Below are 113,869 nucleotides of genomic sequence, written 5' to 3' on the forward strand. Positions count from 1 at the left end.
CGCGGCTTTGCGGCCAACGGGTCATACAGTGTTTGAATCTCTCCCCCCGCTCAATCAGCTTTTCCGTTGTGCCGGAACGACTTGGCGCACTGGCCCGGATCTATTCCGGACAGCAGTGCGCCTCCGCGGGGATGACGGTTGCGCCGGGTAACGGCTGCGCCGGATGACGGCTGCGCCGAGACGGCTGCGACTCTACGCCGCTTCCTTCGCCCGCATCCGCTCCGCTTCGCCCATCGTCCCTCCGGGCATCGGCGGCATCATGCGCGGGCGCTGCAGCTTGATGTGCGCTGCCAGGCCGCCGGAGCTGGTGTTCGACAGCGCGAAGATGCCGCCCATGCGCTGCACGGTCTTGTCGACGATCGCGAGGCCCAGGCCGGCCCCGGTGGCCGCGGTGCGGGCCGCGTCGCCGCGGAAGAAGGGCTTGACCAGGTTCGGCAGCGCCTCCGGCGAGACACCCATGCCGTGGTCGCGCACCTTCAGCAGCACCCACTCGTTGCGCGCCTTGGCCGCGATGTCCACCACCGCGATCCCGGTCTCGGGCGTCTTGCCGTAGCGGCGCGCGTTCTCCAGCAGGTTGGAGACGACGCGGGCCAGTTCCACCTCGTCGGCCAGCACCTGCAGGTTCTTGGGCATGTCGAGGTTCACGCGGATGTCTCCGTGGTCCTCGATCGCGTACATGCAGGCTTCGATCACGTCGTTCAGCACCACCGGCTTGAGCTCCGCGTGGTCGGGGCGCGCATAGTCCAGGAACTTGTCGATGATCGCGTCGAGCTGGTCGATGTCGGCCGCCATGTGCTCGCGCGCATCGGGGTCGACCACGCTCATCTCGGTTTCCAGCCGCAGCCGCGCCAGCGGCGTGCGCAGGTCGTGCGAGATGCCGGCCAGCATCACCGCGCGGTCCTGTTCGATCTTGGCGAGCTGCTGCGCCATGCGGTTGAAGCCGATGTTCACCTCGCGGATCTCGCTGGTGACGGCCTTTTCGTCCAGCCGGCTGGCGTCGAAGTCGCCATCGCGCACGCGGCTGGCGGCAAAGGACAACTGCTTGAGCGGCCGGTTGATCAGGCGCGCGATCACGGCCGCGCCGGCCAGCGACAGCGCCGCCGCGGTGATCAGCCAGACCAGCCAGGTCTTGCCGCCCACCTGCGAGAAGCGCGTGCGGTCCAGCAGCATCCAGTAGTCGTCGCGGTCGATCTTGAAGCCGATCCACAGGCCTTCCTCGCGGTTGACGCTGCTCGCCATCACCGCCCCGCGGCCCAGGCGCCCCGCCAGTTCGTCCAGGATGCGGCGGTCCATGGCGCTGGCCGAAAGCGGCTCGAACTTGTCCTTGGGCTCGCGCGGCAGGATGCGCACGCCTTCCTGGTCGGCCAGGGTCTTGATCAGGGAGACGCGGGCGATCGGGTCCGCGTGCACCAGCGCAGCGCGGCTGAGGTTGACGAGCGAGGCGATCTGCTGCGCCGTCTGCACGGCGCGCGGCTCGAACTCCAGCGCCCGGAAGGTCTGCAGCCAGGCCACGATTGAGCCGATGAGCAGCAGCGACAGCAGGAAGAAGGTGCGCCAGAACAGGGACAGCCCGAGGCGCGGGCGCATTTCCAGCGGCGCGGGCGCCGTCTCCAGCGGTGCGGGGCTGGTTTGCTCGGTGTGGGTCATGACGGCGCGGATCATTGGCGATGGCGGAATGACGAAATGGCGGGGGACAAAATGACTTTGCCGTACTCAGCAGGTCATTGTGGGCCCGCCATCCCGCTTTGTCATTCCGTCATTCGGCGCAGCCGTGTCATTTTCGCCATGCGGGCGCATCGCGCACCGCGCCGCCGGCGATCAGCCCGCGCCGTCCGGCACGAACACGTAGCCCACGCCCCAGACCGTCTGGATGTAGCGCGGCGAAGCGGGGTCGGCTTCGATCAGCTTGCGCAGGCGCGAGACCTGCACGTCGAGGCTGCGGTCGAACGGTTCGAATTCGCGGCCGCGGGCGAGTTGGGCCAGCTTCTCGCGTGACAGGGGCTGGCGCGGGTGGCGCACCAGCGCCTTGAGCATCGCGAACTCGCCGGTGGTCAGCGGCAGTTCCTCGCCGTTCTTGCGCAGCGTGCGTGCGCCGAGGTCGAAGGCGAACGGCCCGAAGGTCACCACCTCGTTGTCGGAGGAGGGCGCGCCAGGCGCTTCCTGCGCGGGGCGGCGGCGCAGCACCGCATGCACGCGCGCCAGCAGCTCGCGCGGGTTGAACGGCTTGCCCAGGTAATCGTCGGCGCCGACCTCCAGGCCGACGATGCGGTCGACGTCCTCGCCCTTGGCGGTCAGCATGATGATCGGGGTGCGGTCGTTGGCGGCGCGCAGCCGGCGGCAGATCGACAGGCCGTCCTCGCCGGGCATCATCAGGTCCAGCACGATCAGGTCCGCGGTTTCGCGCAGCATCAGCCGGTTCAGCGCCTTGCCATCCTCGGCGAGGATCACCTCGAAGCCTTCCTGCGTGAGGTAACGGCGAAGCAGGTCGCGGATGCGCGCGTCATCGTCGACGACGAGGATCTTGTCGGTCCGTGCTGCAGCTTGCGTCATGGTTCTCCAGGGCCAATTTGTAACAACGCCGATTTTGAGGTCAGCCGGACCGCATTTCGCGTTTTTCTTCCATGCATTTCACAGTGTTACAGATGTTGCCCGCATCTATCGCACTTGACAAGTGGTAGGTGAACCGCGCCTGCGAGGCTCCGTTCTACCAGCCATGAAGCTCGTCCAAGCCGCGCATTTGCGGTGGCAGGCGTGGCAGCGGTCGCCGGCGCGCCGGACCAGCCGCCGCCAGGATCCGATTGAATATGCACGTCCCCGTGGGCGCACCCCACCAACCCGGAGCACCGATGAAACGATTCCCCCGCCTGCTGGCAGCTGGCGCCCTGGCGCTCGCCGCCGCCGGCGCCTGTGCGCAGACCCTCCCGCCGCCGCAGAACGTGTTGCAGTTGCAGGCTGCCGGCACTGTCGAAGTCCAGCAGGACCTGCTGATGATGACGCTGACCACGGCGCGCGACGGCGCCGATCCGGCCGCGGTGCAGGCGCAGCTCAAGACCGCCCTCGACGCGGCGCTCACGGAAGCGAAGCGCAACGCACAGCCCGGCCAGCTCGACGTTCGCACCGGCAACTTCGCCCTGTACCCACGCCACAGCCGCGACGGCAAGATCTCCGGCTGGACGGGCACCGCAGAACTGATCCTGGAAGGGCGCGACTTCGCGCGCATCACGCAGACGGCCGGCCGCATCAACACGATGACGCTCGGCGGCGTCAGCTTCGGGCTCAGCCGTGAGCAGCGGTCCAAGGTCGAGGGCGAGGCGCAGGCCCAGGCCATCGAGCGCTTCAAGGCGCGCGCCATCGAGCTCGCCCGCGGCTTCGGCTTTACCGGCTACACGCTGCGCGAGGTGGCGGTCAATGCCAACGAGCCGGGCTTCGCGCCGCGCATGCGGATGATGGCGCAGGAGGCGCGCGTCGCCGCAGCCGAGGCGCCGGTGCCGGTGGAGCCGGGTCGCAGCGCCGTCACGGTCACGGTGTCCGGCTCCGTCCAGCTGCGCTGATGCGCTGCGGGCTCGCGCCGGATGACGGCGCTGGGCTCAGTCCGACAGGCCGGGCGGTTCGGCGCGGCTAAGCTGCCGTGCATGGCCGCCGTCCTGTCCGACCCAGACCAGCCCGATGGGCAGCGGGCCGGCCTGCGCCCGGACGCCGAGCTCTTCATCGTGATGAACCGCGGCTCGGGCAAGAACGAGAAGGACGAGGTGCGCGCCGCGATCGCCGCCCAGCTCGAGGCCGCCGGCCGGCCGCATCGCTTCGTTCCCGTGGCGCCGGGCGAAATCCTGCAGGCCTGCCAGGAAGCGGCCCGCCTGGCGCGCGAGCACGGCGGCATCCTGGTGGCCGCCGGCGGCGACGGCACCATGAACTGCGCGGCGCAGGCGGCGCTGGCACAGGACTGTCCGATGGGCGTCGTCGCGCAAGGCACTTTCAATCTGTTCGCGCGCCAGCTGGGCTTGCCGCTGGATGCGGGCGAGGCGGCGCGGGCGCTGCTGAACGCACGGCCGGAGCCGGTGCAGGTCGGCTGGGTCAACCAGCGAACCTTCCTGGTCAACGCCTCGGTCGGGCTGTATCCGAAGCTGCTGGCCGACCGGGAGATCGCCAAGCAGAAGCTGGGCCGGCGACGATGGATCGCGATGCTGGCCGCCCTTAAGAGCCTGCTGGAATGGCGGGCGCAGCTCGTGCTCGACACCGAGCTCGACGGCCACCTCAGGCAGATGCGGACGGCCAGCGTGTTCGTCTGCAACAACCGCCTGCAGCTGCAGCGCGTCGGCATCGAGGAGGAGGTGGTGGCGCAGGTGGGCGAGGGCCGGCTGGCCGGCCTGCTGGTGCGCGGCACCAGCGCCTGGGCCAAGCTGCGCATGCTGGTGGCTGCCGCCTTCGGCAAGCTCGCGGCCGAACCCGAGATCGACAGCTTCACCCTGCGCACGCTGACGGTGGGGGCGCGCCACGTGCGGCGCCTCAAGGTGGCGACCGACGGCGAGATCACCTGGATGCAGGTGCCGCTGCGCTTCACGGTCGCGCCGCGGCCGCTCCAGGTGATGCTGCCGCCGCCCGATCAACGACTGCCCGTGAAATGACCGTCATCCTGCACCTGTCCGACACCCATTTCGGCACCGAGGAAGCGCCTGTCGTGGCGGCCGTGCAGAAGCTGGTGCGGCAGGAGCGCCCGAGCGCCGTGATCCTGAGCGGCGACATCACGCAGCGGGCCCGGCGCGCGCAGTTCGCCGCCGCGCGCGCGTTCTGCGACTCGCTCAAGGTGGACCATCTGCTGACGCTGCCGGGCAACCATGACATCCCGCTGTACAACGTCGCGGAGCGCCTGTTCATGCCGTACCGCGGCTACACCCGGGCGTTCGGGCGCAACCTGGAGCCGGAGCTCGAGTTCGCGGACGTGCTGGTGATCGGCGTCAACACGACCCGGCCCGAGCGCCACAAGGACGGCGTGGTGTCACCCCGCCAGATCCGGCGCGTGTCGGACCGGCTGCGCTCGGCCCGGCGCGAGCAGCTGCGCATCGTGGTCACGCACCAGCCGGCGTGCGTGATGCGGGCGCAGGACGAGAAGGACCGGCTGCACGGCGGCGAGGAGGCGGTGCAGGCCTGGTCGCGCGCCGGGGCCGACCTGGTGCTGGGCGGCCACATCCACCTGCCGTACGTGAGCGACGTCTGCGCGCGGGTGAAGGGCGCCTCGCGGGCCTTGTACTGCATCCAGGCGGGCACGGCCTTCTCGCACCGGGTGCGGCACAACACGCCGAACTCGGTCAACCTGATCCGCTGGACGACTCCGGCGCCGGGCGAGCCGCGGTCGTGCAAGGTGGAGCGCTGGGACTACGACCTGGCAGACGACCGTTTCGAGATGACGCACCCGTACGAGCTGAAGCTGGCGGAGTGAAGATCGGACAACCGAAAGCGGACCGCCGAACGCAAAAGCCGCAAAGGTTTCGCAAAGGCCGCAAAAAAGACAAACCCTGAAGGCTGTTCTTTTGCGGCTTTTGCGAGACTTTTGCGGCTTCTGCGTTCAAAGAAGACGCGCGATGAAGCGCAGTCCCTATTGCGCCGCCCAACCCCCATCCATGTTCCATGCCACGCCGCGCACGTTCTTCGCGGCCTCGGAGCAGAAGAACACGGCCAGTTCGCCCAGTTCTTCCGGGGTGGTGAACTGCAGGGAGGGTTCCTTTTCGGCCAGCAGCTGCTTCTTCGCTTCCTCGTTGCCCACGCCCATCGCTGCCGCGCGCGCATCGACCTGCTTTTGCACCAGCGGCGTCAGCACCCAGCCGGGGCAGATCGCGTTGCAGGTGATGCCGGTGGTGGCGTTCTCCAGCGCCGTCACCTTGGTCAGCCCGACGATGCCGTGCTTGGCCGCCACGTAGGCCGCCTTCTGCACCGATGCGACCAGCCCGTGCACGGAAGCCACGTTGATGATGCGGCCCCAGTTGGCCGCCTTCATCGCCGGCAGCGCCAGGCGTGTCGTGTGGAAGGCGCTCGACAGGTTGATCGCGATCACCGCATCCCAGCGTTCGGGCGGGAAGTCCTCGATGGGCGCGACATGCTGGATGCCGGCGTTGTTGACCAGGATGTCGGTGCGGCCGAAGGTCTCCGCCACGTAGTGCATCATGGCCTCGATGTCCGCCGGCTTGCTCATGTCCGCGCCGTGGTAGCCGACCTTGACGCCGAGCGCGGCGATCTCGGCCTTCGGGCCTTCGACGTCGCCGAAACCATTGAGCACGATGTTGGCTCCCTGGCGCGCCAGGGCCTTGGCTATGCCCAGGCCGATGCCGCTGGTGGAGCCTGTGACGAGGGCGGTCTTGCCTTTCAGCATGGGGTTCTCTCCTCTCCGGGATAATCTGGGGCCTGAACCGGCCGAGCAGCAGAGGGTAATGCCTTCCGCCCGGCGCACGCATCCATGACCGTTCCTACGCTGAACTACGTATCCTGCCCCGACGCTTCCGGCTCGCACCGGATGGCGTACTGGCTGTGGGGCGCGCCCGCAGCGCCGCACGTCGTGGTCTGCGCCCACGGCCTGTCGCGCCAGGGCCGCGACTTCGACGTGCTGGCCCGCAGCCTGCTCGAACGCAGTGCGCAGCCGCTGCGCGTGGTCTGTCCCGATGTGGTCGGCCGCGGGCGCAGCGACTGGCTGGCCGATCCCAAGGGGTACGGCATCCCGCAGTACGCGGGCGACATGCTGCAGCTCCTGGGCCAGCTGCATGCCGCCGCGCCCATCACGACGCTCGACTGGGTCGGCACCAGCATGGGCGGCCTGATCGGCCTCACGCTGTGCGGCGCGCCCGGGCTGCCGCTGCCCGTCCCCGTGCGCCGCCTGGTGCTCAACGACGTCGGCCCGGTGATCGAATGGACGGCGCTGCAGCGCATCGGAACGTACCTGGGGAACACCGGCCGCTTCGGGTCCGTCGAGGAAGCCGCCGACGCGATGTGGCAGATCTCGCGCAGCTTCGGCCCGCACACGCCGGAGCAATGGCTGGCGCTGTCGCAGGCCATGGTGCGGGCGCTGCCTGGCGGCGGCTTCACGCTGCACTACGACCCCGCCATCGCCGTGCCCTTCCGCGCCATGACTGAGGCGGACGCGCAGGCGGGGCAGGCGGCGCTGTGGCAGCTGTATGACGCCGTGCATGCGCGCACCTTGCTGCTGCGCGGCGCCGATTCCGACCTGCTCTCGCGCGCCACCGCGCAGGAGATGACGCGCCGCGGCCCGCAGCCGCAGCTCGTCGAATTCCAGGGCGTCGGCCATGCGCCGACGCTGGTCTCCGACATGCAGGTGGAGGCCGTCGCGGCCTTCCTCCTGGACACCGCATTCGCTCCCGATGAAAAGCCACACAGCGGAACAGGTTGAGAGCCGCGCGGTGCCTGACCTGGTGGCGGCCGCCGAACAGGCGCTGCCCCAGCAGGTCCACGCCCTGCAGCGGGCGCGGGCGTTCGCGGAGCCGCTGATCGCCGCCGAGACGCTGGAGACCGGCGAGAACACCCTCGCGCACGCCGACGCCGTCGCGGCCATCCTGAAGTCCATGGGCGGCTCCGAGGCCATGCAGGCCGCGAGCTACCTTGTGTACGCCGTGCCGCACCTGAACAAGCCGCAGGAGGTGATCGCCAAGGCCTTCGGCGAAAGCTATGCGGCGCTGGCGGTCGAGACCACCAAGCTGGTTCGCGTGCAGCAGCAGGCGCGCGGCGCCGAGCACTTCCTCGAAGACCCGCTGGTGCAGACCGAGAACGTGCGCAAGATGCTGCTCGCGTTCTCGCGCGACCTGCGGGTCGTGATGCTGCGGCTCGCCTCGCGGCTGCAGACCCTGCGCTACTACGCCGCGACCAAGCAGGCGACGCCGCCCGCCGTGGCGCGCGAGGCGCTGCAGGTGTTCGCGCCGCTGGCCAACCGCCTGGGGATCTGGCAGGTCAAGTGGGAGATGGAGGACCTGGCCTTCCGCTTCCTGGAGCCGGAGACGTACAAGCAGGTCGCCCGCTGGCTGGACGAAAAGCGGGTCGAGCGCGAGCACTACGTCGACCAGCTGCGGCGCCAGCTGGAAGTGGAACTGCGCGCCCAGGGCATCCATGCGCAGGTCCACGGCCGGCCCAAGCACATCTACAGCATCGTCAAGAAGATGCGCGGCAAGTCGCTCGACTTCGGGCAGGTGCTCGACGTGCGCGCGCTGCGCGTGATCGTGCCGGACGTGAAGGACTGCTACGGGGCGCTGGACTGGGTGCATTCGCGCTTCACGCCGATCCTCGAGGAATTCGACGACTACATCGCCAAGCCCAAGCCGAACGGCTACCAGTCCCTGCACACGATCGTGCGCGACGACGCCGGCCGGCCGATCGAGATCCAGATCCGCACCCAGGCGATGCACGAGCACGCCGAGCACGGCGTGGCGGCCCACTGGGCCTACAAGGAAGCGGGCCACAAGGGCTATGCGGGCGTCAGCGCCTCCGGCGAGTACGACACCAAGATCGCCGTGCTGCGGCAACTGCTGGCGTGGGAGCGCGACCTCTCGGGCGAGGACCGCGGCCTGTTCGAGGACCGCATCTACGTGCTGACGCCCCAGGCTTCGATCGTGGAACTGCCCAAGGGCTCGACCCCGGTCGACTTCGCGTACACGGTGCACACCAGCCTGGGCCACCGCTGCCGCGGCGCGCGCGTCGATGGCGCGATGGTGCCGCTGAACAAGCCGCTGGCCAACGGGCAGACGGTGGAGATCGTCACCGCCAAGGAAGGCGGACCGTCGCGCGACTGGCTCAATCCCGAACTGGGCTTCCTGGCGAGCAACCGCGCCCGCAGCAAGGTGCGTGCGTGGTTCAACGAGCAGATCCGGCACGAGACGGTGGCGCGCGGACGCGAGCTGGTCGAACGGCTGCTGCAGCGCGAAGGCCGCACCGCCTTCAAGCTCGAGGACCTGGCGGCGAAGCTCGGATTCAAGTCGGCCGACGACCTGTTCGCCGTGGTCGGCAAGGACGAATTCTCGCTGCGCACCATCGAGACGCTGCTGCATCCGCCGGAGCCCGCGCCCAGCGAAGACGAGGTCCTGCTGGCGAAGAAGTCCAGGCCGGTGGAGGCGAAGTCGCCCAAGGGTGGCGTGCTCGTGGTCGGCGTCGATTCGCTGATGACGCAACTGGCCAAGTGCTGCAAGCCGGCGCCGCCGGACGCGATCAGCGGCTTCGTCACGCGGGGCAAGGGCGTGAGCATCCACCGCCGCGACTGCGCGAATTTCCGCGAGATCGCGGGCCGCAGCCCGGAGCGCGTGATCGACGTGCAGTGGGGCAGCGCCAAGGGTGCCGAGGCGCAGGTCTATCCGGTGGACATCGCCATCGAGGCGAGCGACCGCCAGGGGCTGCTGCGCGACATCTCGGAAGTCTTCGCCAAGGAGAAGATGAATGTCATCGGCGTGCAGACGCAGTCGGTGCGCGGCACCGCGTGGATGACCTTCACCGTCGAAATCGCGGACTCGCAGCGGCTCGGCAAGGTGCTCGGCGTCGTCCGCGACGTCACCGGCGTGCAGTCGGCGCGGCGGCGCTGAAAGGCGCTCGCGATTCCTCTGCTACAATAGCGGGCTCAACGACAGGCGCGTAGCTCAGCTGGTTAGAGCACCACCTTGACATGGTGGGGGTCGTTGGTTCGAGTCCAATCGCGCCTACCAATATGAAGGCCTGAAAAGTCCAGTCTATGCTGGAGTTTTCAGGCCTTATGCATTGGGTTGCCGCGGCCCCTGTCAAGGTGCTTGATGCAGCACCAGCGGCAGCACCGCAGCGGCACCGCCCTCGCGCAGCAGCGCCGCCGCCACGGTCAGGGTCCACCCGCTGCGGTAACGCGCATCGATCAGCAGCAGCGGTCCATGCGGCAGCGCCACGCCGGGTTGCAGCACCAGTGCCTGATCCAGCGCCGCAACCTTGGCGGCAGATGCCAGGTCGGCATCAGGCAGGGGGCCTTCCAGACGCAATGCATCCAGCAGCGGCAGCCTGCCCACCCGCGCCACGTGCGCGGCCACCGACCCCACCAATAGCGGGTGCGCGGCCGAGGGCATGGGCACCACGGCTACCGGCCGCGTGCCCCAGCTCGTGCGCCAACGGGCGAGGACGGCAACCACCCCGTCGAGCACGGCCTGCGATGCCGGCGCATCGACCGCATTGAACAGCGGCAGCAAGGCATCGGACCAGCCGGGATCGTCGGCGAACGCCAGTGCGCGGCCCTCCTTGCAGCCGGCGATGCGGCCCTTGCGCCGCACGCCCGCCGGCCAGAGCTTGCGCGGCTCGATCACCACGTCCTGTCCGCGCGCGTACACCCGCGCTGCCTCCACGCGCTCCGCGCCGGGCTGCGCACCCGGGCCGGGCAGGCGCCCCGTGCAGACGCTGCAGCGCCCGCAGTCGCTGGGCGCGGGATCGTCCAGCGCTTCCTGCAGGAAGCGCATCAGGCAGCCCCGCCCCGCGGCGAATTCGCGCATCAGGCCGGCCTCTCTCGCGCGCGCCTCACCGAGTGCCCGCCAGCGCTCGGCGTCGAACGTCCACGGAGTGCCGGTCAATGCCCACGCCGTGCCTTCGTGCCGCACGACGTCTTCCACGGCCAGGATCTTCAGCAGTCCCTCGAGCCGTCCTCGCCGGATCGTGGTGGCGCTTTCCAGCGCCATCAGCGTTTGCGGGCCCGGCGCCAGGGCCCCGAGGATCTGGCGCACTCGCGCCTCGTCCGGCACCCCGGCCGTCGCAAAATAGGCCCAGATGCGTTCATCCGTCTCCGCGGGCAGCAGCACGGCCACGGCATCGTCCAACGCCCGGCCCGCCCGGCCCACCTGCTGGTAGTAGGCCACCGGCGATGCCGGCGACCCGACGTGGATGCAGAACGCCAAGTCGGGCTTGTCGTAGCCCATCCCGAGCGCCGAGGTCGCCACGACGGCCTTGAGCGCATTGCGGCGCAGGTCGTCCTCGATCCGCTGGCGCGCGGCCGCCTCCAGGCCGCCGTGGTAGGCCGCCACCTCGAACCCGCAGCTGCGCAGGAAGCCGGCAATCCGCTCGGTGTCGGCGATCGTGAGGGCATAGACGATGCCGGAGCCGGCGATGGTCTGCAGCGCATCGGCCACCCAGGCCAGGCGCTCCAGCGCGTCGAGGCCGGGCACCACAGCCAGGCGCAGGGACGAGCGGGCGAGCGAGCCGCGGAAGGTCAAGGTCTGCGCGCCCAGTTGTCGGGCGACGTCCTGCGTCACGCGCTGATTGGCCGTCGCAGTGGTCGCGAGCACCGGCGTGTCGGCCGCGATGCCCAGCAGCGTCTTCGCCAGTCGCTGGTAGTCGGGCCGGAAGTCGAAGCCCCAGTCGGAAATGCAATGCGCCTCGTCGATCACCACCAGCCCGGTGCTGCCCAGCAGGCTGGGCAGGCGCCGCGCGAAACCCGGGTTGCCCAGCCGCTCGGGCGAGACCAGCAGCACGTCCAGCCGGTCGGCAGCGATGCCGTCGAACACCGCGTCCCATGCGTCGAGATTCGTGGAGTTGATGGTTGCGGCACGCAGCCCGGCCCGGGCGGCGGCATCGATCTGGTCGCGCATCAGCGCCAGCAGCGGCGACACGACCAGCGTGGGGCCCTTGCCCTCGGCACGCAAGGCCGAAGTCGCGGCCCAGTAGACCGCAGACTTGCCCCATCCGGTGGCCTGGACCACGAGCACGCGGGACCGCTGCTCCACCAGCGCCGCCACGGCCGCGGCCTGGTCCTCGCGCGGACGAGCGCCCGGCCCCGCCATCGCGGCGAGAACCTGGCGCAGATGCGTCTCGGCAAGGGACATGCCGTCTATCGCTCCTCCAGCAGTGACCATCGCGGTGAGCATACTGCCCGCCGACTCCGGCGGAACGAGTTGGAAGCGTCGCACGAGGTCGCATTTCAATGCTGTGAGAACACCCCCTCGATCTGGTGCACGCCGACCACTTCTGCGTTCGCCCCCAGTGGATACCCACGCTCCACGGGCGCCACGACGCAGGCTGCGTCCAGTTCCAGGTCCTCCAACGCCAGCCAGAAACCCTTGCCTACTTTCGGCGCCGCTGCGAACCTGATCTCGAAGCCGACGCGCCGGCGGCCCGTGGCGACCACCACGTCCATCTCCGTCCCGGCCGCGGTGCGGTAGAAGCCCAGGCTCGAGCCGGCCGGCATGTGCGCCGCGATCTGCTCCAGCACGAAGCCTTCCCAGGAAGCGCCGACGATCGGGTGGCCCTGCAAGTCATCCAGCCGCCTGATTCCCAGCAGCGCATGCAGCAGGCCGCTGTCCCGCAGGTAGACTTTGGGCGACTTCACGAGCCGCTTGCCGACGTTGCGCAGCTCGGGTTCGAGCCGTCGCACCATCATCGTCTCGACCAGGATGTCGAGGTAGCGCGCGACCGTCGTGTGCGCCACTCCGCCCAGCGAGGCGCCGAGCGCGGAGGCGTTGAACACCTGGCCCTGGAGGTGGGCCAGCATTCGCCAGAAGCGGTGCAGGGTGTCGGGCGCCACACCCACGCCCAGCGCGGGCAGGTCTCGCTGCAGGAAAGCCTGGATGAAGTCTTGCCGCCAGGCGAACGACAGCTCTTCACCCGTCGCGAGCAGGCTCATTCACTCACCGGTGTCGACCTTGGTGACCAGCCCCGGCGCGCCTGCCGTCATCGCGGGAGTGGGTCGGTGCTGCTGTGTGGGCGCGGTAATGTCATTGCCAAGCAAGTGCTGCGGCCACGTTTGCTTCGGTTCGTGGCAGCCGTCGCTGGGAGCACCGGCGACTGGTGCCGGCTAAGAATGGTGACCCACCGGTTCACGTCGAACTACCACTCTAGACTGGAGGCGGTCGGGCAGGTTGCGCTGCCCACTGTCTGCGTTTGCAGATACCTGCCCTTGGGCGGACTGGCCGACGAGCGATCGAGACTGGCCGCAAGCGGAGCACGCGTAGCCTCCTTCCGGAGGAGCGCCCGTCTGCTTCACGGTGAGCCGCCCAGCTGCGGGTGACGAGGAAACCCTCGCCCGACCCAGACAGGAAGCGACAATGCGCTCGCCGTGAAAATCGAAGGTTCGCGCTGCCCCATCGCACGCCTCGCGTGATAGCACAACCAATGCCAGTAGAGATCAGTGCATGATGCGCCCCCGCCCCGATCGTCTACATCCCTGCAATGCCAGATGAACCCCAATACCTTCATCCACAATTTCGAGAGGACCGAGCACTCCGATGAGTTGTATTCAATTCTTGGGAGGGCATTGGCCATCGCGACGCGGTTCGATGCGATGTGCAAGGCAGCTGCACTTCAAGTCCAGTTCAAGCAGTGCGAGCTAGACGAACCGCAGGAGAGAGCTGAACTTTTCGCAATGCTTGCTGCGAAGTACCAGTCTCTCAGCCGCAGTATCAAGAACGAACCTGAAGCTTCCGAAGGGGGCGGCCCTGCTGCTGGAAGATGCAACGCAGGCCCGCAATGCTGTTGCGCACGACTTGGCCAAGGGCATGACTGGGTGCCTGGACACGACCGTCGACCGGAACGCCTTGGTTCGAGAGGTGTCAGATCGGATCTTCGAGCTCGCGCACGGCGACGTGGTCATCTCGCTGATCATTGCGCATCTCAACGGTGAAGAAGCGTCGAACAGTGAGTTCCTGTCTACCTATGTGCAGCGGGTGGTGCGCTGGGTCATTGAAGAGTGAGCGCAATCAGCTCGTCCGACGCGCACGCGCTGGTTGTGGCCGAATGCGGACGTCGAATCTCACGCGTCACCCGACGTGTGGATGTGCGTGGGCATACTGCGCTCAGCCCACGCTCGGCGGTTTGCTACTGAATAGCTGAGACAGGGATGGGGGCCCCCAGGATCACAAAGATGTCGCCCGCGGCCGCTGTGCGTTCCACCGCCAAGATGGGGTAAACACGCGAGAGATCTGCGTACTTAGCCCACACACCGGCGCCCCTCTTTCCTTCCGGCGGTGAGGAAAGGGCAGCGTACCCTTTCGCCCCATCTTCGAGAGCTGAGATCGCCTTAGCACGCCCGGCGTAGCCGACAGGCCTGTCCGCACCGGTCTCGGCATAGCCTTGTGCGTGAAAGCATCGAACCCTCAGGTACGCGCCAGGAATTGCATGGTCTCGGACACGCTGGTTGGGCTCTTGCCAGAGCTGCATCATCACAGATCCCGCCTCATTGAATGAGTCCCAGGAGTTGACAACCGAGCCGTACGGCCTGAAGCCAATAGATTGCAGGAATTCGGTGACTGTCATCCGTAAACTCCAGCGGAGTAGCACCTAGCATAGCGTGATCGGAGTCGCGGTGTGAGCCGAATCGACTACTCACGCCGGCGGCCGCGGTGCATTCCGTTGACCTGTGCTTCGCTGGCGATGCTAACGCTTGGTCGGTGAGCCTGCTGCTGGCCGGAGGCGGCCATCAAATGCCGAAGAAGGCACAGACGCTAAAACCGTCCTGACCCAGGAGTGTTGGACCAGTCGGTGGGCTCTGGAAGATCAAGCTTGCCTTGTGGGGACGGCTCGCCCTTCGGCTCCTGCCTAACCTTGTGAACCTTCACCACGATGCGCTTTGTGACTTCCGGCTCCCCAACCTCGTTCTCCCGCTGATGAACCTCAAGGTCGCAAATGAGCTTCGTTCCGTTCTGAAACACCACCTCCTGATCCAGAACCTGCCGGTGAAATTCTCCGTCGCCGAGCTCGAAACTGATGCTTTTCTTCTCAAAGATTCCCCGCCAGTTGTGATTCCCCGCGCGGAGCACGGGCGACACGACCTCGATTTCGACATTCCGATAGACCAGCGGCTCAAGTTCTTCAGGCCCGACGATGAACCTCTCAAAGTGCTGCCGCTCGACTATGCGCTCCGACGCGCCCTTCTGGTGAGAGTTGCTAAACCCGACTGCTTCGACCTTGGTATATGAAGCAAGATTCCGATAGAGGTTTGACCGTTTGAGCTGAACCTTCTTCCTTCCAAGCAACGCGGCAGCGATTTCTTCAGTTGCGGGAGGCGATTCGATGGGTAATTCACCATTTGGTTTTCCCTCAGCGGAATCCTCTTCCCTTGCCAGCTTCTTGACCTCCAGCCTCGCCTTTTCGATCGCTAGGTCGTTGAGAGTTGTTTGCTGCTTCGCGTGCTTTAGCTTGTGCCTCACGAAAAGGGCGCCACCCAGGGCGGTCGCCCCCATGGTGAAGATGCTTCCGACGAGGTCTCTAAGGAAGGTTATCTGCTCCTGATACTGCCCAACGAGAAGGATGTGCTCCTCCCAGCCCCCAGGCACGGGGGGCACCACGTCCACCTCGATTTCGACATCAAGGATGTGGCTGACCTCCCGCAGTAGTCCGAGGATCTCCGCCTCGCATCGATTTCGGACAAGCGCGTCCATCTCGTGCGAACCGTTGCGCAGGTGGTAGTGAACCTTGAACTGCTGCTTCCTTCCCTCAGAAATTCTCTCGAAGCTCTCGCCATTCACGGGCAGGCCCTCCTTGATGAGCTATAGCTTATCCGCACTTCTACATCTGCAATCTAGGGTGGCGCGGCGCCAAAACCGCTGTCGCATTCCCCATCCGACGCGGCGGGCGCGGTGAGGGTTGGCGGTCGTTGGGCTAGGCAAGCGTGCGCTGCCTCCAAGGAGAAGCTCCACTCGTTCGGCGATGTCCTCTTCCGACCCCTCGCCGTCGTTCGCGCTTTGCACGTCGGTGGGGTGGCTCAATGACTGCGTTGGAGCCGAGACTGTGAATTGGATGTCCACCAGCGACCGACCGCACCGCTGCGAAGCGGTCACCAAGGTGGCGGCGCGAAGGACAGGAACGTTCGCTTCGGGCAATCGCAGTTTTGTGGGGGCTTTGGGTCGCTGGCGATGAGCTCTTGGGGAACTATTCTGGGGAAATTGAAGTGGCACGAAGGGGCATCAAGGGGTGCAAGCCTTTGTTCGTGCCCCCATAGCGCCCCGTCTTTGCTAAGACCGTGTTTTAGTTCGAGTCAAATCGCGCCTACCAATTTCTCCCTCGCCGATCAACGACTTGGCGTCGCTCTGATCCGGCGCGGGACAATCCAGGGACAAACGCCCATCACGGATGCTGCGAGCAGGCGCTTCGCCGCGCCACCGTCGTTCGCCGGCAGCCAACGGGCGTCCTTCTCCAGCAGCATCTACACGCCGTGCCCCGCCTGCGCGGCAATCCAGGCGCGTGCCGCTGGCTTCCCTGCGGCGGGGCCGCGGCGGCGCTGCTCAGAAGGTGTGGCGCAGGCCCAGCTCGTAGCCGTTGGAGGAGCCGCCAAGGCTCGTACCGGACGCCGCCAGGCCTTGCACCCCGATCGCGCGCTGCGCCCCGGCCTGGTTGCTCAGGTGGGCGACGGTGGCATAGAGCTGCGTGCGCTTCGACAGGTTGTAGCCGTAGCCGATGGCGAACTTCTTCCAGTCGGCGTCGCTGCCGGCGGTGTCGTAGCGGCTCGCCTGCGCGCGCAGCTCGCCCAGCCCCAGCGGCGCCGTCACGCCCAGTTCCACCGCCGTGATCTGCGCCGTGCCGCGCTTCTCGCGTGCCCACAGCAGCGAAGGCCGCAACACGCCGAAGTCGTACGACGCGCCGAAGTTGTGGATGCGGATGTCGGCGCCGTCGGTGGCGCCCTGCAGCTTGCCCGTCGCGAGCGCGACGTGCACGGGCCCCGCGCGATACCCGGCCCGCAGGCCCACGTAGTTGCCTTCCTGGCTGTTGGTCGCATTGGAGGGCTGCTCGCCGAACGCGTATTGCAGTTGGGCGTAGAAGCCGCCGAGGCCGGGCGGCAGGAAGTAGCTCACCGCGTTGGAGATCTGGATCGGCGCGCCCAGCATGATGAACGCGTTGTTCCCCCCGACGCCGTTGGTGAGGAAGGGATCGAAGATCAGCGTGTTGAGGAAGGTCGCGGCGTCGTCGCGACCCAGGCGCACTTCGCCGAAGCGGCCGGCCAGGCTGACCGTGGAGCGGCGGTTGAAGGACAGCGCGCCGCCGGTCTTGCCCTGCCCGGTGTCCACGTCCAGCCCGGCTTCGAGCCAGAAGCTGGCCGCCAGCCCGCCACCGAGGTCTTCGACCCCGCGGAAACCCAGCCGGCTGATGTTGGCCCCGCCGGTGGACAGGCCGGTGCGCGAGGTGCCGTTGCCGGTGACGCGGGCGACGCCGACGTCGACCACGCCGAACAGCGTGACGGAGGACTGGGCGGCAGCGCCCACGGCGAGGGTGGCCGCCGTGACGGCGGTCAGGAGTTTCTTCATGGTTCTCTTGGGTTCGGCTCCCTCCCTCGGAGGGGGAGGCAGTTCAGTGAGCCCTCCCGCAGGGGGAGGAGGTTGAAGGCACCGTCACCCCCGCCCTCTCGCGCAAGCGGGAGAGGGAGAGGAGCGGGAGGCGAAAGATCGGGCGCTACAGGTCCAGCGTCACCGAGGCGCTCCTGCACCCCGACACGCAGACCATCATCACCTTGTTGGCGGCGCGCTCCTTCGCGCTCAGCACGGAGTCGCGATGGTCCGGCTCGCCGCACAGCACGCGCGTCTCGCACGAGCCGCAGATGCCTTCCTTGCAGCTGTGGTCCACGTCCACGCCGGCCTCGAGCAGCGTGTCCAGGATCGACTTCTCCGGCGTGATGGTGAAGGTCTTGCGGCTGCGCGCCAGTTCCACGGTGAACGTGGCGCGGGCGTCGTCGGCCGCCTTGTGTTCGACCGCCGCGAAGCGCTCGATGTGCGCGTTCTCGTGGCCCAGTTCCGCGCTGAATTTCTCGAACGCATCCAGCATGGGCGTGGGACCGCAGGCGTACAGGTGCCGGTCCGGCCCTGCAGGCCGCGCGGCGAGCAGCGCCTTCAGGTCGGGCGGACCGCCCTGTTCGTCGTCGAAGTGCAGGTGCAGGGGCACCTCCAGTCGCTTCAGCTCGTCGAGGAAGGCGGCGCTGCGGCGCGAGCGCGCGAAGTACAGCAGCTCGAACGGGCGACGCAGGTCGTGCAGGCGGCGCGCCATGCACAGCAGCGGCGTGATGCCGATGCCGCCGGCGACCAGCACCGTGTGTTCGGCAGACTCCTGCAGCGGGAAGTTGTTGCGCGGCGCGGAGATCACCAGCTGCGTGCCGATGCGCAGCTGCTCGTGCACGCAGCGCGAGCCGCCGCGGCTGGCGCGGTCCTTCAGCACGCCCACCACGTAGCGATGGCGCTCGGCGGCGTTGTTGCACAGCGAGTAGCTGCGCTCCAGGCCGTTGGGCAGGTGCAGCTCGATGTGCGAGCCCGGCGTGAAGGCCGGGAGCTCCCCGCCGCCCACGGGCCGCAGGTCGACGGTGATGGTGTCCTCGGCTTCGAAGCGCAGCGTGTGGACGAAGGCGTTGAGGGTCTGCATGGTCTGGCTCCGGCCGCGCGCGGCCTCAGTTCGCTTCCACCTGTTCGCTGGCGACCTGCTTGAGCAGGCGGCGCAGCCGCACCAGGCCGATGTCGTGCTGGTACAGGTGCTCGCGCTGGTTGGCCTCGGGCTCCATCTGTTCCAGCATCACGCGGTCCTGCTCCAGCACTGCCCAGTGCCGCGCCTCGAGCCGGTTGCGGTACAGGAAGCGCCAGGTGTCGCGCTGCCACCCGTCCACCTGGCGGCAGCGCCAGAAGAACACGGCGCAGCGCTGCGGGCCGATCGGCGTGACGCAGGCCACGATGGCGAAGTTGCCGCCCGGGCCGCCGGTCTTCGGGTACGGGATCTCCAGCCGCATCCAGGCGAGGCCGGTGATGCCCCACTCGGTCCAGTCGAAGTTCACGCCGCGCTGGCCGGTCTTCTCGAACACGAAGCCCTGCTCGGTGTCGCGCACGCGGAAGGCGGCCGTGTTCTCGCCTTCGGCCATCGAGTGCGACTGCTTGTGCAGGAAGGTCCCGTGCATCGGGTCCATCACGTTGTCGAGGGCGTAGCGCCACTCGCACTCCCACTCGGCGTAGCAGAGGAAGTTCGAGTACTCGGGCGACGCCAGTTCGGCGGGGAGCGTGAAGGGCGGCGGCTCGTCCACGTGCGTGTCGCTGTTGTAGACGAACACGGTCCCATGGGCCTCGCGCACGTGGAAGTCCAGCGCGGCGCGCGAGCCTTCGAGCTTGCAGCCGGGGCTGCCCGGCACCTTGGTGACGGTGCCGTCGCAGCGCACCTGCACGCCGTGGTACGGACACGCGAGGCGGTCGCCCAGCACCACGCCCTGCGACAGCGGCGCGCCCCGGTGCGGGCAGTGGTCCTCCAGCGCGTGCAACTGCCCGGCGTCGTCGCGCCAGATCGCGAGCTTGCGGCCGAACCGGCGCAGCGAGACGGGCTGGTCGGCGAGGAAGTGCGAGGGGCACACCGCGTACCAGAGGTTCTTCGGCCCCACCTGCAGGCGCGCCTCGACGGGATCGGCGGCGACGGGAGTGATGGCGATCGGCTTCATGCGGCGTCTCCTTCGTTGCCCAGGCGCGCCATCAGGGCGCGGAAGCTCTCTTCGGTCCACTGCTCGCCGTTGCTAGCGCCGGGACCGCCGCGGTTGAGGCTGGCCACGAGTTCGGGCAGGGTCCACGCACCTTCGGCGAACGCGCGCTCGATGGCGTCGCCCAGCAGGTCCTCGAACACGGTCGGCGCGCGGCGCCGCGCCTGGTGCGGTTGCAGGTAGCGGTCGGTGTCCATCAGGTGTCTCCTCGGATACGTTCAGTTGGCCTGGATGCCGAAGTCCTTGATCAGCTTGGCGAAGCGGATGTAGTCGCCGCCATTGACCTGCGCTACGCGGGCGCCGTCGCCGCCGGCCGGAATGGCGCCGTACACCTTCATGCGTGCGGCCACGTCGGGCATCTTCAGGATCTCGTTCATGTGCCTGTTGAGCGTGGCCACGATGTCCGGCGGCAGGTTCTTCGGGCCCATCAGCGCCTGCCAGGCGCCGACCTCCGCGTCGCGCACGCCCAGTTCCGCGAGCGTGGGCACATCGGGCGCGAGCGGCGAGCGCTCGTGGTCGGCGACGGCGAGGGCGCGCATCTTGCCCGAGGCCACGTAAGGCGCCACGGGGCCCCAGGTCACGTAGGTCAGGGGGACGTGGCCGCCCAGCACGTCGTTGACGGCCGGTGCGACGCCCTTGTAGGACCGACGAAAGGCAGTGGACGCCTTGGGAGGGGGAATGGGGCGGTCAGCGTTCGGGCGCCGCGCGCCCGCGCTCACCCCTTGCTTGAAGGCTGGTCAGCGGTGTTCGTGTACGGGACCAGTTGCTCGCCATCCATGGCCTGGATGACGGGCTCCATGCTGCGAAGAGGTCACAGCTCGGGGCGCAAGACACCGGCTGAGGGTTCCGGAGGCCTGGCCGGACTGATCCGCCAGCCTTAGGGAAGGCGAAGTCGTCCAGCCCTTGAACGCCCGCTGGAAGGCGTGCGAATCCGCGAATGCGGATTCGTCCGCGATGTCACTGGGCCCAGCGCCGCTCGAACGCCCACACGTCTTCGAAGCCGACGAGCAAATGCAGTTGCTGCATGTCATACCGGGGCACCGGCGACCCCGCCGTCGTCCCCTCCGCGGCCAGTGAGGCGAGTGCGGCGGCCATGGCGGCGCAGGCGGACTGCATCAGCACGGCCGGCCAGATCGCGAGCGCGAAGCCCAGTTCCTCGAGCCGGCGCGCCGACAGCTCCGGCGAGCGGCCCGTGGGCACCATGTTCGCGATCAGCCAGGCACCTTCGCCGGCGAGCTCGCCGCCGATGCGCCTGAATTCCTCTTCGCTTTCCGGCGATTCGACGAACACGATGTCGGCGCCCGCCTTGGCGAAGGCCTTGCCGCGCGCGATGGCCTCGTCGAGCCCGAGTGCCGTCCGCGCGTCGGTGCGGGCGATGATCAGGAAGTCCCTGCTGCGGCGGGCCTCGACGGCCACCTCGATGCGGCGCACGGCGTCCGCCAGCGGCACGACCCGCCGGTTCGGCGTGTGGCCGCATTTCTTCGGCGATTCCTGGTCCTCCAGCTGGATCGCCTGCACGCCCGCTTCCTCGTAACCGCGCACGGTGTGGCGGATGTTGATCAGCCCGCCGAAGCCGGTGTCGGCGTCGGCGATCAGCGGCTTGCCCACGCCATGCGCGATCGTGCGCGCGCGCTGCTGCATGTCCGTGTAGCCGGCGAGCCCCGCGTCCGGCAGGCCCAGGTGCGACGCGGAAACGCCATAGCCCGTCATGTAGAGGGCCGCAAAGTCCATGCGGTCCGCGATCCTCGCGCCCAGCATTTCGTAGACGCCGGGGGCGACGACGAATTCCCGACGCTGCAGGCGCGCGCGAAGGGCGCCCGCGGGAGCGGGGCAGGGCAGGGCGTTCATGTCGCTTCCTTCGGGTGATCGATCAGTGCCTGTCGTTCGGCGATGTTGGCGGCCAGCTTCCCGTGCGCCATGTCGACCAGCACGCCACCGGCGCCGACGGCCCCCTGACCGTCGCGGGTGGTCTGCGCCAGCAGCTCGCGCGTGCGGGCAGCCCAATCGAGCTCCTCGCGCGAGGGCGAGAACACCTCGTTGGCCAGTTCGATCTGCGTGGGGTGGATGGCCCACTTGCCCTCGAAGCCGAGTGCCCTCGCACGTTCGGCGCAGGCGCGGTAGCCCTCGGCGTCGGCGTAGTCGGTGTAGGGCCCGTCGACCGGGCGCAGCCCCCAGGCGCGGCAGGCGTTGGCGATGCGCGCCATGGCGAAGTGCCACTGGTCGTTCCAGTGCCGACCGCGCTGTCCGCCGGCGCCGGCATCGGTGAGCACGGCGTACTGCGCATTCGGCCGGCCGAACACGCGGTCGTGCGTGCGCATGTCGATGCTGTAGTCGCCCACGCCGAAGATCATCGCCTCCAGCCGGTCCGAAGCCTGCGCGATCTCCTCGACGTTGGCGACGCCGCGCGCGGTCTCGATCAGCACCTCGATGCCGATGCGCCTGGCGCGGCCGGTCTCGCGCTCCACCAGCGTCAGCAGCTGGTCGACGAATCGCACGTCGGCGGCGCAGGAGGTCTTGGGCAGCAGGATCAGGTCCAGCCGCGGCGCCTGCCGCGCGAGGTCCACGATGTCGCGCAGGGCCCAGGGGGTGTCCAGCCCGTTCACGCGCACGGCGACGGTCTTGCTGCCCCACTCGATCTCGCGCAGCGCCTGCAGCGCCTGCGCGCGCGCTTCCTCCTTCTGGGCCGAAGCCACCGCGTCCTCCAGGTCCAGGAAGAGCGCATCGGCGGCGCTTTCGGCGGCCTTCGCGAGGAAGCGCGGACGCGTGGCGGGAACGGCCAGCTCGCTGCGTTGCAGGCGGTCTTGACGATGGTTCATGTTGATGCGGTGGAAGATGATTGGGCGGATTTCTGCTCGCGCTGGCGCACCAGTGCGGCCCGGCGCAGCAGGCGTTCGGCGGGGCCGACGAGGTCGATGGCGACGAACACGCCGTCAGCGACGGCCGTGCCGTGTCCCTGCGCGAGGGCGGCGCGGTAACCGGCCACCAGCCGTTCGGCGCGCTGCACTTCCGCGGGCGTGGGCGAGAACGTTGCGTTGGCCACGGCGACCTGCGCAGGGTGGAACACGACCTTGCCGGCGAAGCCCAGCTCGCGCGCCAGCAGCGCGTCGGCGCGGGTGGCCTCGGCGTTGCGCACGTCCAGGAACCAGGCTGCATCGATGGCCTGGATCCCGACGGCACCGGCGGCGGCGGAGATGGCGGAACGCGCGAACAGCAGCGCATTGGCGGTGATGGCCGCACCGGTGGCGGCCGTGTAGTCGCCGGAGCCGAAGAACAGGGCGGTGGTGCGCGTGCAGGCCTCGGCGATCGGCAGCGCCTGCAGGATTCCGCGCGGCGTCTCCAGCATGGCCACCAGCTCGCGCGGGCGCTGCACGCCCTGCTCGCGTTCCAGCGTCTGCAGCAGCGCGTCGAGCGCGTGCAGTTCCGCCGCCGTTTCGACCTTGGGCACCATGATCGAGTCCAGCAGCGCGAGCGGCAGCGCGGCGAGGTCGGCGGCGCCGAAGCCGGAGCCCAGGGTGTTGATGCGCACGCACAGCTCGCGACCGCATCCCTGCAGTTCGCGCAGTGCGCGGCCCACCAGCTCGCGCGCCTGCGCCTTCGCGGCGGGCGGCACGCTGTCCTCCAGGTCGAGGACGAGCGCATCGGCGCCGTACGCCGCCGCCTTGCGCATGCGGTCCGGCCGGTTGCCCGGCGTCATGAGCATCGAGCGCCGCAGGCGCGGCGCGGCTTCGGGAGAAGGAGGCGTGTTCATGGAACCTTCGTATGTGCGCGGGCAGGTGGGGGCCGGGGCCACGCGCAGCTGCTCGCGGGTAATCCCGCAGTCGCCCGGGCGACTCTGGGCCTTATTGTACGTACATACGCACATTTGAGCGAACACAGGCAAACCCGCGAAAGGAAGCCCCCGCATGCACGTCCCGTCCCCCGCCGTGTCCGCCACCGAGCGGCTGCAGCGCAGCCTCGATGCCATCCACCAGTGGGATCCGCTGGTGAAGGCCATGATCACGGTGGATGCGGAAGGCGCCCGCCGCACGGCCGAGGCCGCGGACCGCGCCGCCGCCGAGGGGCGCTCGCTAGGCCTCCTGCACGGCGTGCCGCTGGTGGTCAAGGACAACATCGACACCGCCGGCCTGCGCACCACCTGCGGCTCGCTCTTCTTCGAGGACAACTTGCCCGCCGCGGATGCGACGGTGGTGAGGCGCCTGCGCGCCGCCGGCGCGGTGATCGTCGGCAAGTGCACGCTGCACGAATTCGCGTTCGGCGTGCGTTCGCTCAACCCGGTGGTGGGCCAGTGCCGCAATCCCTGGGATCCCGCTCGCATCCCGGGCGGCTCCAGCGGCGGCTCCGGCGTCGCGGTCGCCACCGGCATGGCGGAGATGGCGCTCGGCACGGACACCGGCGGCTCGGTGCGCATCCCCGCGGCCCTCAACGGCATCACCGGCCTGCGTCCCACCGTCGGACGCGTGTCCAACCATGGCTGCCTGCCGGTGAGCCCGACGCACGACACCATCGGGCCGATGGCGCGCAGCGTCGAAGAGGTCGCGCTGCTGTTCGCCGTGATGTCTGGCCACGATGCCAGCGACCCGGTGAGCGAGCCGCGCGAGTTGCCCAACTTCCTGCCCCGCCTGCGCGACGGCATCGCCGGTCGCCGCATCGGCCGCCCCCGCAACCACTACTTCGACAACGTGTCCGCGCCCGTGGGTGCGGCCATCGAGGAGGCCGTGCGCACCTTCAGCCGCCTGGGCGCCGAGATCGTCGACGTCGAGGTGCCGGGCGCCGAGGAGGCGCACGCGTGGGCGACGGCCATGATCTATTCCGACGCCTGCGCGCTGCATGCGGCGCGGCTGCAAGAGGGCGGCGAACGCTGGGGCCCGCAGACACTGGAGCGCATGCGCATGGGCCTGCGCTACACCGGCACCGACTACGCGCGCTCCATGCGGCAGCGCGAGGCGTGGTGCCGCACGCTGGAGGATGTCTTCGGCCGCGTCGACCTGCTCCTGTCGCCCTCGAGCCCCACCGTAGCGCCCCTGATCGACGACCAGCGCAGCCTGTTCGAGGCCACTCGCGCGGTCACGCAGAACACCTATGCCGGCGCCTTCGGGCGCATCCCGGGCCTGTCGGTACCTTGCGGCGCCTCGCCCGAGGGCCTGCCGATCGGCGTGCAGCTGGAGTCCGCGTGCTGGAACGAGCCGCTGCTGCTGCAGGCCGGCTGGGCCTTCCAGTCCGTGACCGACTGGCACCAGCGACGCCCGTCTCTGCCGCGCGCCTGACGGCCGCGCATGTTCCCGTGCTCCGGCCGCCACGGCCGGAGCCGTCTTTGACCGCACCGATCCAGCAAAGGACCTCCCCATGAAAAAGCTTCTGACCGCCGTCGCGGCAAGTGCCGTCCTTCTCACCGCCGGCATCGCGCACGCCGCCGATCCCACCGTGCGCTGGAAGATGGCCGGCATGTTCGGCTCCAGCTTCAAGCCCATCGGTGGCCACATCGTGGCCATGACCAAGAAGGCGGAGCAGGCTTCGGGCGGCTCGCTCAAGATCCGCTTCTACGAGCCCGGCGCGCTGGTGCCGGTGCCGGGCATCTTCGATGCCGTCTCGCAGGGTTCCATCGAGGCCGGCTACGCGGGCATCGGCTTCTTCACCAACAAGGAGCCGGGAATCGCGCTGTACAACGCCGCGCCCTTCACGCCGGATCTCGCCGAATTCATGGCCTGGATCTACTACGGCGGCGGGCAGGAAGTGCTGGACGAGGTGCTCAAGCCGCACAAGATCAAGGCGATCTTCTGCGGCGTGCTGGCACCGGAGGCCGGCGGCTGGTTCCGCAAGGAGGTCAACGCGCTGTCGGACCTCAAGGGCCTGAAGATGCGCATCGGCGGATTGGGCGCCAACGTGCTGGAAAAGGTCGGCGTCTCCACGCAGGCCCTCGGCGGCGCCGACGTGTTCCCGGCGCTGGAACGCGGCGTGATCGACGCGGCCGAATACTCCAACCCGGGCGTCGACGAGTCGCTGGGCTTCGACCAGGCGGCCAAGTACTACTACTTCCCCGGCTGGCACAACCCCACCAGCCCCGAGTGGCTGATGGTCAACACCGACGCCTACGCCAAGCTCACGGCGGGCCAGAAGGCCGCGCTCGACATGGCCTGCGGCGACACCGTCGCGCGCAGCATCGCCGAGGGCGAGGTGGTGAGCATGCAGGCCCTGCAGCGGCTGCGCGCCAAGGGCGTGCAGGTGCGTCGCTGGAAGCCCGAGGTGGTCAACGAGCTGCGCCGCATGTGGTACGCCGAGGCCGAGCGCTTGAGCGGCGAGAACGCCAACTTCAAGAAGATCTGGACCTCCATGTCCAACTTCCGCAAGGCGTACGCGGCCCAGCACGAACTGCAGCGGCTGGAGTGAGCGTGGCGGCCAACCTCGATCTCGCCGAGGCGGGCACGCCGCCGCTCGCGCCGCCGGCGCCGCGCGACGGGGCGGGCGCATTGCGGCTGGCGGAGCGGCTCGACCGCTTCGTCACCGGCGCCGGCATGGCCGGCGGCTGGATGATCGTGCTGCTGGTGATCGTCGTGTGCATCGACGTCGTCACCCGCAAGTTCATCACCTTCCACTCCACCTTCCTGCAGGAACTGGAGTGGCACATCCACACGGTGGTGTTCGCGCTGTCCTTCGGCTTCGCCTACGTGCGCGGCGCCCACGTGCGCATCGACGTGATCCGCGACCGGCTGTCGCGCCCCTCGCGGGCGCGGCTCGAACTGGCCGGCATCATCCTGCTGCTGGTGCCCTTTGCCGTGCTGATCCTGTGGGTGGGCATCACCTTCGCGCACCAGGCACTGGTGCAGAACGAGGGCTCCACCTCGGCGCAGGGCATCCCGCACCGCTGGATCATCAAGTCGCTGATTCCGATCGGAATGGTGCTGCTGCTCACCGCGGCGGTGGCCACCGCGCTGCGCGCCTGGTGCTACCTGCGCGGGCAGGCCGATGCGCCCGAAGCCTTCGAGCAGGAACCGGTCTCGCTCGAAACTCCGGGAGCCGCCTGATGGACTATCTCGTCGACCACTTGGCCATCCTGATGTTCGTCGCGCTCGCCGGGATGCTGTTCTCCGGCTTCCCGGTGGCGATGGTGATCGGAGGGATCTCGCTCCTCTTCGGGCTGATCGGTGCCGCCTTCGGCGTATTCGCGCCCACCGAGTTCTTCAACTTCCTGCCGCGGATGTGGGGCGGGGCGGCCGAGAACCTCGTGCTGATCGCCGCGCCCCTGTTCATCTTCATGGGCGTGCTGCTGGAAAAGAGCGGCGTCGCCGCGGACCTGCTGCGCTGTCTGCAACTGCTGCTGCGCCGCGTGCCCGGGGGCCTGGCGCTGGGCGTCGCGCTCATGGGCACGATCATGGCCGCCACCACCGGCATCATCGGCGCATCGATCGTCATGCTGTGCATGCTGTCGCTGCCGGTGATGCTGCAGCAGGGCTACGACAAGGGCCTGGCCACCGGCGTCATCGCGGCCTCTGGCACGCTCGGCATCCTGATCCCGCCCAGCATCATGCTGGTGATCATGGGAGACCTGATGCAGATCTCCACCGGCAAGCTGTTCCTGGGCGCCATGCTGCCCGGACTCATGCTCGCCGGCCTGTACCTGGTCTACATCGTGACGGTGTGCTGGTTCAAGCCGAAGCTCGCGCCGCCGATGCCCGCGGACGACATGTCGATCAGCACCGGGCGGCTGGTGATGATGCTGGTGAAGGGCTTCGTGCCGCCCACCGTGCTGATCGGCCTGGTGCTCGGTTCGATCTTCTTCGGCTGGGCGACGCCGACGGAAGCGGCGGCGGTGGGTGCGCTGGGCGCCACGGTGCTGGCGCTGGCGTACGGCCGCCTGTCGTGGCGGCTGGTGAACGAGTCGGTGCGGTCCTCCACGCTCACGATCGGCATGGTGTTCCTGGTGATCCTGGCTGCCACCTGCTTCTCCTACGTGTTTCGCTCGCTGGGCGGCGACGACGTGATCCACGACTTCCTGAACGCCAGCGGCCTCGGGCCCTGGGGGCTGCTGTCGCTGCTGATGTTCGCCGTCTTCCTGCTCGGGTTCTTCTTCGACTGGCTGGAGATCATCCTGATCGTGCTGCCGATCTTCGCGCCGGTGGTCACCACGCTGGACTTCTCCGCGCACGTGGCGGACAAGCAGGAAGTCCTCTACTGGTTCGCGGTGCTGGTGGCCGTCAACCTGCAAAGCTCCTTCCTCACCCCGCCGTTCGGCTTCGCCCTGTTCTTCATCAAGGGCACGGCGCCGCCCGCGGTCCGCATGGGCCACATCTACAAGGGCATCGTGCCTTTCGTGGGACTGCAGGTCGTGGGCATCCTGCTCGTGATGGCGTTTCCGGAGATCGTGCTCTGGCTGCCGCGTCTCCTCCTCGACAAATGAAAGGAAAGCAACGATGAACTCCTGGGAGAGCTACCTCTCGGAAGCGGACCGCGCGACGCTCGCGCGCGGAAAGTGGGGCCAGCGCATCCAGCCTGGCGTGCGGCCGGCCATCGTGTCGATCGACGTGCAGAACTACATGGTGGGCCGGCGCGGCGAACCGGACGGGGAGTATCCGTACAGCTGCGGCGGCATCGGCTGGGAGGCGGTCGATGCCTCCAAGGAGATCCTCGCCGCCGCGCGCGCCGCCGGCGCGCCGGTGCTGTACACGCGCTTCGCGCTCGATGCGAATGGCCACGAGGGCGGCATGTTCGCCCGCAAGGTGGGCAAGGGCGCGGGCGAGAACGCATTCCTCGAAGGCACGCATGGCGCCGAGCTGCTGGCCGAGGTCGGCCCGCAGCCTGGCGACTTCGTCTTCACCAAGAAGAAGGTCAGCGCGTTCTTCGGCACCCCGCTGCTGTCCTACCTGACGGACCTGCAGGTCGACACGGTGATCGTGATCGGCGGCTCCACCAGCAACTGCGTGCGCGCCACCGTTGTGGACGCGTCCCAGTACAACTTCCGCGTGCTGGTGCCGCAGGAGGCGGTGTTCGACCGCATCCCGCTGTCGCACGCCGTGTCGCTGTTCGACATGAACCGCACCTATGCCGACGTGCTGCCCACGAACGAGGTGGTTGCCTACTTGCGCGGCATCGCGCAGCGCGCCGCCGGCGCGCGGCTCTCCGCGGTCCGCGCCCAGGCGGCTTGAGCCCGCATCCTTCATCACCGAATCGCTGCAAGAGGAATCCATGGACAAGAGACATTTCATCGCCGCCGGCCTGCTGGCCGGCGCCTGCGCGCTGGCGCCTGCGGCCTTCGCGCAGGAGTCGATCAAGCTCAAGGTGGCGTCGAACTATCCGGCCACCTCGCTGTTCAGCCGCGTGCAGAAGCACATGCTGGACGAGGTCACGGCGAGCACCAACGGGCGCGTCACTTTCGAGTGGTACTACGGCGGCGTGCTGCTGAAGGCCGCCGACGTGTTCCCCGGCGTCGGCCGGGGCGCCGCCGACATCGCCTTCACGGTGCCCGCCGCGTTCAACCCGCGCGAGTACCCGATCACCGGTGTCACCTTGCCCTTCCTGACGGAGAACGTGCAGGCCGCGAGCCTCGCCTTCCGCGACTGGTACAACACCACGCCCGCGGTGCAGAAGGAATACCAGCGCAACAACGTGCGCTTCCTGCTGGCGGTGCCCGCGTCGGAGAACGTGCTGTGGAGCCAGAAGAAGGTGAACACCGCCGCGGACCTGAAAGGCATGCGCATCCGCATGCTCGCAGGCCCCGGCGATGCGCTGTCGCTGCTGGGCGCCACGGCCGTGACGGTGCCTTACACGGACGCGATCGACCTGCTGTCGCGCGGCGGCGTGGAGGCGATCTCGGCGACGCCCTTCGAGCAGGGCGTGAAGGACGGCCTGCCGGAGATGGTGAACTATCTCTCGTCCGCCGGCCGCATGGGCATCTACGCCGCGGTGATCACGGCGATGAACCTGGATCGCTGGAATTCGCTGCCGAAGGACGTCCAGGCCGCCTTCCTCAAGGCCGCGGACAACGCCATCCAGTACTACGCCGAGGCGCAGGGCAAGGACGCCGACGAATCGGTCGACATCCTGCTGAAGGCCAAGCGGGTGCAGGTACTCAAGATGGATCCGCAGGAGGAGAAGGCCTGGCGTGACAAGACGCGCGACGCGATCCTGAAGAAGTACCACGACCAGGTGGCACGCACGGGCGCGGACGGCAACCAGCTGGTGGCCAGCTACACCGCGCTGGTGCGCAAGTACGAGCAGAGCCACCCGTACCAGACCGGCATCGACCGCTACTTTGCCCGGAAGAAGTGATGCGCCAGGCGCTGCTCGCATGCGCAAGGCGCACCAATGCCCTGTCGCAGGGCATGGCCCGCCTCACCGGCCTGCTGATCATCGTGCTCATGCTCGCGGTGGTGGCAGACTCGCTGCTGCGCGGCGCCGCCAACATCGCGATCTGGGGCGTGCTCGAACTGAGCACGATGATGCTGCTGGCGCTCGTCTACCTGGGGCTGCCGGCCACGCAGGCGGAGCGGGTGAACTTCCGGGTTTCCGTGTTCACCGACCGTCTGCCCCGGCGCGCCAACCTGGCGCTGGGCGGCCTGTTGCTGCTGCTGCAGCTGGCGCTGCTCGCCATCCTGGCCTGGTTCAGCTGGCGCAGCGCGCTGTTCTCCTTCCACCGGCAGGAAGTCTCCATCGGGCTGGTGGAGATCCCGCTGTGGCCGCACCGTACGCTGGTGGCGGTGGGCCTCACGCTCCTGTGGTGGCAGGCCTTCGTCAGCGGCATCGAGCTGGTGCTGCACGGCAAGCACCCTTATGAACTGGACCTGAAGGCCGAAGTCGAGGGCGCGATCGGGAGGCAGGCGGCATGACGGCCGGTGCACAAGGCCTGCTGATGATCGCCGGCCTGTTCGTCCTGCTGGCCATGGGCCTGCCGATCGCCATGGCGCTGGTCGCCAGCGGCGTCGTCGCCATCCTGAGCGTGCAGGGCTGGTCGGCCGCCGACTACCTGCTCGGCGCGCTGCCGTATTCCGGCGCGGCGGAATTCGCGTTCATCGTGATCCCGCTGTTCCTGTTCATGGGCCACATGGCGTTTTCCGCGGGTGTGTCCGAGCGCGGCTTCCGCGCGGCGCTGGCGTGGTTCGGGCACATCCCGGGCGGGCTGGGCATCGCGGCGGTCTCGGCGTGCGCCGCGTTCGCCACGGTGTCGGGGTCCTCCATCGCGACCGCCGCCACGGTGGCCAAGGTCGCCGTGCCGGAAATGCTCAAGGCCGGCTACAGCAAGCGGCTCGCGGGCGCGGCCGTCGCCACCGGCGGCACGCTGGGCGTGCTGATCCCGCCCTCCAGCGTGATGGTGCTGTATTCGATCGCGACCGAGACGCCGATCCCGCACCTGTTCATGGCCGGCATCGTGCCGGGCATCCTTACCGCCGTGCTCTACGCCGTCCTGATCCACATGACGGTGCGCCGGGACCCTTCGATGAAGGAACTGACCGTTCTGCCGCGCGCGCCCATGAAGCAGCGCCTGCGGCTGACGCTGTCGTCCTGGGAGATCATCCTGCTGTTCGCGGTGGTGATGGGGACGCTGTACGCGGGCCTCGCGACCGCGACCGAGGCGGCCGGCTACGGCGCCCTGGCGGCCCTGGCGGTGGCGCTCGCGCGCGGCACCCGCTGGGAGGAAGTGAAGAAGGGCCTGCAGGTCTCCGGCGCCAGCACGGCATCGATCTTCTTCCTGATCATCGGCGCCGGCATCTTCAGCGTGGCGCTGGCCACGACGCAGATGCCGCAGCAGATCGCGACCGCCGTCACCTCGCTGCAGCTGCCGCCGGTGCTGCTCATGATCCTGCTGCTGCTGCCCTTCCTGGTGCTGGGCTGCTTCATCGACGCGGCCTCGATGGTGCTGCTGACGATGCCCATCATCTTCCCGATCGTGAAGCAGGCCGGCATCGACCCGGTGCTGTTCGGGATCCTGGTGGTGAAGATGACGGAGATCGGCAACATCACGCCGCCCGTGGGCCTGAACGTGTTCGTGGTGAGCACGACTTGCCCGGAGATTCCGGTGCGGGAAGCCTTCCGCGGCGTTCTGCCCTTCTTCGTGGTCGAACTGGTCGTGGTGGCGCTGCTGATCGCCTTCCCGTCGCTTACCCTGGGCCTCGTGCGCTGAGGCCGCAAGAAATCCCCATGACAACGCAACTCGATACCGCGGCCGACGTCCGCGCGGACTACCTGCGCAAAGGCTTCCTCGGCCAGGTGGGCTTCGGCCGCAGCCCCTGCCTGCTCGTGGTGGACCTCACCAACGGCTTCACCGACCCGTCCTCGCCGCTGGGCTCGGAGCTGTCGGACGTGATCGCCGCCAACAACGAACTGCTTGCCGTGGCCCGCGAGCGCGGGATTCCCGTGATCTTCAGCATCGTGCGCTACGACCACCCTCGCGAGGCCGGCGTGTGGCTGCGCAAGGTGCCGGCGCTGGGCATCCTGAAGACGGGCAGCGGGACCGAAGACGTCGACGCGCGGCTCGCACCCCGGCCGGACGAACAGATCCTGGTGAAGAAGTTCGGCTCCTGCTTCTTCGGCACGACGCTGGCCAGCCAGCTCACCTCCCAGGGCATCGACACGGTGATCGTCACCGGCGTGTCCACCAGCGGCTGCGTGCGCGCGACGGTGGTCGACGCCGTGCAGCACGGATTCCGCGCCATCGTGCCCCGCGAGGCGGTGGGCGACCGCGCCCGCGCGCCGCACGAGGCGAACCTGTTCGACATGCAGGCCAAGTACGCGGACGTGCTGGAACTCGCGCGGGTGAAGGACTACCTGCAGACGGTGCCCCGCTGACGCCAACAACGAAGGAAAACGACATGAATGCTCCCGCCATTCCCGGCGCCGCGGTCGCTGCCACGCGCGAGGCCTTGGCCAACATCGAACGGTGGAACCCCGTCATCAACGCGATGATCACGGTCACCGCGGATCGTGCCCTGCAGAGGGCCGCCGAGCTCGATGCGGCTGCTGCCGCCGGCGAATGGTGCGGCCTCCTGCACGGCCTGGTCGTGAACCTCAAGGACAACATCGACCTGGAGGGCGTGCCGACCACCGGCGCCACGGTGCTGCGCCGCGGCCACCGCGCCGAGCGCAATGCCTTCATCACCGACCGCCTCGAGCGCAACGGCGCCGTGATCGTCGGCAAATCGAATCTGCACGAATGGGTGTTCGGCCCCACCAGCCAGAGCCGCCACTTCGGGCCCGTGCGCAACCCCTGGAACCCGGGGCACATCCCCGGAGGCTCCAGCGGTGGCTCGGGCGCGTCGGTGGCCGCGGACATGGCCGCCGTGTCGATCGGCAGCGACACGGCCGGTTCCATCCGCATCCCAGCCTCCTTCAACGGCGTGGCCGGCCTGCGGCCGACCGTGGGCCGCATCTCCGGCCGTGGAAGCCTCGGCGTGAGCGCGGCGTTCGACACGCTTGGCCCGCTGGCGCGGCGCGTGTCCGACGTGGCGCGCGTGTTCGCGGTGATCGCCGGCCACGATCCGCACGACCCGATTTCGGTCGATACGCCGGTGCCGAACTTCCTGCCCACGCTCTCCGATCCGGTGCGCGGCATGCGCATCGGCGTCATGCGGAGCTTCTTCTTCGACGGCCTGCACCCCGACCTCGCGCCGGCGACGGAGCGCGCCATCGGCGTGTTCCGCGACCTTGGCGTGAAGATCGTGGATGTGGACCTCGGCGACGTCGAGAAGGCACAGGAGATGCTCGCTTTCCGGATGGTGGTCGCCGACGCCATGGAAGTGCACCGCGACCGAGTGGCGGCGCACGCAGCTGATTACGGCGAGGACATCCGGATGCGGCTGCGCATTGGCGAGCAGGTCACCGGCGTGCAGTACGCCGAGGCCCTGCGCTGGATGGAGCGCTTCCGCCACCGCCTGCGCGCGGCCTTCGGCGAGGTTGACGCGATGCTGTCGCCCACCACCGCGATCCCCGCGCCGGCGATCGAGGGCCTCGACTTCGGGGAGGCGATCCGGGCTGTGCCGCGGCTGACCTGCGTCTACGCGGCGGCGGGCGTTCCTGGCCTGGCGCTGCCGTGCGGATTCACCGCCGATGGACTGCCGCTGTCGATGGAACTCGCGGGCCCGGCCTTCGGCGAGCCGCAGATCCTGCGCCTGGGCCACGCCTTCCAGGGCGTGACCGACTTCCACCTGCGGCGCCCGAAGCTGCCTCGGTGATTCAGGCGCGGCGCGCGCGCGCTGCGGCCGCCGCCGGCGCGGCCTGCTCGTCGTCGCGCTCGGAGCGATGGGCGCGGAAGCGCGACCGCTGCGTGTACAGCCCGCTCGGGTAGTGCCCGATCGAGATCTCCACGGTGTTGCCGCTGCGGTCGTAGAAGTAGCGCGTGATGCGCATCGCCGCCTGGCCGTCGGCCGCCTTGAGGGAGCGCGCGATCTCCGGGTCGAGGTTCACAGCGGTGATCTCCTGCTGCACCTCGATGACCCGCAGGCCGTAGTGCTCTTCGATGTGCGCGTAGAGCGGGCGGGTGAAGATCTTGTCGCGGTTCACGGCATCGGCGAATTCCGGCCGCACATAGGCGCGCACGTGGGCCAGCGGCCGCTTCTGGTCGGCCACCTTCCGCAGCAGCGTGACTTCCAGCCATACCTGGCCCGGCTTGCACTCGTGCTCCGCCGCGAAGGCCGCGTCGGCCACGATTTCCTTGCGGGCCAGCACGCGCATCTCGGTCGACTCGGCGAACTGCAACAGGTCGCCGATGGTGTTGATGCCGCCGAATACGCGCGGCGACTGCGAGGGCGCGCGCACCCGGGTGCCGATGCCCGCGTGCGAGGAGATCACGCCTTCCTCCTTCAACTCGCGCAGCGCCTGCCGCACGGTATGGCGGCTCACGCCGTAGCGGCTGGCGATCGCGTCCTCGGTCGGCAGCAGGCTGCCGACGGGGTAGCGCTTCTGCGCAATGTCGCGCATCAGCGCCTGGGCCACCGAGGCGTAGAGGGGTTGGCGGCGCGCGTCCAGCCCGGGCTGCGAGGCCGGCAGGTCCGGCGGGAGGGCCTCGGCAGCCTTGGGGGGAGGGATGCTGGCGCGTTCTCTCATGAGGTCATGAATGGGAAAGTGGTCTCATTGTGCAGGAGGGGAAGCGGAATCGCGGGTAATCCCTCTCGTGCGCCGCGCCTGCTTCCGCGACATTGTACGTACATTCGTACATTTCCAGTCACCCTCCCGCGTCGGCGTCGGCAAGACGCCACGGGCTGGGTCTCACCAGGAGCAAACGCGGCGTGAGCAGCAACCAGGATCCCGGAACGAGCCAAGGCCCGTCCTCCCAGCCCCTCGCGGGCACCCGGGTCGTCGACATCTCCAACTTCCTCGCGGCGCCCCTCGCCTCGATGTTCCTCGCGGACTTCGGCGCCGATGTCATCAAGGTGGAGCGTCCCGGCCTCGGCGACGAAGTGCGGCGCTGGGGCGAGGTGAAGAACGGCGTCGGCCTCTACTACAAGGCCGTCAACCGCGGCAAGAAGTCGGTGACGGCGGACCTGCGCACGCCCTTCGGCGTCGAGGTGGTCAAGCGGCTCGTGAAGGACGCCGACATCCTGGTGGAGAACTACCGCCCCGGCACCATCGAGAAGTGGGGCCTGGGTCCCGACGTGCTGCGCGAGATCAACCCCGGCCTGATCGTGCTGCGCGTCACCGGCTTCGGCCAGACCGGGCCGAACGGCAAGCGCCCCGGCTTCGGCACCATCGCCGAGGCGTACGCCGGCTACGTGTACATCTCCGGCGTGCCCGGAGGCCCGCCGCTGCTGCCCGGCTTCGGCCTGGCCGATGCCACCACCGGCCTCATGGCGGCCTACCTCGCTTCGGTCGCGCTGCACGAGAAGCGCCGCAGCGGGCAGGGGCAGGTGATCGACCTCGCGCTCTACGAGACGCTGCTCACCTTGCTGGGCCCGCAGGTCGTCAACTACGACCAGCTCGGGATCATCCAGGAGCGTGCCGGCTCGCGCCTGCCGTTCACGGCGCCGCGCAACATCTACCGCACCCGGGACGAGAAGTTCATCTCGGTGGGCGGCAGCGCGCAGTCGATCTTCGAGCGCATCTGCACCGCGCTGGAGATCCCGGAACTGCCGCGCGATCCGCGCTTCGCCGACAACCGCGCGCGGCTGAAGAACGTCGACGCGCTCGACGAGGCGCTGCAGGCGGCGATCAGCCGCTTCGACCGCGACGAGCTGATGCGCCGGTTCGTCGCCCTGGAGGCGGCGATTTCCCCCGTGAACAACGTGGAGGACGTGCTGCAGGACGAGCACGTGGCCGCGCGCGAGAACATCGTCTCGCTGCCCGATGACGAACTGGGCGCGCCGCTGCGCATGCAGAACGTCGTCGGCAAGCTCTCCCGCACGCCGGGCGCCATCCGCCACACCGGCCCGCGCCTGGGCCAGCACAACCGCGAAGTGCTCATCGACCAGCTCGGGTTCACCGAGGAGGAACTGGTGCGGCACGACATCGACCCCGGCGCGCCGCAGGGCGCATCGGCCACCCGATCCTAGGAGTCCCATGCCGGTCTTTCGCAGCTTCCTGTTCGCCCCGGGCAACCATCCGCGCCGGGTGGAGAAATGCCTCACGCTCGGCGCCGACGCCGTGATCCTCGACCTCGAGGACGCGGTGGCCAATTCCGAGAAGGTCGCCACGCGCGCCATCGTCGTCGAGGCGCTGGGGCGCCCCCGGCCCTGCCGCGGCTACGTGCGCGTCAACGCACTCGGCACGCAGTGGAGCCACGGCGACTTCGTGGCGGTGGTCGCCAAGGGCGTCGACGGCATCGTGCTGCCCAAGGTGGAGTCCGCCGCCGACCTGCAGACGGGCGAGTGGCTGCTGGGCGCGCTGGAACGCGAGCACGGCCTGCCCGAAGGCAGCATCGACCTGGTGCCGATCATCGAGACGGCCGCGGGCTACTGCAACATCGCGGAGATCGCCCGCGCGGCGAAACGCACGCGCCGCCTCTCCTTCGGTGCCGGCGACTTCACGCTGGACCTGGGCATCACCTGGTCGGCCGACGAAACCGAGCTGCTGCCCTACCGCAGTACGCTGGTCGCGCAGTCGCGCGCCGCCGGCCTGGAGCCGCCGATCGACACCGTGTGGGTGTCGCTCAACGACCGCGAGGGTTTCGCCCGCTCGGTGCAGCGCGCCAAGGCCCTGGGCTTCCAGGGCAAGCTGTGCATCCACCCGGACCAGGTGCCGGTGGTCAACGAGTGCTTCCGCCCCACCGACTCGGAGCTGTCGCACGCCCGTCGCGTGCTCGACGCCTTCGCGCAGGCCGAACGCGACGGCCTCGCCGCCATCCAGGTCGACGGCCAGTTCGTCGACTACCCGATCGTGTATCGCGCGCAGCGCCTGATCGAGCGCGCCGACGCGATCACCCAGGCGGCGCGCCCGCACTGAACCGCCCGCCACGCAATTCCACGGAGTCCCCATGCTGAATGATCCCGCCCTCCAGCCCCTCGACGACATCCGCATCCTGGACGTCTCGAGCTACCTGGCCGGTCCGTTCTGCTCCACCCAGCTGGCCGAGTTCGGCGCCGAGGTGTGGAAGATCGAACTGCCCAAGACGGGCGACGCGCTGCGCCGCTTCGGCACCATCACCGAGAACGGCGATTCGCTGCCCTGGCTGTCCGAGTGCCGCAACAAGAAGTCCATCACCCTCGACATGCGCACGCCGGAAGGTGGGCGCCTGATGAAGCGCCTGGTCAAGGAAGTCGACGTGCTGGTCGAGAACTTCCAGCCGGGAACGCTGGAAAAATGGGGCCTGGGCTGGGACACGCTCCAGGAAATCAATCCGCGCCTCGTCATGGTGCGGATCTCCGGCTACGGCCAGACCGGCCCTTACCGCGACCGCCCCGGGTTCGGCCGCATTGCCAACGCCTTCGGCGGCCTGGCCTTCCTGGCCGGCTATCCCGACCGGCCGCCGGTGACCCCCGGCTCGGCCACCATCCCCGACTACATGGCCGGCATGTACGGTGCGATGGGCGCCATGCTGGCGCTGAAGGCGCGCGAGCGGACCGGCCGCGGCCAGATGGTGGACATCGGCCTGTACGAGCCGATCTTCCGCATCCTCGACGAGCTCGCGCCGGCCTACGCGTACAAGGGCTACGTGCGCCAGCGCATGGGGCCGGCCACCGTCAACGTGGTGCCGCACAGCCACTATCCGACGAAGGACGGTCGCTGGATCGCGATCGCCTGCACCAACGACAAGATCTACGAACGCCTGGCGGCTGCGATGGCGAAGTCGGGCATGCCCGCGCCCGAGGACTGGCTGCTGCTGAAGAACCGCGAGCGCGATCGCCCGCAGGTCGACGAGCACGTGACCGCATGGACCTCGCGCCACGACCGCGCGGAAGTGCTGCGCATCTGCGAGGAAGCCCAGGTGCCCTGCGGCCCGATCTACTCGATCGACGAGATCTTCGAGGACCCGCAGTACGCCGCGCGCGGCAACATCCTGAAGATGCAGGACGAGCGCGTCGGCGAACTTCCGATCCCGAACCTGGTGCCGCGGCTGTCGGACACCCCCGGCAGCGTCAAGTGGCTGGGCCCGCGCCTGGGCGAACACAACGACGAGGTCTTCAAGGGCCGGCTGGGCCTCAGCGACGACGACCTGCGCCGGCTCTCCACCGAAGGCGTGATCTGAGGCCGCGGAAAGGAAAGCCACGATGCCTGTGTCCGAGCTCCTGGTCGGGGGCCTGCTCCTCGGCGGCCTGTATGCCCTCATGGCATGCGGCCTCAACCTCATCTTCGGGGTGATGCGCGTCATCAACTTCGCGCACGGCGAGCTGCTGGCGATCGGCGCCCTGAGCACCGTGTCGTTGGTCGCCGGCTATGCGTTCCCGTTCTGGGCCGCGGTGCTGCTGGTGCCGCTGTTCACCGCCGCCCTCGGGCTGGTGATGTACCGGCTGGTGCTGCAGCGGCTGACGAACGCGCCGATGATCATGACGCTGCTGGCCACCTACGCCATCTCCACCATCCTGGTGAACGGCGCCATCCTCACCTGGGGCGGCGGCTACAAGGGCCTGCCCGGCGTGCTGGAGGGCTCGGTGCAGCTGCTCGGGGTGAACGTCTCGGTCTCGCGCCTCGTCGCCTTCCTGGTCGCGCTCGGCACCAGCCTGGCGGTGTGGTGGGCGCTGGAGAAGACGCGCTTCGGCCGGGCCGTGCGCTCGGTCTCGCAGGCGCCGGAGCTGGCGGAGATCTCCGGCATCTCGCTCGATTTCGTGCGCAACGCCACCTTTGCGATCGGCGCCGGCATGGCGGGCCTGGCCGGCGTGCTGATGGCCCCGACCTTCGCCTCCGACCCGCAGCTCGGTGCGCGTTTCCTGATCAAGGCCTTCGCCGTCATCATCGTCGGCGGCATGGGCAGCTACCCCGGCGCCATCGCCGCGGCACTGCTGCTCGGCGTCATCGAGGTGGTCGGCGGCTATTTCACCGGCGCGGTGATCGGTTCGGCGCTGCTGTTCCTGCTGATGCTGGCGGTGCTGCTCGTGCGGCCGCGCGGGCTGCTGGGCGTGGGAGCGCGCACATGAAGCCGCTGGCCATCTTCCTTGCCGTCGGCGCGCTGGCGCTCACCGTGCCTTTCTGGGGCACCGAGTACGCGCTGTCGTTCACCATCCAGATGCTGGTGTTCGTCATCCTCGCGTACTCGTGGAACCTGATCGGCGGCTACACCGGCTACACGCACTTCGGCCAGGTCTGCTTCTTCGGCCTGGGCGGCTACACCGGCGCGCTGCTGGTGACCAAGCTGGGCATGGCCTGGTACTTCGCGGCGCCGATCGCCGCGCTCGTGGGTGTGCTGCTGGCGGTGCCGCTGGGCATGGCGATGCTGCGCCTGCGCGGCCCGTACTTCGCCATCGGCATGTTCGGCCTGGCGCGGGTGCTGGAATCCTTCGTGCTCGGGTTCGACTCGCTCACGCAGGGCGGCACCGGCCTGTACCTGACGCCGCTGTCGAACCTCAGGCCCGTGTACTTCGCGCTGGTGGCGCTGGCGCTGGTCATGATGATCGCGACCTGGCGTCTCGACAACTCGCGGCTCGGGCTGAAGCTGCTGGCGATCCGCGAGGACGAGGAGGCGGCCGACGCGCTGGGCGTGCGCACCACGCGGCTGAAGGTCGGCACCTTCGTCGTCTCGGCCATCGCGCCGGCGGCGGTCGGGGCGCTGTACGCGACCTACCTCGGCTTCATCGACCCGCCCACCGCGTTCTCGCCCGTCATGGAGCTCACCACCATCGCCATCGTGCTGCTGGGCGGCATGGGCACGGTGTTCGGCCCGCTGGTGGGTGCCGTGGTGCTGTCGGTGGTCAACGAGTTGCTGTGGGCGCGCTTTCCCGAGGGCTACCTCGCGATCGTCGGCACGCTGATCCTGCTGGCGGTGCTGTTCATGCCGCGCGGCATCGTCAACCTGGCGATGAAGAAGGGCTGGCTGCCTCCCGGCCGCGGCCTGCTGCGGCAGCTCGCCCGCGAGGACAGCCGCGCCATCAAGGAAGCGCCGGCGCTGGTGCTGGCAGAGGACGTGAAGAGGGCCGAAGCATGAGCGTCAAACCCGTCATTCCCGCGCAGGCGGGAATCCAGAAGGCCCCGGGTCCCCGCCTCCGCGGCGACGACAGGAGGGTAGGCCAGTGAGCGCAAGCGACGACATCCTGGTGGCGGAGAAGGTCTCCAAGCGCTTCGCGGGCCGCGTGGCGCTGAACGAGGCGAGCTTGACGGTCAAGCGCGGCTCGATCACGGGCGTGATCGGGCCCAATGGCTCCGGCAAGTCCACCCTGTTCAACATCATCGCCGGCACGCTGGCGCCCAACGGCGGGCGGGTGTGGATCCGGGGGCAGGACGTGACCGGCGCCTCGGCGGCGGAGATCTGCCGCCGCGGCGTGGGCCGCACCTTCCAGATCAGCCGGCTGTTCGCCGAGATGACGGTGATGGAGAACCTGGTGGCGGTCGCGCACGGCGTGGACGACCGCGCGGCGGTCAAGCGCGCGCGCGAACTGCTGGAGTTCCTGGAGATCACTGCCATCGCGGACAAGTGGGGCTCGGAGCTCTCCTACGGCCAGCGCAAGCTGGTGGAGATCGCCCGGGCGCTCATGCTGCAGCCGGTGATCATGCTGCTGGACGAGCCCTTCGCGGGCATCAACCCGCGGCTGCAGAACCGCATCGTGGAGCACCTGAGGGCGCTGTGCGCCCGGGGCCTCACGGTGTTCTTCATCGACCACGAGATGCGCATCGTCCTGTCGGAATGCGACCTCGTCTACGTGCTGGCCGAAGGCAGCGTGATCGCCAGCGGCCCGCCCGAGCGGGTGCGCGACGACCCCCGGGTGCTGGACGCGTATTTCTGAACGACGGAGGAAACCTGCCTTGCTGAACCTGCCTGAACGCATCACCCTGAGTGAAGTCGGCCCCCGCGACGGCTTGCAAAGCCTGGACCGGTGGATAGAGACCGACGTCAAGATCGCCATGATCGACCGGCTCTCGCGGGCCGGCTTTCCGGTCATCGAGGTGACGGGTTTCGTGCGCAACAGCGTGATCCCCAACCTCAAGGACGCGGAGGAGGTCTGCGCGCGCATCGAGCGCCGCCCCGGCACCGTGTACCGGGCGCTGGTGCCCAACGCACGCGGCGCCGAACGCGCGCTCGACTCCAGGCTCGACGAACTGCTGGGGCTGATCACCGTCAGCGAGACCTACCTGCGCAAGAACCAGAACATGTCGCTGCCCGAGGCCATCGACCAGGGCATCCGCTGTTTCCGGCTCGCCGACCAGGCGGGCGTGGGCTTCGTGATGGCCGTCGGCGTGGCCATGTGGTGCGCCTACGAGGGCGCGATCCCCGAGGACAAGACGCTGGGCGTGCTGCGCCAGCTGCGCGAGGGCGGCATCCGCCGTTTCTACGTGGCGGGCTCGATGGGGATGGAGGACCCCGCGCAGGTGGGATCGCTGTTCCGCCGCATCGCCCGCGAACTGCCCGACTGCGAAGTCGGCTACCACGTGCACAACCTGTCCGGTTGCGCCACGGCCAACGTGCTGGCCGCCGTGGACGCCGGTGCCAGCTTCATCGAAGGCTCGATCTGCGGCATCGGCGGCGGCATCGCGATGCCCACCAGCGTGGCTTCGGTGGGCAACCTGCCGACCGAGGACCTGGTGTGCATGTTCGAGGCCATGGGCGTGCGCACCGGCGTCGCGCCCGAGGAAGCGGTGGCGGCCGCGCGTGACATCGCCGCCATGCTCGGCATCGAGGCGCGCAGCCATGCGGCCCAGGTCGGCACCCGCGCGGAACTGCTGGAGCAGGGCCGCCACCATCCGCGCAATCCGCAGACCGCCTGAACCTGTCCCTTCCCCGTCCAACCCTTCCTGGAGACCCCATGAACAAGCTCTGGTTCGCTTCCCTCGCCGCCGCGACGGCGATCGCCGCTCCCTCCTTCGCCCAGGCACAGGACACCGTGCGCATCGGCATTGCGCTGTCGCAGACCGGCAACCTCGCCGACTCCGCCACGCACTACTGGCGCGGCGTGGAGCTGTGGCGCGACGAGGTGAACGCGCGCGGCGGCCTGCTGGGCAAGAAAGTGGAGTTCGTCGTCTACGACGACCGCTCCGACCCCGCCACGTCGGCGCGCCTGTACGAGCGCCTGATCACCAATGACAAGGTGGATCTCCTGATCTCCACCATCGGCTCGGCGCAGACCGCCACCGCGACGGCCGTCGCCGAGAAGCACAAGCGCGTGATGATCAACGGCGGCGGCGCGTCCGAGTCCATCCAGCAGCGCGGCTTCAAGTACATCTTCCAGACGGCGGCGCGCATCTCGGCCTACGTGGACGGCATCGACCCGTTGATGAAGAAGTACAACGTCAAGAGCATGGCCTTCGTCGCGCGCGACTACTCCGCGGCGCGCGACATGGAAAAGGTCGTGAAGGGCATGGCCCAGAAGAACGGCGTCGAGATGGTGATGGACGAGTACTTCCCGTCCGGCAACGTGGACTTTTCCTCGCAGATCGCGCGCGCCCGCCAGAGCAAGCCGGACCTGTGGGTTTCGGTGGGCTATCCGAACGAGGCGATCGAGATGACGCGCCAGTTCCGCGCCTCGAACTACATGCCGAAGATCTTCGTGCACAACGGCGTGGCGCAGGAGGACTACATCAAGGCCGCCGGCAAGGACGCCGAAGGCGCGATCGGCATGTCGCTGTACGAGCCCTCGCTCAAGACCGCCGGCAACGCCGAGTTCGTGAAGAACTTCAGCGGGCGCTACCACTACGAGCCGGGCTACTACTCCTCCTTCGGCTACACCGCGGTGAGCGTGCTGGAAGCCGCCGTGAAGAAGGCCGGTTCCTTCGACCAGGAGAAGCTGCGCAACGTGCTGACCACACTGAAGATGGACACCATCATGGGCAAGCACGAGGTGGACCCGAAGACCGGCATGCAGCTGGGCATCCGCGGCCTGCTGGTGCAGGTGCAGGACGGCAAGCGCGAGATCGTGTGGCCCGAGGAACTGAAGACGGCCGACGCCAAGCTGCCGCTGGCGGCCGCCGCGCGCTGAGCGGACGACCCATGGACAGCGGCAAGTCCCCACCGCTCGAGGTGCAGGAGCTGACGACCGGCTACGGCGACGTGGCCGTCGTCAGGAACGCCACCATGCGCTTCCCGGCGCGCCTGATTACCACCATCATCGGCTCCAACGGTGCCGGCAAGTCCACGGTGATCAAGGCCGCCGCCGGCCTGCTGCCGGCCTGGAAGGGCAAGGTGCTGGCCGACGGCGTGGACATCACCCGCGAGCCTGCGTGGCGGCGGGTGCACCGCGGCATCGGTTATGTGCCCCAGGGTCGCGTGGTCGTGCCCGAGATGACGGTGCACGACAACCTCGAGATCGGCGCGCACATCCTCAAGGGCGACCGCGGGCGCATCGAAGCGGCGATACAGCGCGTCACGCAGCTGTTCCCGGTGCTCGCGCAGCGCTTCGGCCAGCTCGCGGGAACCATGAGCGGCGGCGAGCAGCAGATGCTGGCCATCGCCCGCGCGCTGATGGCCAGCCCGCGCACGATCATCCTGGACGAACCCTCGCTGGGCCTGTCGCCGAAGTTCGTGGAGATCGTGTTCGAGAAGCTGCACGCCCTGCGCGACGAAGGGCTGACCGTGGTGATGGTGGAGCAGAAGGCTTCGCGCGCGCTCGCGGTGTCCGACTTCGGCTACGTGATGCACCTGGGCCAGGTGGTCTATTCCGGCGCCGCGGCCGAACTGGTGGAGAACGAGAACGTCAAGCGGCTGTTCCTCGGCCAGGTGCCGGAGGACATCCACCTGCTGCCCGAGGAAGCGGATGCCTGAACCCACGCAAGCCGTCGCGCTGCTCGACGAACTGCCCGAAGCGCTCGCCACCGGCGAGCAGCGGCACATCTACGCGGAGATCCGGCGGCTGTCGGCGGTGCCGATGGTTGCTTTGATCTACCGCCACCTGGCCACCATTCCCGGGGCGCTGGAGTGGGCCTGGAGCGTGCTGGAGCCGGCGCTGCGCGCGGGGGCCGTGCAGCAGGCGGCCTGGCAGCTCGCCAGCCGTGCGCGCGTGCCCCGACAGCCCGTCCTTCCCGTCGCGGCGCTGCGCGCCGTCGGCATCGTGGAAGCAGACCAGCGCGCGATCGCGCAGGTGCTCGATGCCTACAACCGCGCCAACCCGGTGAACATCGTGGCCGTGCGTTGCCTGTCGCTGCGGCTCGCCGGCGGAGCACCCCCCGCCAGCAGCGGCGTGCCGCCGCAGGACTGGCAGCCGCCGGCGGCCATCTCTTCGCTGCCGCCGATGGTGGATCCGCAGGCGATGCCGCCGGCCGTCCGCGCCGCGGCGCTGCTGCTCACCGATCGTGGCCGCACCGACGCGCCGTCCCCGCTGTGGCCCAGCCTGTACCGGCACCTGGCGCACTGGCCGTCCTTCCTGGGGCTGGCGACCGTCGTGGTGCCGCCCGAATTTGAGGCGATCGATGCGACGGCCGCCAGGTTGCGGCAGCAGGTGGACGATGCCGCGGCGACGCTCGCGGCGCAACTGCCGGCTTCCACGTCGCACCCCGCGCCTGCCGGTGCCGAGGCGCGCTGCCTGCAAGCCGCCATCACCCAGTTCAGCCCCCGCATCCCGGAAATGGTGGTGATCGGCAACCTGCTGCGCGGCGCGCTGCCGCCGGCATCCCCATGAGCCAAGGAGAGTCCCGCGTGGACAGCACCCTTTCTTCCAAGCGGCCCTGCAGCGATGCGGTGCGCCTGAGCGCCGACCAGGCCCTGCGCACCCGCCGCTCGGTGCGAGCCTTCCTGCCGACGCCGGTGCCGCGCACCGAGGTGGAGGAACTGCTGGCCCTGGCCAGCCGCAGCCCGAGCGGCAGCAACATCCAGCCGTGGAAGGTGCACGTGTTCTCCGGCGCGCTGCGCCAGCGGATCACGCGCGAGATCTGGGCCGCCCTCGACGCCGGCCGGGCCGGCGAGCACAAGCGCGAGTGGAACTACTACCCGCAGCAATGGCGCGAGCCCTACCTGGGGCGGCGGCGCAAGATCGGCTGGGACATGTACGGCCTGCTGGGGATCCCCAAGGGTGACTTCGCGCGCACCGAGGCGCAGCGGCGCCAGAACTACGACTTCTTCGGCGCCCCGGTGGGCATGATGTTCACGCTCGACGAGGACATGGAGATCGGCAGCTGGCTCGATCTCGGCATCTTCCTCGGCAGCCTGGCGGTGGCGGCGCGCGGCCACGGGCTCGATACCTGCCCGCAGGCCGCGTTCGCGGACTTCCACCGCATCCTGCGGCCGCTGCTGGGCATCCCCGACAACGAGATCATCATCTGCGGCATGGCGCTGGGCCACGCCGACTCCGACGCTCCCGTCAACCGGCTGCGCACCGAGCGCGCGGCGCCCGGGCAGTTCGCCCGCTTCGAAGGGTTCGAGGAATGAGCGGCATGGTGCAATTCGAGGGCACGGCCACCGTGCTCGGCGACGACGTCGACACCGACATCATCTTCCCCGCGCGCTACCTCGCCGTGCTGCGGCCGCAGGACCAGGCGCGGCACCTGTTCGAGCCGCTGGGCGAGGCCGTGCGCGAGCAGGTGATGGCCGGTGGCGTGATCGCTGCCGGCTGGAACTTCGGCTGCGGCTCCTCGCGCGAGCACGCGGTGACGGCCATGCTCGGTGCCGGCGTGCGGCTGGTCGTTGCCAAGTCGTTTTCGCGCATCTTCTTCCGCAACGCAGTCAACAACGGGCTGGCCGTCGTGATGAACGAGGAACTCGCCGGCGCGGTGCGCGACGGCGATGCCGTGCAGGTCGACCTGCGCGCCGGCCAGGCGCGCGTGGCCGGCGCCGGCCACGCCTTCCCGCCGCTGCCCGGGCCCGTGCTGGAGATCCTCGCCGCCGGCGGCCTGTGGGCCGCGAAGACCGGCATGACCGGAGCGAACGCATGAACGCGACCCTGGCAGAGAAGGTGATGGGGCGCCTGGCCGGCCGCGCGGTGCGCGCCGGCGAGATGGTGGAGATCGCGCCGGACTGGACCTTTGCCCTCGACGACGGCATCGGCCTGATCGACCAGAATTTCCGGCGCTACGGCGTGGAGAAGCTGGCGCGCCCGGACCGCATCGCGCTGTTCTACGACCACTACGCGCCCGCCGACACGCCGCTGCACGCGCAGATGCACCGCATCGGCCGCCAGCTGTTCGAGCGCTTCGGGCTGCCGCGCGAGCGCCTGTTCGACGTCGGCGCGGGCATCTCGCACCAGGTGGCCGTGGAAAGCGGCATGGTCCTGCCCGGGCAGATGCTCACCAACATGGATTCGCACACGATCACCATCGGTGCGGTGGGCGCGCTGGGCTGCGGCATCGGCGGCGCCGAGATGGCGTCGCTGTGGGCGCACGGCAAGCTGTGGTTCCGGGTGCCGGAGAGCATCCGCATCGACCTCGAAGGCACGTTGCCGGCCGGCACCTGCGCCAAGGATCTCGTGCTGTCCATCCTGGCGCGGCTCACCGCGCGCGGGGCGATCTACAACGCGATCGAGTACCACGGCCCGGCGCTGGCCGGCCTGTCCATCCCCGAGCGCATGACCCTGTGCAACATGGGCATCGAGATGGGCGCGAAGTTCGCCGTGGTGCCGGGCGACGCGGTCACGCGCGCGCACTTCGAGGCGCTCGGGATCGACGCTGGCGAGATGCCGGGGCCCGACCCCGGCGCCAGCTACCGCGTGCAGCACCGCTTCGACCTGTCGACGGTGGAACCGCTGGTCTCCGCCCCCAGCAAGGTCGACAACGTGCATCCGGCGGCGCAGTTCGCCGGCACGCGCATCCACCAGGCCTTCCTGGGCACCTGCACCAACGGCCGGCTCGAAGACCTGGAGCAGGCGGCGGCGATCCTGAAGGGAAAGCGGGTCGCGTCGGGCGTGCGCATGGTGGTCACGCCGGCCTCGCGCCAGGTGTATTCGCGGGCGATGCAGTCGGGCGTGCTGCAGGTGCTGCTGGACGCCGGCGCCACGATCACCACGCCGGGCTGCGGCGCCTGCGCCGGCATGCACCAGGGCGTGCTGGCGGCCGAGGAAGTCTGCATCTCCTCCTCGAGCCGCAACTTCCTGGGCCGCATGGGCCACCGCGACGCGCTGGTCTACCTGGGCTCGCCGGCCACCGTCGCAGCCAGCGCGCTCAGGGGCACGATCACCGATCCCCGCGCGGTCCTTTAGAGGGCAACTCGGGCAGCGGCACCATCACCGGCTGCCCCGGCACGGTGCAGCCGGTATCGCAGCAGCGCCCCGGCTGGCGGTTGCGCGTGATGGCGCGCTCCGGCTGGTGCAGCGCACCGCGTTCGAGCAGCCGCTCCACCAGTTCGACCTTGTTGCCCACCGGGTAGTTGCGCCAGATCTCCTGCTTCATCGCCGCCGGGGAGCCGCCGCCATGCAGGCTGATCAGGGAGTACCAGCCGCCCTGGTAGGACGCGGTGAGGTCCTCCATGAAGCGGGCCACCTCGATGCGCTTGTCGTACGGCACGTCGGGGTTGGCGCGCAGCACTTCGGACAGCTTCGCCGCGGTGGCCGGATTGTGGTCCTCGTCGGGGCCGGGCAGGGCGACGATCAGCCCGCCCGAGACCTCGTGCGCGAGGCGGTGCATGTCGTAGATCTGCGTGGCCAGCAGCAGCTTGCCGATGTTGCTGAACACCGGGTCGGGCATGAAGCTGCCGGTGTGCGGGTCCTGCGTCGCGTACACGCTGGCGGCCACGCCGCAGGCATAGAAGCCCTCCACGATCTTGATCAGTTCCACCATGGGCTCGCGCAGGTTGCTCTTGCTGCCGGGGTCCAGGCCGTTGGCTTCGCACATGAGGGCGGCAGCGCCGATCAGCAGGTCGCCGAAGCCGGCGCGCGCCGCGATGCAGCTGTGGCGGTGATGCGTGGCGTAGCTGTAGGTCAGCACGTGGCTGTGTTCCCACTCGGCGTCGAAGAACACGCGCTCCCAGGGCACCAGCACGCGGTCGAACAGGACGACGGCGGTGGCCTGGCCGTACTTGCGCGAGAACAGGGCGTCGCCGTGTTCCAGCTTCTCGCCGGGCCGGCCCGCGGGGCGCGAGACGATGGTCACGCCGGGCGCGTCGATGGGGAGGGCGCAGCAGACGGCGAAATCCGCGTCCTCGCGTCCCATGTTGCGCCCCGGCATGACCAGCAGTTCGTGCATGTAGGGTGCGCCGGTCACGATCGCCTTGGTGCCGCTCAGGACGATGCCCTTGGCCGTGCGGTCGACCACGTGCACGTAGGTGTCGGGGTTGCCCTGCTCGTGGGGCCGCTTGCTGCGGTCCCCCTTGGCGTCCGTCATGGCGATGCCGAGCGAGAGGTCGCGTTCCTGCACGTCGGCCAGGTAGGCCTCGAAGCGCGCGCGCAGCTCGGTGCTGCCGCGCGCGTCGTCGATGTGCGCCACCGCCTGCGCGATGCCGTTGAGGGCGTCGTGGGCCAGGTAGCGCTGCGCGCAGCCCGTTTCCTGGCACAGCACGCGCACCGCTTCCAGCTTGTTCAGGAGGTCGCCGGCCGCATCGTTGACGTGCAGCATGCGGTTGACCACGCGGTGCCGGCGCGACTGGGTGGCCAGCGCGATCGGCGCCATGGCGGGGTCGCGCGCGAAATCGTAGGTGTAGGCGAGGGCGTTGACGCCCGGCTGCAGCGCCGGTTCGTCGGCGACGCTTTCCACCCGGCGTCCGTCCACGTAGACGACGGGGCGGTACCGGCGCAGCGATTCGCGGTACTCGGCGCCCGTCATGAGGTTCGCGCGCGTCGGCGCGGCATCGGCGATGTTCATGGGCCTCCTGTGCTTGGCAAGCCTTGATTTGAACACTGTTCAATGTTTCGATCAACGATTAAGATGACGCATGACATCGCCCCGCCGAAGCTCCGGTCCGCCGGCGGCCGCGCGCGCCCGCGCAGCCCGCCAGAAGGCCATGACGGACCAGCGCCGCGCCCACATCCTCGATGCCGCGCGGGCCGCGTTCTTCGAGCTCGGGCTCGACGGCACGAGCATCCGGGAGATCGCCCAGCGCGCGGGCTACACGCCGGGCGCCATCTACAGCTACTTCGCCAGCAAGGAAGAGGTCTATGCCGCGCTGCTGGGCGAGTCGCTGCAGCGCCTGAACGCGCACGTCGCCGCAGCGCGCGACGGCACGGCGGCATCGGGGGCGGCGCTCGTGCGCGCGACGGCGAAGGCCTTCTTCGACTTCTACCGCGAGAACCCGCGCGACCTGGACCTGGGCTTCTATGTCTTCCAGGGCCTGCAACCGCGCGGCCTGACGCCGCAGCTGAACGAGGCGCTGAACCGCCAGTTGCGCAGCGCGCTGCAGCCGACCGAGGACGCATTGGCCGGCCTGGGCATGCGCCCGGAACTCGCCTTGCAGGAGGTGACGGCGCTGTTCGCCCACTGCGTGGGGCTGCTGGTCCTGAGCCACACGGGCCGCATCCGCATGTTCAACCAGGGATCGCAGGAGTTGTTCGACGCCTATCTCGAGCAGATGGTCGCCAGGGCGGCCCCGCGCCGGGCGCGGGCGCCCTCATAGCGGCCGCCGGCCTTCGGGGAAATGCTGCTGCCGGTGCGAGGCGGCGCGTGGCATATTGCCGCGATGGACCGGGTGCTCACGTCCACGGAATACCGGCTGCTCATCGAGCATTCTCCGGTGATGGTCTGGCGTGCGGGCGTCGACGCCAAGTGCGACTATTTCAACGAGACCTGGCTGCAGTACACCGGACGCACGATGGCCCAGGAAATGGGCGACGGCTGGGCCGAAGGGGTGCATCCGGAGGACTTCCAGCGCTGCGTGGCGCACTACCTCGCCCACTTCCACCGGCGTGAGCCGTTCGAGATGGAATACCGCCTTCGCCGCAAGGACGGCGTCTTCCGCTGGATCTTCGATCGCGGCGTGCCGTACAGCGACGACAGCGGCGTCTTCGCCGGCTACATCGGCAGCTGCGTCGATGTGGACGAGCGCCGCAGGGCCCAGGATACCCAGCAGCAGCACACCCGCGAGCAGCTGGCGCTCGCGCGCGATTTCGAACGCTGGATCCTCGCCATCGTGAGCCACGACATCCGCGATCCGCTGAACACCATCCAGCTGGCAGCGCACGTCCTCTCCCGGACCGCGGAGCCGGGCGGGCCGGCGAAACGGCAGGCCGAGTCCGTCGGCCGGGCCGTCGGTCGCATCCAGCACATCGTCGGGGACCTGCTGGATCTGTCGCGCGAGCGCGAAGGCACCGGCATCTCCGTCGACCGCAAGCCGACGGACATGCGTTCCATGTGCCAGCACATCATCGACGAGGTCCGCGCCATTGCCACCGACCGGCAGATCACCTTCGACTGCGAAGCCGATGGCCTCGGGGCGTGGGACGAGCATCGCATCCTGCAGGCGATCTCCAACCTCACGTCGAACGCCGTCCAGCATGGCAAGCCCGGCTCGCCGGTGCGCCTGCGCCTGACCGGGGACGCGCAGCGCGTCGCCGTCGAAGTGCACAACGAAGGGGCCATTCCCAGCGAGGTGCTGCCTCGCATCTTCGAACCCTTCCGATCCGGTCGCCACCACGGCGGGCGCGGACAGGGGCTCGGACTCGGGCTTTTCATCGCCAAGGCGATCGCCGTGGCGCACGGAGGCGGCCTGGAGGTGGACTGCTCGGGTGGCGCAACGACGTTCCGCCTGGTCCTGCCGCGCAACGGGGCGGCGGAGCGGGTCGCCGCCTGACCGGGCCCCCTGTCGCGTGGGCGATCAGCCGGCGGGCCGTTCCGACGCCTTGCCGGCCGCCTGTTCCTCGCGGCCCGTCGGCGTGGATTCGCGGGTGCGCGTGAGGTACGGCAGCACGCTGCTCGCGCCCTGGCCCGAGCGGCTGCCGGTGGGCGGCAGGGTGGCCTCGAACTCGAGCTTTTCTCGCTCGGCCTGTTCAGTGAGCTGCTGTGTGAGGGGCATGGCGGGATGGCCAGACAGGCAGGAGGCAGGGACGCCTGCAGCTTGGAATGCACCCCGGAACAGGTCTGTAGGACGAGGGCGCAACGCTGGTCCCGCACGGGTTTTCACCGGCGAAATTTCACGGAGCGCGCGACGGGGCGGCAGCGGTGTGCGAACCCTTGTCGTACAGGCCGGCCTGCAGCATGGAGCTGGATAAGGGTTGATCCGCCCATGTGCGGAAGGGCTGCTCCTTACAATGCTGCGACGCAATAGTCAACAGCGCGGGCGCCAGACCCGCCCAGAGGAGTCCTGTTCGTGACGAGCAAGAAAGCCAGCGGCGCCAAGCCGGCGCAGCGCATCATCAAGAAGTACCCGAACCGGCGACTCTACGATACCGACACGTCCACCTACATCACGCTCACCGAGGTCAAGCAGCTGGTGATGGACGCGCAGCCCTTCGTGGTGCGCGACGCGAAGACGAACGAGGACCTCACGCGCAGCATCCTGCTGCAGATCATCCTGGAAGAGGAAGCGGGCGGCGCCCCGATGTTCAGCGAGGCCGCGCTGGCCAACATCATCCGTTTCTACGGCCATGCGGCCCAGGGGTTCATGGGCAGCTACCTCGAGAAGAACGTCCAAGCCTTCACCGACCTGCAGGCGCAGCTGGCCGAACAGACGAAGAATTTCACGCCCGAGATGTGGACCCAGTTCATGAACATGCCCAATCCGCTGGGCCTCATGGGCAATTACGCCAGCCAGTCGAAGACGATGTTCGAGTCGATGCAGGAGCAGATGCAGAAGAACACCGAGCAGATGCTGGGCGCATTCGGCATCAAGAAATAGGTCTTTGCGCTTCAGGGACAATACGGGGATGAGCGACATTGCCGCCCCGGACACTCCCCTTTCTGCCTCGACGGCTCCTGCCGCTCCCAAGGTGGGCTTCGTCAGCCTCGGCTGCCCGAAGGCCCTGACCGACTCCGAACTGATCCTCACCCAGCTGAGCGCCGAGGGCTACACCACGTCCAAGACCTTCGAAGGTGCGGACCTGGTGATCGTCAACACCTGCGGCTTCATCGACGATGCCGTCCGCGAAAGCCTCGACACGATCGGCGAGGCGCTGTCCACCAACGGCAAGGTGATCGTCACCGGCTGCCTCGGCGCGCGCAAGGGCGAGGCGGGCGGCAACATGGTGGCGCAGGTCCATCCCTCGGTGCTGGCCGTCACGGGCCCGCATGCCACGCAGGAAGTGATGGATGCGGTGCATGCCCACCTGCCCAAGCCGCACGATCCCTTCATCGACCTGGTGCCGCCGGCGGGCATCAAGCTCACGCCGAAGCACTACGCCTACCTGAAGATCAGCGAGGGCTGCAACCACCGCTGCACCTTCTGCATCATCCCTTCGCTGCGCGGCGACCTGGTGAGCCGCCCGATCGGCGACGTGCTCAAGGAAGCGAAGGCGCTGTTCGAGGGCGGCGTGAAGGAACTGCTGGTGGTGAGCCAGGACACCTCCGCCTACGGCGTGGACGTCAAGTACCGCACCGGCTTCTTCGATGGCCGTCCGGTGCGCACGCGCATGCTGGAACTCGTGCAGGCCCTGGGCGAACTCGCCGAGCCGCACGGCGCCTGGGTGCGGCTGCATTACGTGTATCCGTATCCCCATGTCGACGAGGTCATCCCGCTGATGGCCCAAGGCAGGGTGCTGCCCTACCTCGATGTGCCGTTCCAGCACAGCCACCCCGACGTGCTGCGCCGGATGAAGCGCCCCGCCAGCGGGGAGAAGAACCTGGAGCGCATCGCCCGCTGGCGCGAGATGTGCCCCGAGCTCGTGATCCGCAGCACCTTCATCGCCGGTTTCCCCGGCGAGACGGAGGCGGAGTTCCAGCACCTGCTGGACTTCCTGCGCGAAGCGCAGATCGACCGCGCGGGCTGCTTCGCCTACAGCCCGGTGGAAGGCGCCGCGGCTAACGAACTGGGCGGCATGCTGCCGCAGGAGCTGCGCGAGGAACGCCGCGCGCGCTTCATGGCGGTGGCCGAGGAAGTGTCGGCGGCGCGGCTGCAGCGGCGCGTCGGCGCCGACATGCAGGTGCTGGTGGATTCCGCGCCGCCCCTGGGGCGCAAGGGCGGTGTGGGCCGTTCTTATGCGGATGCGCCGGAGATCGACGGCACGGTGAAGCTGCTGCCGCCGCAAAAGCTGAGCAAGCGCCTGGCGGTGGGCGAATTCACGAGGGCGAGGATCGTGGCCACCGACGGTCATGACCTGGTGGCAGAGCCGGTCTGAGGGGGCAGCGCCTCTCCCGTAGGCTGGCGGTGACGCGCGAAGCGCAGGGAACCCCAGCGCTTCTTCGCGCATCGCCGGGCTTGCGCTTCGTTCCAGCACCCGCCTACAAAGACAACATGGCTGCCAGCGGCGGCCTTATCATGCTCGATGGTTCGCGAGTTGGCGTGCAAGACGACCCGAACCTGGAGCCCAGAACGAAAAAGCCGGCTTCAGCCGGCTTTTTTGAGATGTTTGGTGCCCAGGAGAGGACTCGAACCTCCACGGAGTTACCCGCTAGTACCTGAAACTAGTGCGTCTACCAATTCCGCCACCTGGGCATTTCAGGAAAAAAAAGATTGTATATCAAAAACGCAGAGCGAAACAACGGCGCCGGGCTCCTCGATGAGATCGAGGGCGTGATCCAGGGACACCGCGACGGCCACGGCTACGTGGTCCGCGACGACGGCGAGGTCGACATCTATCTCCCCCCCAACGAGATGCGCGCGGTGCTGCACCGCGACCGCGTGCGCGCGCGCATCGTGCGCCAGGACCGCCGGGGCCGGCCGGAAGGCCGCGTCGTCGAGATCATCGAGCGGCCGCCGCATCCGATCATCGGCCGCCTGCTGCACGAAAGCGGCGTCTGGCTGGTCGCCCCCGAGGACAAGCGCTACGGCCAGGACGTGCTGATCCCCAAGGGCGCGACGGGCACGGCCAAGCCGGGCCAGGTGGTGGTCGTGGAACTCACGGAGCCGCCCAGCCTTTACGGGCAGCCAGTGGGCCGCGTCAAGGAAGTGCTGGGCGAGATCGACGATCCCGGCATGGAGATCGAGATCGCCGTGCGCAAGTACGGCGTGCCGCACGAGTTCTCCGAAGGGTGTATCGCGCAGGCGCGCTCGCTGCCGGACAAGGTGCGCACGGCCGATCGCAGGAAGCGCGTGGACCTCACGGACGTGCCGCTGGTCACCATCGACGGCGAAGATGCGCGCGACTTCGACGACGCCGTGTATTGCGAGCCCGCCAAGGTGGGCCGCGGCAAGGGCTGGCGCCTGCTGGTTGCGATCGCCGACGTGAGCCACTACGTGGAGACCGGCAGCGCGATCGACATCGATGCGTACGACCGCGCCACCAGCGTCTATTTCCCGCGCCGGGTGATCCCGATGCTGCCGGAGAAGCTGTCGAACGGGCTGTGTTCGCTCAACCCGCAAGTGGACCGCCTGTGCATGGTGTGCGACATGCTGGTCACCGGCGCCGGCGACATCCACGCCTACCAGTTCTATCCGGCGGTGATGTACAGCCACGCCCGCATGACCTACACCGAGGTCGCGGCGATCCTAGCCAACACGCGCGGCCCCGAAGCGACGCGGCGCAAGGAGCTCGTTCCGCATTTCCTCAACCTGCACGACGTCTATCGGGCCTTGCTCAAGGCGCGCAGCGTGCGCGGCGCGGTGGACTTCGAGACCACCGAGACGCAGATCATCTGCGACGAGAACGGCCGCATCGAGCAGATCGTCCCGCGCACGCGCAACGACGCCCACCGCCTGATCGAGGAGTCCATGCTGGCAGCCAACGTGTGCGCGGCGGATTTCATCCAGCAGGGCGAGCATCCCGGCCTGTACCGGGTGCACGAGGGGCCGACGCCGGAAAAGCAGGAACTGCTGCGCAACTACCTGAAGGCGGTCGGCGTCGGCATGACGATCGGCGACGACCCGAAGCCCGGCGACTTCCAGAAGATCGCCGAAGCCACAAAGGACCGGCCGGACGCGCAGCAGATCCACACCATGCTGCTGCGCTCCATGCAGCAGGCGATCTACACGCCGATCAACAGCGGCCACTTCGGCCTCGCGTACGAGGCCTACACGCACTTCACGAGCCCGATCCGCCGCTACCCGGACCTGCTGGTGCACCGCGTGATCAAGGCGATCCTGGCGCGCGAGCGCTACCAACTGCCCGTCCTGCCGACGCCGGGCGAGGCCCACGAGAAGCTGGCGCGGCGGCTGGCGCACGGCAAGGCGATGCACAAGCCGAAGAAGCCGCCGGCGTCGTCGCGCGAGGTGCAGGCCTGGGAAGCCGCCGGCCTGCATTGCAGCGCCAACGAGCGCCGCGCCGACGAGGCGAGCCGCGACGTCGAGGCCTGGCTGAAGTGCAAGTTCATGCGCGACCACCTCGGCGAGGAGTACTCCGGCACCGTCACGGCGGCGACGAGCTTCGGCATCTTCGTCACGCTCGATGCGCTGTACGTCGAAGGGCTGGTGCACATCACCGAGCTGGGGGGCGAGTACTTCAAGTTCGACGAGGCCCGGCAGGAACTGCGCGGCGAGCGCACCGGCATCCGCTATGCCATCGGCACGCGGCTGCGGGTGCAGGTGAGCCGCGTCGACCTGGACGGCCGCAAGATCGACTTCCGCCTGGTGCGCGAGGACGAGGAGTTCATGGCCCGCGCCATGAAGGACAAGGGCGTGTCCGGCCGCAGCGAGGGCGTGCCGGTCAAGGCCTCGGCCAAGCGCGCCGCCAAGAAGGCCGCGGCCGGCAAGCAGGCCAAGTCGCCGCTCGACGCGGTAAAGTCCGTCGCCAAGAAGGCGGCGGCAAAGGCGCGCACCGCGCGCAAGAGCCGCCGCTAGCGCGCAACTCACGCAGGGGACATCCATGGCAAGCAATCAAGCGGCGCCGGCACGCGTCGCCATCGTCACGGGCGGAGGCACCGGCATCGGCCGGGCCGCCGCGCAAGCGTTGCTGGGCGGCGGCTGGAAGGTCGCCGTCGCCGGCCGCCGGCCCGAGCCGCTGGCCGAGGTGGCCGGCCAGGCGCCGGAGCAGGCGATCGCGGTGCCGACCGACGTCAGCGACCCCGCTTCCGTCGAGGCGTTGTTCCAGGAGACGGTGAAGGCCTTCGGCCGCGTCGACCTGCTGTTCAACAACGCCGGCATGGGCCTGGGCGCCGCGCCGCTGGAAGACATCGCGGTGGCTGACTGGAAGCGCGTGGTCGACACCAACCTGAACGGGATGTTCTACGGCATCCAGCAGGCCTTCCGCGTGATGAAGTCGCAGGACCCCATGGGCGGGCGCATCATCAACAACGGCTCGATCTCGGCGCATGCGCCGCGGCCGCACTCGATCGCCTACACGGCGACCAAGCATGCGGTGACCGGGCTGACGAAGGCGGCGTCGCTCGATGGCCGCCGCTACAACATCGCGGTCGGCCAGATCGACATCGGCAATGCCATGACGGACCTGGCTGCGCGCATGGCCAAGGGCGTGCCGCAGGCCAACGGCGAGATCGCCGTGGAGCCGCTGATGGACGTGAAGATCGTCGGCGAATCGATCCTGTACATGGCCAACCTGCCGCTGGAAGCGAACGTGCTGTTCCATACGGTGATGGCGACGAAGATGCCGTTCGTGGGGCGGGGGTAGTTCCAGGCTGCGGTTTTCGCCGCTTCGGTAGGCTGGCGGTGAGCCGCGCCAGCGCGAACCCCAGCGCTGCGCGGAAGCCGTGAAGCGCTGGGGTTCGCCCTTCGGGGCTCACCGCCAGCCTACGAAGCCGCGTACGAAACCGCCAGCGCGCCCGCCGTCAGCGGACGATCCGCCGGCCACCGGTCCGCCGCCAGCCCGTGCAGGACCACCGCCGCACTGGCCGCCTCGAAGGCCGGCTCGCTTCCCATCCGCGCCGCGATCCAGCCGGCCAGCACGTCGCCGGTGCCCGCAATCGCCAACCGTGCATTGCCGGTCGGGTTGATCCGCACCTCGCCTTCGGGCGAAGCGATGACGGTGCCGGATCCCTTCAGCACCACCACGCTGGCGAAGCGCCGCGCCAGTTCGCGTGCGCTCGCGATCCGGTCCGCCTGCACCGCCTTCGTGTCCCGACCGAGCAGCCGCGCGGCCTCCAGCGGATGCGGCGTGAGCACGGTGGGCGCGCTGCGCCCCGCCAGCAGGGCCTGCAGCGGCGCATCCGCGGCGAGCGCGTTCAGCGCGTCGGCATCCAGCACCAGCGCGCGCGCGGCCAGCACGCGCGGCAAGGCGGCGCGCACCGCTGCGCCGCCGCCGCAGCCGCAGGCGACGCTCATCCCCTCCAGCGCGAGGCTGTCCCAGGGCCGCACCATCAGGTCCGGCTGCTGCGCATCGAGCGCGCCCGCTGCGGGATCGAGGAAGCCGACGAACACGCGGCCGGCGCCGTGGTGCAGGGCGGCGCGGCCGGCGAGCAGCGCCGCGCCGGCCATGCCCGCGGCGCCGCCGATCACCGCGACGTCGCCGTAGCTGCCCTTGTGGCTCGCGTGCCGGCGGGCCTGCGTCGGTGCTGGTCCCGACAGCGTCGCCGTGGGGCGCTCTGCGCCCGCGTCCACCTGCAGGTCGTCGAACCAGACGGTGCCCGCGGCGTCGCGGCCGTGCAGGGTGAAGAGGCCCGTCTTCAGCGCCAGCAGGCTCAGGGTGTGGGCCGCGCGGACGCAGGCGCCGGCGGCTCCGGTGTCCGCGTCCAGCCCCGAAGGCACGTCGACCGCCAGCACGGGCGCCGCTGCGCCATTCATGCATTCGATGTCCGCCAGCAGGGCGCCTTCCGGTGCGCGCGTGCTGCCGATCCCGAGCAGGCCGTCGAGCGCGAGGTCCCAGCTCGGGGGTGGCTGCGAAGCGAAGCGCACGCCGGCATCGCGCGCACGCTGCAAGGCTGCCCGCGCGTCGCCGGGCATGCGGGTCTCGTCCCCGCGCCAGGTCACTACCGGCTCCTTGCCCCAGCGCTGCAGGTGCAGCGCGGCCTCGAAGCCGTCGCCGCCGTTGTTGCCGGGCCCGCAGGCGACCCAGACCGTGCGCGCGTGCGGGGCGAGGGCGAGAGCGAGCCGCGCGACGGCGAGCCCCGCCCGCTGCATCAACGCCTGGGCGGGCAGGGCGGCCGCGGCGGCCGCTTCGATCCGCCGCGTCGCCGCCACGCCATGGAGCGCCCAGGGGCGGTCGGGAGCGACGCGCTGCATGCGTCAGCCCACCAGCCGCTCGATCCCCAGCCCTTCGAGGTCGAGTTGCGGCGCGCGCGCGGAGATCAGGTCGGCCACCACGCGCGCGCTGCCGCAGGACAGCGCCCAGCCGCTCGAGCCGTGGCCGATGTTGATCCACACGCCGGGGATGTGCGTGGCGCCCAGGACCGGCGGGCCGTCGGGCAGCATGGGCCGCGCGCCCTTCCACTCCTGCACCGCGGCGCCGGTGTTGGCCAGTTGCGCGGCGCCCGGGAACCAGTCCTGCAGCACCTTGTACAGCGTGCGGATCGCCGAGGGCCGCTTGCGATCCGGCGCGCCGCCGATCTCCGCGCTGCCGGCCACCCGCACCCGGTTGCCCAGGCGCGAGATCGCCACCTTGTAGCGGTCGTCCATCACGCCGCTGCGGGGCGCATTCAGGGGCTCGCGGATCGGCGCGCTGATGGAGTAGCCGTGCACCGCGGCCAGCGGGATCCGCAGGCCGACCGTCCGCAGCAGGTTGGCGGAGGCGAGTCCGCTGCAGATCACGACCGCATCGAAACGTGCGCTGGTGGTGGGCGCCGCGTCGTCGTCGCGCGTGATGCGCAGCGTCGTGGGCTGCGCGGAGTCGAGCGGCGCGATCGTGCAATGGAACTCGAAGCGGGCGCCGAGCGCCTGCGCCTGGTTCTTCAGCAGCAGCGCGAACTGCCGGCAGTTGCCGACCTCGTCGTCGGGCAGGTGGATCGCGCCGACGAACTCGGTGTCGGGATTGAGCGCCGGCTCGAGCTCGCGTGCCCGCGCCGCATCGATCTCCTGGAACTTGATGCCGCTGTCGCGCAGCAGCTGCAGCCCCGGCTGCACCATCTTGCGATCGCGCTCGCCGCGCAGCAGCACCATGTAGCCGCTGCTGTGGTCGTATTCGAGCTGCAGGTCCTCGGTCACCTGGTGCAGGCGCTCGCGGCTGTAGAAGGCCAGCCGCTGCAGGCGGCCGCGGTTGGCCATGTAGGTCTCGAGGTTGCAGGCACTGCGCCAGCGCATCATCCAGCGCACCTCGTGCGCGGCCAGCGGCCAGCACAGGCGCACCGGTGCATGGCGGCTCAGGAGGTAGCGTGCAACCTTGGTGGGCATGCCGGGCGCCGCCCACGGGGTGACGTAGCCGGGGGCGACGACGCCCGCGTTGGCGAAGCTGGTTTCGAGCGCGGCGGCACCGTGGCGCTCGAACACGGTGACGTCATGGCCGTCGGCGGCCAGTTCGTACGCTGTGGTCACGCCGATGATGCCGGCGCCCACGATGGCGACTTTCATTCAGGTCGTTGTTGTCGTTGTGGTGAGCAGATTCTCGATCTGAATCGCAAGGTTCAGGATCTTGTCATCGTGCAGGGCCCCATGCCAGGCCATGAGGCCCACCGGGAGTTCGTCCGCCGCATGGCAGGGCAGGGAGATCGCGCAGCCGTCCAGCATGTTGACCACGCTGGTGTTGCGCAGGAGCAGGGCGTTGACGCGGAAGAAGGCTTCGTCGCGCTCGCCGCCCGGCGCCAGGTCCGCGATCGGCGGGGCGACGATGGGCACGGTGGGCGACAGCACGGCGTCGAAGCCGGCCAGCGCCTGGCCGACTTCGCGCACCCAGGCGCTGCGCGCACGCTGCAGTTCGATGTATTCGTAGGCCTTCATCGCGGCGCCGCGCTCGATGCGCAGCCGCACGCGGGGGTCGTAGCGGCTGCCTTCCCGCGCCAGCAACTGGCGGTGCCAGGCATAGCTTTCGGCCGCCGCGAAGCCGCCGGTGGACTGGATCGAACCGAGGTCCTGGATCTGCCACAGCGGAATCTCGTCGATGCGGGCGCCGGCATCGCGCAGCCGCCGCAGCGTGCGCTCGAACGCGCGCGCCACGGTGCCATCCACGCCATCGAGCATCTGCGTGGTGGCGACGGCGAGGCGGTAGCCGGCCAGCGGCGTGTCCACGCGCACCACCTTGCGGGCGGCGATGATCTCGTGCGCCAGCACGGCGTCGCGCACGCTGCGCGTCATGGCGCAGACGGTGTCGAGCGTGCCGGAAAGCGGATAGGCGCCCTCCAGCGGCGTCAGGCGCGCCGTGTTCTTGAAGCCGACGATGCCGCACAGGGCGGCCGGGATGCGGATCGATCCGCCCGTGTCCGAGCCGAGCCCGATGAAGGAGGCGCCGGTGGCCACCGAGACGGCGCCGCCGGAGCTCGACCCGCCGGGGATGCGCGGCGTGCGGGCATCGCAGGGATTCGGCGGCGTGCCGTAATGGGGATTCACGCCCACGCCGGAGAAGGCGAACTCGCTCATGTTGGTGCGGCCCACCACCACGCCGCCCGCGGCACGCAGGCGGGCCACGGAGGGTGCGTCGATCCGCGCCGGCTCCGCCTGGACCAGGGCCAGCGAGCCGGCGGTGGTCACGTCGCCGGCGAAGTCGAACAGGTCCTTGATCGACACCGGGAGGCCCGCGAGCGGGGCGGCCGCCGCGACCTGCGCCGCCTCGGCGGCCGAAGCCTCGAAGCGCGTCTTGAGGAAGACGTGGGTGTTGCTGCCCGAATGCGCCGCCGCCACGGCGGCGCCAAGCTCGTCGGCGGCGCTGGTCTCACCGTGGCGCAGGCGCTCGCGGGTGCTGTGGAGGTCGGGCAGGGGCATGGTCGGTGGGTGGGGCGGTCGGGAGCGGGGGAGCAGGGCCTGTGCTAGAATCTCGCGGTTTTGCTGGGCGCCACGCGCAAGGTGTGCGAGCCGTCGTCAGCGAAGCAAATCGCGAATCCCGCCCCCTCGAGGTGTCGCAGCCACAGCGCTTGCGATTTCTGGCCGGATTCTAGACCCAACCTTCGGAGCTCCCATGACCGTATCCATGCGTGAAATGCTGGAAGCCGGTGTCCATTTCGGACACCAGACTCGCTTCTGGAACCCCAAGATGGCCCCGTACATCTTCGGCCATCGCAACAAGATCCACATCATCAACCTGGAAAAGACGCTGCCGCTGTTCCAGGAGGCGACCAAGTTCGCCCGCCAGCTCGCGTCCAACCGCGGCACCATCCTGATGGTCGGCACCAAGCGCCAGGCGCGCGAGTTGATGGGCGCCGAAGCCGAACGCGCCGGCATGCCCTTCGTGAACCAGCGCTGGCTGGGCGGCATGCTGACCAACTTCAAGACCGTCAAGACGTCCATCAAGCGCCTGAAGGACATGAAGGCCCAGCAGGAAGCCGGCCTCGAGTCCATGTCCAAGAAGGAACAGCTGATGTTCGAGCGCGAGATCACCAAGCTCGAACGCGACATCGGCGGCATCCAGGACATGAACACCCTGCCGGACGCGCTGTTCATCGTCGACGTCGGCTACCACAAGATCGCCGTCGCCGAAGCGCAGAAGCTGGGCATCCCGATCATCGCGGTGGTGGACTCCAACCACTCGCCCGAGGGCATCGACTACGTGATCCCGGGCAACGACGACTCCGCCAAGGCCGTCACGCTGTACGTGCGCGGCATGGCCGACGCCATCCTGGAAGGCAAGAACAGCGCCGTGACCGACGTGCAGCGCGCCGTGTCCGAAGGTGGCGACGAGTTCGTGGAAGTGCAGGAAGGCACTTCCGCCTGAGCCACCCGGCCAGCAGCGACAAAGGGGGCTCTCGGGCCCCCTTTGCTCTAGGCAACAACTGATCAGAGAGACGAGGACAAAATGGCAGCTATCACCGCAAGCATGGTCGGCGAACTCCGGGCGAAGACCGACGCCCCCATGATGGAGTGCAAGAAGGCCCTGACCGAGGCCAACGGCGACATGGACAAGGCCGAGGAAATCCTGCGCGTCAAGCTGGGCAACAAGGCCGGCAAGGCCGCTTCCCGCATCACCGCCGAAGGCGTGGTCGCCGCCTCCATCGAGGGCACCACCGGCGCCATGATCGAAGTCAACTGCGAAACCGACTTCGTCACGAAGAACGACAGCTTCATCGCGCTGGCCAGGGCCGCCGCCGAATTGATCGCGAAGCACAACCCCGCCGACATTGCCGCCCTGGGCGCGCTGCCGTACAGCCAGGACAGCTTCGGCCCCACCCTGGAAGACGTGCGCAAGGGCCTGATCGGCAAGATCGGCGAGAACATGAGCTTCCGCCGCTTCAAGCGCTTCGCCGGCGACAACAAGCTGGTGAGCTACCTGCACGGCACCCGCATCGGCGTGGTCGTGGAGTACCAGGGTGACGACGTCGCCGCCAAGGACGTCGCGATGCACGTCGCCGCCATGAAGCCGGTGGCCCTCTCCAGCGCCGACGTGCCGGCCGAACTGATCGAGAAAGAGCGTGCCGTCGCCACGGGCAAGGCGGAAGAAGACCGCAAGACGGCCGAAGCCGCCGGCAAGCCGGTGCAGTCGGCCGAAATCGTTGCCAAGCGTATAGAAGGCGGCGTGCAGAAGTACCTGAAGGAAGTGTCGCTGCTGAACCAGGCCTTCGTGAAGAACGACAAGCAGACCGTGGAGCAGATGCTCAAGGCCGCCAACACCACGATCAAGGCGTTCACGCTGTACGTGGTGGGCGAGGGCATCGAGAAGAAGGCGGACGACTTCGCCGCCGAAGTGGCCGCCCAGGTGGCCGCCGCGAAGCAGGCCGCGTAAAGCTGCGGCAATGACGCGGCTGCGCCGCATGACCTCGCGGCCGCGTCGATGACAAAATGACAGCTGGAGCGTTTACAGTCATTTCGTCATCGAGCGGCGCAGCCGCGAGGACATTTTGTCATTTGGATTGAACACGGAGAACGACTGCATGCCCAGCCCCGCCCACAAGCGCATCCTGCTCAAGCTGTCGGGCGAGGCCCTGATGGGGGATGACGCCTTCGGCATCAACCGCGCGACCATCGTCCGGATGGTGGAGGAGGTCGCCGAGGTGGTGCACCTGGGCGTGCAGGTGGCCGTGGTGATAGGCGGCGGCAACATCTTCCGCGGCGTGGCCGGCGGCTCGGTCGGCATGGACCGCGCCACCGCCGACTACATGGGCATGCTGGCCACCGTGATGAACGCGCTGGCCCTGTCGGACGCGATGCAGAAGCAGGGCCTGGTGCCCCGCGTGATGTCCGCCATCGCCATCGAGCAGGTGGTCGAGCCGTATGTGCGGCCCAAGGCGCTGCAGTACCTGGAAGAAGGCAAGGTGGTCATCTTCGCCGCCGGCACCGGCAACCCCTTCTTCACCACCGACACGGCCGCGGCGCTGCGCGGGGCCGAGATCGGCGCCGAGATGGTGCTCAAGGCGACCAAGGTCGACGGCGTCTACACCGCCGACCCGAACAAGGATCCTTCCGCCGAGCGTTATTCGCGCCTCAGCTTCGACGAGGCCATGTCGCGCAACCTCGGCATCATGGACGCCACCGCCTTCGCGCTGTGCCGCGACCAGAAGCTGCCGATCAAGGTGTTCTCCATCTTCAAGCATGGCGCCCTCAAGCGCGTGGTGCTCGGCGAGGACGAAGGCACCCTGGTATACGCCTGAGACATAGGAACTGCCATGACAACGATCGCTGAAATCAAGCAGACGATGCAGCACAAGATGGACCAGACCATCGCCAACTTCAAGACCACGCTCACGCACATCCGCACCGGCCGCGCCAACCCCGGCCTGCTCGATACCGTGCACGTGGACTACTACGGCTCCTCGGTGCCGATCAGCCAGGTGGCCAACGTGTCGCTGCTCGACGCCCGCACCATCAGCGTGCAGCCGTGGGAAAAGGGCATGGGCGCCAAGATCGAGAAGGCCATCCGCGAGAGCGACCTGGGCCTGAACCCGGCCTCCATGGGCGACCTGCTGCGCGTGCCGATGCCGCCCATGTCGGAGGAACGCCGCAAGGAGATGACCAAGCTGGTGCGCCACGAGGGCGAGAACGCCAAGATCGCAATCCGCAACCTGCGCCGCGACGCCAACGAGCACGTGAAGAAGCTGGTCAAGGACAAGATCGCGACCGAGGACGAACTCAAGCGCACCGAGGGCGAGGTCCAGAAGGTCACCGACAAGCACATCGCCGAGATCGACCAGCTGGTCGCGAACAAGGAAAAGGAAATCATGGAGGTCTGACGCGCTGGCGTCGACTTTCCATTGCCCTGCATGACCGCTGCGCGCGAGATCCCCCACCATATCGCCATCGTGATGGATGGCAACGGCCGCTGGGCCACGAAGCGCTTCCTGCCGCGCGTGGCCGGCCACAAGAGGGGCGTCGACGCGCTGCGTGCCTGCGTGCGCCGCTGCGGCGACATCGGCGTCGGCGTGCTGACGGTCTTCGCGTTCTCCTCCGAGAACTGGAAGCGGCCGGCCGACGAAGTCTCGGGCCTGATGGAGTTGCTGGCGATGGCGCTGGCGCGCGAGGTGCCGCAGCTGCAGTCCGAAGGCGTGCGCATCCATTTCGTCGGCGACCGCACGCGCCTGTCGGACAAGGTGCGCAACGGCCTGGCGCAGGCCGAGGCCATGACGGCCTCCAACACCCGCCTGATCTTCAACATCTGCTTCAACTACGGCGGCCGCTGGGACATCGCCCAGGCCGCCGCCACGCTGGCCGCGCGCGGCGAAGCGATCACGGAGGAAGGGCTGTCGCGCGCCATGGCGCTGGCGCACGTGCCGGACCCGGACCTCGTGATCCGCACCGGCGGCGAGACGCGCATCAGCAACTTCCTGCTCTGGCAGGCGGCCTACAGCGAGCTGTACTTCACCGACAAGCTGTGGCCCGAGTTCGACGACGCCGCGCTCGACACGGCGATCGCCGATTACGCCCGGCGGGAACGCCGCTTCGGCCGCACCTCCGAGCAGGTCGCGCCACCACGCGCCAGCCGCAAGGCGGCCTGAAAGGCAGGCCCGCGATGCTCAAGCAGCGCGTGATCACGGCGATCGTCCTGCTGGCCATCCTGCTGCCGGCGCTGTTCTGGAAGACGCCGGAGCCCTTCCTCGCCATCACCCTGATCCTGATCGCCGCGGGCGGCTGGGAATGGGGGCGCCTGAACGGCCTCTCGCCGGGCATGAACATCGTGCTGGGCCTGGTCACGCTGCTGCTGTGCGGCGCGGCCTGGACGCTCGGCTGGCCGCAGCGCCCCTCGGCGACGCTCTGGTGCGTGGTGGGGGCCGCCTGGGTGCTGGCCGGTGCCGCACTGGTGCGCGCCGGCGTCGACGGCTGGCCGCGGATCCCGCGCGCGCTGCGCGTGCCGGGCGGCATCCTGGCCCTGGTGCTGGCCTGGGTCGCGATGGCGCAGGCCCGGGTGATCGGCGTGAACTTCCTGCTCTCGATCCTGGTGCTGGTGTGGGTCGCGGACATCTTCGCCTACTTCGCCGGCCGCGCCATCGGCGGCAAGTTCACCCAGCGCAAGCTGGCGCCCGTGATCAGCCCCAAGAAAAGCTGGGAGGGCGTCTGGGGCGGCATGGCCGGCGTCGTGGTGCTGGCCATCGCCTGGGTGCTGGCGGACCACGCCGCCGGCGCGCAGGTCCCCAGCCTCTACTCCGTGCTGGCCAACCTCGGCTGGCCCGTCGTGGTGCTGGCGGCAATCTTCCTGGCGGCGATGAGCGTCATCGGCGACCTGACCGAATCGCTCGTCAAGCGCAGCGCCGGCATCAAGGACTCCAGCCAGCTGCTGCCCGGCCACGGCGGCGTGCTCGATCGCGTCGACGCGCTGCTGCCCACGCTGCCCCTGGCCATGATGCTGGCGACCCTGGCCCAACGATGAAACAACGCCTGGCCGTCCTCGGCTCCACCGGCTCGGTCGGGGCCAACACGCTGGACGTGGTCGCCCGCCACCCGGACCGCTTCGAAGTCTTCGCGCTCAGCGCTGCCTCACGGGTCGACCTGATGCTGCAGCAGTGCCTGCAGTTCCGCCCTGCCTTCGCCGTGATGGCGCACGAGGATGCGGGCCGCGCGCTCGCCGCGAAGATGGAATCCAGCGGCCTGCCGACGCGGGTGCTGTGGGGCGCGGCGGCGCTGGACACCATGGCGGCGCATGAGTCGGTCGACACCGTCATGGCCTCGATCGTCGGTGCCGCCGGCCTGTCCTCCTGCATCGCCGCGGCACGCGCCGGCAAGAAGCTGCTGCTGGCCAACAAGGAGGCGCTGGTGGTCGGCGGCGAGCTGTTCCTGCAGGCCGTGCGCCAGGGCGGCGCGCGGCTGCTGCCGATCGACAGCGAGCATTCGGCGATCTTCCAGTCGCTGCCCGAAGACCCGGCGAGCTGGCCATCGCGGGTGGAGAAGATCATCCTCACCGCATCGGGCGGGCCGTTCCGCACCCGCGCGCCGGCCAGCCTGCGCGACGTGACGCCGGAGGAAGCCTGCGCCCATCCCAACTGGGTGATGGGGCGCAAGATCTCGGTCGATTCGGCGACCATGATGAACAAGGCGCTGGAGGTGATCGAGGCGCGCTGGCTGTTCGGCCTCGCGCCCGAGCGGCTGCAGGTCGTGATCCATCCGCAGAGCGTGATCCACTCGATGGTTCAGTACCGCGACACCTCGGTGGTCGCGCAGCTCGGCACGCCCGACATGCGGGTGCCGATCGCCTACGGCCTCGCCTGGCCGGAGCGCGTGGAGTCGGGCGCCCAGGCGCTGGACTTCGGCGCGCTGGCGGACTTGAGCTTCGAATCGCTGGAAACCCGCGGGCACCGCGAGCGCTTTCCCGGCCTGCAGCTGGCCTGGGACAGCCTGGCTGCCGCGCCCGGCACCACGGCCGTGCTCAATGCCGCCAACGAGGTGGCGGTGGCCGCGTTCCTGGCGCGCCGCATCCGCTTCGACCAGATTCATTCGGTGAACCTTGCAACCTTGACGGCCGTGCTGCCGTCCAAGCCACAATCGCTGCAGGACCTGCTGGAGCTCGATGCGCACGCCCGCCGCGCGGCGGAGCAGGCGCTGGTCCGGCTGACTGCCTGAGGAGGGAAATCGCCAGATGCTGACCATCATCGCCTTCATCGTGGCACTGGGCCTGCTGATCGCCGTGCACGAATACGGCCACTACCGCGTGGCCGTCGCCTGCGGCGTGAAGGTGCTGCGCTTCTCGGTCGGCTTCGGCAAGGCGCTCTACACCTGGAAGCCGCGCAAGCCGCGCCCCGGCCAGGACACCGAATTCGTGATCGGTGCTTTTCCGCTGGGCGGCTTCGTGAAGATGCTGGACGAGCGCGAGGGCCCGGTCGATCCCGCCGAGCGGCACCGTGCCTTCAACACCCAGCCATTGAGGTCGCGCTTCGCGATCGTCGCCGCCGGCCCGATCGCCAACCTGCTGCTCGCCGTCCTGCTCTACGCCGTCGTGAACTGGACCGGCGTGCAGGAACCGCAGCCTGTCCTGGGCAGCCCGGTCGCGGGCTCCATCGCGGCCGAAGCGGGCCTGCGCGGCGGCGAGCGGGTGGAGGGCGCCGCGCTGGAAGGCGACGAGATCGAGGCGCTGCAGTCCTTCGAGGAACTGCGCTGGCTGCTCACGCGCGCCGCGCTCGATGGCCGCGACCTGCGCCTGACGCTGGCCCGCGAGGGCTCGGGCGGCCGGCGCGAGGTGCTGCTGCCGCTGTCGCGCCTGAACACCCGCGATGCCGACGCGCAGCTGCTGCGCAAGGTCGGCATCGTCGCGCCCTGGAGCCCGCCGGTGCTGGGCGAAGTGATGTCCGGCGGCGCCGCCCAGCGAGCCGGCCTGCGCAAGGGCGACGTGGTGCTGCGCGTGGCCGGCAGGCCGGTCGGCGACGCACAGCAGCTGCGCGACCTGATCCGCACCCAGGTCCGGGACGGCCGCGGCATCCCGTCCCCGTGGGACGTCGAGCGCCAGGGCCAGCACCTGCAGCTGCAGGTCACGCCGGACGTCGTCACGGCGCAAGGCGTGGCGGGGTCCTTCGGCCGCATCGCGGCCTACGTGGGCGCGCCACCGGCGATGGTGACGGTGCGCCTCGGCCCGGTCGACGGCCTGTGGAAGGGCGTGGAGAAGACCTGGGAGGTCTCGGCGCTGACGCTGCGCATGATGGGCCGGATGGTGATCGGTGAAGCCTCGGTAAAGAACCTCTCCGGACCTCTCACCATCGCCGACTACGCGGGCAAGTCCGCCAGCCTCGGGCTGACGCAGTACCTGCTGTTCCTCGCCCTGATCAGCGTGAGCCTCGGGGTGCTGAACCTGCTGCCGCTGCCCGTCTTGGACGGGGGACACCTGATGTATTATCTTTGGGAGGCCGTCACGGGACGGAGCATCTCCGATGCGTGGATGGAGCGGCTGCAACGCGGTGGTGTCGCGGTGCTGCTGGTCATGATGTCGATTGCGCTGTTCAACGACGTCGCACGCTTCTTTGGATAGAACAACGTAGCTGACGCCGCCGCTGGTCCCGCGCGGATTCGCCGGCGCCCTTTCCAGATTCAATGAAGAAACAATTCAAGCGCTTCCGCGTGCGTACCGTTACGGCCGTGTGCGTGCTGGCTTTCGCTGCGAACACCTGGGCGGTCGAGCCGTTCACGGTGCGCGACATCCGCGTCGAAGGCCTGCAGCGGGTCGAGCCCGGCACGGTGTTCGGCTCGCTGCCGTTCCGCGTGGGTGACCAGTACAACGACGACAAGGGCTCGGCGGCGATCCGCGCCCTGTTCGCGCTGGGCCTGTTCAAGGACGTGCGGCTGGAAGTGCAGAACGACGTGCTGATCGTCGTGGTGGAGGAGCGCCCCACCGTCGCCGACGTGGACTTCGTGGGCACCCGCGAATTCGACAAGGACACGCTGAAGAAGGCCCTGCGCGAGATCGGCCTGACCGAGGGCCGTCCCTACGACCAGGCGCTGGCCGACCGCGCCGAGCAGGAACTGAAGCGCCAGTACATCAACCGCAGCCTGTACGGCGCCGAGGTGGTGACCACCGTCACGCCCATCGAGCGCAACCGCGTGAACCTCACGTTCACGGTGACCGAGGGCGAGCCGACCCGCATCAAGGAGATGCACATCATCGGCAACCGCAGCTTCAGCGAGAAGCAGCTCACGGGCCTGATGGACCTCGATACCGGCGGCTGGCTGTCCTGGTACACCAAGTCGGACCGCTATTCGCGCACCAAGCTGAATGCCGACCTGGAGGCGCTGCGCTCGTACTACCTGCAGCGCGGCTTCCTGGAATTCCGCATCGACTCGACGCAGGTCGCGATCTCGCCGAACAAGCAGGACATCGCGATCACGATCAACATCACGGAAGGCGAGCGCTACGTCGTCTCCGGGGTGAAGCTGGAAGGCGACTACCTCGGCAAGGACGAGGAATTCAAGACCCTGGTGAAGATCCGCCCCGGCGAGGCGTACAACGCCGACCAGGTGACCGAGACCACCAAGGCCTTCACCGAGTACTTCGGCAACTTCGGCTATGCCTTCGCGCAGGTGGAGGCGCGCCCGGAGATCGACCGCACCAACAACCGCGTGTTCTTCACGCTGGTGGCCGAGCCTTCGCGCCGCGCCTATGTGCGCCGCATCAACATCGCCGGCAACAACCGCACGCGCGACGAAGTCATCCGGCGCGAATTCCGCCAGCTCGAATCGAGCTGGTACGACGCCGAGAAGATCAAGGTCTCCCGGGACCGCGTCGACCGCCTGGGCTTCTTCAAGGACGTCAACATCGAGACCAGCGACGTGCCGGGGGCCCCCGACCAGGTGGACCTCAACGTCGCCGTGGTGGAGCGTCCCACCGGCAGCCTGCAGCTGGGAGCGGGCTTCTCCAGCGCCGAAAAGCTGGCCCTGTCGTTCTCCATCAAGCAGGAGAACGCCTTCGGGACCGGCAACTACCTGAGCGCCGAAGTCAACACCAGCCGCTTCAACCGCACGATCGCGCTGACCTCGGTGGACCCGTACTTCACGCCCAACGGCGTGTCGCGGACGGTCGACGTCTACCATCGCACCTCGCGCCCGTACGACGAGCAGGGTGGCAACTACCAGCTGGTCACCTCCGGCGCGGGCCTGCGCTTCGGGGTCCCGTTCAGCGAGGTGGACACGGTGTTCTTCGGCGCCAGCTTCGAACGCACCCAGATCCGCGCCGGCACCAACATCCCGGCCGCGTACCTCGACTACGCCGAGCGCTTCGGCTTCACCAGCAATTCCGTCCCGCTGTCGATCGGCTGGGCCCGCGACGACCGCGACAGCACGCTCACGCCGAGCCGCGGCCGCCTGCAGCGCTTCTCCGGCGAATGGGGTGCGCTGGGCGACGCGCGCTACCTGCGGGGCGACTACCAGTTCCAGCAGTACGTCCCGCTCAGCAAGCAATACACGCTGGCCTTCAACGGCGAACTCGGTTGGGGCGCCGGCCTGAGCGGCCGGCCGTATCCGGTGTTCAAGAACTTCTATTCGGGCGGCCTCGGTTCCGTGCGCGGCTTCCAGCAGGGCACCCTGGGCCCGCGCGACGTGACCGGCGCGTCCATCGGCGGCGCGCGCAAGGTCACGCTGAACGCGGAGGTGATCACGCCGTTCCCCGGCGCCGGCAACGACCGCACGCTGCGCCTGTTCGCCTTCACCGACGTGGGCAACGTGTTCGGCGAGAACGAGAAGCTGCGCGCCGGCGACCTGCGGGCCTCGGCCGGCTTCGGCCTGTCCTGGCTGTCCCCGATCGGCCCCTTGCGCATCGCCATTGCCCAACCGGTGCGCAAGCAGGCTGGCGATAGAATCCAGAGATTGCAATTCCAGATCGGAACTTCCTTCTGATGAAGTATCTTTTGCGTCACTGCGTGGTGTTCCTGCTGGCAGCCGTGGCGCTGGTGGCGCAGGCCCAGGCGCAGGACTTCCGCGTGGGCTTCGTCAACACCGATCGCATCTTCCGGGAGGCCAATTCCGCGAAGGCCGCGCAGGCGAAGCTGGAGCAGGAGTTCGCCCGGCGCGAGAAGGACCTGAACGACCTGGGCGCCTCCCTCAAGACCGCTTCCGACAAGTTCGAACGCGAGGCGCCGACGCTGTCCGAGCAGCAGCGCGGCCAGCGCCAGAAGGCCCTGATCGACCAGGACCGTGAATTCCAGCGCAAGCGGCGCGAGTTCCAGGAAGACCTGAACGCCCGCAAGAACGAGGAACTGCAGCAGGTGCTCGATCGCGCCAACCGCGTGGTGCGCCAGGTCGCGGAACAGGAAAAGTACGACCTGATCCTGCAGGAAGCCGTCTACATCAACCCCAAGCACGACATCACCGACAAGGTGATCAAGGCGCTCAACGCGTCGCGCTGATTGCCGGCCGGTCGTGGCGCTGCAACTCGGCGAGATCATCGCGGCGCTCGGCGGCGAGCTGCATGGCGATGCCACGCAGCGCATCGAGGGCCTGGCCCCGCTCGAAGGCGCGCAGCCCGGGCAACTGAGCTTCCTCAGCAACCCCAAGTACCGCCAGCAACTCGAAAGCTCGCGCGCGGCCTGCGTCATCGTTGCCGCCGGCCTGCGCGAGCAGGCGCTGGCGCGCGGCGCGTGCATCGTCGCCGACGATCCCTATCTCTACTTCGCCCGCCTGACGCAGCTGTGGAAGCGGGTGCATGCGCGCCCCGAGGGACCGGCGATCCACCCCAGCGCCGTGATCGCGGACGATGCGCACATCGCCGAGGGCGCGCGCATCGGCCCCCATTGCGTCGTCGAGCGCGGTGCCCGCATCGGTGCCGGCACGGTGCTCAAGGCCCGCGTCCATGTGGGTGAGGACTGCACGGTGGGTGCGCGCTGCATCCTGCATCCCGGCGTGGTGATCGGCGCCGACGGTTTCGGTTTCGCACCGCACCAGGGCGCCTGGGAGAAGATCGAGCAGCTCGGCGCCGTGCGCATCGGCGACGACGTGGAAATCGGGGCCAACACCTGCATCGACCGCGGCGCGCTGGCCGACACGGTGATCGAGGACGGCGTGAAGATGGACAACCTCATCCAGGTCGGCCACAACTGCCGCATCGGCGCGCACACGGCCATCGCCGGCTGCGTGGGCATCGCCGGCAGCGCCACCATCGGCAAGCACTGCATGCTCGGCGGCGCGGCCATGATCCTGGGCCACCTGACGATCGCGGACCGCGTGGTGATCTCGTCCGGAACCTTCGTCGCGCGCTCGATCCACAAGCCGGGCCTGTACACCGGCATCTTCCCCATCGACGACAATGCGAACTGGGAAAAGAACGCGGCCACGCTGAAGCAGCTGCATACCCTGCGCGACCGCATCAAGGCGCTCGAGAAGGCGCTCGAAGAGAAAAAGACATGACGACGATGGACATCCACGAGATCCTGAAGAAACTGCCGCACCGCTACCCGTTTCTGCTGGTGGACCGCGTGCTCGCCGTGGATCCGGGCAAGGCGATCAAGGCGCTGAAGAACGTGACGATCAACGAGCCGTTCTTCGTCGGCCATTTCCCGCACCGGCCGGTGATGCCGGGCGTGCTGATGCTCGAAGCCATGGCCCAGACGGCAGGGCTGCTCGCCTTCGCCGGCGAGACCGGCACGCGGGACCCGAATTCCGTCATCTACTTCGCGGGCATCGATGGCGCGCGCTTCAAGCGCCCGGTGGAGCCCGGCGACCAGCTGGTGATGGATGTCGAGCTGCTGCGCCACAAGGCCGGGATCTACAAGTTCAAGGGCACGGCGCGCGTCGGCGAGGAGATCGCCTGCGAGGCCGAGCTCATGTGCACGATGCGCACGGTGGCCTGAGGGGACGCTGGCCGTGGCGAACATCCATCCCACCGCGATCGTCGATCCGCAGGCGGAGCTGGACGCGAGCGTCGCCATCGGCCCGTACACGATCGTCGGCCCGCACGTGAAGATCGGTGCCGGCACCACGGTGGGACCGCACGTCGTGCTCGAAGGCCACACCACCATCGGCCGCCACAACCGCATCTTCCAGTTCGGCTCCATCGGCGCGGCCAACCAGGACAAGAAGTACCGGGACGAGCCCACCGAACTGGTGATCGGCGAGCGCAACACGATCCGCGAATTCGTGACGCTGCATGTCGGCACGGTGCAGGACAAGGCGATCACGCGCATCGGCGACGACAACTGGATCATGGCGTACACGCACATCGCGCACGACTGCACCGTGGGCAGCCACACCACCCTGGCCAACAACGCGACGCTCGCGGGCCACGTGGAGCTGGGCGACTGGGTCACGATCGGCGGGCTCACCGGCATCCACCAGTTCGTCAAGGTCGGCGCCCATGCGATGGTGGGCTTCGCCAGCGCCGTCTCGCAGGACATCCCGCCCTACATGCTGGTCGACGGCAATCCGCTCGCCGTGCGGGGGGTCAACGTCGTGGGCCTGCGGCGGCGTGAATTCGGCGACGCGCGCATCGCCGCCATCCGCCAGATGCACAAGCTGCTGTACCGCGAAGGCCGCACGCTGGAGGCCGCCCGCGAGGCGATCGCGGCACTGGCGCAGTCGGCGCCCGAAGCAGCGCAAGACGTCGCCCTGATGGGTTCCTTCCTGGCCGCCGCCACCCGCGGCATCGCCCGGTAAATGGCATCCCCGCGCTTCGCCATGGTCGCCGGAGAGGCGTCCGGTGACCTGCTGGCCGGCCACGTGCTGGATGCGATGCGGGCGCGCTGGCCGCAACTGTCCGCAGCGGGCATCGGTGGCGCGCAGATGCAGCAGCGCGGCTTCGAGCCGTGGTGGCCGGCGGAGAAGCTTTCGGTCAGCGGCTATGCCGAGGTGTTCAAGCACCTGCGCGAGATCATGGCGATCCGCAATGCGCTGCGCGACCGGCTGCTGGCCGACCGGCCCGACGTCTTCATCGGCGTGGACGCGCCCGACTTCAACCTCAGCCTCGAGGAGCAGTTGCGCGCCAAGGGCGTGAAGACGGTGCACTTCGTGTGCCCGTCGATCTGGGCCTGGCGCGCGCGGCGGGTCGAGAAGCTGAAGAAGGCCTGCGACCACGTGCTGTGCATCTTCCCCTTCGAGCCGGAACTGCTGGCGAAGCACGGCGTGCCGGCCACCTACGTCGGCCACCCCCTCGCCAGCGTCATCCCGATGGAGCCGGACCGGATGGCCGCGCGCCGCAAGCTGGGCCTGCCCCTGAACGGCAAGGTGATCGCCTTGCTGCCCGGCAGCCGCGCCTCGGAGATCGAGATGCTGACGAAGCGCTTCCTCAAGGCCGCGGCCCTGCTGGAAAAGCGCCATCCCGATTCGTGGTTCGTGATCCCCGCGGTGCCGGCGCTGCAGTCGCGCATCAGCCAGATCGCGCGCGCCCGCAAAGGGCCGCGCCACCTGACCATCGTCACCGGCGAGTCGCATGCGGCGCTGGCGGCCTGCGATGTCGCCATGGTCGCCAGCGGCACGGCGACCCTGGAGGCGGCCTTGTTCAAGCGGCCGATGGTGATCTCGTACCGAACGAGCTGGCTCACCTACGCGCTGATGCGGCCCCGGCAGCTGCAGCCCTGGGTGGGGCTGCCGAACATCCTGTGCCGCGACTTCGTCGTGCCGGAGTTGCTGCAGGCCAACGCAAAACCCGACAAGCTTTCCAGGGCGCTGGCCGGCTGGCTCGAGAGCCCTGAGAGAATCCGGGCCGTGCAGGAACGCTTCCGCGACCTGCACGTCCAGCTTGCGCGCGATACCGCCACCCTCGCCACCGATGCCATCGAAAAAGCCCTTGCCGCCTGAGCCCGTGCGCCGCATCGTCACGACGACGATCCGCACGCGCGCCGCCAAGGCGGTGCAGAAGCCGCTGCTGTTCCCGGACCCGGTGGGCCTGGTCGCCGGGGTCGACGAGGCGGGGCGCGGGCCGCTGGCGGGTCCCGTGGTGGCCGCCGCCGTCATCCTGGACGACAAGAAGCGCATCCTGGGTCTGAACGACTCCAAGGTGCTCACGCCGCTGCAGCGCGACAGGCTGTACGACAAGATCCGCGAGAAGGCCCTGTGCTGCGCCTGGGGCCTGGCGAGCGTGCAGGAGATCGACGAACTGAACATCTTCCACGCCACCATGCTGGCCATGAGGCGCGCGGTGGAAGGCCTGCGCCTGAAGCCCGCGAAGGTGCTGGTGGACGGCAACCGGCTGCCCAAGCTGGACGTGCTGTCGGAGGCCATCGTCGATGGCGACGCCAAGGTCAAGTCGATCTCCGCCGCGTCCATCATCGCCAAGGTCACGCGCGACCGCATGCTGCTGGAGCTGCACGCGCTGTTTCCGCAGTACGGCTTTGCCGCGCACAAGGGCTACAGCACGCCGGAGCACCTGGAGGCGCTGCGCGTGCACGGGCCCTGCATCCACCACCGGCGGCACTTTGCGCCCGTCGCCGCGCAGTTCGCGCTGGAAGATGGTGGCACGGTGTCCGTGCAGGTCCAGTGACCTCGTCCGACACGCAATACGTTTCCTCGCGCGACAACGCGCTGCTGAAGGACCTGCGCCGGCTGGCGCAGGACAGCCACGCCTACCGCAGGCAGGGCCGGGTCTGGCTCGAAGGCGACCATCTCTGCCGGGCCGCGCTGCAGCGCGGGCTGCGGCCCTCGCATGCGGTGTTCCAGGCCTCGTATTTCGATCGCGCCGGGCACCAGTGGGCCGATGCCGGCGGCAAGGCGGTGGTGGTCGACGACACGTTGTTCGCGTCCATCAGCGGCCTGGAGTCGCCGGCGGCGATGGGCTTCGTGCTGCCGCTGCCTGCGGCGCCCGCCCTGGAGCCGGATGCGCCCTCGGTGCTGCTCGATGGCCTGCAGGACGCCGGCAACGTCGGCACCATCCTGCGCAGCGCCGCGGCCTTCGGCTTCGGCCAGGTGCTGGCGATGAAGGGGACGGCGGCGCTGTGGAGTCCGAAGGTGCTGCGCGCCGGGATGGGCGCCCATTTCGGCCTGCGCCTGGTGGAAGGCCTGGAGCCGGACGCCGTGGACAAGCTGGCGGTGCCGCTGCTGGCCACCAGCTCGCACCAGGGCGAGTACCTGCACCGCACGGCTCTGCCGTGGCCCTGCGCCTGGGTGTTCGGGCACGAAGGGCAGGGCGTGAGCGCGGCGCTGAGCGAGCGCGCGGGACGCTTCGTGCGCATCGTGCAGCCGGGAGGCGAGGAGTCACTGAACGTGGCCGCGGCGGCGGCGATCTGCCTGCACGCGAGCGCGGCGGGCGATAGGGGCCAAGCGGGGAGAGCGGGGAGAGCGGGGTGAGCAGGGAGAGCGGGGCGAGAGCCGCGCGAATGCGAGGCGGAAGCGAGGCGGAAGCCGATAGCCGTCACCCCCGCGCAGGCGGGGGCCCAGAGGGCGCGCGCAGCGCGCTCTTCGGAAGCCCTGGATTCCCGCCTTCGCGGGAATGACGCGGGACGGAGGGAATGACGCCGCACGGGAGGCAATGACGCCGGACGGCAGGGAATGACACCGGACGCCGCGCGAATGACACCGGCCGTCGAGGGAAAACCCTCCCTCAGGCTATAATCAACGGCTTTCCCGAAACCCCCACACGCCCGCAGCGCATCCAGCCTCTCCCCCGACAAAAGCAAGATCGAGAGCAGCCCTCTCGATACGCGTTCTGGGCGTGCCCGTAACCATCCGGAGAACCCAGTGCTTTCGTCGCTTCAGGGCGCATTCCCGCCCGCCATCCTGGCGCTCGCAGACGGCACCGTCTTTCTCGGCAACTCGATCGGAGCCGCAGGTTCCAGCACCGGCGAAGTCGTGTTCAACACGGCGCTCACCGGCTACCAGGAAATCCTGACCGATCCGAGCTACTGCCAGCAGATCGTCACGCTCACCTATCCGCACATCGGCAACTACGGCGTGAACGCCGAGGACGTCGAGGCCGCCAAGGTGCATGCCGCCGGCCTGATCATCCGCGACCTGCCGCTGATCGCCTCCAGCTTCCGCGCCGACATGACGCTGCAGCAGTACCTGCAGCGCGAGAACACGGTAGGCATCGCCAACATCGACACCCGCAAGCTCACCCGCATCCTGCGCAGCAAGGGCGCGCAGAACGGCTGCATCCTCGGCCTGGCGCAGGGCGAGGAGATCACGCCCGCCCTGGTGGAGAAGGCCGTGGCCCAGGCGCGCAAGGCGCCGGCCATGAATGGCCTCGACCTGGCCAAGGAGGTGACGGTCCCCAAGTCCTACGACTGGGACCAGACCGAATGGCAGCTGGGCACCGGCTACGGCCAGCTCGATCAGCCGAAGTACCACGTCGTCGCCTTCGACTACGGCGTGAAGAAGAACATCCTGCGCATGCTGGCCGAGCGGGGCTGCAAGGTCACCGTCGTGCCGGCGAAGACCCCCGCCGCGGAAGTGAAGAAGCTCAACCCTGACGGCGTGTTCCTGTCCAACGGCCCGGGCGACCCGGAGCCCTGCGAGTACGCCATCGAGTCCACGCGCGAGCTGATCGAGGCGGGCTACCCCACCTTCGGCATCTGCCTGGGCCACCAGATCATGGCGCTCGCCTCGGGCGCCAAGACCTTCAAGATGAAGTTCGGCCACCACGGCGCGAACCATCCGGTGAAGGACCTCGACAGCGGCCGCGTGAGCATCACGAGCCAGAACCACGGCTTCGCGGTGGACGAGAAGACGCTGCCCGCCAACCTGCGCCCCACGCACATCAGCCTGTTCGACGGCACGCTGCAGGGACTGGCGTGGACCGACAGACCCGCGTTCTGCTTCCAGGGCCACCCGGAAGCCTCCCCGGGGCCGCACGACATCGGCTACCTGTTCGACCGTTTCACCGGCCTCATGGACGCCGGCAAGAAGTAAACCATGGCCAAACGTACCGACATCAAATCGATCCTGATCATCGGGGCCGGCCCGATCATCATCGGCCAGGCCTGCGAGTTCGACTACTCCGGCGTACAGGCCTGCAAGGCCCTGCGCGAGGAGGGCTACAAGGTCATCCTGATCAACTCCAACCCGGCGACGATCATGACGGACCCGGCCACCGCCGACGTCACCTACATCGAGCCGATCACCTGGCAGACGGTGGAGAAGATCATCGCCAAGGAGCGCCCGGATGCCATCCTGCCCACCATGGGCGGGCAGACGGCGCTGAACTGCGCGCTGGACCTCTGGCGCAACGGCGTGCTGCACAAGTACCGCGGCGCCGCCACCAACAAGGCGATCGAGCTGATCGGCGCCACGCCGGAGTCGATCGACAAGGCCGAAGACCGCCTGAAGTTCAAGGAAGCGATGACGCGCATCGGCCTGGGCTCGGCGCGCTCGGGCATCGCCCACACGCTGGAAGAAGCCTGGGGCGTGCAGAAGCAGGTCGGCTTCCCGGCCGTGATCCGCCCCAGCTTCACGCTCGGCGGCACCGGCGGCGGCATCGCCTACAACCCGGAAGAATTCGAGACGATCTGCAAGCGCGGCCTGGAAGCCTCGCCCACCAGCGAACTGCTGATCGAGGAGTCCCTCCTCGGCTGGAAGGAGTTCGAGATGGAGGTGGTGCGGGACAAGAAGGACAACTGCATCATCGTCTGCTCGATCGAGAACCTCGATCCGATGGGCGTGCACACCGGGGACTCGATCACCGTGGCGCCGGCGCAGACGCTGACGGACAAGGAATACCAGATCATGCGCGACGCCTCGCTGGCGGTGCTGCGCGAGATCGGCGTCGACACCGGCGGCTCCAACGTGCAGTTCTCGATCAACCCGCACGACGGCCGCATGATCGTGATCGAGATGAACCCGCGCGTGTCGCGCTCCTCCGCGCTGGCCTCCAAGGCCACCGGCTTCCCGATCGCCAAGGTGGCGGCCAAGCTGGCGGTGGGCTACACGCTCGATGAACTGCGCAACGAGATCACCGGCGGCGCGACGCCCGCGAGCTTCGAGCCTTCGATCGACTACGTCGTCACCAAGATCCCGCGCTTCGCCTTCGAGAAGTTCAAGGACGCCAACGACCGCCTGACCACGCAGATGAAGTCGGTGGGCGAGGTGATGGCCATGGGCCGCACCTTCCAGGAAAGCTTCCAGAAGGCCTTGCGCGGCCTGGAAGTCGGCGTCGACGGCCTGAACCAGAAGACGGTGGACCGAGAGGTGCTGGAAAAGGAACTGGGCGAGCCCGGCCCCGAGCGCATCTGGTACGTGGGCGACGCTTTCGGCATGGGCCTGTCGGTCGACGAGGTCCATGAGCTCACGAAGATCGACAAGTGGTTCCTGGTGCAGATCGAGGAGATCGTGAAGATCGAACTCGACATCGACAAGCTGGTGGACGAAAAGGGCGCCGGTGCGCTGGCCGCCCTCGACGCGCCCACGCTGCGCGCCTTGAAGCGCAAGGGCTTCTCCGACCGCCGGCTGGCCAAGCTGCTCAAGACCACCGACAAGGCGGTGCGCGACGCCCGCAAGAGGCTCAACGTGCGGCCGGTCTACAAGCGCGTCGATACCTGCGCCGCCGAATTCGCCACCAACACGGCCTACATGTATTCGACCTACGAGGACGAGTGCGAGGCCGAACCGACCGACCGCAAGAAGGTCATCGTGCTGGGTGGCGGGCCGAACCGCATCGGCCAGGGCATCGAGTTCGACTACTGCTGCGTGCATGCCGCGCTCGCCCTGCGCGAGGACGGCTACGAGACCATCATGGTCAACTGCAACCCGGAGACGGTCTCGACCGACTACGACACCTCCGACCGCCTGTACTTCGAGCCGCTGACGCTGGAAGACGTGCTGGAGATCGTCGACAAGGAAAAGCCCACCGGCGTGATCGTGCAGTACGGCGGCCAGACGCCGCTGAAGCTGGCCCTGGGGCTGGAGGCCGAGGGCGTGCCGATCGTCGGCACCTCGCCGGACATGATCGATGCCGCCGAAGACCGCGAGCGGTTCCAGAAGCTGCTCAACGAACTGAAGCTGCGCCAGCCGCCCAACGCCACCGCGCGCACGGAGCCGGAGGCGCTGGAGAAGGCGCAGGCCCTGGGCTATCCGCTGGTGGTGCGCCCCTCCTACGTGCTGGGTGGCCGCGCGATGGAGATCGTGCACGAGCAGCGTGACCTCGAGCGCTACATGCGCGAGGCCGTCAAGGTGTCGAACGACTCGCCGGTGCTGCTCGATCGCTTCCTGAACGACGCCATCGAGTGCGACGTGGACTGCATCGCCGACGCCAGCGGCGCCGTGTTCATCGGCGGCGTGATGGAGCACATCGAGCAGGCCGGCGTGCACTCCGGCGACTCGGCCTGCTCGCTGCCGCCGTATTCGCTGTCGCAGGCCACCATCGCCGAACTGAAGCGCCAGACCGCCGCCATGGCCAAGGCGCTGAAGGTCGTCGGCCTGATGAACGTGCAGTTCGCGATCCAGGAGAAGGACGGCCAGGACGTGATCTTCGTGCTGGAAGTCAACCCGCGCGCCTCGCGCACCGTGCCGTACGTGAGCAAGGCGACGGGGATCCAGCTCGCCAAGGTCGCGGCGCGCTGCATGGTCGGCAGGACGCTGGCCCAGCAGGGCATCACGAAGGAAGTCACTCCGCCTTACTTCAGCGTGAAGGAGGCCGTGTTCCCGTTCGTGAAGTTCCCCGGCGTGGACACCATCCTCGGCCCGGAGATGAAGTCCACCGGCGAGGTGATGGGCGTGGGCAAGACCTTCGGCGAGGCCTTCGTCAAGAGCCAGCTCGGTGCGGGCACCCGGCTGCCCAGGCCGAGCGACGCCCAGGGCCAGTCCACCGGCAAGGTGTTCCTCACCGTCAAGGACAGCGACAAGCCGCGCGCGGTGGAAGTCGCCCGCTGCCTGGCGGAGATGGGCTTCCCGCTGGTGGCCACCAAGGGCACGGCGGCGGCCATCCGCGCCGCCGGCATCGCCTGCGAGACGGTCAACAAGGTGACGGAAGGCCGCCCCCACGTGGTCGACATGATCAAGAACAACGAGATCGTGATGGTGATCAACACCGTGGAGGAGCGCCGCAACGCGATCGCCGATTCGCGTGCGATCCGCACCTCGTCGCTGCTGGCGCGGGTGACGACCTTCACGACCATCGCCGGCGCCGAAGCCGCCGTCGAAGGCATGCGGGCGATGGACAACCTGGACGTGATCAGCGTCCAGGAGATGCACGGCCAGCTGGCCTGACCTCGTCAGGGGCGGGGGGGCGAGTCTCCTCGGGATCCTGACCCGTCCGGCGGGTCGCTTCCCGGCCGGGTAGGCCCTGGCCGGCTTCCGCGGCATAATCCGGGAACCCCACCGCCGACCGGCAACGTTCGGCGGTTTGTTTTTTGCTGTGAGAGCAGGCAGGCACCAGACCTCGCCTGCCGAGGAGACCACCCGAGATGGCCACCATTCCCATCACCGTCCGCGGCGCGGAGAAGCTCAAGGCTGAACTGCACCGCCTGAAGACCGTCGACCGGCCGGCGGTCATCACCGCCATTGCCGAGGCCCGCGCCCAGGGCGACCTGTCGGAGAACGCGGAGTACGACGCCGCCAAGGACCGCCAGGGCTTCATCGAAGGCCGCATCCGCGAGCTGGAAGGCAAGCTGGCCGCGGCCCAGGTCATCGATCCCACTTCGCTGGACGCCGGCGGCCGGGTCGTGTTCGGCGCCACCGTCGAACTCGAGGACGAGGACAGCGGCGCCACCGTCAAGTACCAGATCGTGGGCGAGGACGAGGCCGACCTCAAGCAGGGGCTGATCAACATCTCCAGCCCGATCGCCCGCGCCCTCATCGGCAAGGAAGAGGGCGACACGGCCGAAGTGCAGGCCCCCGGCGGCACGCGCAGGTACGAGATCGTCGCCGTCCACTACGTCTGACCGTGCACTGGAAGACCCGCCTGACCGTGTTCGCGGCGGCCCTCTGGTGGGGCAGCCTGAGCGCGATCGGGTTCATGGCGGTGCCGCTGCTGTTCCGCCATGCGCCTTCGGTGTCGGTGGCGGGCCGGCTCGCCGGCGAGCTGTTCGAGGCGCAGGCCTGGCTGAGCCTGGTGTGCGGCATCGTGGTGCTGACGGGCGCGCGCGACGAGGAGGGCGTGGCGACCATGGGCTGGGCCCGCGGCGCCGTCGGCTTCGTGCTGGTGGGGATGCTGTGCGCGCTGCTGCAGCAGTTCGCCGTGGCGCCGCGGATCGTCGTGCGGCAGGACCTGGCGTTCTGGCACAGCTTCGGCACCGCGCTGTTTGCTGCGCAGTGGGTCTGCGCCGCGGTGCTGCTGTGGAAGGTGACGACGCCGCTCAGTCGGCGCGCGTCTTCTTCACCGACTTCTGCTTCGGCTTCGCCTTCTTGACCATCCCGCCCGTGGTGAGCCGCTGGTTGCCCAGCACGCGCACGCGCTTGACCTCCGGCCGCTGGCCGCCGCGACTGGAGTTCTTCACGACCTTGAATTCGCGCGGGCCGGGCTTGCGCTCCTCGTCTTCCGCCTTCGCCTTCTTCGGCTTCGGGCGCCACAGCACCAGCAGCTTGCCGATGTGCTGTATGGGCGCGGCGTTGAGTTCCTCCGCCAGCTGCTGGTAGATCGCTTCGCGCTGCTCGCGGTCGTCCCCCAGCACGCGGACCTTGATCAACCCGTGCGCATTGAGCGCCGCGTTGGTTTCCTTGACGACGGCGGGCGTCAGGCCGTCGTTGCCGATCATCACCACCGGGTCGAGGTGATGGGCTTCGGCCCGATGCGCCTTGCGCTCGGCCACACTCAGTTGAATCGCTGGCATCCGCCTATTATCCGTTGCACATGAAAGTCCGCACCAAAAGCAAGAAGGTCACGAAGTCCTGGTTGAACGACCACGTCAATGACCCGTACGTGAAACTGGCACAGAAGGAGGGCTACCGGGCCCGCGCAGCCTACAAGCTCAAGGAGATCGACGAGACCCTGGGCCTGATCCGGCCGGGGCACCTGGTGGTCGACCTGGGCTCGACGCCGGGTGCGTGGAGCCAGTACGTGCGCCGCAAGCTGGCGCCCGAAGGCGCGGCCGCCGGCGTGCTCGACGGCCAGATCCTGGCGCTGGACATCCTGCCCATGGAACCGGTCGAAGGCGTGACCTTCGTGCAGGGCGACTTCCGCGAGCCGGAGCCCGCCGCCGAACTCGACAAGCTGCTGGCCGGCCGCAAGGCGGACGTGGTGGTCTCGGACATGGCGCCCAACCTGTCGGGCATTGCCTCGTCGGATTCGGCACGCATCGCGCACCTGGTCGAACTGGCGGTCGACTTCGCCGGGACCCACCTCAAACCCGAGGGCGCCCTCGTGTGCAAGGTGTTCCACGGCAGCGGCTACAGCCAGCTGGTGAAGCTGTTCAAGGAAAGGTTCCGGACGGTCAAGCCGCTCAAGCCCAAGGCCTCGCGCGACAAGTCGTCCGAGACCTTCCTGGTCGGGATCGGCCTCAAGAGCTGACCTTGGTGCCCGGCGGCGGCGGCTTGCGATCCAGGTGCTGGATCGCGGCCACGATCATCCGCGGATCGGCCAGCGCGGGCGTCATGCCCCAGCGCCGGTAGGCATCGTTGCCGATGCGCACCATGCCGACGTGGCGGCCCGGCTCCTTGTCGATCTTCGGATCCGGGTCGTAGAAGCCGAGCGAGTAGCGCAGGTCCTCGACCTCCGCGGGCACCCCGGTCAGGAACAGCCAGCCCGGGCCCACGCGATGCAGGCGCGCGAAATCGGCCAGGTCCTGCGGCTTGTCATCTTCCGGCCGCACGGTGAGCGAGTACATGAAGATGTCGCGCCCGATGCGCTCGCGCAGCAGCTGCTGCACGCGCACCAGGTTCTGCGTCATGGGCGGGCAGGTCCTGTTGCAGCCGGCGTACATCATGTTGATCACGACCAGCTTGTCGCGCACGAGGTCGTCGTAGAAGCGCACCGTCCTGCCCTCGTGCGTCTTCAGGCGCACGTTGGGCAGCCTGCCCTTGGCGTTGCGTGCGGCCACCGAGGCCGCCTGCCAGTCGGGCATGTTCAGCATCGATTCGGCCATGCCGGCGAGGGCGACGGCACCGCCGCCGACCAGTTCCAGGGAGCGGAAGTTCATGCGAGTCTCCTTCGGGAATGGGTCGGCTCACACGATGTCCCAGCGCAGCATCATGGCGTGGTCTTCGTGCGTGAGGTTGTGGCAGTGCATCATGTACTTGCCGTTGAAGTCCCGGAAGCGCATGAAGACGCGCACGGTCATCCGCTCGCCGACCACGTAGACATCCTTGCGCCCGCGCTCGATCGGGGGGATCGCGACGGGCACGCCCGCGACCGTCTTGCTCAGGATGCGCCCTTCCTCGAAGTGGATGTGCACCGGGTGCTGCCAGCCGTCGTCGATGTTGGACAGCTCCCAGATCTCGCCGCTGCCGCGCCGCGGCGAAGCGGCCGGCTCGAACACGTTGAAGAAACGGCCGTTGACCGCCCACATGCCGCCCGAGCGCTCGAACTTGAAGCGGCGCACCGGCAGCGTCGCCAGCTCCGCGTCGCTGGGCAGGGGGCGCAGGGGACGCAGCACGGCGGGCACCTGGCTCATGTCGGGCTCGGGCGGGTTGCGGTCGACCACGATCTTCAGCGCGCGGGTGCCGGGGGCCACGACCTTCTCGGGCCGCCGCGTCGTGTTCTGCACCAGCATGTTCACGATGAACAGCTCGGTGCCGAGCGGGAAGCGCGCGAAGTCGATCACGATGTCGGTGCGCTCCGCCGGTGCGATCCGCACGCCGAGCTGGTTGGCGAGCGGGTTGGGCAGCAGGTTGCCGTCGTGGGAGATCACGGTGTACGGGTAGACGCTGCTGCCGGCCCGGTTCTGCAGGTACAGCTCGAAGAAGCGCGTCGGCCCCGTGTTCAGCAGGCGGAAGCGGTACTTGCGGCGGGCCACGCGCAGCACCGGCTCGATCTTGCCGTTGACCAGCAGCTTGTCGCCCAGCACACCCTCGGGATTCAGCTGGTCGAAGGTCATGCGGCCATCGACGTCGAAGCGGCGGTCGGCGAAGGTGAGCGGGTAGTCGTAGGCGCCGCTCGGCAGCCGCAGGCCGGACTGTTCGCTGCCCGAGTCGAGCTCGTCGTAGATGTTGTAGCGACCGGAGAGGCCCTTGAGCACGTTGGGGGCCGTCATGCCCTCGGTGTGGTCGTGATAGAACAGCGAGCCGAGGGCCTCGCGCGGGTCCCCGATGCCGCCGAATTCATCGATGCCGGCGTACAGGTTGGGCCAGAAGTGGTCCTTGAAGGCGCCCGGGCCATTGAGCGTCGGGCCCTTCTTCGCGGGGCTGAAGTAGTCGCCGGCGTAGCCGTCGCTCTCCGAAGGCGTGTGCAGGTTGTGCAGGTGGGTGCTGATCTCCGGCGAGCCGAAGCCGGTGGAGAACGCCGGCAGCGCATTGCGGATGCGGCACAGGATGGGCGTGCCGTAGCGTGCATGGATGGTCGGCCCGGGCGTCGTCGCGCCCGGCGTGTTGCCCTCGAAGCCCCAGATCGGCTGCGGCGGGTAGTACGGGTTGTCGCCGTTGAAGCGCCAGGCGGGGTTCTCCCTGGCCGTCAGCTGGTACTGCACCGGCGTGCCCGCAGGGCCGCCGGGCCCGGTCAGCTCCTCGTAGCGCTGGTGCGCCACGCGCCCGCATTCGCCGCCGGCCGCATTGGCCAGCAGGGTGGGCGCCGGGCTGAGCGCGAAGGGTGCGGGCGCCAGCGGAGTGTCCTGCAGCGGCAGTTCCTCCGCCCAGGGGGTGGTCGGCGGGCTCGGCGGCAGCACCAGCACCTGCGCTTGCGCCTTGCGCTGCACCATCAGCAGGGGGGCTGCCGCAGCAGAGGCCGTCAGCAGCGACCGGCGCGTGATCCCCTTGGGGGCGGCCCGGTCGGCATGTTCGTTGGCTTGTGCCATGTCTTTCTCCTCGTCCGGTGAAAGGGCGGATCGGTCGATTCACATCTGCAGGAAATCGCGGGCGCGGCGGCCCGGCAGGCGCGCCTTGCTGCGGCCTCGAGGGGCCAGGGCAAAGCGAGTCCGCGCCGGCCCCGCGGGGGCAAGCAGGCGGCCGGACCGGGCGGTCCGGCGGTGATCAGCAGAAGTGACTTACGGTCGAGCCGACCGGCGGCATGGACGCCAGGTTCGATCGCCGACCATGGGAGCAGCGCTTGCCGGCAGAGCCACGGGGAAGGGCTGCGGCGAAGCGAGCCGGTGCAGGATCCACCACGCCGGGCAACCCGGATCGACGGGCGGGCAGGACGCTGCGAGCGGGTCGCAGCCCGGGGCCGTGCCCGGGCACACGGTGCCGGCGTCGGCCTTCGGTCGGTAGGAGCCGCGGTACGGGTCGCTGTCCCGCTGCTTGACGACACGCGTCTTGGCCAGCGACTCCACTAACGATGCCTGTTCGATCTGCATTTCTCCACCTCCAAGGCGAGCTGTTCTGGCGCTCGACCCTCAAAATTGCCGTTCTGACGACTCGTCCGGTGTTCTAGGTGTTGGGGTGGCCGGTAGCGAATTCCTCCGATCACTTGCATTTGGTAATCGGTAGGAAAGCTTATAGATGCCCACATTGGTGGTATTCCAGATATGATGCAAAAAGTTACACTTAAGGTATCCGGTTGCATACGAAGCAAAAAATGCGGTCCATCGTGTTAACCCGACAGATCCACCGCACGTGCCCAAAGCTGGGCAAAGGCCAGCATCCATGCGGGTTCCAGTCTCATTCATGGACGCGAAATGTTGGCCGGGCGGCATTCCTACCGTGAACCCTTCAACGAGCTGACTTCGTCCGAAGGGATGAGAATCGATCCGGATGAGCGGCTGAGCGACACTAGCGAAATGCTTAACCATCAGACGTAGTACTTCCACTCGACCATGGGGGTACTGGCGGCAGGTGGTGCGGCCGCGACGACGACTGTCACACTAGCGCCTGCGCAGCGCGGCGTGGGATCGTGTCGTACAGCACGCCGGGTGCCGCGCCTATGGAACGCGTCGCAAAAATGCAGGGTTCGCGCGCTTGAAACCCCTAGAATGGGCTTCACTTGGCACCTGTAGATGGGCTATATGGGCGCAGACCGCCCCGGAGACTCAGTTTGAACAATCAGTGGTTTTCCAAGATCGCCGTCTGGCTGGTGATCGCACTGGTGCTTTTCACCGTATTCAAGCAGTTCGATACCCGTGGCGCCGCTGGCGCGTCCGTCGTGGGCTACTCGGACTTCCTCGAGCAGGTGCGAAACAAGCAGATCAAGAACGCGGTGATCCAGGAGGGCCAGGGCGGCACCGAGATCGTGGCCATCACCAACGATGACCGCAAGGTGCGCACCACCGCCACCTACCTCGATCGCGGGCTGATCGGCGACCTGATCAACAGCGGCGTCAAGTTCGACGTCAAGCCGCGCGAGGAAGGCTCGCTGCTCATGACGCTGCTCGTGAGCTGGGGCCCGATGCTGCTGCTGATCGGCGTGTGGATCTACTTCATGCGGCAGATGCAGGGCGGCGGCAAGGGCGGCGCCTTCAGCTTCGGCAAGAGCAAGGCCCGCATGCTCGACGAGAGCAGCAACCAGATCACCTTCACCGACGTCGCGGGTTGCGACGAGGCCAAGGAAGAAGTCAAGGAAGTGGTCGACTTCCTGAAGGACCCGCAGAAATTCCAGAAGCTCGGGGGCCGCATCCCGCGCGGCCTGCTGCTCGTCGGCCCTCCCGGCACCGGCAAGACCTTGCTCGCCAAGGCCATCGCCGGCGAAGCCAAGGTGCCATTCTTCTCGATCTCCGGCTCCGACTTCGTCGAGATGTTCGTCGGCGTGGGCGCGGCCCGCGTGCGCGACATGTTCGAGAACGCGAAGAAGAACGCCCCCTGCATCATCTTCATCGATGAAATCGACGCCGTCGGCCGCCAGCGCGGCGCCGGTCTCGGCGGCGGCAACGACGAGCGCGAGCAGACCCTCAACCAGATGCTGGTCGAGATGGACGGCTTCGAGACCAACCTCGGCGTGATCGTGATCGCCGCGACCAACCGCCCCGACATCCTGGACGCCGCGTTGCTGCGGCCCGGCCGCTTCGACCGCCAGGTCTACGTCACGCTGCCGGACATCCGCGGCCGCGAGCAGATCCTGAACGTGCACATGCGCAAGATCCCGATCGGCCAGGACGTGAACGCCGCGATCATCGCGCGCGGCACGCCGGGCATGTCGGGCGCCGACCTCGCCAACCTCTGCAACGAGGCCGCCCTGATGGCCGCCCGCCGCAGCGCCCGCGTGGTGGAGATGCAGGACTTCGAGAAGGCCAAGGACAAGATCATCATGGGCCCGGAGCGCAAGTCCATGGTGATGCCGGAAGAGGAACGCCGCAACACCGCGTACCACGAGGCCGGCCACGCCATCATCGGCAAGCTGCTGCCCAAGTGCGACCCGGTGCACAAGGTCACCATCATCCCGCGCGGCCGCGCCCTGGGCGTGACGATGAGCCTGCCCGAGAAGGACCGCTACAGCTACGACCGCGACTACATGCTGAACCAGATCGCGATGCTGTTCGGCGGCCGGATCGCGGAAGAGGTCTTCATGAACCAGATGACGACGGGCGCTTCGAACGACTTCGAGCGCGCCACGCACCTGGCGCGCGACATGGTGATGCGCTACGGCATGTCCGATGCGCTGGGGCCGATGGTCTACGCCGAAAACGAGGGCGAGGTGTTCCTCGGCCGCTCGGTGACCAAGACGACCAACATCTCCGAGCAGACCATGCAGAAGGTCGACCTGGAGGTGCGCCGCATCATCGACGAGCAGTACGCACTGGCCCGCAAGCTGATCGAGGACCACAGCGACAAGATGCACATGATGGCCAAGTCGCTGCTCGAATGGGAAACCATCGACGCCGAGCAGATCGACGACATCATGGCCGGCCGCGAGCCGCGTCCGCCCAAGGACTTCGTGCCGCGCACGCCGCACGGTGGCGGCTCCGCCGGCCCGACGACAGGGGCGGACCCGGCGCCCAACGCGGCGTAAAATCCGCGTGAAGTGTTGACGAAGGGGCCCCCGGGGCCCCTTTCCTTTTGGTCCCGTAGCGCACAATCCCGCCCATGCAGTGGCAGACCGCCCGTTTCCTCCTGGACCTCGCGCAACCGAGGGTGATGGGGATCGTCAACGTCACGCCCGACTCGTTCTCCGATGGGGGGCGTTTCGTCAGCACGCGCAGGGCGCTGGAGCACTGCGAGGAACTGATCCGCCAGGGCGCCGACATCCTCGACATCGGCGGCGAATCCTCGCGTCCGGGCACGGCGCCCGTGCCGCTGGACGAGGAGCGTGCCCGCGTGATGCCGGTGGTGCGCGAGGCCGTGCGACTGGGCGTGCCGCTCTCCGTCGACACCTACAAGCCGGAGGTGATGCAGGAGGCGCTGGACCTCGGCGCCGACATCATCAACGACATCTGGGCGCTGCAGCGGCCCGACGCCATCGGCGTGGTGGCGAACCATCCGGCCTGCGGCGTGTGCCTGATGCACATGCACGGCGAGCCGCAGACCATGCAGCGCTCGCCCATGCAGGGCGATGCGGTGCCGCAGGTGCGCGAGTTCCTGCGCCTGCGCAGCGAGGCGCTGCGGCAGCGCGGCGTCTCGGTCACGCGCATCGCATGGGACCCGGGCATCGGCTTCGGCAAGACGGTCGAACAGAATTTCGCGCTGCTGGCGCGCCAGCGCGAACTGCTGCACGACGGATACCCGCTGCTGGCGGGATGGTCGCGCAAGTCCTCGCTCGGTTCGGTGACGGGCGCGGCGGTGCAGGAGCGGCTGGTGCCCAGCGTGGCAGCGGCCTTGCTGGCAGTGGAGCGCGGCGCCCGCATCGTGCGCGTGCACGACGTGCGCGAGACGGTGGCAGCGCTGAAGGTCTGGGCCGCGGTCCAATCCGCGCCCGGCCCATGACAAGCAGTACAGGGAGCATGACATGAGCAGAACGTATTTCGGCACCGACGGCATCCGCGGCACGGTGGGCGAACCCCCGATCACCCCCGACTTCGTGCTGCGCCTCGCGCACGCGGTGGGCCGCGTCCTCAAGCGCGCCGAAGACCGGCCCACGGTGCTGATCGGCAAGGACACGCGCATCTCCGGCTACATGCTGGAAAGCGCGCTCGAGTCCGGCTTCAACTCCGCCGGCGTCGACGTCGTGCTGCTCGGCCCCTTGCCGACGCCCGGCGTGGCCTACCTCACGCGCGCGCAACGTGCGAGCCTGGGCGTGGTGATCAGCGCCAGCCACAATCCGTATCCCGACAACGGCATCAAGTTCTTCAGCGCCCAGGGCACCAAGCTGCCGGACCAGTGGGAAGCCGACGTCGAGGCCGCCTTGCTGGAAAAGCCGCAGTGGGCCGACTCCGCCACGCTGGGCAAGGCCCGCCGCCTGGACGACGCCGCCGGCCGCTACATCGAGTTCTGCAAGGGCACCTTCGCCCACGAACTCACGCTCAAGGGCATGCGCATCGCCGTCGATTCCGCGCACGGCGCGGCGTACCACATCGCTCCCAAGGTGTTCCACGAACTCGGAGCCGAGGTGTTCTGCATCGGCTGTGCGCCCGACGGCCTGAACATCAACGACAAGGTCGGTGCCACCCATCCCGAGGCGCTGGCGAGCGCCGTGCGTGCGAACCGCGCGGACTTCGGCATCGCCCTCGACGGCGACGCCGATCGCCTGCAGGTGATCGACTCCACCGGCCGCCTGTTCAACGGCGACGAACTGCTGTACCTGATGGTGATGGACCGCATCGCCCAGGGCCAGCGCGTGCCGGGTGCCGTCGGCACGCTCATGACCAACATGGCGGTGGAGGTCGCGCTGAAGGAGCACGACGTCGAGTTCGTGCGCGCCAAGGTCGGCGACCGCTACGTGCTGGAAGAACTCGAGAAGCGCGGCTGGTTGCTGGGCGGCGAAGGCTCCGGCCACCTGCTGGCGCTGGACAAGCACACCACCGGCGACGGCCTGATCAGCGCATTGCAGGTGCTCAAGGCCGTCGCGCGCAGTGGCAAGTCGCTCGCGCAGTTGCTGGAGGGCGTGCAACTCTTCCCGCAGACGCTGATCAACGTGCGCCTGCAGCCCGGGCAGGACTGGAAGAAGAACGAGCGCCTCGACACCGAGTGCGAGAGCCTGCGCCGCGAGCTCGATGGCTCCGGCCGCGTCCTGATCCGCGCCAGCGGCACCGAGCCAGTGCTGCGCGTGATGGTGGAAGCGCGCGACGAACAGGCCGCCAAGCGCGGCGCGGAGCGCCTCGCCGAAGCCGTCCGGGCGGGTTGAAGCGGCGCCGGCAACAAGAACCTGTTGTTCCGCGACCACCATTTCGCCCCACCTTGGAGCCGGCCGATCCGGCCGTTGGTGCCGATCTGCGGTGAGTACGTCGCGCCGCAGCCACATAGGTAATCTTTCACTGGGCAGAGGCTTTGCGCTGGGTCTACATTGAACCCATGCGCTCCGCTTCCACCCTCCTGCCACGCTGTTCCAGCCTCGCCGCCGCGGCGTGCCTGGCGTGTGGCTGCGCAGCCGTGCAGGCGCAGGCGCTCTCGGCCAACTACACGCTCACCGCGCCTTCCCTGATGGCGGAGCCGGAGGTCGTGCCGGTCTCGCCCCTGGCCGCCTGGGGGCCGGTGCGCCTCTCGGGCGCCCGCTCGGGCAGCGGCAGCGGGCTGTCGCTGGAAGCGGGCGAGAACTGGTTCGCCCGTGCCGGCCTCGGCCGCAGCCTCGAAGGCGACGCCCTGAGCCTCGGTGGCGGCTACCGCTTCACCAGCGGCGAAGCGCTCTCCATGACGGTCACGCGCCAGCTCGGGCAGGAACGCCTGGGCCTCGCCGTGCGCTACGACTGGCGGCAGTCCTACCTGCGGCTGTCGTACGACCAGCCCCTGCGCACGCCCGGCGCCGTCGACCGCCTGCGCTTCTCGGCCGGCGTCCGCTTCTAAGGCCTTCCTTCTCCACGTCGTCCCCGCGCTGGCGCGAGCCTGGCGCAGGGATGCGCTTGCACTGCGCGTGAAGGCGCCCGGCCCGCCGCGGCGGCGATGTCACGGGCCTGTCACGAACGCTCCCTAGAGTCCACGCAAGCACTTCCAACCCCGAAGGTGATTGCATGAACTTCCGCATCCGCACGGCTTCCCTGGTCCTCGCCGGACTGGCGCTCGCCGGTGCCGCCGCCGCCCAGGACGTGACGGGCGCCGGCGCCAGCTTCCCCGCGCCGCTGTATGCCAAATGGGCGTCCGACTACCACAAGGCGACCGGTGCCCGCATCAACTACCAGTCGGTCGGCTCCGGCGCCGGCATCCAGCAGATCGAGGCCGGGACGGTGGACTTCGGCGCCTCCGACATGCCCTTGAAGGACGGGGAGCTCAAGGCCAGGGGCCTGGTGCAGTTCCCCACGGTGGTCGGCGGCGTGGTGCCGGTCGTGAACATCCCCGGGCTGGCGGCCGGGCAACTGCGCCTGAGCGGCCCGGTGCTGGCGGACATCTACCTGGGCAGGATCGCGAAGTGGAGCGACCCGGCCCTCACCGCGCTCAATCCAGGCGTGAAGCTGCCGGATGCGCCGATTGCCGTCGTGCGCCGCGCCGACGGCTCGGGCACCAGCTTCATCTTCACCAACTACCTGTCCAAGGTGAGCCCGGACTGGAAGGCGAAGGTGGGCGAGGGCACCGCCGTGAACTGGCCGACCGGCGCGGGTGGCAAGGGCAACGAGGGCGTCGCCGCCTTCGTACGCCGCCTGCCCAACTCCATCGGCTACGTGGAATACGCGTACGTGAAGCAGAACAGGATGACCTACGCGCTGCTGCAGAACGCGGCCGGTCGCTTCGTGGCACCCGAGGACACGGCCTTCAAGGCGGCCGCCGCCGGCGCGGAGTGGGCGAAGACCTTCCACCAGATCCTCACCAACCAGCAGGGTGCCGACGCGTGGCCGATCACCGGCGCCACCTTCATCCTGATGCACAAGGCGCAGGAGAAGCCTGCGCAGGCCAGCGCCACGCTGAAGTTCTTCGAGTGGGCGTACCGCAACGGCGACAGGACGGCCGACGACCTGGACTACGTGCCGATGCCGGCGGCGGTGAAGGCCCAGGTGGAAAGGCTGTGGGCCACCGAGATCCGGGACGCGAGCGGCAAGTCCGCCGCTGCGAAGTAGGAAGAAGCTGTCCGTAACGCGGCATGGACCGAGCTTCCACCCTCGTCGGCGTCCCCGCCCTCGGTGTTCCGCTGTCCGCGCCGGCCGGCCGCCTGCGCCGCGCCGCCGCGATCGATCACGTGTTCGGCTGGACGGCGCGGCTCGCCGCCCTGCTGACGCTGGCCGTGCTGGCGGGCATCCTCGTCTCCCTGCTGGTGGGCGCCTGGCCAGCGATCGAGAGATACGGCCTGGGCTTCTTCACCAGCAGCGTGTGGGACCCGGTGGGCGAGTCCTTCGGCGGCGCCGCGATGATCTACGGCACCATGGCGACCTCGCTGATCGCGTTGGCGATCGCGGTGCCCGTGAGCTTCGGGATCGCGCTGTTCCTGACCGAACTCTCGCCGGCGTGGCTGAAGCGCCCGCTCGGCACCGCGATCGAACTGCTGGCCGCCGTGCCATCCATCGTCTACGGCATGTGGGGCCTGCTGGTGTTCGGCCCCATCCTCGCCGCCTGGGTGCAGCAGCCGCTGCAGGCCGCCTTCGCCGGGGTGCCGCTGCTCGGGCCGCTGTTCTCCGGCCCGCCGGTGGGCCTCGGCATCCTGGCTGCCGGGATCATCCTGGCGATCATGATCATCCCCTTCATCGCCGCGGTGATGCGCGACGTGTTCGAGGTGACGCCGCCCATGCTCAGGGAGTCGGCGTATGCACTCGGCTCGACGACCTGGGAGGTGGTGTTCCGCGTGGTGCTGCCCCACACCAAGGCCGGCGTGATCGGCGGGATCATGCTGGGGCTGGGCCGCGCGCTGGGCGAGACGATGGCCGTCACTTTCGTGATCGGCAACTTCAACCAGCTCGACACGCCGAGCCTGTTCGCACCGGCCAACAGCATCACGTCGGCCCTCGCCAATGAATTCGCCGAAGCCGGGCAGGGCATGCACCAGTCCGCGCTGGTCTACCTGGGCCTGGTGCTGTTCCTCATCACCTTCGTCGTGCTCTCGCTGTCGAAGCTGTTGCTCGCGCGGCTGCGCCGCAACGAGGGAGCGCCGGCGTGACCGAGGCAGAGCGCAAGTACCTGGCGCGCAAGCGCGTCAACCGCATCGCGCTGGCGCTCTCGCTGGCGGCCATGGCCTTCGGCGTGTCCTGGCTGGTCTGGATCCTGTGCGAGACGGTGCGGCTCGGCTTCGGCGGACTGGCCTGGACGACGATCAGCGAGATGACGCCGCCGCCGAACGAGGGCGGCGGCATCCTGAACGCGATCTGGGGCTCGGTGCTGATGGTGCTGCTGGCCACCTTCGTCGGCACGCCCGTCGGCATCATGGCCGGCATCTACCTGGCCGAATACGACCGCCACGGCTGGCTCGGATCGACCACGCGCTTCGTCAACGACATCCTGCTGTCCGCGCCCTCCATCGTGATCGGCCTGTTCGTCCATGCCGTCGTGGTGGCGCGCTTCAGGCACTTTTCGGGCTGGGCCGGCGCCATCGCGCTGGCGTTGATCGTGATCCCGATCGTGATCCGCACCACCGAGAACATGCTGCTCCTGGTGCCGGCGGGCCTGCGCGAGGCCGCCCATGCGCTCGGCGCGCCGAAATGGAAGGTGATTTCCGGCATCACGCTGCGCGCCGCGCGCGCGGGCGTGGTCACCGGCGTGCTGCTGGCGGTGGCCCGCATCTCGGGCGAGACCGCGCCGCTGCTCTTCACGGCCTTGAACAACCAGTTCTTCACCTCCGACCTGTCGCAGCCGATGGCCAGCCTGCCGGTGACCATCTTCAGGTTCGCCATGAGCCCGTACGAGAACTGGCAGCAGCTCGCCTGGGCCGGCGTCTTCCTCATCACGCTGGCCGTGCTGGCCCTGAACATCCTGGCGCGCGTCGTCACCCGCAGCAAGCACTGAACGGATCCATGCAAGCCACGCTCCCTCCCTCGCCGGTGCGCACCAGCCTCTCGGTGCGCAAGCTGAATTTCTACTACGGCAAGTACCACGCGCTGAAGAACATCGATCTCGACATCCCGGAGAAGAAGGTCACGGCCTTCATCGGCCCTTCCGGCTGCGGCAAGTCCACGCTGCTGCGCACCTTCAACCGCATGTACCAGCTCTACCCGGACCAGCGCGCGGAGGGTGAGATCGCCTTCGACGGCGAGAACCTGCTGACGTCGAAGAAGGACGTGGCCCTGATCCGCGCCCGGATCGGCATGGTGTTCCAGAAACCCACGCCCTTCCCGATGTCCATCTACGACAACATCGCCTTCGGCGTGCGCCTGTTCGAGAACCTCGAGGAGGCAGACATGGACGAGCGGGTGGAGTGGGCGCTGGAGAAGGCGGCCCTGTGGGGCGAGGTGAAGGGCAAGCTGCACCAGAGCGGCGCCGGCTTGTCGGGCGGCCAGCAGCAGCGCCTGTGCATCGCGCGCGGCATCGCCATCAAGCCCGAGGTGCTGCTGCTGGACGAACCCTGTTCTGCGCTGGACCCGATCTCCACCGGCAAGATCGAGGAGCTGATCGCCGAGCTGAAGAAGGACTACACCGTGGTGATCGTCACGCACAACATGCAGCAGGCCGCCCGTGTGTCCGACTACACCGCCTACATGTACCTGGGAAACCTGGTGGAAGTGGGCGAGACGGAGCAGATCTTCTTCCAGCCGCGGCGCCAGGAAACCGAGGACTACATCACCGGCCGCTTCGGCTGATGGAGGGCACGGCGATGCTGGACAAGCACCTATCCACCCAGTTCGACAGCGAGCTCGATGCCCTGTCGTCGCGGGTGATGGAACTCGGCGGACTGGTGGAGTCGCAGATCCGCCAGGCCACCTACGCGCTTGCGAACTTCAGCGACGAGGCCGCGGGACAGGTCGTCGAAACCGAGCACCGGGTGAACCTGATGGAGCTGGAGATCGACCGCGAGCTGTCCTCGATCATCGCGCGGCGCCAGCCGACCGCGCGCGACCTGCGGCTGCTGATGGCGATCTCGCGCGTCACCGCCAACCTGGAGCGCGTGGGCGACGAGGCGGAGCGGGTGGCGCGGATGGTGCGCTCCATCCTGGCCCGCAGCGGCACCGCCCGCTCGCTGCCGGCCGGCGAACTGCGCGTGGCATCGGACCTCGCCTCGGCCGGGCTGCGCAAGTCGCTGGACGCCTTCGCGCGCCTGGACTGCGCCAGCGCCGTGGCGATCCTGAAGGAGGACGACGCGCTCGACCGCGAGTTCGACGGCTTCGTGCGCAAGCTGATCACGTACATGATGGAAGACCCGCGCACCATTTCCAGCAGCCTCGACCTGTTGTTCATCGCCAAGGCCATCGAGCGCATCGGCGACCATGCCAAGAACATCTCGGAATGCATCATCTACGTCGTCAAGGGCGCCGACGTGCGGCACAGTACGATGGAGCAGATCGAGTCCACCGTGAAATCCCGCGGATGAAGCAGCCAGCCCGCATCCTGATCGTCGAGGACGAACCCGCGATCGCCGAACTGATCGCGGTGAACCTGCGCCACAACGGCCTGGCCCCCGTCTGGGCCGAGGACGGCGAGGCCGCGCAGCGCGAGATCGATGCCGTGCTGCCGGACGCGATCCTCCTGGACTGGATGCTGCCCGGCGCGACGGGCGTGCAGCTCGCACGGCGCTGGCGCGGCGACGCGCGCACCCGGGGCGTGCCCATCCTCATGCTCACCGCGCGCGGCGACGAACCGGACAAGGTCGCGGGCCTGGACGCCGGCGCCGACGACTACATCACCAAGCCCTTTTCCACCCAGGAACTGCTGGCGCGCATCCGCGCCGTGCTGCGGCGGCGCGCGCCGGAAAAGAGCGAGGAGCGCGTCGCGCTGGCCGGGCTGACCCTCGACGCGGCGACGCATCGTGTCTCCTGGGAGGGCAAGCCGCTGAAGCTCGGCCCCACCGAATTCAAGCTGCTGCATTACCTGATGAAGCATCCGGAGCGCGTGCACAGCCGTCAGCAACTGCTGGATCGCGTCTGGGGTGACCACGTGTTCCTCGAGGAACGCACGGTGGATGTGCACGTCAAGCGGCTGCGCGAGGCGCTGGGCCCAGCCGGCGGGCTGGTGGAGACGGTGCGCGGCGCCGGCTATCGCATCACGGCGCAGCCGGCGGGCGCGTGAGCGCGCGCGTCTTCATCTTCCTTTCCTGCCTCGCCGGCGGCGGCGTCATCGGCTGGCTGCTGGAAGCGTGGCCCGGCGCCACGCTCGGTGTCGCGGCCGGCGCGGCGCTCTGGTTCACGCTCGACACCTTCGCGGCCACCCGCGTGCTGCGCTGGCTGGAGGCCGGCCAGTTGCGCGGCGCGCCCACGCTCGCGGGCGCCTGGGGCCGGGCGGCGGCGCGGGCCCGGCGGGCGCTGGCTGCGCGCGAGGAGCGCGCCGACGACGCCGAGCGGCGGCTGCACGCCTTCCTCGATGCGATCCGGACCTCGCCCAATGGCGTGGTGCTGCTCGATGCGCGCGGCGGCATCGAGTGGTTCAACCAGACCGCGGCCAACCACCTCGGGCTCGATTTCCAGCGCGACCTGCAGCAGCAGGTGGTCAACCTGCTGCGCGATCCGCGCTTCACCGAGTTCTATCACGCCGGCCACTACACGGGCGACGTCGTCATCGATGCAGCGGGCAGCACGCCCGCGCGGCCGCGCCGCATCGCCCTGCACGTGCATCCCTACGGCGAAGGCCGCCGGCTGCTGCTCTCGCGCGACGTGACGGCGGTGGAGCAGGCCGAGGCCATGCGGCGCGACTTCGTCGCCAACGTCTCGCACGAGATCCGCACGCCGCTGACGGTGCTGGCGGGCTTCGTCGAGACCCTGCAGACGCTGGAGCTCGCCGCGCCCGAGCAGGAGCGCTACCTCGGCCTGATGGCGCAGCAGGCGCAGCGCATGCAGATGCTGGTGGCCGACCTGCTGGTGCTGTCCCGCCTGGAAGGCAGCCCGCCGCCGGGAGCAGGCGAGTGGATGGCCATGCAGGGGCTGATGGCGCAATGCGAGCAGGAAGCGCGCGCGCTGGCGGCCGTCCAGGCCAAGACCCTGCGGCTGGTGTTCGATGCCGGCGACGGGATGGCCGTGGCCGGGGCGCCGGGTGAACTCCAGAGCGCCTTGTCCAACCTGGTGAGCAACGCAGTGCGCTACACGCCCTCCGGCGGCACGGTGGAAGTGCGCGCGAGCCCGACGCCACAGGGCGGCGTGGCGCTGTCCGTGCGCGATACCGGGCCGGGCATCGCGCCGGAACACCTGCCCCGGCTGACCGAGCGCTTCTACCGGGTCGACCGCAGCCGCTCGCGCGAAAGCGGCGGCACCGGCCTGGGGCTGGCGATCGTCAAGCACATCGTGCAGCGGCACGGGGGCGAACTGCGCATCGAGAGTGCGCCCGGCCGCGGCTCCACCTTCACCATGGTGCTGCCGCCCGGCCGCGTGCGCGTGCAGCAGCCGGATGTCACGCGTTCCTAAGCCGCAACCGTGATGCGGCTGTCGCGCACGGCGCGCCACAGGATCAGCGGCAGCACGATGGCCAGCACCGCCAAGGCGAAGCTGCTGCCGATCCAGAAGGCGGCGGGGCTCTGCAGCGCCGGCCAGGTGCCGACCCCCCGGTACGCGAGCTGGTAGCCCCCCAGCACGCCTACGCCCCACAGCAGAATGCAGTAGGCCACCAGCGGCGCCACGGTCACGCGGTAGGAACGCAGCATGAACACGCACAGCGCCTGCATCGCATCGCCGAAGTGGTACACGGCCACCCACGCGAGCAGGCCGGTGGCGACGGCGGCGACCTGCCGGTCCGACGAGTAGAGCGAGGCGAGGCCGCTGCGCGCCAGCATCATCGCGCAGCCCATGACCACCGCCAGCGTCAGCCCGATGCGAAAGCCGGTGCGGATGCTGCCGCGGGCCTTCTTCGCCTCGCCGGCCCCGAGCCAGTAGCTCACCCGCGCGCTGGTGGCGATCGCGATCGACAGCGGCACCATGTACATCACCGCCGCCAGGTTGGCGGCGATCTGGTGGGCGGCCGAGGCCAGCGTTCCCTGGCGGGCGATGAACAGCGACATCAGCGTGAAGGACGTGACCTCCACCATGATCGCCAGGCCCGCCGGGATGCCCAGGCGCGCGAACTCCGCGATGGTGCGCCAGTGCGGCGGCTCCGGCGGCCGCCATACCGCGTACGGCGCGTACAGCGCGCTGGTGCGCACCATCCAGAGCGCGATCGCCACGAACAGGTAGTTCACGACCACGGTGGCCCAGGCGCAGCCCACCGCGCCCATGGCGGGCACGCCGGCGCCGCCGAAGGCGAACCAGATCGTCAGCGGCACCTTCACCAGCATCGAGGCGAGCTGCAGCCAGGTCACGAGCTGCGGATGCCCGAGGCTCTGGTTCAGGGTGCTGTACATCCGGAACAGCAGCGCCGGCGGCAGCGCCAGCGCCAGCACCGAAAGGTACTGGCGCACGTCGTCCTGCAGTGCGGGCGGTACTTCCGTGCCTTGCAGCAGCGTGTTGGGGAACAGCAGCCCGAAGACGCCGGCCACGCTGGCCAGCACCGCGAGGTACAGCGCCTGCCGCACGGAGCGCCCGACCTCCTCGTGCCGCCGGCCGCCGTGCAGCTCGGCCCAGATCGGCAGGAGCGCCTGCAGCACGCCCATGAGCGCGACGAAGACCGTGATGTAGACCGCCGAGCCGACGGAGAGCGCCGCCAGTGCCTGCTGCGAATAACGCCCGGCCACGATCGTGTCCGTGATGCCGAAGGCCATGGTGGCCAGCTGGCCCGCCAGCACCGTGCCGGCGTGGCGCGCGATGATGCCGCGTTCGCTCGCGCCAGCTCCGGCGCTCACGGGACCTGCTTGTACAGGAGCACGTTCTCGCGCGTGTCCGTCGGCCGCGGGATGCTGGCCACCAGCTTCCAGCGCGCCGGCGCGAACGCCATCGGCACCGAGGCCTGCAGCTCCTCCGAGGCGATCAGCCAGGGGCAGGCGCTGGGCGCCGCCGCCATGTGCAGGTCCAGCTTGCCGTGGTAGCGCAGTGCGGCGACCTGCGCGCGCGTGAGGCCGAACACCTCGACGCAACCGGGCGCGTCCATGCGCGCCCGCACCCGCTCCACCAGCGGCGCATAGCTGCGCGCGTAATCGAGCACCGGCAGCCACAGCGTCATCACCAGCAGCCAGCCGAGCGCGGAGCCGCCCGCCGGCAGCACCAGGCTCTTCCAGATCGCCTCGCGGCTGCGCGCGGTGCGCCAGCGCACCAGCGCGATCCAGGCGAGGGTGGCCGCCAGTGCGACCACGAAGGGCAGCAGCGAGAACGAGGGCACGAAGCCGGGCGCGAGCCGCGCCACGTTGGCGGCCGGCTTGGGCGGCACGCCCGTCTGCAGCGAGATCCAGATCACCCAGATGACCAGGGCGCAGCCGCTGAAGAACAGCAGGGTGAACCAGTCGATCAGCGCCGACACGCTGCGCTTGAAGGTCGGCAGCGCGAACGCGGCGAGCGTCGCCATGGCGGGCAGGCTCAGGAGCAGGGCGCGGTCGGGGTTGGGCGCGAGCACCGAGGTGAGGATGCCCACCACCGCGAACCACAGCGGCAGCGCCACGTGGCGCTGCCCCAGCTGGCGCCGCCAGCGCCACACCGTCCACAGCGCCAGCGGCCAGGCCGGCCAGGTGAACCAGGCCAGCAGGCGGCCGATCGAGGGCCAGTCGCGCGTCGCGGCGAAGGGGCCGGGCGTGAGGCGCCACTCCCACATGTCGAACGCGGCGGCGACCACCCCGGCGGCGAGCCCCACGGCGACGATCAGCGCCGCGCCGCGGCTGCCGCGCGTGTCGGTCGCGGCGTCCTGCGGCGCACCGGCGAAGTGCAGCACTGCGCCGCCGAGCGCGAACAGGCTCGCCATGGCGGGCGCGCCGCTCAGGCCGAGGCCGGCCAGGCCGGCACCGAGGGCCAGCGTCGGCACGGTCATGCGGTACGGCAGCGCCGCCAGCCCATAGAAGGTGAGGGCGGTGAACCCGAGCTGCGCCAGGGCGGGCGTCGTTTCGTGCGAGAGCTGCGCCAGCCCGAGGCAGGCGATCAGGGCCAGCAGGCCGCCGTCGGCCATGGCGCGCGCGTAGTCGGTGGGGTGCGCCTCGCCGCCGAAGGCGAAGGGCACGGGCTGCGCGCCCGGCGTGCGGGCCAGGAAGTAGACGCCGTACCAGGTGGCCAGCAGCGTCAGCACCAGCAGGGCGATGAAGGGGATGCGCGCGGCGAAGTCGGCGGTCAGCCAGGCCGGTGCGATGCGCATCGCCCAGGCACCCAGCCAGTAGGGCAGCAGGGCGTCGAATTCGGGGGGCTGCCCCAGCAGGTCCGGGTTGAGCCACTGGGCGTCGCCCAGGGCCAGCTCGTACATGTAGCCGAACGCCATGATGTCCGCGTTCTTCCACGGCTCGCGGCCGATGAAGCCGGGCAGCACGTACGCCGCGCAGAACAGCAGCAGCGCCAGCCTGGGCAGGCGGCGCACGGCGCCCTGGGTGACGATGGCGGGGGTCGGCTGATTCACGCGCGCGAGTTTGTCACAGGCCGGCAGACGGGCTTGGCGCGGCGGCGCCGTAACGAAAAAGGCAGCCCGGAAGCTGCCTTTCGTGGGTGGAGACCTTGCGGATTACTTCGCGGCGGCCTTGTTGCCGAACTTCTTCAGGAACTTGTCCACGCGGCCGCCCATGTCGGACACGGACTTCTGCGTGCCGGTATAGAAGGGGTGCGACTCGCTGGAGGTATCCAGCTTGAACAGCGGCAGTTCGCGGCCGTCGTCCATCTTCGTGGTCTCGCGGGTGGCCACGCACGAGCGCGTGACGAACTTGAAACCGTTCGACAGGTCGACGAAGCAGACGTCGCGGTAATTGGGGTGGATGCCTTCTTTCATGGGGGTCCTCGTGTCGGTTCGGCAGCCGCGCCAGGAGATCTGGCGTACTTTCCGGAAAAGCTCTCGATTATAGCGGAACGCGGGGTACGGGAGACATGAACGCAGAAGCCGCAAAAGTTACGCAAAAGCCGCAGAAAAGACCCTTCAAGAGGTTTTCCCTTTTGCGGTTTCTGCGTAACTTTTGCGGCCTCTGCGTTCGGCAGTCGGGGTTGGCTGTTGGCTGTTGGCTGCCCGCCTTACCCGCCCCGCCGCATCATGTCGAAGAACTCCACGTTGGTCTTGGTGGCCTTCATCGACTTGAGGACCATCTCCATCGCCTCGATCTCGTCCATGTTGTACATGAACTGGCGCAGGATGCGGGTCTTCTGCAGGATCTCGGGGGCCAGCAGCAGTTCCTCGCGGCGCGTGCCGGAGCGATTGAGCTGGATCGAGGGGAACACGCGCTTCTCGTACAGGCGGCGATCGAGGTGCAGTTCGCAGTTGCCGGTGCCCTTGAACTCCTCGAAGATCACTTCGTCCATGCGCGAGCCGGTGTCGATCAGCGCGGTGGCGATGATCGTGAGCGAGCCACCTTCCTCGACGTTCCGCGCGGCACCCAGGAAGCGCTTGGGGCGCTGCAGCGCGTTGGCATCCACGCCGCCCGTGAGCACCTTGCCGGAGGAGGGCACGACGTTGTTGTAGGCCCGGGCCAGGCGCGTGATCGAGTCCAGCAGGATCACGACGTCCTTCTTCAGTTCGACCAGGCGCTTGGCGCGCTCGATCACCATCTCGGCGACGTGCACGTGGCGGGCGGCGGGCTCGTCGAAGGTGGACGCGATCACTTCGGCCTTCACCGAGCGCTGCATGTCCGTCACTTCTTCCGGGCGCTCGTCCACCAGCAGCACCATCATGTAGCTGTCCGGGAAGTTGGCCGCGATGGCGTGCGCGATGTGCTGCATCATCACCGTCTTGCCGCTCTTGGGCGGGGCGACGATCAGCGCGCGCTGGCCCTTGCCGATCGGCGCGATGATGTCGATCACGCGGCCGGTGATGTTCTCTTCGCTCTTGAGGTTGTCGCGTTCGAGGCGCATCTGTTCCCGCGGGAACAGGGGCGTCAGGTTCTCGAACATGATCTTGTGCTTGTTGTCCTCCGGCAGGCCGCCGTTGACCTTGTCGAGCTTGGTCAGCGCGAAGTAGCGCTCGCCGTCCTTGGGCGTGCGGACCTCGCCTTCGATCATGTCGCCGGTGTGCAGGTTGAAGCGGCGCACCTGCGAAGGCGAAATGTAGATGTCGTCGGTGCTGGCGGTGTAGCTCGTGTCCGGGCTGCGCAGGAAACCGAAGCCGTCCGGCAGGATCTCCAGCACGCCATCGGCGAAGACCTGCTCGCCCGCGCGCGCGCGCTTCTTGATGATGGCGAACATCAGCTCCTGCTTGCGCATGCGGCCGGTGTTCTCGATCTCGAGCTCTTCGGCCTGCTTGAGGACTTCCGAGACGTGCAGCGCCTTGAGTTCGTTCAGGTGCATGGAGGTACCCCTGTGGGGAGTTCTTGTCGGTGGTCTGGGGGAGGTTCGTTGCGGGGCGAGAGGTGCCCTGCGAACCGGTACTCGAACTGCGCCGCCTCGCGCGGCTGCAGTGATTGGGCGGAATTATGCAGCAAAAATGCGGGAGGGGCGAATGCCCCGGCCACAAAGGAGAAACGGGGCCACAGGCCCCGTCTGGCGACAATCCGGCGCGCGGATCAAGCGAGTTGCTGGTCGATGAAGGCGGTGAGTTGCGCCTTGCTCATGGCGCCCACCTTGGTCGCGGCGAGCTGGCCGTCCTTGAACAGCATCAGCGTGGGGATGCCGCGGATGCCGAACTTGGCCGGCACGTCGCGGTTCTCGTCGACGTTCATCTTGGCGATCTGCAGCTTGTCCTTGTAGGCGACGGAGACCTCGTCGAGGATGGGCGCGATCATCTTGCAGGGGCCGCACCATTCCGCCCAGTAGTCCACGAGGACCGGCTTGTCCGCCTTCAGGACGTCGGATTCGAAGGACGCGTCGGAAATGTGCTTGATCAGGTCGCTGGCCATGGGTTCCTCTGGTTGCGGGTCATGCCGCTTGCGCTGCGAGAGGGAAATTGTGACAGAAACCGGAAGCCGCGGCCGGCCTGGGGAGAAGGTCCTTCGCTATCGGGACGATAGCATCGGCCAGCGCGCGGCCGCGTGGCCACGCGCTGCGCTCAGAAGCTCGTGCGGTAGTAGATCATCGGCCCGCCGTACTTGCGGCGCAGGGAGATGCGTCCGCCGCCTTCGAGCTGCATGCCGATGAAGCTGCGATCGAACGCGAACGGGCTCTTGGCCGCCGCCGCCAGGCTCACCTCGAAGCGCGCGCCATAGACCGCCTGGCGCGCCTGCACCAGCGAATACGCATCGTCCTCGGTGTTCATGCGCCGCCATGCGGTGATGTCCACGTGCTGGCCCTGCACGCGCTGGCTCCAGCGCAGGCCCACGTCGAAGCTCGGCCGCTGCGGTTGCAGGCCGATCGTCGACAGGCCCGGGCGTGCCGCGAAGCCGCTCATGCCGACGACGGGGCCGAGGCCGTAGTTGCCGGGATGCGAGGGGATCAGCGACACGTCGACGCGCGGCGCCTGGAAGCCGGCGTCCTGGGCCTCGATGCGTGGCAGCGTGGTGGTTTGCACCTCGACCCGGACCGCGGGTTCCCGGGCCTGCGCGACGAGGACGTCGCCGGCCGGGCGTGAAGCTTCCTGCGCCCATGCGGCAGGGCAAGCAATCCACAGCGCGGCGAGGGCGCAGACGGTCGTTCGACGATTCCTGTGCGTGCCGGCGACTTCCGCGGCAGCCTCAGCAGCGTTCTCCATGGCTCACCTCCCAGTGATGCGAAGAAGTCTGGCAGGGCAGTAGCGGGAAGTTTGTGGGATGTCTCGTCAGGAGCGTGTAAGACCGCGCCCGCGCGTAACGCGGATGCAGGAGGACAAATCGACGGACGGCACGCCGCCGGGCAGCGGCGAGCGTTGCGCTGAAGGCCGGCTCGGCGCTAGTCCCCCATGTGCTGCCAGCGTTCTTCCGGCAAGGCCTGGAGCGCCTCGTGGACTTTCGCCAGCACGCCTTGCGAGGCGGCCCACTCGATGTGGTCGCGCAGCCGGCTGCGCTTTTCCAGCGTGGGCAGTTGCTCCCACTCCGCCCGTGTCGCGGGCACGCGGGCGAGCTGATCCGGCTTGTTCGGAAGCCAGTCGTACAGGCGCTGCCACACGAGCGGCTTGGGGCACACGCGGTTGTGCCGGCGGGCGTGCTGCAGCACGTCTTCCACCGACAGCGCAGCGTTCGCGGGCCTGGCCGGCACGGGCAGGCACGCAGGCTCCGTCTTCTCGAAGCCACGTTCGTGCGCGTTGTGCAGCGCCTGGAACATGGCCCACGAGGTGTCGGTGTTCTTCTCGAGCACCTCGATCTCGTGCCCCGGCGCGCGCCGCGGATCCGATTTCCGCGTGATTCCCGGTGAACCTGCCACGTCCCCTCCGACTTCTCTGAATCCCTCTCGAGCGCGAATGTAATCGAATGTTTCGAACAAATGCGTCGTGGAAGTGCTGCAGAGACGCAGGTGCACGCATGCGGTGCGTGATTGCGTGAACTACTTGGCGGCGGGAGATGTCGGGACGGTCGGCGGGCGCGCTGATGCGCGTCGCGATCACGGAAGGAAGAAGGTGACGAGCCTTACCCCCGGCACTGGCTCCACAGTTAGGGCTGCTTGGTTCCCCACCTGACCCGGTTGGCCGCTTCACCATGCGGGGAGGCCCGTCACTTCGCATTCTACCCGCGTGCGGCGTCGCGCCGACGCGAGGGCACGGATGACGTTCTGCGAGAATCACCGCCCATGTCGTATCTCGTGCTCGCCCGGAAGTACCGGCCCCGGACCTTCAGCCAGATGGTGGGCCAGGAGCACGTGGTGCAGGCGCTGACGAATGCGCTGGAGCAGCAGCGGCTGCACCACGCCTACCTCTTCACCGGCACGCGCGGCGTGGGCAAGACGACCGTCTCGCGCATCCTGGCCAAGTCGCTGAACTGCCAGGGACCGGACGGGCAGGGCGGCATCACGGCCACCCCTTGCGGCGTGTGCCAGGCCTGCACCGATATCGATTCGGGCCGCTTCGTCGACTACACGGAGCTCGATGCGGCATCGAACCGCGGCGTCGACGAGGTCCAGTCGCTGCTCGAACAGGCCGTGTACAAGCCGGTGCAGGGCCGCTTCAAGGTCTTCATGATCGACGAAGTGCACATGCTCACGGGGCACGCGTTCAACGCGATGCTCAAGACGCTCGAAGAGCCGCCGGAATACCTGAAGTTCGTGCTGGCCACGACCGATCCGCAGAAGGTGCCCGTCACCGTCCTTTCGCGCTGCCTGCAGTTCAACCTGCGGCCGATGGCGCCGGAGACGGTGCAGGAGCACCTGGCGCACGTGCTGGAAGCCGAGGCGGTGCCGGCCGATGCGCAGGCGCTGCGGCTGCTGTCGCGGGCCGCGCGCGGCTCGATGCGGGATGCGCTCTCGCTCACCGACCAGGCAATCGCGTTCGGCGGCGGCCAATTGCGCGAAGCCGCGGTGCGCCAGATGCTCGGGAGCGTCGACCGCAGCCACGTGTTCCGGCTGGTCGAGGCACTGGCGAACGGGGACGGCAAGACGGTGGTCGAAACCTCCGAGGACCTGCGCCTGCATGGCCTGAGCGCCGCCGCGGCGCTGGAGGAGATGAGCCTGGTGCTGCAACGCATGGCCGTGCTGCAGGCCGTGCCGGAGGCGGCGGATGGGAGCGACGAAGAGGGCGTGACGATCGCGCGGCTCGCGGCGCTGATGCCGGCCGACGAGACGCAGCTGCTTTACAGCATCTGCCTGCATGGGCGGGGCGAGCTGGGGCTGGCGCCGGACGAGTACGCGGCGCTGACGATGGTGTTGCTGCGGCTGCTGGCGTTCAAGCCGGGGGTGGCTCAAAAAAAAAGTCTGGCGGGGCGTGAGGGGCTAGGCGCTGGGGTTCGCGCAGCTCACCACCAGCCTACGGAATCCGCAGCTCCCCGTAGGCTGGCGGTGAGCGGCGACAGCCCAAACCCCAGCGTTCCCGCACCCGCCCCCAGCGTCTCCGCACCCATCCCGCAAGCCCCACGCCCCACCGCACCCCCCGGCCACGTCCTCCCCGTCGTCGAACCCCGCCAGGCCGGCACCCGCCCCGCGACGCCCGCCACCTGCGACAACGGCGACAACGGCGACGTCGTCGGCGTCCCGGTCCGCGTCCCGCCCGAGCCGGCCCGCGAAACACCCTCCGGTGTCCCCTTGGTCACGCCCACCCCCGAGGGCGACTTCTGGCAGGCAACCGTGCAGCAGCTCGTCGAGCGCGAGGCGATCACCGCGCTGGTCCGCGAACTGGCCCTGCAGGCGCAACTGGTCGCCCGCGACGAGGGCCACTGGATGCTGCGCGTGGAACGCGAGTCGCTGAACCAGGGAGTCGCCCGCGAGCGGCTGCGCAATGCGCTGCAGGCGCTCGGCCACGCGGTGGACCTGTCGGTGGAAGTGGGGACTGTCACCGACAGCCCGGCGCGGCGCAATGCGGCCGCGGCGGCGCGGCGCCAGCAGGCCGCGGAGCAGATCATCTACAACGACCCGTTCGTGCAGCAGATGCAGCGCGAGTTTGGGGCGAAAATCGTCCCGGGCAGCATCAAGCCCGTCGAGAAACACTGAAGAGAGCACATTATGTTCAACAAGGGACAGCTGGCCGGCCTCATGAAGCAGGCGCAGGCAATGCAGGACAACCTGAAGAAGGCACAGGAGGAGCTGGCCCTCATCGAGGTGAGCGGCGAGTCGGGCGCCGGCCTCGTGAAGGTCGTCATGACCTGCAAGCACGACGTCAAGCGCGTCACCATCGACCCGAGCCTGCTCGCGGACGACAAGGACATGCTGGAGGACCTGGTGGCGGCCGCCTTCAATGCCGCGGTGCGCAAGGCCGAAGAGACCACGCAGGAGAAGATGGGCAAGCTCACCGCGGGCCTGCCCCCCGGCATGAAGCTCCCGTTCTGAAGGTGTTCGCCCCCACGCTCCTCACTGCGTGTAGTCGCTGCCCCCCAAGGGGGCGCAAGCCGCCTAGAGGCGGCTCGTCGGCGGCTTGATGGCCGAACCGTCCCTCCAGGCGCTCGTCGAGGCGCTGCGGCGCCTGCCGGGCGTCGGCGTGAAATCCGCCTCGCGCATGGCCTTCCACCTGCTGCAGCATGACCGCGAGGGCGCGCAGGTGCTCGCGCAGGCCTTGCAGCAGGCGGCCACGCGCATCCGCCACTGCAGCCTGTGCCATACCTTCACCGAGGAGGAGGTGTGCGCGACCTGCCGCAACCCGCAGCGGGACCATGGCAAGCTGTGCGTGGTGGAGACGCCGGCCGACCAGGCGGCGGTGGAGCGCACGCAGGCCTACAACGGCCGGTACTTCGTCCTCATGGGCAAGCTGAGTCCGCTCGATGGCATCGGCCCGAAGGACATCGGGCTGGAAAAGCTGTTCTCGCGCGCCATGGATGGCGAGGTGCAGGAGGTCATCCTGGCCACCAACTTCACCGCCGAAGGCGAGGCCACGGCGCACGTGATCGCCGAGGCCCTCAAGCAACGGGGCCTGAAGGTGTCCCGGCTCGCCCGCGGCGTCCCCGCGGGGAGCGAACTCGAATACGTGGACCTGGGGACCATCGCCCATGCGCTGGTCGACAGGAGGAGCCGATAACGATGTCGTACGCGCGATTCACCGTCGCCTATTGGTGCGTCCTGGTGGCGGTGCTGCTGCCCTTTGCCTGCGCCTACCTGGCCAAGTCCAGGGGCCTGGGCAAGTCCCGCGGCGCGGGCGGTTTCGACAACGCCGACCCGCGCGGCTGGCTCGCCCGCCAGGAGGGCTGGCAGGCACGCGCCAATGCGGCGCAGGCCAACAGCTTCGAGGCACTGCCGTTCTTCATCGGTGCCGTCCTGATCGCGCACCAGGTCGGGGCCCCGCAGGGGCGGCTGGACATCCTCGCCCTGCTGTTCGTCACCCTGCGCATCATCTACATCGTGATGTACGTCGCCGGCCTGCCCACCACGCGATCGGCGATCTGGGCCCTCGCGTTCCTCGCCAACCTCGGCATCTTCCTCAGCGCCGCCTTCCATTAGGCGGCGCCCCTACGGGCGGCGCGAGGGGGCGCAAGCGCCCCGTGTTTTCCCGCAGGGGATGGTCCTGATGCGGTGCACACAAGCGCGCACTACGCTCCTTCGTCACAAGAACACGGAGCACACGAGGGATGCCCATGACGAGGACACTGCTGAATCGCCGCTCCTTCACCCTGCTGGCCGCCGCCGCGGTGGCCGTGCCGGCGCTGCGGGCCCAGGGCCGGCCCGAGAAGAGCAGGCTTTCCATCGCCGTGGGCGGCAAGGCCGCGTTCTACTACCTGCCCCTGACGATCGCCGAACAACTGGGCTACTTCAAGGCCGAAGGCATCGAGGTCGAGATCTCCGACTTCGCGGGTGGCGCCAAGGCGCTGCAGGCCCTGGTGGGCGGATCGGCCGACGTGGTGAGCGGTGCCTACGAGCACACGATCAACATGCAGTCCAAGAACCAGTTCATCGAGTCGATCGTGCTCATGGGCCGGGCACCGCAGATCGCGATGGGCGTCTCCGTCAAGTCCCTTCCCAACTACAAGGGCCTGGCGGACCTGCGGGGCAAGAAGATCGGCGTGACGGCGCCCGGTTCCTCGACCAACATGGTCGCCAACCTGGTGCTCTCCCGCGCCGGCATCAAGGCCACGGAGGTCAGCTACGTCGGCGTGGGCACGTCGGCCGGTGCGCTTACCGCGATGCGCTCGGGCCAGATCGATGCCATGAGCAACATCGATCCCGTGATGACCATGCTGGAGCAGAAGGGCGACGTGCGCATCATCAGCGACACGCGCACGCTCAAGGGCACGCAGGAAGTGTTCGGCGGTCCCATGCCCGCGGCGTGCTTCTACACCCAGGTCGACTTCGTCAAGGCCAATCCCAACACCTGCCAGGGCTTGGCCAACGCCATCGTGCGCGGCCTGAAGTGGCTGCAGACGGCCGGCCCCAGCGACATCATCAAGACCGTTCCCGAGAGCTACCTGCTCGGGGATCGCGCGCTGTACCTGGCGTCGTTCAACAAGGTGCGCGAGGCGCTCGCCCTCGACGGCGTGATGCCGGAAGAGGGCGCGCGCACGGCGCTGAAGGCGCTGGCGAGCTTCGATCCGAGCATCAAGCCGGAGAAGATCGACCTGTCGCGCACCTTCACCAACGACTTCGCCCGCCGCGCGAAGGAGAAATACAAGGCGTGAGCACGCAGGCCACCCTGGCTGCGCCCGCGCTCGAACTCCGCGACATCAGCGTCACCTTCCGCTCGCGGGAGGCGCCGGGCCAGCGCTACACCGCCGTGGCGCACACCAGCCTGGCCATTGCCGCCGGTGAATTCGTCTCCGTGGTGGGGCCCACGGGCTGCGGCAAGTCGACCCTGCTGAACATCGCCGCCGGCCTGCTCGAGCCCTCGGGTGGCGAAGTGCGCGTCTTCGGCGAGCCGCTCGCCGGGATCAACCGGCGCGCCGGCTACATGTTCCAGGCCGACGCGCTGATGCCCTGGCGCAGCGCGCTGGCCAACGTGGTGGTCGGACTGCAGTACCGCGGCGTGCCCGAGCCGCTGGCGCAGCGCGAGGCCGAGGGCTGGCTGGCGCGCGTGGGCCTGGCCGGTTTCGGCGACCGCTATCCGCACCAGCTCTCGGGCGGGATGCGCAAGCGCACGGCCCTGGCGCAGACCCTGGCGCTCGACCCCGACATCATCCTCATGGACGAACCCTTCAGCGCGCTCGACGTCCAGACCCGCCAGTTGATGGAAAACGAGGTGCTGGAACTCTGGGCCGCGAAGAAGAAGGCCGTCCTGTTCATCACGCACGACCTCGACGAAGCCATCGCCATGAGCGATCGCGTCGTGGTCCTGTCCGCCGGCCCCGCCACCCACCCGATCGGCGAATTCCCGATCGCGCTGCCGCGGCCGCGCGACGTGGCCGAGATCCGTGGGGACCCGCACTTCGTGCAGCTGCACGGGCGCATCTGGTCCGTCCTGCGCGAGGAGGTTCTCAAGGGCTACGCGCAGCAGTTGAAGCAGGTCGCATGAGGCCGGGCGAACGCAAGCTGCGCCTGTGGCAGTTCGCGCTGCTGCTCGCGATGCTGGTGCTGTGGCACGCCATCTCGCGCAACGAGCAGAGCGCCTTCTTCCTCGGCGAGCCGGTGAAGGTGGCAGGCCGGATCTGGTCGTGGTTCCTGCCGGTGGAGGTTGCGGCCAACCCGCTGTTCCCCGACGGACTGCCCGGGCGGGCGGACATCTATCCGCACCTGGGCGTGACGCTGCTGGAGACCGTGCTCGCGTTCGCGATCGGCACGGTGCTGGGTCTGGCGGTGGGCCTCTGGCTGGCGCTGGCGCCCACGGCCAGCGCGATCGTCGATCCCTACATCAAGGCCCTGAACTCGATGCCGCGCGTGATCCTGGCGCCGATCTTCTCGCTGTGGTTCGGCCTCGGCATCTGGAGCAAGGTGGCGCTGGCCGTCACGCTGGTGTTCTTCATCGTGTTCTTCAACGTGTACCAGGGCGTGCGCGAGGTCAGCCCGGTGGTGCTGGCCAACGCCCGCATGCTGGGCGCGAACCGCAAGCAGCTGCTGCAGAGCGTGTACCTGCCCAGTGCCACGAGCTGGGTGTTCTCCAGCCTGCACACCTCGGTGGGGCTGGCCTTCGTGGGCGCGGTGGTGGGGGAATACCTCGGCTCCGCGCGGGGCGTGGGCTACCTGATCCTGCAGGCGGAAGGCACCTTCGACGTGAACACCGTGTTCGCGGGCATCGTGGTGCTCACGGCTTTCGCCCTGCTGCTCGACGCGCTGGTGGGCCGCATCGAGCGGCGGCTGATGAAGTGGCAGCCGCGGCAGGGCGAAACCGAAAAACTCTAGCCGCGGCGCCGGTCGTATGGGTGGCGGTCGCGCTTGTTGGGAATGCGGCCGCCGTCGATGTCGATGTCGCGGTCGCTGTGCGGCTCCTGCGGGCGTCGCAGGGGGGCAGCCCTCTCAAGCCCGCACGCTGCAGGACCAGGACGGGTCCCTGTCCGACTCGGCGACATAAAAGGGGGAGGCGCGGGCGCTTCGCCAGCTTCGCGCCAGTCTCTCAACCGCGCCGGAGGACAGTCGCAGAGGCGGACAGGGACCCGGCATGGTCCGGTCCGGAGGCCGCCGCTACCCTACGGTCGCGGCACCGCGGAAGTACGAAGAGCCACCAAAGAGTCAGGGGCCCCACAGGCCCCTTGCAAGAAACAAGGGGCCCGCAGGCCCCTCGAAGCTCGAACCACCGCGCCTCACGAGCGCCGCGGATTCATCGGAAAGCGGTCGCGGTTGTTGCGCACGCCGTCGCCATCGCGGTCGCGGTCATTGCGATTGCGGATCCCGTCGCGGTCGAAGTCGCCGTTGGGGCCCATGCGGTCCACGCGGGCGACACGGCGGGCGTCGAAGCGGTCGGGATGCGGGTCGCGCGCGTTGGCGATCCCGTCGCCGTCGCGGTCCCGGTCCGAGCGGTCCGCGATGCCGTCGTGGTCCATGTCGTGGCCGCGGACCCAGCGGGTCTTGTTGAAGACATTGGGATTCGGGTCGCTCTTGTTGGCAAAGCCGTCGCCGTCACGGTCGCTGTCATGGCGGTTCTGGATACCGTCGCGGTCCAGGTCGCCCCTCGGGTTCAGCTGCGCCGCGTGGGATACGGCACCGAACGTCATCAGCGAGGCAGCCACGAGGGCGCCCATCAAGGTCTTGTTGCGCATGCGAAATCTCCTTTTCTGTATCCCTCCACCTTGGGGCCGCAGCAGCGGCGGGCCAAGGGCTGATGCGCTGTCAAGCGCGTCGGAAGCGTCCTAACCCGAACGGAACTGCGCAGGAAAAAGGGCCCCGAAGGGCCCTGGATCGCGGCGCAGCGTCAGCTGCGGTTCGGGTTGCGCGGGAAGCGGTCGCGGCGGTCCGGGATGCCGTCGCCGTCCCAGTCGCGGCCACGGGCCATGCGCTCGGCGCGGCGCTCCTCGCGGCGTTCCTCACGGGCGGCCTGGCGGCGCTCCCAGTTGTTGCCGACGAACACCCAGCTGCCGTCGCCACGCTGCACCCAGCGCGGCTCGCGGTACTCGTAGCCCACGCGCTCGCGCAGCCAGCTGCCTTCGACCCACGCGTATTCATTGCCGCGCCACTCGTAGTGGCCCGGTGCCCAGACCCAGCCGGAACGCGGGGCGGGAACGACCTCGTGGCGCGGTGCCGGCGGCGCCACCGAAACGACGGCGGTGTACTGCGCCTGGGCGGCGGCGCCGAAGCCCATCAGCGCCGCGGCGAAGGCGGCAGCCAGAAGCGACTTGCGTTGCATGTGGAGACTCCCTGGTGAGTTGGAATGACCACACTGTCGCGGAGCCGCGGCGCCCGCGGCATCAGCCTGCGGCGGCAGCAATCGTCGGAGTCGTCCTGCGCGAGGATCAGCCGGTTACAACGTGACGCGGATGCTTCACCGAAGCGCCGCGACCCAGCCTCAGCGGCGCTTCTTCTTCGCCGGCGCGCCGTGCTTGTGCGGCATGGCGCGGCCATGCGCCTTGACCGGGGCGGCGGCGGCGGCGCGCGTGGACGTGCGCACCACGGCCCGGGCGGGAACGCGGACCTGCGCGCGCGTCACTGCGCGTACCGGCAGATGCAGCACCAGTTGCTGGCCCGGCTTGAGTGCCGCGGAAGCCGCGACGTGGTTCCATTCGGCGACCTGCGCCGGGCTGACCTTGTAGCGCCTGGCGACGCTGGCGATCGAATCGCGCCGGCCGGCCTTGACGACGGTGCGCCGCGTCACGATCTCGGGTGCCAGGCTCAGCTGCGCGTTGTCGGCCACATGGCCCGCCACGTCGCTGGAGCTGCCGCTGCGGCGCGGCACGATCAGCACCGAGCCCGCCTTGATCAACATGCGCGGCGGGATGCTGTTCACCGCGCGCAGGTCGTTCTCGCCCATGCCGACGCGGCGCGACGCTTCGGCCACGCTCATGGTCGAAGGCGCCGTCCAGGCCGTCCAGGTGGAGTACTTGCCTTCGCTGTGCTCCGCGAAATTGCGCTTGAAGACGGTGGCGTTGTCCCAGGGCAGCAGGATCTCCGGCGTGCCGGCCGCGAGGATCACCGGCCGATTGAGCTGCGGGTTCAGCGCCTTGAAGTCGTCCAGCTTCACGTCCGCCAGCCGCGCCGCCAGTTCCACGTCCATGTCACGCTGCAGCGTGACGGTCTGGAAGTAAGGGTGGTTGTTGATCAGGGGCAGGTCGGCGCTGAACTGCTCCGGCTCCGCGATGATGTTCTTGACGGCCTGCAGCTTCGGGACGTAGTTGCGCGTCTCGT

106 protein-coding genes, 2 tRNA genes, 1 other RNA gene and 1 pseudogene (1 of these 110 cut by a window edge) are annotated in these 113,869 nt (G+C 68.8%); 75 read left to right on the forward strand and 35 right to left on the reverse strand.

Annotated elements, in window-relative coordinates; genetic code table 11:
* Positions 1-192: 192 nt before the first annotated feature.
* Both JI746_RS05335 and ompR read right to left on the reverse strand, forming a co-directional pair.
* Positions 193-1,647 (reverse strand): sensor histidine kinase, encoded by a 1,455-nt coding sequence (locus tag JI746_RS05335; protein ID WP_236599603.1) that lies wholly within the window; start codon positions 1,645-1,647, stop codon positions 193-195.
* A 171-nt stretch (positions 1,648-1,818) separates the two neighbouring features.
* Positions 1,819-2,550 carry an osmolarity response regulator transcription factor OmpR gene (gene ompR / locus JI746_RS05340; RefSeq protein ID WP_201676336.1) on the reverse strand — a complete coding sequence of 244 codons (732 nt, stop codon included), beginning with the start codon at positions 2,548-2,550 and terminating at the stop codon, positions 1,819-1,821.
* A 296-nt stretch (positions 2,551-2,846) separates the two neighbouring features.
* Between ompR and JI746_RS05345 the strand changes: the two genes are divergently transcribed.
* The 3 genes from JI746_RS05345 (at position 2,847) to JI746_RS05355 (ending at position 5,434) form a co-directional block, all read left to right on the forward strand.
* Positions 2,847-3,551, forward strand: coding sequence for an SIMPL domain-containing protein (locus JI746_RS05345; protein ID WP_201687784.1), 705 nt, complete (start codon positions 2,847-2,849; stop codon positions 3,549-3,551).
* A gap of 81 nt (positions 3,552-3,632) precedes the next feature.
* Positions 3,633-4,622 carry a diacylglycerol/lipid kinase family protein gene (locus tag JI746_RS05350; protein ID WP_201687785.1) on the forward strand — a complete coding sequence of 330 codons (990 nt, stop codon included), beginning with the start codon at positions 3,633-3,635 and terminating at the stop codon, positions 4,620-4,622.
* The gene (locus JI746_RS05355; protein WP_201687786.1) at positions 4,619-5,434 is read left to right on the forward strand and encodes a metallophosphoesterase family protein; all 816 of its coding nucleotides are present in this window, start codon (positions 4,619-4,621) and stop codon (positions 5,432-5,434) included. The genes JI746_RS05350 and JI746_RS05355 overlap by 4 nt, the downstream gene beginning before the upstream one ends.
* Before the next feature lie 156 nt (positions 5,435-5,590).
* Here the strand turns inward: JI746_RS05355 and JI746_RS05360 are convergent, their stop codons facing one another.
* Positions 5,591-6,361, reverse strand: a complete 771-nt coding sequence (locus JI746_RS05360) for a 3-hydroxybutyrate dehydrogenase (protein WP_201687787.1) — start codon at positions 6,359-6,361, stop codon at positions 5,591-5,593.
* Between the two features lie 84 nt (positions 6,362-6,445).
* Here JI746_RS05360 and JI746_RS05365 point away from each other — a divergent pair, with 84 nt between their 5' ends.
* The 3 genes from JI746_RS05365 to JI746_RS05375 all read left to right on the forward strand — a co-directional run bounded on the left by JI746_RS05365 (position 6,446) and on the right by JI746_RS05375 (position 9,680).
* On the forward strand, positions 6,446-7,390 hold the full coding sequence (locus JI746_RS05365) for an alpha/beta fold hydrolase (RefSeq protein WP_201687788.1): 945 nt from the start codon (positions 6,446-6,448) through the stop codon (positions 7,388-7,390).
* The gene (locus tag JI746_RS05370; protein WP_201687789.1) at positions 7,362-9,560 is read left to right on the forward strand and encodes a RelA/SpoT family protein; all 2,199 of its coding nucleotides are present in this window, start codon (positions 7,362-7,364) and stop codon (positions 9,558-9,560) included. The genes JI746_RS05365 and JI746_RS05370 overlap by 29 nt, the downstream gene beginning before the upstream one ends.
* 43 nt (positions 9,561-9,603) lie before the next feature.
* Positions 9,604-9,680: transfer RNA gene (locus JI746_RS05375), tRNA-Val, on the forward strand.
* A 72-nt stretch (positions 9,681-9,752) separates the two neighbouring features.
* On the opposite strand, the gene JI746_RS05380 is transcribed toward JI746_RS05375, so the two are convergent.
* Both JI746_RS05380 and JI746_RS05385 read right to left on the reverse strand, forming a co-directional pair.
* On the reverse strand, positions 9,753-11,804 hold the full coding sequence (locus JI746_RS05380; protein WP_236599604.1) for a RecQ family ATP-dependent DNA helicase: 2,052 nt from the start codon (positions 11,802-11,804) through the stop codon (positions 9,753-9,755).
* Between the two features lie 95 nt (positions 11,805-11,899).
* The gene (locus tag JI746_RS05385) at positions 11,900-12,601 is read right to left on the reverse strand and encodes an ATP-binding protein (RefSeq protein ID WP_201687790.1); all 702 of its coding nucleotides are present in this window, start codon (positions 12,599-12,601) and stop codon (positions 11,900-11,902) included.
* A gap of 742 nt (positions 12,602-13,343) precedes the next feature.
* Between JI746_RS05385 and JI746_RS05390 the strand changes: the two genes are divergently transcribed.
* A complete protein-coding gene (locus tag JI746_RS05390; protein ID WP_201687791.1) occupies positions 13,344-13,667 on the forward strand; it encodes a hypothetical protein in 324 nt (107 codons plus the stop codon).
* Positions 13,668-14,417: 750 nt separating this feature from the next.
* Here JI746_RS05390 and JI746_RS05395 read toward each other — a convergent pair.
* The 9 genes and pseudogenes from JI746_RS05395 to JI746_RS05435 form a co-directional block, all read right to left on the reverse strand.
* Positions 14,418-15,440 (reverse strand): hypothetical protein, encoded by a 1,023-nt coding sequence (locus JI746_RS05395; RefSeq protein ID WP_201687792.1) that lies wholly within the window; start codon positions 15,438-15,440, stop codon positions 14,418-14,420.
* A gap of 756 nt (positions 15,441-16,196) precedes the next feature.
* On the reverse strand, positions 16,197-17,213 hold the full coding sequence (locus JI746_RS05400) for a porin (protein ID WP_201687793.1): 1,017 nt from the start codon (positions 17,211-17,213) through the stop codon (positions 16,197-16,199).
* A gap of 145 nt (positions 17,214-17,358) precedes the next feature.
* Positions 17,359-18,315: a PDR/VanB family oxidoreductase gene (locus JI746_RS05405; protein WP_201687794.1), complete on the reverse strand. Its 957-nt coding sequence runs from the start codon at positions 18,313-18,315 to the stop codon at positions 17,359-17,361.
* A gap of 25 nt (positions 18,316-18,340) precedes the next feature.
* Complete coding sequence (locus tag JI746_RS05410) at positions 18,341-19,366, reverse strand: aromatic ring-hydroxylating oxygenase subunit alpha (protein WP_201687795.1); 1,026 nt, start codon at positions 19,364-19,366, stop codon at positions 18,341-18,343.
* Positions 19,363-19,599: a recombinase-like helix-turn-helix domain-containing protein gene (locus JI746_RS05415; RefSeq protein ID WP_201687796.1), complete on the reverse strand. Its 237-nt coding sequence runs from the start codon at positions 19,597-19,599 to the stop codon at positions 19,363-19,365. The genes JI746_RS05410 and JI746_RS05415 overlap by 4 nt, the downstream gene beginning before the upstream one ends.
* Before the next feature lie 21 nt (positions 19,600-19,620).
* Positions 19,621-20,043: pseudogene (locus JI746_RS05420) on the reverse strand (Bug family tripartite tricarboxylate transporter substrate binding protein); the annotation flags it as partial.
* A 316-nt stretch (positions 20,044-20,359) separates the two neighbouring features.
* Positions 20,360-21,250 (reverse strand): isocitrate lyase/PEP mutase family protein, encoded by an 891-nt coding sequence (locus JI746_RS05425; protein ID WP_201687798.1) that lies wholly within the window; start codon positions 21,248-21,250, stop codon positions 20,360-20,362.
* Positions 21,247-22,218, reverse strand: a complete 972-nt coding sequence (locus JI746_RS05430; RefSeq protein ID WP_201687799.1) for an HpcH/HpaI aldolase/citrate lyase family protein — start codon at positions 22,216-22,218, stop codon at positions 21,247-21,249. The genes JI746_RS05425 and JI746_RS05430 overlap by 4 nt, the downstream gene beginning before the upstream one ends.
* Entirely contained in the window at positions 22,215-23,150 is a 936-nt protein-coding gene (locus tag JI746_RS05435; protein ID WP_201687800.1) for an HpcH/HpaI aldolase/citrate lyase family protein, read from the reverse strand. Before JI746_RS05435 ends, JI746_RS05430 begins: the two co-directional genes overlap by 4 nt.
* 154 nt (positions 23,151-23,304) lie before the next feature.
* On the opposite strand from JI746_RS05435, the gene JI746_RS05440 reads away from it, so the two are divergent.
* From JI746_RS05440 to JI746_RS05485, 10 genes are all read left to right on the forward strand, one after another.
* Positions 23,305-24,666, forward strand: coding sequence for an amidase (locus JI746_RS05440; RefSeq protein WP_201687801.1), 1,362 nt, complete (start codon positions 23,305-23,307; stop codon positions 24,664-24,666).
* A gap of 79 nt (positions 24,667-24,745) precedes the next feature.
* On the forward strand, positions 24,746-25,786 hold the full coding sequence (locus JI746_RS05445; RefSeq protein WP_201687802.1) for a TRAP transporter substrate-binding protein: 1,041 nt from the start codon (positions 24,746-24,748) through the stop codon (positions 25,784-25,786).
* A 2-nt stretch (positions 25,787-25,788) separates the two neighbouring features.
* Complete coding sequence (locus JI746_RS05450) at positions 25,789-26,421, forward strand: TRAP transporter small permease subunit (RefSeq protein ID WP_201687803.1); 633 nt, start codon at positions 25,789-25,791, stop codon at positions 26,419-26,421.
* Entirely contained in the window at positions 26,421-27,794 is a 1,374-nt protein-coding gene (locus JI746_RS05455; protein ID WP_201687804.1) for a TRAP transporter large permease, read from the forward strand. The genes JI746_RS05450 and JI746_RS05455 overlap by 1 nt, the downstream gene beginning before the upstream one ends.
* A 13-nt stretch (positions 27,795-27,807) precedes the next feature.
* A complete protein-coding gene (locus JI746_RS05460) occupies positions 27,808-28,539 on the forward strand; it encodes an isochorismatase family protein (protein WP_201687805.1) in 732 nt (243 codons plus the stop codon).
* A 40-nt stretch (positions 28,540-28,579) separates the two neighbouring features.
* On the forward strand, positions 28,580-29,662 hold the full coding sequence (dctP, locus tag JI746_RS05465; RefSeq protein ID WP_201687806.1) for a TRAP transporter substrate-binding protein DctP: 1,083 nt from the start codon (positions 28,580-28,582) through the stop codon (positions 29,660-29,662).
* Entirely contained in the window at positions 29,662-30,219 is a 558-nt protein-coding gene (locus JI746_RS05470; RefSeq protein ID WP_201687807.1) for a TRAP transporter small permease subunit, read from the forward strand. Before dctP ends, JI746_RS05470 begins: the two co-directional genes overlap by 1 nt.
* On the forward strand, positions 30,216-31,511 hold the full coding sequence (locus JI746_RS05475; protein ID WP_201687808.1) for a TRAP transporter large permease: 1,296 nt from the start codon (positions 30,216-30,218) through the stop codon (positions 31,509-31,511). The genes JI746_RS05470 and JI746_RS05475 overlap by 4 nt, the downstream gene beginning before the upstream one ends.
* Positions 31,512-31,528: 17 nt before the next feature.
* Positions 31,529-32,176, forward strand: a complete 648-nt coding sequence (locus tag JI746_RS05480; RefSeq protein ID WP_201687809.1) for an isochorismatase family protein — start codon at positions 31,529-31,531, stop codon at positions 32,174-32,176.
* Positions 32,177-32,199: 23 nt separating this feature from the next.
* Positions 32,200-33,558 (forward strand): amidase, encoded by a 1,359-nt coding sequence (locus tag JI746_RS05485; protein WP_201687810.1) that lies wholly within the window; start codon positions 32,200-32,202, stop codon positions 33,556-33,558.
* A 1-nt stretch (position 33,559) separates the two neighbouring features.
* Here JI746_RS05485 and JI746_RS05490 read toward each other — a convergent pair whose 3' ends face one another.
* Entirely contained in the window at positions 33,560-34,429 is an 870-nt protein-coding gene (locus JI746_RS05490; protein WP_201687811.1) for a GntR family transcriptional regulator, read from the reverse strand.
* A 182-nt stretch (positions 34,430-34,611) separates the two neighbouring features.
* On the opposite strand from JI746_RS05490, the gene JI746_RS05495 reads away from it, so the two are divergent.
* The 13 genes from JI746_RS05495 (at position 34,612) to JI746_RS05555 (ending at position 47,019) form a co-directional block, all read left to right on the forward strand.
* On the forward strand, positions 34,612-35,871 hold the full coding sequence (locus tag JI746_RS05495; RefSeq protein WP_201687812.1) for a CaiB/BaiF CoA transferase family protein: 1,260 nt from the start codon (positions 34,612-34,614) through the stop codon (positions 35,869-35,871).
* Between the two features lie 7 nt (positions 35,872-35,878).
* On the forward strand, positions 35,879-36,760 hold the full coding sequence (locus JI746_RS05500; RefSeq protein ID WP_201687813.1) for an HpcH/HpaI aldolase/citrate lyase family protein: 882 nt from the start codon (positions 35,879-35,881) through the stop codon (positions 36,758-36,760).
* Positions 36,761-36,791: 31 nt separating this feature from the next.
* The gene (locus JI746_RS05505) at positions 36,792-38,003 is read left to right on the forward strand and encodes a CaiB/BaiF CoA transferase family protein (RefSeq protein WP_201687814.1); all 1,212 of its coding nucleotides are present in this window, start codon (positions 36,792-36,794) and stop codon (positions 38,001-38,003) included.
* A 22-nt stretch (positions 38,004-38,025) separates the two neighbouring features.
* A complete protein-coding gene (locus JI746_RS05510; RefSeq protein WP_201687815.1) occupies positions 38,026-38,889 on the forward strand; it encodes a branched-chain amino acid ABC transporter permease in 864 nt (287 codons plus the stop codon).
* The gene (locus JI746_RS05515) at positions 38,886-39,893 is read left to right on the forward strand and encodes a branched-chain amino acid ABC transporter permease (protein ID WP_201687816.1); all 1,008 of its coding nucleotides are present in this window, start codon (positions 38,886-38,888) and stop codon (positions 39,891-39,893) included. Before JI746_RS05510 ends, JI746_RS05515 begins: the two co-directional genes overlap by 4 nt.
* Positions 39,894-39,978: 85 nt before the next feature.
* The gene (locus tag JI746_RS05520; RefSeq protein WP_201688171.1) at positions 39,979-40,689 is read left to right on the forward strand and encodes an ABC transporter ATP-binding protein; all 711 of its coding nucleotides are present in this window, start codon (positions 39,979-39,981) and stop codon (positions 40,687-40,689) included.
* Positions 40,690-40,708: 19 nt separating this feature from the next.
* Entirely contained in the window at positions 40,709-41,668 is a 960-nt protein-coding gene (locus JI746_RS05525; protein WP_201687817.1) for a beta/alpha barrel domain-containing protein, read from the forward strand.
* 38 nt (positions 41,669-41,706) lie between these two features.
* Positions 41,707-42,876, forward strand: a complete 1,170-nt coding sequence (locus JI746_RS05530; RefSeq protein ID WP_201687818.1) for an amino acid ABC transporter substrate-binding protein — start codon at positions 41,707-41,709, stop codon at positions 42,874-42,876.
* An 11-nt stretch (positions 42,877-42,887) separates the two neighbouring features.
* On the forward strand, positions 42,888-43,658 hold the full coding sequence (locus JI746_RS05535; protein WP_201687819.1) for an ABC transporter ATP-binding protein: 771 nt from the start codon (positions 42,888-42,890) through the stop codon (positions 43,656-43,658).
* Positions 43,651-44,511: a hypothetical protein gene (locus JI746_RS05540; RefSeq protein WP_201687820.1), complete on the forward strand. Its 861-nt coding sequence runs from the start codon at positions 43,651-43,653 to the stop codon at positions 44,509-44,511. Before JI746_RS05535 ends, JI746_RS05540 begins: the two co-directional genes overlap by 8 nt.
* Before the next feature lie 17 nt (positions 44,512-44,528).
* A complete protein-coding gene (locus JI746_RS05545; protein WP_330892950.1) occupies positions 44,529-45,257 on the forward strand; it encodes a nitroreductase in 729 nt (242 codons plus the stop codon).
* Between the two features lie 5 nt (positions 45,258-45,262).
* Positions 45,263-45,760 carry a LeuD/DmdB family oxidoreductase small subunit gene (locus JI746_RS05550; protein ID WP_201687822.1) on the forward strand — a complete coding sequence of 166 codons (498 nt, stop codon included), beginning with the start codon at positions 45,263-45,265 and terminating at the stop codon, positions 45,758-45,760.
* Positions 45,757-47,019 carry a 3-isopropylmalate dehydratase large subunit gene (locus JI746_RS05555; RefSeq protein ID WP_201687823.1) on the forward strand — a complete coding sequence of 421 codons (1,263 nt, stop codon included), beginning with the start codon at positions 45,757-45,759 and terminating at the stop codon, positions 47,017-47,019. Before JI746_RS05550 ends, JI746_RS05555 begins: the two co-directional genes overlap by 4 nt.
* On the opposite strand, the gene JI746_RS05560 is transcribed toward JI746_RS05555, so the two are convergent.
* Positions 46,994-48,616, reverse strand: coding sequence for a 4-hydroxyphenylacetate 3-hydroxylase family protein (locus JI746_RS05560; RefSeq protein ID WP_201687824.1), 1,623 nt, complete (start codon positions 48,614-48,616; stop codon positions 46,994-46,996). The genes JI746_RS05555 and JI746_RS05560 overlap by 26 nt on opposite strands.
* 70 nt (positions 48,617-48,686) lie before the next feature.
* Between JI746_RS05560 and JI746_RS05565 the strand changes: the two genes are divergently transcribed.
* Complete coding sequence (locus JI746_RS05565; protein WP_201687825.1) at positions 48,687-49,364, forward strand: TetR/AcrR family transcriptional regulator; 678 nt, start codon at positions 48,687-48,689, stop codon at positions 49,362-49,364.
* A gap of 63 nt (positions 49,365-49,427) precedes the next feature.
* Positions 49,428-50,537 carry a PAS domain-containing sensor histidine kinase gene (locus JI746_RS05570; protein WP_201687826.1) on the forward strand — a complete coding sequence of 370 codons (1,110 nt, stop codon included), beginning with the start codon at positions 49,428-49,430 and terminating at the stop codon, positions 50,535-50,537.
* A 24-nt stretch (positions 50,538-50,561) separates the two neighbouring features.
* On the opposite strand, the gene JI746_RS05575 is transcribed toward JI746_RS05570, so the two are convergent.
* The gene (locus JI746_RS05575; RefSeq protein WP_201687827.1) at positions 50,562-50,759 is read right to left on the reverse strand and encodes a hypothetical protein; all 198 of its coding nucleotides are present in this window, start codon (positions 50,757-50,759) and stop codon (positions 50,562-50,564) included.
* A 294-nt stretch (positions 50,760-51,053) separates the two neighbouring features.
* On the opposite strand from JI746_RS05575, the gene phaR reads away from it, so the two are divergent.
* The gene (phaR, locus tag JI746_RS05580) at positions 51,054-51,581 is read left to right on the forward strand and encodes a polyhydroxyalkanoate synthesis repressor PhaR (protein WP_201687828.1); all 528 of its coding nucleotides are present in this window, start codon (positions 51,054-51,056) and stop codon (positions 51,579-51,581) included.
* Positions 51,582-51,609: 28 nt separating this feature from the next.
* A complete protein-coding gene (gene rimO, locus JI746_RS05585) occupies positions 51,610-53,016 on the forward strand; it encodes a 30S ribosomal protein S12 methylthiotransferase RimO (protein ID WP_201687829.1) in 1,407 nt (468 codons plus the stop codon).
* A gap of 232 nt (positions 53,017-53,248) precedes the next feature.
* On the opposite strand, the gene JI746_RS05590 is transcribed toward rimO, so the two are convergent.
* Positions 53,249-53,333: transfer RNA gene (locus tag JI746_RS05590), tRNA-Leu, on the reverse strand.
* An 18-nt stretch (positions 53,334-53,351) separates the two neighbouring features.
* Here JI746_RS05590 and rnr point away from each other — a divergent pair.
* A complete protein-coding gene (rnr, locus tag JI746_RS05595) occupies positions 53,352-55,613 on the forward strand; it encodes a ribonuclease R (RefSeq protein WP_201687830.1) in 2,262 nt (753 codons plus the stop codon).
* 25 nt (positions 55,614-55,638) lie between these two features.
* Positions 55,639-56,400 (forward strand): SDR family oxidoreductase, encoded by a 762-nt coding sequence (locus JI746_RS05600; RefSeq protein WP_201687831.1) that lies wholly within the window; start codon positions 55,639-55,641, stop codon positions 56,398-56,400.
* Between the two features lie 119 nt (positions 56,401-56,519).
* On the opposite strand, the gene JI746_RS05605 is transcribed toward JI746_RS05600, so the two are convergent.
* From JI746_RS05605 to JI746_RS05615, 3 genes are read right to left on the reverse strand one after another with little or no spacing between them, the layout of a single operon-like run.
* On the reverse strand, positions 56,520-57,947 hold the full coding sequence (locus JI746_RS05605; RefSeq protein WP_201687832.1) for an NAD(P)H-hydrate dehydratase: 1,428 nt from the start codon (positions 57,945-57,947) through the stop codon (positions 56,520-56,522).
* Between the two features lie 3 nt (positions 57,948-57,950).
* Complete coding sequence (locus JI746_RS05610; RefSeq protein WP_201687833.1) at positions 57,951-59,228, reverse strand: D-amino acid dehydrogenase; 1,278 nt, start codon at positions 59,226-59,228, stop codon at positions 57,951-57,953.
* Positions 59,229-60,572, reverse strand: coding sequence for an amidase (locus JI746_RS05615; RefSeq protein ID WP_201687834.1), 1,344 nt, complete (start codon positions 60,570-60,572; stop codon positions 59,229-59,231).
* A 193-nt stretch (positions 60,573-60,765) separates the two neighbouring features.
* On the opposite strand from JI746_RS05615, the gene rpsB reads away from it, so the two are divergent.
* The 20 genes from rpsB (at position 60,766) to JI746_RS05715 (ending at position 81,906) form a co-directional block, all read left to right on the forward strand.
* Complete coding sequence (rpsB, locus tag JI746_RS05620) at positions 60,766-61,518, forward strand: 30S ribosomal protein S2 (protein ID WP_201687835.1); 753 nt, start codon at positions 60,766-60,768, stop codon at positions 61,516-61,518.
* A gap of 81 nt (positions 61,519-61,599) precedes the next feature.
* Positions 61,600-62,523 (forward strand): translation elongation factor Ts, encoded by a 924-nt coding sequence (gene tsf / locus JI746_RS05625; RefSeq protein ID WP_201687836.1) that lies wholly within the window; start codon positions 61,600-61,602, stop codon positions 62,521-62,523.
* Positions 62,524-62,671: 148 nt separating this feature from the next.
* The gene (gene pyrH, locus JI746_RS05630) at positions 62,672-63,388 is read left to right on the forward strand and encodes a UMP kinase (protein ID WP_201687837.1); all 717 of its coding nucleotides are present in this window, start codon (positions 62,672-62,674) and stop codon (positions 63,386-63,388) included.
* 15 nt (positions 63,389-63,403) lie between these two features.
* Positions 63,404-63,967 carry a ribosome recycling factor gene (gene frr, locus JI746_RS05635; protein WP_201687838.1) on the forward strand — a complete coding sequence of 188 codons (564 nt, stop codon included), beginning with the start codon at positions 63,404-63,406 and terminating at the stop codon, positions 63,965-63,967.
* Positions 63,968-63,997: 30 nt separating this feature from the next.
* On the forward strand, positions 63,998-64,729 hold the full coding sequence (uppS, locus tag JI746_RS05640; RefSeq protein ID WP_201687839.1) for a polyprenyl diphosphate synthase: 732 nt from the start codon (positions 63,998-64,000) through the stop codon (positions 64,727-64,729).
* Between the two features lie 14 nt (positions 64,730-64,743).
* Complete coding sequence (locus tag JI746_RS05645; RefSeq protein ID WP_201687840.1) at positions 64,744-65,598, forward strand: phosphatidate cytidylyltransferase; 855 nt, start codon at positions 64,744-64,746, stop codon at positions 65,596-65,598.
* Positions 65,595-66,785: a 1-deoxy-D-xylulose-5-phosphate reductoisomerase gene (ispC, locus tag JI746_RS05650; protein WP_201687841.1), complete on the forward strand. Its 1,191-nt coding sequence runs from the start codon at positions 65,595-65,597 to the stop codon at positions 66,783-66,785. Before JI746_RS05645 ends, ispC begins: the two co-directional genes overlap by 4 nt.
* 16 nt (positions 66,786-66,801) lie before the next feature.
* Positions 66,802-68,181, forward strand: coding sequence for an RIP metalloprotease RseP (gene rseP / locus JI746_RS05655; protein ID WP_201687842.1), 1,380 nt, complete (start codon positions 66,802-66,804; stop codon positions 68,179-68,181).
* Positions 68,182-68,243: 62 nt separating this feature from the next.
* Positions 68,244-70,538 carry an outer membrane protein assembly factor BamA gene (gene bamA, locus JI746_RS05660; protein WP_201687843.1) on the forward strand — a complete coding sequence of 765 codons (2,295 nt, stop codon included), beginning with the start codon at positions 68,244-68,246 and terminating at the stop codon, positions 70,536-70,538.
* Positions 70,538-71,047 carry an OmpH family outer membrane protein gene (locus JI746_RS05665; RefSeq protein ID WP_201687844.1) on the forward strand — a complete coding sequence of 170 codons (510 nt, stop codon included), beginning with the start codon at positions 70,538-70,540 and terminating at the stop codon, positions 71,045-71,047. The genes bamA and JI746_RS05665 overlap by 1 nt, the downstream gene beginning before the upstream one ends.
* A 13-nt stretch (positions 71,048-71,060) precedes the next feature.
* Positions 71,061-72,044 carry a UDP-3-O-(3-hydroxymyristoyl)glucosamine N-acyltransferase gene (lpxD, locus tag JI746_RS05670; RefSeq protein ID WP_201687845.1) on the forward strand — a complete coding sequence of 328 codons (984 nt, stop codon included), beginning with the start codon at positions 71,061-71,063 and terminating at the stop codon, positions 72,042-72,044.
* Between the two features lie 5 nt (positions 72,045-72,049).
* Positions 72,050-72,487: a 3-hydroxyacyl-ACP dehydratase FabZ gene (gene fabZ, locus JI746_RS05675; protein ID WP_201688172.1), complete on the forward strand. Its 438-nt coding sequence runs from the start codon at positions 72,050-72,052 to the stop codon at positions 72,485-72,487.
* Positions 72,488-72,500: 13 nt separating this feature from the next.
* The gene (gene lpxA / locus JI746_RS05680; RefSeq protein WP_201687846.1) at positions 72,501-73,289 is read left to right on the forward strand and encodes an acyl-ACP--UDP-N-acetylglucosamine O-acyltransferase; all 789 of its coding nucleotides are present in this window, start codon (positions 72,501-72,503) and stop codon (positions 73,287-73,289) included.
* Positions 73,290-74,429, forward strand: coding sequence for a lipid-A-disaccharide synthase (gene lpxB / locus JI746_RS05685; protein ID WP_236599605.1), 1,140 nt, complete (start codon positions 73,290-73,292; stop codon positions 74,427-74,429).
* Positions 74,401-75,111, forward strand: a complete 711-nt coding sequence (rnhB, locus tag JI746_RS05690; RefSeq protein ID WP_201687847.1) for a ribonuclease HII — start codon at positions 74,401-74,403, stop codon at positions 75,109-75,111. The genes lpxB and rnhB overlap by 29 nt, the downstream gene beginning before the upstream one ends.
* Positions 75,108-75,914: a TrmH family RNA methyltransferase gene (locus JI746_RS05695; RefSeq protein ID WP_201687848.1), complete on the forward strand. Its 807-nt coding sequence runs from the start codon at positions 75,108-75,110 to the stop codon at positions 75,912-75,914. The genes rnhB and JI746_RS05695 overlap by 4 nt, the downstream gene beginning before the upstream one ends.
* Before the next feature lie 390 nt (positions 75,915-76,304).
* The gene (carA, locus tag JI746_RS05700) at positions 76,305-77,474 is read left to right on the forward strand and encodes a glutamine-hydrolyzing carbamoyl-phosphate synthase small subunit (protein WP_201687849.1); all 1,170 of its coding nucleotides are present in this window, start codon (positions 76,305-76,307) and stop codon (positions 77,472-77,474) included.
* A gap of 3 nt (positions 77,475-77,477) precedes the next feature.
* Complete coding sequence (carB, locus tag JI746_RS05705; protein WP_201687850.1) at positions 77,478-80,765, forward strand: carbamoyl-phosphate synthase large subunit; 3,288 nt, start codon at positions 77,478-77,480, stop codon at positions 80,763-80,765.
* Between the two features lie 197 nt (positions 80,766-80,962).
* Entirely contained in the window at positions 80,963-81,439 is a 477-nt protein-coding gene (greA, locus tag JI746_RS05710) for a transcription elongation factor GreA (RefSeq protein ID WP_201687851.1), read from the forward strand.
* A gap of 2 nt (positions 81,440-81,441) precedes the next feature.
* A complete protein-coding gene (locus JI746_RS05715; RefSeq protein WP_330892951.1) occupies positions 81,442-81,906 on the forward strand; it encodes a DUF4149 domain-containing protein in 465 nt (154 codons plus the stop codon).
* On the opposite strand, the gene JI746_RS05720 is transcribed toward JI746_RS05715, so the two are convergent.
* On the reverse strand, positions 81,854-82,327 hold the full coding sequence (locus tag JI746_RS05720; protein ID WP_201687852.1) for a YhbY family RNA-binding protein: 474 nt from the start codon (positions 82,325-82,327) through the stop codon (positions 81,854-81,856). The two genes, JI746_RS05715 and JI746_RS05720, sit on opposite strands and share 53 nt — an antisense overlap.
* Before the next feature lie 20 nt (positions 82,328-82,347).
* Here JI746_RS05720 and JI746_RS05725 point away from each other — a divergent pair, with 20 nt between their 5' ends.
* A complete protein-coding gene (locus JI746_RS05725; protein WP_201687853.1) occupies positions 82,348-83,004 on the forward strand; it encodes an RlmE family RNA methyltransferase in 657 nt (218 codons plus the stop codon).
* Here JI746_RS05725 and JI746_RS05730 read toward each other — a convergent pair.
* Positions 82,994-83,632, reverse strand: a complete 639-nt coding sequence (locus JI746_RS05730) for an SCO family protein (protein WP_201687854.1) — start codon at positions 83,630-83,632, stop codon at positions 82,994-82,996. The genes JI746_RS05725 and JI746_RS05730 overlap by 11 nt on opposite strands.
* A gap of 27 nt (positions 83,633-83,659) precedes the next feature.
* Entirely contained in the window at positions 83,660-85,441 is a 1,782-nt protein-coding gene (locus JI746_RS05735; RefSeq protein ID WP_236599607.1) for a multicopper oxidase family protein, read from the reverse strand.
* 1,175 nt (positions 85,442-86,616) lie between these two features.
* On the opposite strand from JI746_RS05735, the gene ftsH reads away from it, so the two are divergent.
* The 11 genes from ftsH (at position 86,617) to phoR (ending at position 98,062) form a co-directional block, all read left to right on the forward strand.
* Positions 86,617-88,524 carry an ATP-dependent zinc metalloprotease FtsH gene (ftsH, locus tag JI746_RS05740; protein ID WP_201687855.1) on the forward strand — a complete coding sequence of 636 codons (1,908 nt, stop codon included), beginning with the start codon at positions 86,617-86,619 and terminating at the stop codon, positions 88,522-88,524.
* A 74-nt stretch (positions 88,525-88,598) separates the two neighbouring features.
* Positions 88,599-89,435 (forward strand): dihydropteroate synthase, encoded by an 837-nt coding sequence (gene folP / locus JI746_RS05745; protein ID WP_201687856.1) that lies wholly within the window; start codon positions 88,599-88,601, stop codon positions 89,433-89,435.
* A 22-nt stretch (positions 89,436-89,457) separates the two neighbouring features.
* Positions 89,458-90,792: a phosphoglucosamine mutase gene (gene glmM, locus JI746_RS05750; RefSeq protein WP_201687857.1), complete on the forward strand. Its 1,335-nt coding sequence runs from the start codon at positions 89,458-89,460 to the stop codon at positions 90,790-90,792.
* 167 nt (positions 90,793-90,959) lie between these two features.
* Entirely contained in the window at positions 90,960-91,448 is a 489-nt protein-coding gene (locus JI746_RS05755; protein WP_201687858.1) for a hypothetical protein, read from the forward strand.
* Between the two features lie 164 nt (positions 91,449-91,612).
* Positions 91,613-92,650 carry a phosphate ABC transporter substrate-binding protein PstS gene (pstS, locus tag JI746_RS05760; RefSeq protein WP_201687859.1) on the forward strand — a complete coding sequence of 346 codons (1,038 nt, stop codon included), beginning with the start codon at positions 91,613-91,615 and terminating at the stop codon, positions 92,648-92,650.
* 23 nt (positions 92,651-92,673) lie between these two features.
* Positions 92,674-93,681: a phosphate ABC transporter permease subunit PstC gene (pstC, locus tag JI746_RS05765; protein ID WP_201687860.1), complete on the forward strand. Its 1,008-nt coding sequence runs from the start codon at positions 92,674-92,676 to the stop codon at positions 93,679-93,681.
* The gene (gene pstA / locus JI746_RS05770; RefSeq protein ID WP_201687861.1) at positions 93,678-94,523 is read left to right on the forward strand and encodes a phosphate ABC transporter permease PstA; all 846 of its coding nucleotides are present in this window, start codon (positions 93,678-93,680) and stop codon (positions 94,521-94,523) included. Before pstC ends, pstA begins: the two co-directional genes overlap by 4 nt.
* Before the next feature lie 8 nt (positions 94,524-94,531).
* Complete coding sequence (gene pstB / locus JI746_RS05775; RefSeq protein WP_201687862.1) at positions 94,532-95,314, forward strand: phosphate ABC transporter ATP-binding protein PstB; 783 nt, start codon at positions 94,532-94,534, stop codon at positions 95,312-95,314.
* A gap of 14 nt (positions 95,315-95,328) precedes the next feature.
* Positions 95,329-96,042: a phosphate signaling complex protein PhoU gene (phoU, locus tag JI746_RS05780; protein ID WP_201687863.1), complete on the forward strand. Its 714-nt coding sequence runs from the start codon at positions 95,329-95,331 to the stop codon at positions 96,040-96,042.
* Positions 96,039-96,737 (forward strand): phosphate regulon transcriptional regulator PhoB, encoded by a 699-nt coding sequence (gene phoB / locus JI746_RS05785; protein ID WP_201687864.1) that lies wholly within the window; start codon positions 96,039-96,041, stop codon positions 96,735-96,737. Before phoU ends, phoB begins: the two co-directional genes overlap by 4 nt.
* Complete coding sequence (gene phoR / locus JI746_RS05790) at positions 96,734-98,062, forward strand: phosphate regulon sensor histidine kinase PhoR (protein WP_201687865.1); 1,329 nt, start codon at positions 96,734-96,736, stop codon at positions 98,060-98,062. Before phoB ends, phoR begins: the two co-directional genes overlap by 4 nt.
* On the opposite strand, the gene JI746_RS05795 is transcribed toward phoR, so the two are convergent.
* The 8 genes from JI746_RS05795 to ffs all read right to left on the reverse strand — a co-directional run bounded on the left by JI746_RS05795 (position 98,059) and on the right by ffs (position 105,251).
* A complete protein-coding gene (locus JI746_RS05795) occupies positions 98,059-99,429 on the reverse strand; it encodes an MATE family efflux transporter (protein WP_330892952.1) in 1,371 nt (456 codons plus the stop codon). The two genes, phoR and JI746_RS05795, sit on opposite strands and share 4 nt — an antisense overlap.
* On the reverse strand, positions 99,426-101,114 hold the full coding sequence (locus tag JI746_RS05800) for a hypothetical protein (protein WP_201687866.1): 1,689 nt from the start codon (positions 101,112-101,114) through the stop codon (positions 99,426-99,428). The genes JI746_RS05795 and JI746_RS05800 overlap by 4 nt, the downstream gene beginning before the upstream one ends.
* Positions 101,115-101,216: 102 nt before the next feature.
* Entirely contained in the window at positions 101,217-101,477 is a 261-nt protein-coding gene (locus JI746_RS05805; protein WP_201687867.1) for a type B 50S ribosomal protein L31, read from the reverse strand.
* Between the two features lie 236 nt (positions 101,478-101,713).
* The gene (gene rho, locus JI746_RS05810; protein WP_201687868.1) at positions 101,714-102,979 is read right to left on the reverse strand and encodes a transcription termination factor Rho; all 1,266 of its coding nucleotides are present in this window, start codon (positions 102,977-102,979) and stop codon (positions 101,714-101,716) included.
* A 215-nt stretch (positions 102,980-103,194) separates the two neighbouring features.
* The gene (gene trxA, locus JI746_RS05815) at positions 103,195-103,527 is read right to left on the reverse strand and encodes a thioredoxin TrxA (protein ID WP_201687869.1); all 333 of its coding nucleotides are present in this window, start codon (positions 103,525-103,527) and stop codon (positions 103,195-103,197) included.
* Positions 103,528-103,676: 149 nt separating this feature from the next.
* Positions 103,677-104,315, reverse strand: coding sequence for a hypothetical protein (locus tag JI746_RS05820; RefSeq protein WP_201687870.1), 639 nt, complete (start codon positions 104,313-104,315; stop codon positions 103,677-103,679).
* Positions 104,316-104,491: 176 nt separating this feature from the next.
* Entirely contained in the window at positions 104,492-104,962 is a 471-nt protein-coding gene (locus JI746_RS05825; protein ID WP_201687871.1) for a hypothetical protein, read from the reverse strand.
* 192 nt (positions 104,963-105,154) lie between these two features.
* Positions 105,155-105,251: signal recognition particle sRNA small type (gene ffs, locus JI746_RS05830), an RNA gene on the reverse strand.
* A gap of 74 nt (positions 105,252-105,325) precedes the next feature.
* Between ffs and dnaX the strand changes: the two genes are divergently transcribed.
* The 7 genes from dnaX (at position 105,326) to JI746_RS05865 (ending at position 111,436) form a co-directional block, all read left to right on the forward strand.
* Entirely contained in the window at positions 105,326-107,173 is a 1,848-nt protein-coding gene (dnaX, locus tag JI746_RS05835) for a DNA polymerase III subunit gamma/tau (RefSeq protein WP_201687872.1), read from the forward strand.
* 12 nt (positions 107,174-107,185) lie between these two features.
* Positions 107,186-107,509, forward strand: a complete 324-nt coding sequence (locus JI746_RS05840) for a YbaB/EbfC family nucleoid-associated protein (RefSeq protein WP_201687873.1) — start codon at positions 107,186-107,188, stop codon at positions 107,507-107,509.
* 88 nt (positions 107,510-107,597) lie between these two features.
* On the forward strand, positions 107,598-108,191 hold the full coding sequence (gene recR, locus JI746_RS05845; RefSeq protein ID WP_201687874.1) for a recombination mediator RecR: 594 nt from the start codon (positions 107,598-107,600) through the stop codon (positions 108,189-108,191).
* 2 nt (positions 108,192-108,193) lie between these two features.
* Positions 108,194-108,610, forward strand: coding sequence for an MAPEG family protein (locus JI746_RS05850; RefSeq protein ID WP_201687875.1), 417 nt, complete (start codon positions 108,194-108,196; stop codon positions 108,608-108,610).
* 134 nt (positions 108,611-108,744) lie between these two features.
* Positions 108,745-109,782 (forward strand): ABC transporter substrate-binding protein, encoded by a 1,038-nt coding sequence (locus tag JI746_RS05855; RefSeq protein WP_201687876.1) that lies wholly within the window; start codon positions 108,745-108,747, stop codon positions 109,780-109,782.
* Between the two features lie 14 nt (positions 109,783-109,796).
* Positions 109,797-110,612 carry an ABC transporter ATP-binding protein gene (locus tag JI746_RS05860; RefSeq protein ID WP_201688177.1) on the forward strand — a complete coding sequence of 272 codons (816 nt, stop codon included), beginning with the start codon at positions 109,797-109,799 and terminating at the stop codon, positions 110,610-110,612.
* Entirely contained in the window at positions 110,609-111,436 is an 828-nt protein-coding gene (locus JI746_RS05865; protein ID WP_201687877.1) for an ABC transporter permease, read from the forward strand. The genes JI746_RS05860 and JI746_RS05865 overlap by 4 nt, the downstream gene beginning before the upstream one ends.
* Before the next feature lie 398 nt (positions 111,437-111,834).
* Here JI746_RS05865 and JI746_RS27565 read toward each other — a convergent pair whose 3' ends face one another.
* The 3 genes from JI746_RS27565 to JI746_RS05880 form a co-directional block, all read right to left on the reverse strand.
* Positions 111,835-112,290 carry a hypothetical protein gene (locus tag JI746_RS27565; protein ID WP_236599608.1) on the reverse strand — a complete coding sequence of 152 codons (456 nt, stop codon included), beginning with the start codon at positions 112,288-112,290 and terminating at the stop codon, positions 111,835-111,837.
* Positions 112,291-112,442: 152 nt separating this feature from the next.
* On the reverse strand, positions 112,443-112,874 hold the full coding sequence (locus tag JI746_RS05875) for a YXWGXW repeat-containing protein (RefSeq protein WP_201687878.1): 432 nt from the start codon (positions 112,872-112,874) through the stop codon (positions 112,443-112,445).
* Between the two features lie 159 nt (positions 112,875-113,033).
* Positions 113,034-113,869, reverse strand: partial view of a transglycosylase SLT domain-containing protein gene (locus JI746_RS05880; protein ID WP_201687879.1) — the 3' portion only. It continues 742 nt past the right edge of the window; the window shows 836 of its 1,578 coding nt (coding positions 743-1,578); the start codon falls outside the window, past its right edge — the gene reads right to left on this strand; the stop codon is at positions 113,034-113,036.

Source organism: Ramlibacter alkalitolerans, from assembly GCF_016722765.1.
GTDB classification, from domain to species: domain Bacteria; phylum Pseudomonadota; class Gammaproteobacteria; order Burkholderiales; family Burkholderiaceae_C; genus Ramlibacter; species Ramlibacter alkalitolerans.

Coding starts and splice junctions, on each gene's coding strand:
- JI746_RS05335 (WP_236599603.1), bottom strand. CDS start 1,647: ATGACCCACACCGAGCAAACCAGCCCCGCACCGCTGGAGACGGCGCCC.
- ompR (WP_201676336.1), bottom strand. CDS start 2,550: ATGACGCAAGCTGCAGCACGGACCGACAAGATCCTCGTCGTCGACGAT.
- JI746_RS05345 (WP_201687784.1), top strand. CDS start 2,847: ATGAAACGATTCCCCCGCCTGCTGGCAGCTGGCGCCCTGGCGCTCGCC.
- JI746_RS05350 (WP_201687785.1), top strand. CDS start 3,633: ATGGCCGCCGTCCTGTCCGACCCAGACCAGCCCGATGGGCAGCGGGCC.
- JI746_RS05355 (WP_201687786.1), top strand. CDS start 4,619: ATGACCGTCATCCTGCACCTGTCCGACACCCATTTCGGCACCGAGGAA.
- JI746_RS05360 (WP_201687787.1), bottom strand. CDS start 6,361: ATGCTGAAAGGCAAGACCGCCCTCGTCACAGGCTCCACCAGCGGCATC.
- JI746_RS05365 (WP_201687788.1), top strand. CDS start 6,446: ATGACCGTTCCTACGCTGAACTACGTATCCTGCCCCGACGCTTCCGGC.
- JI746_RS05370 (WP_201687789.1), top strand. CDS start 7,362: ATGAAAAGCCACACAGCGGAACAGGTTGAGAGCCGCGCGGTGCCTGAC.
- JI746_RS05380 (WP_236599604.1), bottom strand. CDS start 11,804: ATGTCCCTTGCCGAGACGCATCTGCGCCAGGTTCTCGCCGCGATGGCG.
- JI746_RS05385 (WP_201687790.1), bottom strand. CDS start 12,601: ATGAGCCTGCTCGCGACGGGTGAAGAGCTGTCGTTCGCCTGGCGGCAA.
- JI746_RS05400 (WP_201687793.1), bottom strand. CDS start 17,213: ATGAAGAAACTCCTGACCGCCGTCACGGCGGCCACCCTCGCCGTGGGC.
- JI746_RS05405 (WP_201687794.1), bottom strand. CDS start 18,315: ATGCAGACCCTCAACGCCTTCGTCCACACGCTGCGCTTCGAAGCCGAG.
- JI746_RS05410 (WP_201687795.1), bottom strand. CDS start 19,366: ATGAAGCCGATCGCCATCACTCCCGTCGCCGCCGATCCCGTCGAGGCG.
- JI746_RS05415 (WP_201687796.1), bottom strand. CDS start 19,599: ATGGACACCGACCGCTACCTGCAACCGCACCAGGCGCGGCGCCGCGCG.
- JI746_RS05425 (WP_201687798.1), bottom strand. CDS start 21,250: ATGAACGCCCTGCCCTGCCCCGCTCCCGCGGGCGCCCTTCGCGCGCGC.
- JI746_RS05430 (WP_201687799.1), bottom strand. CDS start 22,218: ATGAACCATCGTCAAGACCGCCTGCAACGCAGCGAGCTGGCCGTTCCC.
- JI746_RS05435 (WP_201687800.1), bottom strand. CDS start 23,150: ATGAACACGCCTCCTTCTCCCGAAGCCGCGCCGCGCCTGCGGCGCTCG.
- JI746_RS05440 (WP_201687801.1), top strand. CDS start 23,305: ATGCACGTCCCGTCCCCCGCCGTGTCCGCCACCGAGCGGCTGCAGCGC.
- JI746_RS05445 (WP_201687802.1), top strand. CDS start 24,746: ATGAAAAAGCTTCTGACCGCCGTCGCGGCAAGTGCCGTCCTTCTCACC.
- JI746_RS05455 (WP_201687804.1), top strand. CDS start 26,421: ATGGACTATCTCGTCGACCACTTGGCCATCCTGATGTTCGTCGCGCTC.
- JI746_RS05460 (WP_201687805.1), top strand. CDS start 27,808: ATGAACTCCTGGGAGAGCTACCTCTCGGAAGCGGACCGCGCGACGCTC.
- dctP (WP_201687806.1), top strand. CDS start 28,580: ATGGACAAGAGACATTTCATCGCCGCCGGCCTGCTGGCCGGCGCCTGC.
- JI746_RS05470 (WP_201687807.1), top strand. CDS start 29,662: ATGCGCCAGGCGCTGCTCGCATGCGCAAGGCGCACCAATGCCCTGTCG.
- JI746_RS05475 (WP_201687808.1), top strand. CDS start 30,216: ATGACGGCCGGTGCACAAGGCCTGCTGATGATCGCCGGCCTGTTCGTC.
- JI746_RS05480 (WP_201687809.1), top strand. CDS start 31,529: ATGACAACGCAACTCGATACCGCGGCCGACGTCCGCGCGGACTACCTG.
- JI746_RS05485 (WP_201687810.1), top strand. CDS start 32,200: ATGAATGCTCCCGCCATTCCCGGCGCCGCGGTCGCTGCCACGCGCGAG.
- JI746_RS05490 (WP_201687811.1), bottom strand. CDS start 34,429: ATGAGAGAACGCGCCAGCATCCCTCCCCCCAAGGCTGCCGAGGCCCTC.
- JI746_RS05500 (WP_201687813.1), top strand. CDS start 35,879: ATGCCGGTCTTTCGCAGCTTCCTGTTCGCCCCGGGCAACCATCCGCGC.
- JI746_RS05505 (WP_201687814.1), top strand. CDS start 36,792: ATGCTGAATGATCCCGCCCTCCAGCCCCTCGACGACATCCGCATCCTG.
- JI746_RS05510 (WP_201687815.1), top strand. CDS start 38,026: ATGCCTGTGTCCGAGCTCCTGGTCGGGGGCCTGCTCCTCGGCGGCCTG.
- JI746_RS05515 (WP_201687816.1), top strand. CDS start 38,886: ATGAAGCCGCTGGCCATCTTCCTTGCCGTCGGCGCGCTGGCGCTCACC.
- JI746_RS05530 (WP_201687818.1), top strand. CDS start 41,707: ATGAACAAGCTCTGGTTCGCTTCCCTCGCCGCCGCGACGGCGATCGCC.
- JI746_RS05535 (WP_201687819.1), top strand. CDS start 42,888: ATGGACAGCGGCAAGTCCCCACCGCTCGAGGTGCAGGAGCTGACGACC.
- JI746_RS05540 (WP_201687820.1), top strand. CDS start 43,651: ATGCCTGAACCCACGCAAGCCGTCGCGCTGCTCGACGAACTGCCCGAA.
- JI746_RS05550 (WP_201687822.1), top strand. CDS start 45,263: ATGGTGCAATTCGAGGGCACGGCCACCGTGCTCGGCGACGACGTCGAC.
- JI746_RS05555 (WP_201687823.1), top strand. CDS start 45,757: ATGAACGCGACCCTGGCAGAGAAGGTGATGGGGCGCCTGGCCGGCCGC.
- JI746_RS05560 (WP_201687824.1), bottom strand. CDS start 48,616: ATGAACATCGCCGATGCCGCGCCGACGCGCGCGAACCTCATGACGGGC.
- JI746_RS05565 (WP_201687825.1), top strand. CDS start 48,687: ATGACATCGCCCCGCCGAAGCTCCGGTCCGCCGGCGGCCGCGCGCGCC.
- JI746_RS05570 (WP_201687826.1), top strand. CDS start 49,428: ATGGACCGGGTGCTCACGTCCACGGAATACCGGCTGCTCATCGAGCAT.
- JI746_RS05575 (WP_201687827.1), bottom strand. CDS start 50,759: ATGCCCCTCACACAGCAGCTCACTGAACAGGCCGAGCGAGAAAAGCTC.
- rimO (WP_201687829.1), top strand. CDS start 51,610: ATGAGCGACATTGCCGCCCCGGACACTCCCCTTTCTGCCTCGACGGCT.
- JI746_RS05600 (WP_201687831.1), top strand. CDS start 55,639: ATGGCAAGCAATCAAGCGGCGCCGGCACGCGTCGCCATCGTCACGGGC.
- JI746_RS05605 (WP_201687832.1), bottom strand. CDS start 57,947: ATGCAGCGCGTCGCTCCCGACCGCCCCTGGGCGCTCCATGGCGTGGCG.
- JI746_RS05610 (WP_201687833.1), bottom strand. CDS start 59,228: ATGAAAGTCGCCATCGTGGGCGCCGGCATCATCGGCGTGACCACAGCG.
- JI746_RS05615 (WP_201687834.1), bottom strand. CDS start 60,572: ATGCCCCTGCCCGACCTCCACAGCACCCGCGAGCGCCTGCGCCACGGT.
- rpsB (WP_201687835.1), top strand. CDS start 60,766: ATGACCGTATCCATGCGTGAAATGCTGGAAGCCGGTGTCCATTTCGGA.
- tsf (WP_201687836.1), top strand. CDS start 61,600: ATGGCAGCTATCACCGCAAGCATGGTCGGCGAACTCCGGGCGAAGACC.
- pyrH (WP_201687837.1), top strand. CDS start 62,672: ATGCCCAGCCCCGCCCACAAGCGCATCCTGCTCAAGCTGTCGGGCGAG.
- frr (WP_201687838.1), top strand. CDS start 63,404: ATGACAACGATCGCTGAAATCAAGCAGACGATGCAGCACAAGATGGAC.
- uppS (WP_201687839.1), top strand. CDS start 63,998: ATGACCGCTGCGCGCGAGATCCCCCACCATATCGCCATCGTGATGGAT.
- JI746_RS05645 (WP_201687840.1), top strand. CDS start 64,744: ATGCTCAAGCAGCGCGTGATCACGGCGATCGTCCTGCTGGCCATCCTG.
- ispC (WP_201687841.1), top strand. CDS start 65,595: ATGAAACAACGCCTGGCCGTCCTCGGCTCCACCGGCTCGGTCGGGGCC.
- rseP (WP_201687842.1), top strand. CDS start 66,802: ATGCTGACCATCATCGCCTTCATCGTGGCACTGGGCCTGCTGATCGCC.
- bamA (WP_201687843.1), top strand. CDS start 68,244: ATGAAGAAACAATTCAAGCGCTTCCGCGTGCGTACCGTTACGGCCGTG.
- JI746_RS05665 (WP_201687844.1), top strand. CDS start 70,538: ATGAAGTATCTTTTGCGTCACTGCGTGGTGTTCCTGCTGGCAGCCGTG.
- fabZ (WP_201688172.1), top strand. CDS start 72,050: ATGGACATCCACGAGATCCTGAAGAAACTGCCGCACCGCTACCCGTTT.
- lpxB (WP_236599605.1), top strand. CDS start 73,290: ATGGCATCCCCGCGCTTCGCCATGGTCGCCGGAGAGGCGTCCGGTGAC.
- rnhB (WP_201687847.1), top strand. CDS start 74,401: ATGCCATCGAAAAAGCCCTTGCCGCCTGAGCCCGTGCGCCGCATCGTC.
- carB (WP_201687850.1), top strand. CDS start 77,478: ATGGCCAAACGTACCGACATCAAATCGATCCTGATCATCGGGGCCGGC.
- greA (WP_201687851.1), top strand. CDS start 80,963: ATGGCCACCATTCCCATCACCGTCCGCGGCGCGGAGAAGCTCAAGGCT.
- JI746_RS05720 (WP_201687852.1), bottom strand. CDS start 82,327: ATGCCAGCGATTCAACTGAGTGTGGCCGAGCGCAAGGCGCATCGGGCC.
- JI746_RS05725 (WP_201687853.1), top strand. CDS start 82,348: ATGAAAGTCCGCACCAAAAGCAAGAAGGTCACGAAGTCCTGGTTGAAC.
- JI746_RS05730 (WP_201687854.1), bottom strand. CDS start 83,632: ATGAACTTCCGCTCCCTGGAACTGGTCGGCGGCGGTGCCGTCGCCCTC.
- JI746_RS05735 (WP_236599607.1), bottom strand. CDS start 85,441: ATGGCACAAGCCAACGAACATGCCGACCGGGCCGCCCCCAAGGGGATC.
- folP (WP_201687856.1), top strand. CDS start 88,599: ATGCAGTGGCAGACCGCCCGTTTCCTCCTGGACCTCGCGCAACCGAGG.
- glmM (WP_201687857.1), top strand. CDS start 89,458: ATGAGCAGAACGTATTTCGGCACCGACGGCATCCGCGGCACGGTGGGC.
- JI746_RS05755 (WP_201687858.1), top strand. CDS start 90,960: ATGCGCTCCGCTTCCACCCTCCTGCCACGCTGTTCCAGCCTCGCCGCC.
- pstS (WP_201687859.1), top strand. CDS start 91,613: ATGAACTTCCGCATCCGCACGGCTTCCCTGGTCCTCGCCGGACTGGCG.
- pstC (WP_201687860.1), top strand. CDS start 92,674: ATGGACCGAGCTTCCACCCTCGTCGGCGTCCCCGCCCTCGGTGTTCCG.
- pstB (WP_201687862.1), top strand. CDS start 94,532: ATGCAAGCCACGCTCCCTCCCTCGCCGGTGCGCACCAGCCTCTCGGTG.
- phoU (WP_201687863.1), top strand. CDS start 95,329: ATGCTGGACAAGCACCTATCCACCCAGTTCGACAGCGAGCTCGATGCC.
- phoB (WP_201687864.1), top strand. CDS start 96,039: ATGAAGCAGCCAGCCCGCATCCTGATCGTCGAGGACGAACCCGCGATC.
- JI746_RS05805 (WP_201687867.1), bottom strand. CDS start 101,477: ATGAAAGAAGGCATCCACCCCAATTACCGCGACGTCTGCTTCGTCGAC.
- rho (WP_201687868.1), bottom strand. CDS start 102,979: ATGCACCTGAACGAACTCAAGGCGCTGCACGTCTCGGAAGTCCTCAAG.
- trxA (WP_201687869.1), bottom strand. CDS start 103,527: ATGGCCAGCGACCTGATCAAGCACATTTCCGACGCGTCCTTCGAATCC.
- JI746_RS05820 (WP_201687870.1), bottom strand. CDS start 104,315: ATGGAGAACGCTGCTGAGGCTGCCGCGGAAGTCGCCGGCACGCACAGG.
- dnaX (WP_201687872.1), top strand. CDS start 105,326: ATGTCGTATCTCGTGCTCGCCCGGAAGTACCGGCCCCGGACCTTCAGC.
- JI746_RS05840 (WP_201687873.1), top strand. CDS start 107,186: ATGTTCAACAAGGGACAGCTGGCCGGCCTCATGAAGCAGGCGCAGGCA.
- recR (WP_201687874.1), top strand. CDS start 107,598: ATGGCCGAACCGTCCCTCCAGGCGCTCGTCGAGGCGCTGCGGCGCCTG.
- JI746_RS05850 (WP_201687875.1), top strand. CDS start 108,194: ATGTCGTACGCGCGATTCACCGTCGCCTATTGGTGCGTCCTGGTGGCG.
- JI746_RS05855 (WP_201687876.1), top strand. CDS start 108,745: ATGACGAGGACACTGCTGAATCGCCGCTCCTTCACCCTGCTGGCCGCC.
- JI746_RS05865 (WP_201687877.1), top strand. CDS start 110,609: ATGAGGCCGGGCGAACGCAAGCTGCGCCTGTGGCAGTTCGCGCTGCTG.
- JI746_RS27565 (WP_236599608.1), bottom strand. CDS start 112,290: ATGCGCAACAAGACCTTGATGGGCGCCCTCGTGGCTGCCTCGCTGATG.
- JI746_RS05875 (WP_201687878.1), bottom strand. CDS start 112,874: ATGCAACGCAAGTCGCTTCTGGCTGCCGCCTTCGCCGCGGCGCTGATG.